General features: G+C 57.4%; 119 protein-coding genes and 2 tRNA genes (1 of these 121 running past the window's edge). 76 read left to right on the top strand and 45 right to left on the bottom strand.

What is annotated here, in order from left to right:
- Both C1N84_RS07245 and C1N84_RS07250 read left to right on the top strand, forming a co-directional pair.
- Positions 1-366 carry the 3' portion of a methionine ABC transporter permease gene (locus C1N84_RS07245; protein WP_058771108.1) on the top strand. 288 nt of this gene lie to the left of the window's left edge, so the window shows 366 of its 654 coding nt (coding positions 289-654); its start codon lies off the left edge, out of view; the stop codon is at positions 364-366.
- A 171-nt stretch (positions 367-537) separates the two neighbouring features.
- Positions 538-1,299: an SDR family oxidoreductase gene (locus C1N84_RS07250; protein ID WP_264442913.1), complete on the top strand. Its 762-nt coding sequence runs from the start codon at positions 538-540 to the stop codon at positions 1,297-1,299.
- A 21-nt stretch (positions 1,300-1,320) separates the two neighbouring features.
- Here the strand turns inward: C1N84_RS07250 and C1N84_RS07255 are convergent, their stop codons facing one another.
- Positions 1,321-2,235, bottom strand: a complete 915-nt coding sequence (locus tag C1N84_RS07255; protein ID WP_264442915.1) for an AraC family transcriptional regulator — start codon at positions 2,233-2,235, stop codon at positions 1,321-1,323.
- A gap of 120 nt (positions 2,236-2,355) precedes the next feature.
- Between C1N84_RS07255 and C1N84_RS07260 the strand changes: the two genes are divergently transcribed.
- Positions 2,356-3,246 carry an SDR family oxidoreductase gene (locus C1N84_RS07260; RefSeq protein WP_264442917.1) on the top strand — a complete coding sequence of 297 codons (891 nt, stop codon included), beginning with the start codon at positions 2,356-2,358 and terminating at the stop codon, positions 3,244-3,246.
- 41 nt (positions 3,247-3,287) lie between these two features.
- Positions 3,288-3,737 (top strand): GNAT family N-acetyltransferase, encoded by a 450-nt coding sequence (locus C1N84_RS07265; protein WP_264442921.1) that lies wholly within the window; start codon positions 3,288-3,290, stop codon positions 3,735-3,737.
- Positions 3,738-3,863: 126 nt separating this feature from the next.
- Here the strand turns inward: C1N84_RS07265 and C1N84_RS07270 are convergent.
- Positions 3,864-3,939 (bottom strand) — tRNA-Asn (locus C1N84_RS07270).
- Positions 3,940-4,446: 507 nt separating this feature from the next.
- Here C1N84_RS07270 and C1N84_RS07275 point away from each other — a divergent pair.
- The 3 genes from C1N84_RS07275 to C1N84_RS07285 are packed head-to-tail and all read left to right on the top strand — an operon-like array spanning position 4,447 to position 7,933.
- Positions 4,447-5,370 carry a sugar ABC transporter substrate-binding protein gene (locus C1N84_RS07275; protein ID WP_058782055.1) on the top strand — a complete coding sequence of 308 codons (924 nt, stop codon included), beginning with the start codon at positions 4,447-4,449 and terminating at the stop codon, positions 5,368-5,370.
- 32 nt (positions 5,371-5,402) lie between these two features.
- The gene (locus C1N84_RS07280) at positions 5,403-6,887 is read left to right on the top strand and encodes a sugar ABC transporter ATP-binding protein (RefSeq protein WP_021509786.1); all 1,485 of its coding nucleotides are present in this window, start codon (positions 5,403-5,405) and stop codon (positions 6,885-6,887) included.
- 14 nt (positions 6,888-6,901) lie between these two features.
- On the top strand, positions 6,902-7,933 hold the full coding sequence (locus C1N84_RS07285) for an ABC transporter permease (RefSeq protein ID WP_058777949.1): 1,032 nt from the start codon (positions 6,902-6,904) through the stop codon (positions 7,931-7,933).
- Positions 7,934-8,055: 122 nt separating this feature from the next.
- On the opposite strand, the gene C1N84_RS07290 is transcribed toward C1N84_RS07285, so the two are convergent.
- Positions 8,056-8,205 carry a hypothetical protein gene (locus C1N84_RS07290; protein WP_264442931.1) on the bottom strand — a complete coding sequence of 50 codons (150 nt, stop codon included), beginning with the start codon at positions 8,203-8,205 and terminating at the stop codon, positions 8,056-8,058.
- A gap of 185 nt (positions 8,206-8,390) precedes the next feature.
- On the opposite strand from C1N84_RS07290, the gene nac reads away from it, so the two are divergent.
- The 4 genes from nac to C1N84_RS07310 all read left to right on the top strand — a co-directional run bounded on the left by nac (position 8,391) and on the right by C1N84_RS07310 (position 13,381).
- Complete coding sequence (gene nac, locus C1N84_RS07295) at positions 8,391-9,308, top strand: nitrogen assimilation transcriptional regulator NAC (RefSeq protein ID WP_058757341.1); 918 nt, start codon at positions 8,391-8,393, stop codon at positions 9,306-9,308.
- 272 nt (positions 9,309-9,580) lie between these two features.
- Entirely contained in the window at positions 9,581-10,540 is a 960-nt protein-coding gene (gene cbl, locus C1N84_RS07300) for an HTH-type transcriptional regulator Cbl (RefSeq protein WP_152390692.1), read from the top strand.
- A gap of 93 nt (positions 10,541-10,633) precedes the next feature.
- On the top strand, positions 10,634-11,473 hold the full coding sequence (locus C1N84_RS07305) for a GNAT family N-acetyltransferase (RefSeq protein WP_264442939.1): 840 nt from the start codon (positions 10,634-10,636) through the stop codon (positions 11,471-11,473).
- A 126-nt stretch (positions 11,474-11,599) separates the two neighbouring features.
- Positions 11,600-13,381: a thiamine pyrophosphate-requiring protein gene (locus C1N84_RS07310; protein WP_264442942.1), complete on the top strand. Its 1,782-nt coding sequence runs from the start codon at positions 11,600-11,602 to the stop codon at positions 13,379-13,381.
- Positions 13,382-14,107: 726 nt separating this feature from the next.
- Here the strand turns inward: C1N84_RS07310 and C1N84_RS07315 are convergent.
- Both C1N84_RS07315 and C1N84_RS07320 read right to left on the bottom strand, forming a co-directional pair.
- Positions 14,108-14,554, bottom strand: coding sequence for a transposase (locus C1N84_RS07315; protein WP_264442944.1), 447 nt, complete (start codon positions 14,552-14,554; stop codon positions 14,108-14,110).
- 185 nt (positions 14,555-14,739) lie between these two features.
- A complete protein-coding gene (locus C1N84_RS07320; protein WP_264442946.1) occupies positions 14,740-16,905 on the bottom strand; it encodes a putative bifunctional diguanylate cyclase/phosphodiesterase in 2,166 nt (721 codons plus the stop codon).
- A 312-nt stretch (positions 16,906-17,217) separates the two neighbouring features.
- Here C1N84_RS07320 and phnF point away from each other — a divergent pair, with 312 nt between their 5' ends.
- From phnF to phnE (C1N84_RS07390), 14 genes are all read left to right on the top strand, one after another.
- The gene (phnF, locus tag C1N84_RS07325; RefSeq protein WP_394541825.1) at positions 17,218-17,934 is read left to right on the top strand and encodes a phosphonate metabolism transcriptional regulator PhnF; all 717 of its coding nucleotides are present in this window, start codon (positions 17,218-17,220) and stop codon (positions 17,932-17,934) included.
- Positions 17,931-18,380 (top strand): phosphonate C-P lyase system protein PhnG, encoded by a 450-nt coding sequence (gene phnG, locus C1N84_RS07330; protein ID WP_264442953.1) that lies wholly within the window; start codon positions 17,931-17,933, stop codon positions 18,378-18,380. The genes phnF and phnG overlap by 4 nt, the downstream gene beginning before the upstream one ends.
- Positions 18,377-18,952, top strand: a complete 576-nt coding sequence (phnH, locus tag C1N84_RS07335; RefSeq protein WP_058774784.1) for a phosphonate C-P lyase system protein PhnH — start codon at positions 18,377-18,379, stop codon at positions 18,950-18,952. Before phnG ends, phnH begins: the two co-directional genes overlap by 4 nt.
- Positions 18,952-20,028: a carbon-phosphorus lyase complex subunit PhnI gene (locus C1N84_RS07340; RefSeq protein WP_211725431.1), complete on the top strand. Its 1,077-nt coding sequence runs from the start codon at positions 18,952-18,954 to the stop codon at positions 20,026-20,028. Before phnH ends, C1N84_RS07340 begins: the two co-directional genes overlap by 1 nt.
- Entirely contained in the window at positions 20,021-20,869 is an 849-nt protein-coding gene (locus tag C1N84_RS07345) for an alpha-D-ribose 1-methylphosphonate 5-phosphate C-P-lyase PhnJ (protein ID WP_058782061.1), read from the top strand. The genes C1N84_RS07340 and C1N84_RS07345 overlap by 8 nt, the downstream gene beginning before the upstream one ends.
- Positions 20,859-21,620 carry a phosphonate C-P lyase system protein PhnK gene (gene phnK, locus C1N84_RS07350; protein WP_141495265.1) on the top strand — a complete coding sequence of 254 codons (762 nt, stop codon included), beginning with the start codon at positions 20,859-20,861 and terminating at the stop codon, positions 21,618-21,620. Before C1N84_RS07345 ends, phnK begins: the two co-directional genes overlap by 11 nt.
- 167 nt (positions 21,621-21,787) lie before the next feature.
- Entirely contained in the window at positions 21,788-22,492 is a 705-nt protein-coding gene (phnL, locus tag C1N84_RS07355; RefSeq protein WP_264442962.1) for a phosphonate C-P lyase system protein PhnL, read from the top strand.
- Positions 22,489-23,625 (top strand): alpha-D-ribose 1-methylphosphonate 5-triphosphate diphosphatase, encoded by a 1,137-nt coding sequence (gene phnM / locus C1N84_RS07360; RefSeq protein ID WP_058774782.1) that lies wholly within the window; start codon positions 22,489-22,491, stop codon positions 23,623-23,625. The genes phnL and phnM overlap by 4 nt, the downstream gene beginning before the upstream one ends.
- On the top strand, positions 23,625-24,161 hold the full coding sequence (gene phnN / locus C1N84_RS07365; protein ID WP_264442967.1) for a ribose 1,5-bisphosphokinase: 537 nt from the start codon (positions 23,625-23,627) through the stop codon (positions 24,159-24,161). Before phnM ends, phnN begins: the two co-directional genes overlap by 1 nt.
- A complete protein-coding gene (gene phnP / locus C1N84_RS07370) occupies positions 24,158-24,928 on the top strand; it encodes a phosphonate metabolism protein PhnP (RefSeq protein WP_264251526.1) in 771 nt (256 codons plus the stop codon). The genes phnN and phnP overlap by 4 nt, the downstream gene beginning before the upstream one ends.
- Before the next feature lie 80 nt (positions 24,929-25,008).
- Positions 25,009-25,836 carry a phosphonate ABC transporter ATP-binding protein gene (gene phnC / locus C1N84_RS07375; protein ID WP_021509805.1) on the top strand — a complete coding sequence of 276 codons (828 nt, stop codon included), beginning with the start codon at positions 25,009-25,011 and terminating at the stop codon, positions 25,834-25,836.
- A gap of 26 nt (positions 25,837-25,862) precedes the next feature.
- Complete coding sequence (gene phnD / locus C1N84_RS07380) at positions 25,863-26,792, top strand: phosphonate ABC transporter substrate-binding protein (protein ID WP_031280167.1); 930 nt, start codon at positions 25,863-25,865, stop codon at positions 26,790-26,792.
- Positions 26,793-27,116: 324 nt separating this feature from the next.
- Positions 27,117-27,980: a phosphonate ABC transporter, permease protein PhnE gene (phnE, locus tag C1N84_RS07385; RefSeq protein WP_058757354.1), complete on the top strand. Its 864-nt coding sequence runs from the start codon at positions 27,117-27,119 to the stop codon at positions 27,978-27,980.
- Positions 27,977-28,861, top strand: a complete 885-nt coding sequence (gene phnE, locus C1N84_RS07390) for a phosphonate ABC transporter, permease protein PhnE (RefSeq protein WP_264442977.1) — start codon at positions 27,977-27,979, stop codon at positions 28,859-28,861. The genes phnE (C1N84_RS07385) and phnE (C1N84_RS07390) overlap by 4 nt, the downstream gene beginning before the upstream one ends.
- On the opposite strand, the gene C1N84_RS07395 is transcribed toward phnE (C1N84_RS07390), so the two are convergent.
- Positions 28,815-31,400: an ATP-binding protein gene (locus tag C1N84_RS07395; RefSeq protein WP_058757356.1), complete on the bottom strand. Its 2,586-nt coding sequence runs from the start codon at positions 31,398-31,400 to the stop codon at positions 28,815-28,817. The two genes, phnE (C1N84_RS07390) and C1N84_RS07395, sit on opposite strands and share 47 nt — an antisense overlap.
- Before the next feature lie 144 nt (positions 31,401-31,544).
- Between C1N84_RS07395 and C1N84_RS07400 the strand changes: the two genes are divergently transcribed.
- The 6 genes from C1N84_RS07400 to C1N84_RS07425 all read left to right on the top strand — a co-directional run bounded on the left by C1N84_RS07400 (position 31,545) and on the right by C1N84_RS07425 (position 38,028).
- The gene (locus C1N84_RS07400) at positions 31,545-33,050 is read left to right on the top strand and encodes a sugar ABC transporter ATP-binding protein (protein ID WP_150361628.1); all 1,506 of its coding nucleotides are present in this window, start codon (positions 31,545-31,547) and stop codon (positions 33,048-33,050) included.
- Positions 33,051-33,060: 10 nt separating this feature from the next.
- Positions 33,061-34,044: an ABC transporter permease subunit gene (locus tag C1N84_RS07405; RefSeq protein ID WP_021509811.1), complete on the top strand. Its 984-nt coding sequence runs from the start codon at positions 33,061-33,063 to the stop codon at positions 34,042-34,044.
- 377 nt (positions 34,045-34,421) lie between these two features.
- Positions 34,422-35,360, top strand: coding sequence for an ABC transporter substrate-binding protein (locus tag C1N84_RS07410; RefSeq protein ID WP_021509812.1), 939 nt, complete (start codon positions 34,422-34,424; stop codon positions 35,358-35,360).
- A gap of 57 nt (positions 35,361-35,417) precedes the next feature.
- Positions 35,418-36,101, top strand: coding sequence for a D-lyxose/D-mannose isomerase (locus tag C1N84_RS07415; RefSeq protein WP_088516818.1), 684 nt, complete (start codon positions 35,418-35,420; stop codon positions 36,099-36,101).
- Between the two features lie 12 nt (positions 36,102-36,113).
- A complete protein-coding gene (locus C1N84_RS07420; protein WP_058757359.1) occupies positions 36,114-36,974 on the top strand; it encodes a ketose 1,6-bisphosphate aldolase in 861 nt (286 codons plus the stop codon).
- Between the two features lies 1 nt (position 36,975).
- Entirely contained in the window at positions 36,976-38,028 is a 1,053-nt protein-coding gene (locus C1N84_RS07425) for a carbohydrate kinase family protein (protein ID WP_166720678.1), read from the top strand.
- Here the strand turns inward: C1N84_RS07425 and C1N84_RS07430 are convergent.
- Entirely contained in the window at positions 37,965-38,711 is a 747-nt protein-coding gene (locus tag C1N84_RS07430; RefSeq protein ID WP_264442995.1) for a response regulator, read from the bottom strand. The genes C1N84_RS07425 and C1N84_RS07430 overlap by 64 nt on opposite strands.
- A 454-nt stretch (positions 38,712-39,165) precedes the next feature.
- Between C1N84_RS07430 and C1N84_RS07435 the strand changes: the two genes are divergently transcribed.
- Positions 39,166-40,464 carry an NCS2 family permease gene (locus C1N84_RS07435; RefSeq protein ID WP_021509817.1) on the top strand — a complete coding sequence of 433 codons (1,299 nt, stop codon included), beginning with the start codon at positions 39,166-39,168 and terminating at the stop codon, positions 40,462-40,464.
- Between the two features lie 260 nt (positions 40,465-40,724).
- Positions 40,725-41,099, top strand: coding sequence for a hypothetical protein (locus tag C1N84_RS07440; RefSeq protein ID WP_264442997.1), 375 nt, complete (start codon positions 40,725-40,727; stop codon positions 41,097-41,099).
- Between the two features lie 46 nt (positions 41,100-41,145).
- Here C1N84_RS07440 and C1N84_RS07445 read toward each other — a convergent pair whose 3' ends face one another.
- Complete coding sequence (locus C1N84_RS07445; RefSeq protein ID WP_264442999.1) at positions 41,146-42,600, bottom strand: AMP nucleosidase; 1,455 nt, start codon at positions 42,598-42,600, stop codon at positions 41,146-41,148.
- 74 nt (positions 42,601-42,674) lie between these two features.
- Between C1N84_RS07445 and C1N84_RS07450 the strand changes: the two genes are divergently transcribed.
- From C1N84_RS07450 to ybiX, 22 genes are all read left to right on the top strand, one after another.
- Positions 42,675-42,836 carry a hypothetical protein gene (locus C1N84_RS07450; RefSeq protein ID WP_155519940.1) on the top strand — a complete coding sequence of 54 codons (162 nt, stop codon included), beginning with the start codon at positions 42,675-42,677 and terminating at the stop codon, positions 42,834-42,836.
- A gap of 162 nt (positions 42,837-42,998) precedes the next feature.
- A complete protein-coding gene (locus C1N84_RS07455; RefSeq protein WP_021509821.1) occupies positions 42,999-44,057 on the top strand; it encodes a branched-chain amino acid ABC transporter substrate-binding protein in 1,059 nt (352 codons plus the stop codon).
- A gap of 81 nt (positions 44,058-44,138) precedes the next feature.
- Positions 44,139-45,053: an ABC transporter permease subunit gene (locus C1N84_RS07460; RefSeq protein WP_021509822.1), complete on the top strand. Its 915-nt coding sequence runs from the start codon at positions 44,139-44,141 to the stop codon at positions 45,051-45,053.
- A 10-nt stretch (positions 45,054-45,063) separates the two neighbouring features.
- Positions 45,064-46,347 (top strand): high-affinity branched-chain amino acid ABC transporter permease LivM, encoded by a 1,284-nt coding sequence (gene livM / locus C1N84_RS07465; protein WP_088516815.1) that lies wholly within the window; start codon positions 45,064-45,066, stop codon positions 46,345-46,347.
- A complete protein-coding gene (locus C1N84_RS07470) occupies positions 46,340-47,215 on the top strand; it encodes an ABC transporter ATP-binding protein (protein WP_264443006.1) in 876 nt (291 codons plus the stop codon). Before livM ends, C1N84_RS07470 begins: the two co-directional genes overlap by 8 nt.
- The gene (locus tag C1N84_RS07475) at positions 47,208-47,957 is read left to right on the top strand and encodes an ABC transporter ATP-binding protein (RefSeq protein WP_058757363.1); all 750 of its coding nucleotides are present in this window, start codon (positions 47,208-47,210) and stop codon (positions 47,955-47,957) included. The genes C1N84_RS07470 and C1N84_RS07475 overlap by 8 nt, the downstream gene beginning before the upstream one ends.
- A gap of 120 nt (positions 47,958-48,077) precedes the next feature.
- Positions 48,078-49,493, top strand: coding sequence for an EmmdR/YeeO family multidrug/toxin efflux MATE transporter (locus C1N84_RS07480; protein ID WP_058771133.1), 1,416 nt, complete (start codon positions 48,078-48,080; stop codon positions 49,491-49,493).
- A 300-nt stretch (positions 49,494-49,793) separates the two neighbouring features.
- Complete coding sequence (locus C1N84_RS07485; RefSeq protein WP_264443010.1) at positions 49,794-51,644, top strand: glycosyltransferase family 25 protein; 1,851 nt, start codon at positions 49,794-49,796, stop codon at positions 51,642-51,644.
- Entirely contained in the window at positions 51,634-52,413 is a 780-nt protein-coding gene (locus tag C1N84_RS07490; RefSeq protein ID WP_264443013.1) for an NTP transferase domain-containing protein, read from the top strand. Before C1N84_RS07485 ends, C1N84_RS07490 begins: the two co-directional genes overlap by 11 nt.
- Entirely contained in the window at positions 52,410-52,799 is a 390-nt protein-coding gene (locus tag C1N84_RS07495; protein WP_058757367.1) for a ParB N-terminal domain-containing protein, read from the top strand. The genes C1N84_RS07490 and C1N84_RS07495 overlap by 4 nt, the downstream gene beginning before the upstream one ends.
- On the top strand, positions 52,792-53,463 hold the full coding sequence (locus C1N84_RS07500; RefSeq protein WP_021509830.1) for an NTP transferase domain-containing protein: 672 nt from the start codon (positions 52,792-52,794) through the stop codon (positions 53,461-53,463). Before C1N84_RS07495 ends, C1N84_RS07500 begins: the two co-directional genes overlap by 8 nt.
- Positions 53,463-54,692, top strand: coding sequence for a DUF711 family protein (locus tag C1N84_RS07505; protein ID WP_136546311.1), 1,230 nt, complete (start codon positions 53,463-53,465; stop codon positions 54,690-54,692). Before C1N84_RS07500 ends, C1N84_RS07505 begins: the two co-directional genes overlap by 1 nt.
- Positions 54,649-55,413, top strand: a complete 765-nt coding sequence (locus C1N84_RS07510; RefSeq protein ID WP_081035995.1) for a class I SAM-dependent methyltransferase — start codon at positions 54,649-54,651, stop codon at positions 55,411-55,413. The genes C1N84_RS07505 and C1N84_RS07510 overlap by 44 nt, the downstream gene beginning before the upstream one ends.
- Entirely contained in the window at positions 55,406-56,152 is a 747-nt protein-coding gene (locus tag C1N84_RS07515; RefSeq protein WP_264239954.1) for an aspartate/glutamate racemase family protein, read from the top strand. The genes C1N84_RS07510 and C1N84_RS07515 overlap by 8 nt, the downstream gene beginning before the upstream one ends.
- A gap of 236 nt (positions 56,153-56,388) precedes the next feature.
- Positions 56,389-56,841 (top strand): DUF6130 family protein, encoded by a 453-nt coding sequence (locus C1N84_RS07520; protein ID WP_159377232.1) that lies wholly within the window; start codon positions 56,389-56,391, stop codon positions 56,839-56,841.
- Between the two features lie 17 nt (positions 56,842-56,858).
- Entirely contained in the window at positions 56,859-57,854 is a 996-nt protein-coding gene (locus C1N84_RS07525; RefSeq protein ID WP_136546305.1) for an alpha/beta fold hydrolase, read from the top strand.
- A gap of 73 nt (positions 57,855-57,927) precedes the next feature.
- The gene (locus C1N84_RS07530; RefSeq protein WP_021509836.1) at positions 57,928-58,668 is read left to right on the top strand and encodes a response regulator; all 741 of its coding nucleotides are present in this window, start codon (positions 57,928-57,930) and stop codon (positions 58,666-58,668) included.
- Entirely contained in the window at positions 58,665-59,975 is a 1,311-nt protein-coding gene (locus tag C1N84_RS07535; RefSeq protein ID WP_264443025.1) for a sensor histidine kinase, read from the top strand. The genes C1N84_RS07530 and C1N84_RS07535 overlap by 4 nt, the downstream gene beginning before the upstream one ends.
- Positions 59,976-60,111: 136 nt before the next feature.
- On the top strand, positions 60,112-61,302 hold the full coding sequence (locus C1N84_RS07540) for a cytochrome c biogenesis protein/redoxin (protein ID WP_264443028.1): 1,191 nt from the start codon (positions 60,112-60,114) through the stop codon (positions 61,300-61,302).
- Between the two features lie 288 nt (positions 61,303-61,590).
- Positions 61,591-61,758 carry a hypothetical protein gene (locus C1N84_RS07545; protein ID WP_021313248.1) on the top strand — a complete coding sequence of 56 codons (168 nt, stop codon included), beginning with the start codon at positions 61,591-61,593 and terminating at the stop codon, positions 61,756-61,758.
- Between the two features lie 348 nt (positions 61,759-62,106).
- Complete coding sequence (locus C1N84_RS07550; protein WP_264443033.1) at positions 62,107-64,392, top strand: catecholate siderophore receptor Fiu; 2,286 nt, start codon at positions 62,107-62,109, stop codon at positions 64,390-64,392.
- 51 nt (positions 64,393-64,443) lie between these two features.
- A complete protein-coding gene (ybiX, locus tag C1N84_RS07555) occupies positions 64,444-65,121 on the top strand; it encodes a PKHD-type hydroxylase YbiX (RefSeq protein WP_058771146.1) in 678 nt (225 codons plus the stop codon).
- Between the two features lie 57 nt (positions 65,122-65,178).
- Here the strand turns inward: ybiX and C1N84_RS07560 are convergent.
- The 3 genes from C1N84_RS07560 to C1N84_RS07570 all read right to left on the bottom strand — a co-directional run bounded on the left by C1N84_RS07560 (position 65,179) and on the right by C1N84_RS07570 (position 67,053).
- Positions 65,179-65,254 (bottom strand) — tRNA-Asn (locus C1N84_RS07560).
- 103 nt (positions 65,255-65,357) lie between these two features.
- Entirely contained in the window at positions 65,358-66,134 is a 777-nt protein-coding gene (gene mtfA / locus C1N84_RS07565; protein ID WP_264443040.1) for a DgsA anti-repressor MtfA, read from the bottom strand.
- A gap of 238 nt (positions 66,135-66,372) precedes the next feature.
- A complete protein-coding gene (locus tag C1N84_RS07570) occupies positions 66,373-67,053 on the bottom strand; it encodes an ASCH domain-containing protein (protein WP_058771148.1) in 681 nt (226 codons plus the stop codon).
- A 580-nt stretch (positions 67,054-67,633) separates the two neighbouring features.
- Here C1N84_RS07570 and C1N84_RS07575 point away from each other — a divergent pair.
- Both C1N84_RS07575 and C1N84_RS07580 read left to right on the top strand, forming a co-directional pair.
- Positions 67,634-68,338, top strand: a complete 705-nt coding sequence (locus C1N84_RS07575; protein WP_262265004.1) for a phosphohydrolase — start codon at positions 67,634-67,636, stop codon at positions 68,336-68,338.
- A gap of 70 nt (positions 68,339-68,408) precedes the next feature.
- Positions 68,409-68,654 carry a hypothetical protein gene (locus tag C1N84_RS07580; RefSeq protein WP_104093175.1) on the top strand — a complete coding sequence of 82 codons (246 nt, stop codon included), beginning with the start codon at positions 68,409-68,411 and terminating at the stop codon, positions 68,652-68,654.
- A 40-nt stretch (positions 68,655-68,694) separates the two neighbouring features.
- On the opposite strand, the gene C1N84_RS07585 is transcribed toward C1N84_RS07580, so the two are convergent.
- Complete coding sequence (locus C1N84_RS07585; protein ID WP_264239945.1) at positions 68,695-70,290, bottom strand: methyl-accepting chemotaxis protein; 1,596 nt, start codon at positions 70,288-70,290, stop codon at positions 68,695-68,697.
- A gap of 150 nt (positions 70,291-70,440) precedes the next feature.
- Positions 70,441-71,838: a DNA (cytosine-5-)-methyltransferase gene (gene dcm / locus C1N84_RS07590; RefSeq protein WP_394541826.1), complete on the bottom strand. Its 1,398-nt coding sequence runs from the start codon at positions 71,836-71,838 to the stop codon at positions 70,441-70,443.
- A 156-nt stretch (positions 71,839-71,994) separates the two neighbouring features.
- Here dcm and C1N84_RS07595 point away from each other — a divergent pair, with 156 nt between their 5' ends.
- The 6 genes from C1N84_RS07595 to dgcQ all read left to right on the top strand — a co-directional run bounded on the left by C1N84_RS07595 (position 71,995) and on the right by dgcQ (position 76,058).
- The gene (locus tag C1N84_RS07595; protein ID WP_264443048.1) at positions 71,995-72,471 is read left to right on the top strand and encodes a very short patch repair endonuclease; all 477 of its coding nucleotides are present in this window, start codon (positions 71,995-71,997) and stop codon (positions 72,469-72,471) included.
- 70 nt (positions 72,472-72,541) lie between these two features.
- Complete coding sequence (locus C1N84_RS07600) at positions 72,542-72,817, top strand: hypothetical protein (protein WP_021509848.1); 276 nt, start codon at positions 72,542-72,544, stop codon at positions 72,815-72,817.
- Positions 72,818-72,828: 11 nt separating this feature from the next.
- On the top strand, positions 72,829-73,740 hold the full coding sequence (locus C1N84_RS07605; protein ID WP_058757386.1) for a DUF808 domain-containing protein: 912 nt from the start codon (positions 72,829-72,831) through the stop codon (positions 73,738-73,740).
- Positions 73,741-73,776: 36 nt separating this feature from the next.
- Complete coding sequence (locus tag C1N84_RS07610) at positions 73,777-73,911, top strand: hypothetical protein (protein WP_254919505.1); 135 nt, start codon at positions 73,777-73,779, stop codon at positions 73,909-73,911.
- 181 nt (positions 73,912-74,092) lie between these two features.
- Positions 74,093-74,272, top strand: a complete 180-nt coding sequence (locus tag C1N84_RS07615; protein ID WP_010618657.1) for a YodC family protein — start codon at positions 74,093-74,095, stop codon at positions 74,270-74,272.
- A 133-nt stretch (positions 74,273-74,405) separates the two neighbouring features.
- The gene (dgcQ, locus tag C1N84_RS07620) at positions 74,406-76,058 is read left to right on the top strand and encodes a cellulose biosynthesis regulator diguanylate cyclase DgcQ (RefSeq protein ID WP_264443054.1); all 1,653 of its coding nucleotides are present in this window, start codon (positions 74,406-74,408) and stop codon (positions 76,056-76,058) included.
- On the opposite strand, the gene C1N84_RS07625 is transcribed toward dgcQ, so the two are convergent.
- The 3 genes from C1N84_RS07625 to C1N84_RS07635 form a co-directional block, all read right to left on the bottom strand.
- Complete coding sequence (locus C1N84_RS07625) at positions 76,055-77,275, bottom strand: glycosyltransferase family protein (protein ID WP_058757388.1); 1,221 nt, start codon at positions 77,273-77,275, stop codon at positions 76,055-76,057. The two genes, dgcQ and C1N84_RS07625, sit on opposite strands and share 4 nt — an antisense overlap.
- A 26-nt stretch (positions 77,276-77,301) precedes the next feature.
- Positions 77,302-78,099, bottom strand: coding sequence for a mannosyl-3-phosphoglycerate phosphatase-related protein (locus C1N84_RS07630; protein WP_264443057.1), 798 nt, complete (start codon positions 78,097-78,099; stop codon positions 77,302-77,304).
- A gap of 359 nt (positions 78,100-78,458) precedes the next feature.
- Positions 78,459-78,692: a YodD family protein gene (locus tag C1N84_RS07635; protein ID WP_058757390.1), complete on the bottom strand. Its 234-nt coding sequence runs from the start codon at positions 78,690-78,692 to the stop codon at positions 78,459-78,461.
- Between the two features lie 316 nt (positions 78,693-79,008).
- Here C1N84_RS07635 and C1N84_RS07640 point away from each other — a divergent pair, with 316 nt between their 5' ends.
- Together C1N84_RS07640 and dsrB are read left to right on the top strand one after the other, a co-directional pair.
- Positions 79,009-79,167, top strand: a complete 159-nt coding sequence (locus C1N84_RS07640) for a YqaE/Pmp3 family membrane protein (protein ID WP_021509855.1) — start codon at positions 79,009-79,011, stop codon at positions 79,165-79,167.
- Between the two features lie 67 nt (positions 79,168-79,234).
- Complete coding sequence (gene dsrB, locus C1N84_RS07645) at positions 79,235-79,432, top strand: protein DsrB (RefSeq protein WP_010618650.1); 198 nt, start codon at positions 79,235-79,237, stop codon at positions 79,430-79,432.
- 231 nt (positions 79,433-79,663) lie between these two features.
- Here the strand turns inward: dsrB and C1N84_RS07650 are convergent, their stop codons facing one another.
- From C1N84_RS07650 to fliF, 15 genes are all read right to left on the bottom strand, one after another.
- Positions 79,664-81,367, bottom strand: coding sequence for a methyl-accepting chemotaxis protein (locus tag C1N84_RS07650; RefSeq protein WP_021509857.1), 1,704 nt, complete (start codon positions 81,365-81,367; stop codon positions 79,664-79,666).
- A 163-nt stretch (positions 81,368-81,530) separates the two neighbouring features.
- Positions 81,531-82,166: a transcriptional regulator RcsA gene (rcsA, locus tag C1N84_RS07655; RefSeq protein WP_021509858.1), complete on the bottom strand. Its 636-nt coding sequence runs from the start codon at positions 82,164-82,166 to the stop codon at positions 81,531-81,533.
- Positions 82,167-82,793: 627 nt separating this feature from the next.
- Positions 82,794-83,582, bottom strand: coding sequence for a flagellar biosynthetic protein FliR (gene fliR, locus C1N84_RS07660; protein WP_021509859.1), 789 nt, complete (start codon positions 83,580-83,582; stop codon positions 82,794-82,796).
- Positions 83,582-83,851 carry a flagellar biosynthesis protein FliQ gene (gene fliQ, locus C1N84_RS07665; RefSeq protein WP_010618647.1) on the bottom strand — a complete coding sequence of 90 codons (270 nt, stop codon included), beginning with the start codon at positions 83,849-83,851 and terminating at the stop codon, positions 83,582-83,584. Before fliQ ends, fliR begins: the two co-directional genes overlap by 1 nt.
- 41 nt (positions 83,852-83,892) lie before the next feature.
- A complete protein-coding gene (fliP, locus tag C1N84_RS07670; RefSeq protein ID WP_031280176.1) occupies positions 83,893-84,627 on the bottom strand; it encodes a flagellar type III secretion system pore protein FliP in 735 nt (244 codons plus the stop codon).
- Positions 84,627-85,022, bottom strand: a complete 396-nt coding sequence (gene fliO / locus C1N84_RS07675) for a flagellar biosynthetic protein FliO (protein ID WP_264443070.1) — start codon at positions 85,020-85,022, stop codon at positions 84,627-84,629. Before fliO ends, fliP begins: the two co-directional genes overlap by 1 nt.
- A 2-nt stretch (positions 85,023-85,024) precedes the next feature.
- Positions 85,025-85,435, bottom strand: coding sequence for a flagellar motor switch protein FliN (gene fliN / locus C1N84_RS07680; RefSeq protein ID WP_021509862.1), 411 nt, complete (start codon positions 85,433-85,435; stop codon positions 85,025-85,027).
- Entirely contained in the window at positions 85,428-86,435 is a 1,008-nt protein-coding gene (gene fliM, locus C1N84_RS07685) for a flagellar motor switch protein FliM (RefSeq protein WP_021509863.1), read from the bottom strand. The genes fliN and fliM overlap by 8 nt, the downstream gene beginning before the upstream one ends.
- Before the next feature lie 4 nt (positions 86,436-86,439).
- Positions 86,440-86,925, bottom strand: a complete 486-nt coding sequence (gene fliL / locus C1N84_RS07690) for a flagellar basal body-associated protein FliL (RefSeq protein ID WP_021509864.1) — start codon at positions 86,923-86,925, stop codon at positions 86,440-86,442.
- Positions 86,926-87,055: 130 nt separating this feature from the next.
- Entirely contained in the window at positions 87,056-88,321 is a 1,266-nt protein-coding gene (locus C1N84_RS07695; RefSeq protein ID WP_058780713.1) for a flagellar hook-length control protein FliK, read from the bottom strand.
- Positions 88,318-88,761 carry a flagellar export protein FliJ gene (fliJ, locus tag C1N84_RS07700; protein ID WP_021509866.1) on the bottom strand — a complete coding sequence of 148 codons (444 nt, stop codon included), beginning with the start codon at positions 88,759-88,761 and terminating at the stop codon, positions 88,318-88,320. The genes C1N84_RS07695 and fliJ overlap by 4 nt, the downstream gene beginning before the upstream one ends.
- A gap of 24 nt (positions 88,762-88,785) precedes the next feature.
- Positions 88,786-90,141, bottom strand: coding sequence for a flagellar protein export ATPase FliI (fliI, locus tag C1N84_RS07705; RefSeq protein WP_021509867.1), 1,356 nt, complete (start codon positions 90,139-90,141; stop codon positions 88,786-88,788).
- Complete coding sequence (fliH, locus tag C1N84_RS07710; protein ID WP_021509868.1) at positions 90,141-90,845, bottom strand: flagellar assembly protein FliH; 705 nt, start codon at positions 90,843-90,845, stop codon at positions 90,141-90,143. Before fliH ends, fliI begins: the two co-directional genes overlap by 1 nt.
- Positions 90,838-91,830, bottom strand: coding sequence for a flagellar motor switch protein FliG (fliG, locus tag C1N84_RS07715; protein WP_021509869.1), 993 nt, complete (start codon positions 91,828-91,830; stop codon positions 90,838-90,840). Before fliG ends, fliH begins: the two co-directional genes overlap by 8 nt.
- A complete protein-coding gene (gene fliF / locus C1N84_RS07720; RefSeq protein ID WP_104093183.1) occupies positions 91,827-93,545 on the bottom strand; it encodes a flagellar basal-body MS-ring/collar protein FliF in 1,719 nt (572 codons plus the stop codon). The genes fliG and fliF overlap by 4 nt, the downstream gene beginning before the upstream one ends.
- A 277-nt stretch (positions 93,546-93,822) precedes the next feature.
- Between fliF and fliE the strand changes: the two genes are divergently transcribed.
- The gene (gene fliE / locus C1N84_RS07725; protein WP_021509871.1) at positions 93,823-94,134 is read left to right on the top strand and encodes a flagellar hook-basal body complex protein FliE; all 312 of its coding nucleotides are present in this window, start codon (positions 93,823-93,825) and stop codon (positions 94,132-94,134) included.
- Between the two features lie 45 nt (positions 94,135-94,179).
- Here fliE and C1N84_RS07730 read toward each other — a convergent pair whose 3' ends face one another.
- The 3 genes from C1N84_RS07730 to C1N84_RS07740 form a co-directional block, all read right to left on the bottom strand.
- A complete protein-coding gene (locus C1N84_RS07730) occupies positions 94,180-94,353 on the bottom strand; it encodes a hypothetical protein (protein WP_158252668.1) in 174 nt (57 codons plus the stop codon).
- Between the two features lie 84 nt (positions 94,354-94,437).
- Complete coding sequence (locus C1N84_RS07735) at positions 94,438-94,623, bottom strand: hypothetical protein (protein ID WP_146068665.1); 186 nt, start codon at positions 94,621-94,623, stop codon at positions 94,438-94,440.
- A gap of 170 nt (positions 94,624-94,793) precedes the next feature.
- Positions 94,794-94,994, bottom strand: a complete 201-nt coding sequence (locus C1N84_RS07740) for a hypothetical protein (protein WP_104188852.1) — start codon at positions 94,992-94,994, stop codon at positions 94,794-94,796.
- Between the two features lie 537 nt (positions 94,995-95,531).
- Here C1N84_RS07740 and C1N84_RS07745 point away from each other — a divergent pair.
- Both C1N84_RS07745 and C1N84_RS07750 read left to right on the top strand, forming a co-directional pair.
- Positions 95,532-95,795, top strand: coding sequence for a biofilm/acid-resistance regulator YmgB/AriR (locus C1N84_RS07745; protein ID WP_058757399.1), 264 nt, complete (start codon positions 95,532-95,534; stop codon positions 95,793-95,795).
- 241 nt (positions 95,796-96,036) lie between these two features.
- A complete protein-coding gene (locus C1N84_RS07750) occupies positions 96,037-96,258 on the top strand; it encodes a hypothetical protein (protein WP_058757400.1) in 222 nt (73 codons plus the stop codon).
- Between the two features lie 36 nt (positions 96,259-96,294).
- Here the strand turns inward: C1N84_RS07750 and C1N84_RS07755 are convergent, their stop codons facing one another.
- Positions 96,295-97,506, bottom strand: coding sequence for a diguanylate phosphodiesterase (locus C1N84_RS07755; RefSeq protein ID WP_058757401.1), 1,212 nt, complete (start codon positions 97,504-97,506; stop codon positions 96,295-96,297).
- Between the two features lie 243 nt (positions 97,507-97,749).
- On the opposite strand from C1N84_RS07755, the gene C1N84_RS07760 reads away from it, so the two are divergent.
- The gene (locus C1N84_RS07760) at positions 97,750-97,998 is read left to right on the top strand and encodes a hypothetical protein (RefSeq protein WP_104188857.1); all 249 of its coding nucleotides are present in this window, start codon (positions 97,750-97,752) and stop codon (positions 97,996-97,998) included.
- A gap of 57 nt (positions 97,999-98,055) precedes the next feature.
- Here the strand turns inward: C1N84_RS07760 and C1N84_RS07765 are convergent, their stop codons facing one another.
- Positions 98,056-98,691: a S24 family peptidase gene (locus C1N84_RS07765; RefSeq protein ID WP_021509876.1), complete on the bottom strand. Its 636-nt coding sequence runs from the start codon at positions 98,689-98,691 to the stop codon at positions 98,056-98,058.
- A gap of 141 nt (positions 98,692-98,832) precedes the next feature.
- Between C1N84_RS07765 and C1N84_RS07770 the strand changes: the two genes are divergently transcribed.
- From C1N84_RS07770 to C1N84_RS07780, 3 genes are all read left to right on the top strand, one after another.
- Positions 98,833-99,222, top strand: coding sequence for a hypothetical protein (locus C1N84_RS07770; protein ID WP_031280179.1), 390 nt, complete (start codon positions 98,833-98,835; stop codon positions 99,220-99,222).
- A complete protein-coding gene (locus tag C1N84_RS07775) occupies positions 99,203-99,532 on the top strand; it encodes a hypothetical protein (protein ID WP_058757404.1) in 330 nt (109 codons plus the stop codon). The genes C1N84_RS07770 and C1N84_RS07775 overlap by 20 nt, the downstream gene beginning before the upstream one ends.
- A gap of 82 nt (positions 99,533-99,614) precedes the next feature.
- A complete protein-coding gene (locus C1N84_RS07780) occupies positions 99,615-100,124 on the top strand; it encodes a hypothetical protein (RefSeq protein WP_104188859.1) in 510 nt (169 codons plus the stop codon).
- 24 nt (positions 100,125-100,148) lie between these two features.
- On the opposite strand, the gene C1N84_RS07785 is transcribed toward C1N84_RS07780, so the two are convergent.
- Entirely contained in the window at positions 100,149-100,739 is a 591-nt protein-coding gene (locus tag C1N84_RS07785) for an acyltransferase (RefSeq protein ID WP_264443103.1), read from the bottom strand.
- A gap of 219 nt (positions 100,740-100,958) precedes the next feature.
- Here C1N84_RS07785 and C1N84_RS07790 point away from each other — a divergent pair, with 219 nt between their 5' ends.
- On the top strand, positions 100,959-101,225 hold the full coding sequence (locus tag C1N84_RS07790; protein ID WP_058757407.1) for a hypothetical protein: 267 nt from the start codon (positions 100,959-100,961) through the stop codon (positions 101,223-101,225).
- Positions 101,226-101,242: 17 nt separating this feature from the next.
- Here the strand turns inward: C1N84_RS07790 and C1N84_RS07795 are convergent, their stop codons facing one another.
- The 4 genes from C1N84_RS07795 to C1N84_RS07810 all read right to left on the bottom strand — a co-directional run bounded on the left by C1N84_RS07795 (position 101,243) and on the right by C1N84_RS07810 (position 105,063).
- Positions 101,243-101,482: a DinI-like family protein gene (locus C1N84_RS07795; RefSeq protein ID WP_021509882.1), complete on the bottom strand. Its 240-nt coding sequence runs from the start codon at positions 101,480-101,482 to the stop codon at positions 101,243-101,245.
- 337 nt (positions 101,483-101,819) lie between these two features.
- Entirely contained in the window at positions 101,820-102,143 is a 324-nt protein-coding gene (locus C1N84_RS07800) for a DUF6388 family protein (RefSeq protein WP_021509883.1), read from the bottom strand.
- Between the two features lie 73 nt (positions 102,144-102,216).
- Positions 102,217-103,509, bottom strand: coding sequence for an ABC transporter substrate-binding protein (locus C1N84_RS07805; protein ID WP_264443111.1), 1,293 nt, complete (start codon positions 103,507-103,509; stop codon positions 102,217-102,219).
- A 9-nt stretch (positions 103,510-103,518) separates the two neighbouring features.
- A complete protein-coding gene (locus C1N84_RS07810; RefSeq protein ID WP_264443113.1) occupies positions 103,519-105,063 on the bottom strand; it encodes a methyl-accepting chemotaxis protein in 1,545 nt (514 codons plus the stop codon).
- Between the two features lie 207 nt (positions 105,064-105,270).
- Between C1N84_RS07810 and yedD the strand changes: the two genes are divergently transcribed.
- Positions 105,271-105,732: a lipoprotein YedD gene (yedD, locus tag C1N84_RS07815; protein WP_058757410.1), complete on the top strand. Its 462-nt coding sequence runs from the start codon at positions 105,271-105,273 to the stop codon at positions 105,730-105,732.
- Between the two features lie 69 nt (positions 105,733-105,801).
- Here yedD and C1N84_RS07820 read toward each other — a convergent pair whose 3' ends face one another.
- The 4 genes from C1N84_RS07820 to fliD all read right to left on the bottom strand — a co-directional run bounded on the left by C1N84_RS07820 (position 105,802) and on the right by fliD (position 108,837).
- On the bottom strand, positions 105,802-106,476 hold the full coding sequence (locus tag C1N84_RS07820) for a class I SAM-dependent methyltransferase (RefSeq protein ID WP_058757411.1): 675 nt from the start codon (positions 106,474-106,476) through the stop codon (positions 105,802-105,804).
- Positions 106,477-106,654: 178 nt separating this feature from the next.
- Complete coding sequence (gene fliT, locus C1N84_RS07825) at positions 106,655-107,014, bottom strand: flagella biosynthesis regulatory protein FliT (protein ID WP_058771163.1); 360 nt, start codon at positions 107,012-107,014, stop codon at positions 106,655-106,657.
- Positions 107,015-107,016: 2 nt separating this feature from the next.
- The gene (gene fliS, locus C1N84_RS07830; protein WP_021509889.1) at positions 107,017-107,418 is read right to left on the bottom strand and encodes a flagellar export chaperone FliS; all 402 of its coding nucleotides are present in this window, start codon (positions 107,416-107,418) and stop codon (positions 107,017-107,019) included.
- 12 nt (positions 107,419-107,430) lie between these two features.
- Entirely contained in the window at positions 107,431-108,837 is a 1,407-nt protein-coding gene (gene fliD / locus C1N84_RS07835; protein ID WP_264443138.1) for a flagellar filament capping protein FliD, read from the bottom strand.
- A gap of 235 nt (positions 108,838-109,072) precedes the next feature.
- On the opposite strand from fliD, the gene C1N84_RS07840 reads away from it, so the two are divergent.
- Positions 109,073-110,005, top strand: coding sequence for a flagellin N-terminal helical domain-containing protein (locus tag C1N84_RS07840; protein WP_276557014.1), 933 nt, complete (start codon positions 109,073-109,075; stop codon positions 110,003-110,005).
- A gap of 199 nt (positions 110,006-110,204) precedes the next feature.
- A complete protein-coding gene (locus C1N84_RS07845; protein WP_021509892.1) occupies positions 110,205-111,137 on the top strand; it encodes a flagellin N-terminal helical domain-containing protein in 933 nt (310 codons plus the stop codon).
- Positions 111,138-111,324 lie beyond the last annotated feature (187 nt).

Here is a 111,324-nt window from a genome sequence, read left to right on the forward strand (position 1 = left end):
TCGATCACCGCCACGCCGTATTTTGCCCGGGTAGCGGAAGTTTCACTGCGCGATGTCGATCGCGGGCTGATTGATGCGGTGCGTGCCATGGGTGCCAGCAAATTACGTATTGTCTGGGAGGTGCTGATTCCTGAAGCGCTGCCGGGCATTCTTTCCGGTTTTGTCGTCACGCTGGTGGCGCTGATCGGCGCCTCGGCAATGGCGGGTGCCATCGGGGCGGGCGGCCTGGGCGATCTGGCGATTCGCTACGGTTATCAGCGTTTTGACACTGCGGTGATGGTGGCGGTGATCGCCGTACTGATCGTGCTGGTGTGCGGTATCCAGTGGCTCGGCGATCGGCTGGTGCAGCGCATTGACCGGCGGTAAACGGAATCTTACCGCTTCCTCTGCGCGGGGCATATTTTCATGTCAGGCAGGTATTCTCAGCATAGTATTACGTACCTTCTGAAGAGTAGCCGATCGGCAACCTGAATATACTCTCCTTATCGCATCGTAAATATCCATTCGGATCGTTAATTGCACCGTAAGGAGAGTTTTATGGAATTAACCGGTAACACCATTTTGATCACCGGCGGCGGTTCAGGCATAGGACGTGCTATGGCTGAAGCGCTTTTGACTGCAGGTAATCAGGTTATTATTGCTGGCAGGCGAAAAGAGGTACTGGATGAAACTATCGCAGCCAATCCTGGCATGCACGCCATCGTAATGGATATGGATAGTCATGATTCAATTCTCAGCGGTGCGCAAACTGTCATTCAGCGCTGGCCGGCACTAAACGTGGTGATCCATAACGCCGGCATTATGCGCAGGGAAGATCTGAAAAGAGGTGACGTCACTGTGGCTGAAGCAGAAATCACCACCAATTTATTAGGACCGATTCGCTTAACGGCTGCGCTAATTGAACATTTTCTGGCGCAACCCCGCGCCGCTATTCTGACCGTTTCTTCCGGTCTCGCTTTTGTGCCCCTGTCGCTTACCCCTGCGTATTGTGCCACCAAAGCGGCAATTCACTCCTGGACGCAGAGTCTGCGCTATCAATTGCGTGATACCGCCATTCAGGTAACGGAACTGGTTCCGCCGCTGGTACAAACTGAATTAATGGGCAGGCAGCACGCAACGAATCCGGCAGCGATGCCGTTGGCTGAGTATATGCAGGAAACGCTGCAAATATTGCAGGAACAGCCGTACACTGCCGAGGTGCTGGTTAAAAGGGTTAAGCCTCAGCGCTTTGCCGCTCGCGGAGATTATACTGCCTTTTATCAGGCGTTTAACGATCGCCTCGCGGGGCAAAATAATTAAGCCTGTCAGTGCGATATTCACTCACAACGTGGCGTTTTGTTGCTGTTGACGATGCTCTCGCGGAGAGCATCCCCACTCTTTTTTAAACGCGCGTCCAAATGCGCTTTCCGTATCATATCCGGCAGAAAATGAAATCTGCGAAATAGGTTCGCGCGAGCTTCTCAGGCGCTCGCCTGCCAGCAGCATTCGCCATTTCGACAGGTATCGCATCGGCGTCATCCCCACCCTGGTTTTAAATTTTTTCGCGAATACCGTACGCGACATCCCCGTCCGATGGGCCAGTTCCTGCAACGTCCACGGGAAAGCGGGATCGGCATGCATTAAATTTAGTGCGGCTTTGAGTTGGGGATCGCAAAGGGCAAATAGCCAGCCAATGCGTTCTTCACCTTGCTGCTGAAGAAATACCCTGAGCGCCTGCACCAGCATGATCTGCACCAGTTGCTGGGAGAGTAAAGCGCTGCCTGGCTGCGAAGTTTGTATCTCCTCTCTCAGGCATTCCATCGCACTGCGCATAATGTTGGTCCCCGTACCCTGCCTGACAGGAATGATCGCGGGCAGAGCCTGCAGCAGGATATCTGCCAGTGCGCTATCGAAGGTATATCGACCGCCGAGAATAAAAGCACCCTGATCGGGCGCGACCTGCGTCAGCGCGCCCGTTTCGCTGTCGGGCGGTACAAAAGGCTGTCTTTTAGCCGCGGGATGGGTGGCCAGACTAAAGGATTTGCCAGAGGTGAGAAATACACAGTCGCCGGTTTCCAGTAACAGAGGCTGCTGGATTCCGTCAACCGCGACCCAGCAGCTACCTTCCACGACACAGTAGCATTTGATGCCCTGATGAGGCGCAAACACCAGCGCGGTCTGTGCTTCCACTGGAAAACCGCCTGAGATAGCCCCCTGCAATCTGAGCAGAGTAAGCACTTCGGAAAGTGGATCCATAAAATTCCGTACGATCTGCATAAAATTACCTCGTTATAGCAGAGACCGTACCATTATTCATATTTTAATCTGCTTATCACCGGGACGTTGTTGTCCCAGACCATCGATAAGGGGATTGTAATGAAAGTGTTCATAACAGGTGCAAGCGGGTTTATCGGTATGGCGATCGCCGCTGAGCTGATTCAGGCGGGTCATCATGTCACCGGACTGGCTCGTTCGGAGCAGACTGTTCAGCGTCTCAATCGTATTGGCGCGGACGCGCACCGGGGCGAACTGAAGAACCTTCTGAGTCTGACCGTGGGTGCCCGCGCCGCTGATGCGGTGATCCACTGCGCTTATGACCACGCTTTTGCTCACCCACAGGACACGGCAATGCAGGAAACTCAGGCAATTGCAGCCTTAGGTAAGGGGTTACTGGATTCGACGCGACCTTTACTTATCACTTCAGTTGCTGCCATGGGCAGTCGTGCACCGGGTCAGCTTGCCAGCGAGGATTTTTACGACCCATCGACGCAAAATCCGCGCAAATCGACTGAAATAGCAGCAGCACAGGTCGCAGACAGTGGCGTCAATGTTTCCATCATCCGGTTGCCACAAGTGCATAACGAGGTAAAGCAGGGGTTCGTCTCAGCGTTAATCCAGCTGGCGCGAGAAAAAGGCGTTTCAGCCTACGTGGAAGAGGGGAACAATCAATGGGCTGCGGCGCATGTTGCTGATGTTGCCTCACTTTATCGGACAGTGCTCGAGAAAGCGCTGCCTGGCCAGCGTTACCATGCCGTTGCGGAACAGGGTATTTCATTGCGCAACATTGCCGAAGACATCGGAGCGGGCCTGGGGGTTCCTGTCGTGCAACTGACCCGCGAAGAAGCCAGTGCCCACTTTGGCTGGCTGGCGCTGTTCGTTACCATGGATATGCGTGCATCAGCAGAACTAACCCGGCAGCGTACCGGCTGGCAACCTTCGCATCCGGGTTTACTGCAGGATCTGGAACGCTACTTCAGATTAGCGTAAAACCATAGCGGCACAGCATCATCCTCAATACAGGTATCACGATGGTGAAGATTGAACACGCAGACCCGCGCTCGGCGGAGTCACAGTGGCTGATTGAAAAACTCTCCGCCGAGCTTGCGGCTATCACTGGCGATGGCGGAAACAGCCGCGCCAGCGTTGACACCTTTCAGGGTGAAGGCGCGTTGTGGGTGATAGCGAGAGATGCGCAGGGCTCGGCCGTCGGCTGCGGCGCGTTACGGCCGGTGGCTGCCGGGATCGCTGAACTGAAAAGGATGTTCTCCGACCGCAGTTTGCCGGGCATCGGCTGCGCCTTGCTCAGCGCTCTGGAAGCCGCGGCAAAAACGTTGGGATATCGTGAACTGTGGCTGGAAACCCGGCATGTTAATCAGCGCGCCGTGGATTTTTATATCAGGCAGGGTTTCCGGCAGATTGAAAATTACGGACCTTACCGCGGCCGGGAAGAGGCCATTTGCCTGGGCAAAACGTTATAAAATAAAGGGCTGGCTGACATCAGTCCGGCGGGTTTGATTTAGCGGCCCGTATCACCCTCCATCGCCCAGCAAACTCACCACAACAAAAAGCCCGCTCAGGTTTCCCTGAGCGGGCTTCTTTAAATCTGGCTCCTCTGACTGGACTCGAACCAGTGACATACGGATTAACAGTCCGCCGTTCTACCGACTGAACTACAGAGGAATCGTTGGAACGAGGCGAATATTAGCGATGCCGATCCCCATTGTCAAAGCCCGATCGCACACTTCTGGTTTAAGTGCGCGTAAAAGCAGCGGATTGCTGCTTTTCTGCCTTGAATGGGCAGATTTCAAACTGCCAGCAAGATCTCACTTTAAACGCATTTCCTTTGAGATGTTAGATGCGTGTCAAAGTTTTGTTATTTGCCGATTTTAAAACAATCGTTTCAGTGCTTTTATGATGAAAATTTCAAAAGAAGAAGGGATGAAACAAATGAACTGCTTATCATCACGCCCGAAACGAGTTTTGTCCGCTCAACGCTTCTTTCGAAAGTAACATATTGATAAGGAAGATGTTGAAAAAAGGAGCAGCACGGTACCGATAGCGTCAGACCAGAAGCCTTACCTCTACGAACAGAAAAAAAACGCCAGCGACGTTGAGTGAATGTAAAAGATATTTTTCATTCGCGGACTCAGCCAACCTGAGCACGTTAACAAATAAGAAGGGTTACCTATGAAATTCAAAAAAGCGTTAGTGACTTCCCTGTTAGCTTGCATGTTACCTGCCGCTGTGATGGCAAAAGATATCCAGCTGGGCGTTTCTATGGCGCTGTTTGATGACAACTTCCTCACTATCCTGCGCACCGCCATGCAAAAAGAGATGCAAAAAGACAACGTGAAAGGCCAGGTGGAAGATGCCAAAGGCGACGTCTCTCAGCAGCTGCAGCAGGTACAAAACTTCATCGGCCAGGGCGTCGACGCCATCGTCGTTAACCCGGTCGATACTAACGCGGTGAAACCGATCATGGATGCCGCGACCAAAGCCGGTATTCCACTAGTATTTGTCAACCGCAAACCGGCGGGTCAGCTGACCGACAAGATGGCGTACGTCGGCTCCGACTCTGAACTGGCGGGCCGTCTGCAGATGGAAGCACTGGCCAAAGCGATGAACGGCAAAGGCAACGTGGCGATCCTGATGGGCGACCTGGCGAACGAATCAACCCGTGACCGTACTAAAGGCGTCGAAGCGGTGGTCGCCAAATATCCGGGCATTAAGGTGGTACAGAAGCAAACCGCGAAGTTTACGCGTAACGATGCGGTAGACGTGGTGAGCAACTGGATGACCGCCGGTGACGATATCCAGGCCATTGCCTCAAACAACGATGAAATGGCGATCGGTGCGCTGCAGGCGCTGGGTAAAAACCCGAACCACATCCTGATTGCCGGCGTGGACGGTACGCCTGATGCGCTGCAAATGCTGAAGAATGGCAAAATGGTTGCTACGGTATTCCAGGATGCGAAAGGTCAGGGCGAAGGTGCCGTACAGACTGCGGTGAAACTGGCGAACGGCGAAAAAGTGGAAAAAATCATCAACATCCCTTACCAGCTGATCACCAAAGACAACATGGCGCAGTTCGAAAACCGTAACCAGAAATAATCGCTCCCCCTTAAGCCGTACGGAGGTGATGTATGACCGCTTTTGCGCTTGAAGCCGAAGGCATCAGCAAGTTCTTCCCCGGAGTGAAGGCACTCGACAATGTCTCACTGCGTATTAAGCCGGGGTCGGTACATGCCCTGATGGGTGAAAATGGCGCGGGCAAATCCACTTTAATGAAATGCCTTATCGGGATGTATCGTCCCGATAAGGGCACCATCCGCATTAAAGGGGAGCCAGTGCAGTTTCAGGACACCATGGACGCGCTGCGTTCCGGCATTTCCATGATTCACCAGGAGCTGAATCTGGTGCCTTACATGACCGTGGCGGAGAATATCTGGCTCGGTCGTGAACCGATGAAATACGGCTTTGTCGATCACGGCAAGCTCAATCAGCAGACGCAGGAACTGCTTAACAAACTGAATATCCGTCTGAAAGCCGATCGGCTGGTCGGCGAGCTCAGCATTGCGTCCCAGCAGATGGTGGAAATTGCCAAAGCGGTGTCGTGGAACTCTGACATCGTGATTATGGATGAACCGACCTCGGCGCTGACGGAAACTGAAGTGGCGCATCTGTTCACCATCATCCGCGACCTGCGTGCCCAGGGCAAAGCCATCATCTATATCAGCCATAAAATGGATGAAATTTTCGCCATTACCGATGAGATCAGCATCTTCCGCGACGGCACTTGGGTCGGTAGCAACAGCACCACCGCCTTTACCCGTCAGTCGCTGATCACCCAGATGGTGGGACGCGAACTGACGCAGCTGTTCCCTAAATTCAATAGCGCCATCGGCGAAGAAGTGCTGACGGTGCGCAACCTGACCTGCAAAGACCGCTTTACCGATGTCAGCTTCAGCGTGCGCAAAGGCGAGATCCTCGGCGTGGCCGGGCTGGTGGGTGCCGGACGCAGCGAGGTGATGGAGAGCCTGTTCGGCATGGAAAGCTTCGACAGCGGTGAAGTGCTGATTGATGGTGTGCCGGTGAAAATCGACTCGCCGTCGACTGCGATTGAGAAGGGCATGGCATTTCTCACCGAAGACCGCAAAAAGTCTGGGCTGTTTCTGGTGTTGTCGGTGCTGGAGAACATGAGCATCGTCAATATGCCCGATTACATCGGCAAAAGCGGTTTCGTTAGCCACATGAAGATGGCGCAGGACTGCATGGAGCAGATCCGCAAACTCAATATTAAAACGCCGACCATGGATCAGATCATCAATAACCTCAGCGGCGGTAACCAGCAGAAGGTGCTGATTGCGCGCTGGCTGCTGGCGCAACCGAAGATTCTGATCCTCGATGAACCAACCCGCGGCATTGATGTTGGCGCCAAAGCCGAAATCTACCGCCTGATCAGTGAACTGGCTAACCGTGGCGTGGCCATCATCATGGTCTCCTCTGAGCTGCCGGAGATTCTCGGCATGAGCGACCGGGTGATGGTGATGCACGGCGGACGTATAACCGGCATCCTCGATAAAGAAGAGGCCGACCAGGAAACCATTTTGTCGTTGGCATCCGAGTGAGGCACGAGACCCCTATGAGTAACGTAAAAGTAACGGCCCCGCAGGCCACCGAACAGAGTTCTTTCTTCGGCAATCTGCGCCATAAACTGCCGAAAGACACCGGCATCTTTGTCGTGATGTTAGGCATTGCGCTGATCTTTGAAATAGCCGGCTGGTACGTGCGTGACCAGTCATTTCTGCTCAACACCAACCGTTTAGTACTGATTGTGCTGCAGGTGGCGATCATCGGTATCATCGCCGTCGGCGTCACCCAGGTGATTATTACGACCGGTATCGACCTGTCGTCCGGTTCGGTTATCGCCCTGACGGCGGTGGTTGCCGCCAGCCTGGCGCAGACGTCTGACAGCCTGTCGCCGATGTATCCGTCGCTGGTCAATCTGCCTGCCGCCATCCCAATCGTCGCCGGCATCGGCGTCGGCCTGCTGTGCGGCGTGGTCAACGGCGTGCTCATCACCAAAACCGGCATTCCGCCGTTTATCGCTACGCTCGGTATGATGGTGTCGGCGCGCGGTCTGGCACAATATTATACCCAGGGTAACCCGATCAGCTTCCTGTCGGACGGTTTCACCTCCATCGGTCAGGGCGCTATGCCGGTGATTATCTTCCTGGTGGTCGCCTTCCTGTTCCACATCGCACTCAAACACACCCGCTACGGCAAATATGTCTATGCGATTGGCGGCAACATGACCTCCGCCAAAGTGTCGGGCATCAACGTTAATAAATATCTGATCATCGTGTATACCATCGCCGGGGCGCTCTCGGGTCTGGCGGGGGTGGTGCTGGCGGCGCGCGTCAGCAGCGGTCAGTCGAGCATGGGCATGGCGTATGAACTCGACGCCATCGCCGCCGCAGTTATTGGTGGCAGCAGCCTGATGGGCGGCGTCGGGCGGATTACCGGCACGTTGATCGGCGCAGTGATCCTCGGTTTAATCAAAAGTGGCTTTACCTTTGTTGGCGTCGATGCTTACGTGCAGGACATCATTAAAGGGATGATCATCGTCGCGGCGGTTTCAATCGATATGCACCGCAACCGCAAAAAACGCTAACCCGTTCTGCTCCTCTCTTCCGGGAGAGGAGCAGGGTTAAGGCGGTAATTGCACGCTGCCGGGCTGCCGGCATCGTCAGACACAATAAGTTTTCCCACTGATAGCCACCGCGCAATTTCTCTTTATTCTCCTTTCTGCCCCCGCAATCCGTGCATTTTCTGCCCGATTTGCACCACTGCAGCACGCGCAGTCATCACTTTTTTGCACATCTGCCTCGCAAATGCTGCACCATCAGGGTGCGTCATCGCCAGCGGATAAACGTTATGGGTCATGTGCGGCACTTATTAACCCATTCGGGGTAATCAGAAACGCTTATTTTCCCGTTCGTTAGGAAAATTCTGGTCAGTGCCCGCCGGGTAAAGATCAAACCTGGCCTGCATATTGCAATTTCTTTGTCACAGGCCAGCAGGCTGAGAACTCATCATTTGGGCATTCGGGGATCCGTGACGGAGGCAATATGAACTTAAGACGACTGAAATACTTTGTAAAAATCGTCGATATCGGCAGCCTGACGCAGGCAGCAGAAGTCCTGCATATCGCACAACCTGCACTCAGCCAACAGGTGGCGACGCTGGAGAACGAACTCGACCAGCAGTTGCTGATCCGCACCAAGCGCGGCGTAACGCCAACCGAAGCCGGTAAAATTCTTTATGCTCACGCACGCACCATCCTGCGCCAGTGCGAACAGGCGCAGACAGCGGTGATCAACGCTGGCCAGGCGCTCAATGGTCAGGTATCGATTGGCCTCGCGCCGGGCACAGCGGCCTCTTCGCTCACCATGCCGCTGCTGCAAACGGTGCGCGAGCAATATCCTGATGTGCTGGTCTATCTGCACGAGAACAGCGGCACTTCACTCAATGAGAAAGTGATGAATGGCCAGCTGGATATGGCCGTGCTGTACGATCGCGCGCCGACTGCCGGTATCAACAGCATTCCGCTGATGAAAGAGGAGCTGTATCTGGTAGGGGCGACGGCCTGTCCGGGTGCTACGGTGGATCTGGCTGACGTGGCGCAGATGAACCTGTTCCTGCCGCGTGACTACAGCGCCGTGCGCAAACGCGTGGACGAAGCGTTCTCGCTGCGTCGTCTGAGCGCGAAAATCATCGGTGAAATTGAGTCGATCTCAACCTTAACCGCGGCGGTGTCGAGCGGCATGGGCGTTACCGTACTGCCGGAATCGGCGGCACGCGCGCTGGTGAGTTCAACGCATGCGTGGATGGCACGCATTAACAGTCCGTCGCTGAATCTGCCGCTGTCGCTGAACGTCTCAGCGCGCCTGCCGCTGTCGCCATCGGCGCAGGCGGTCAAAAATATTCTGCTGTCGCTGCTGAATAAGCCGATGGTGGAGGAGCGCGAACTGATGTTAGTGGGGTGATAGAGAGGTTTTTTCCCTCACCCTAACCCTCTCCCGCCTGCGGGAGAGGGAACCGTCTGGCGCGGCCATCCATCCCGGCACGCCATCTGAATATCGCGCGATCCACTCCCTCTCCCTATGGGAGAGGGCCGGGGTGAGGGCGGCAAATCGCACCCATCCCCAACCCCACGCTTATTACTATTCCGCATAACACACCGTTTTTTATTATTTGTTGCAATCACACCAACTTCATAACATGGACGAAACAGGGGCAGGAAACAGGAGAAAAGGGTGTGAATTTCCAGCAACTTAAAATTATACGCGAAGCGGCCCGTTGCGAATTCAACCTGACAGAAGTCGCCAATACGTTGTTTACCTCGCAATCGGGGGTGAGCCGGCATATTCGCGATCTGGAAGATGAACTGGGCGTGGAAATCTTCATTCGTCGTGGCAAGCGGCTGTTAGGCATGACTGAACCGGGCAAAGCGCTGCTGACCATTGCTGAACGCATCCTCGATGAGGCCGGCAAAGTGCGCCGCCTTGCGGATGTGTTTACCAATGAGACCAGCGGCGTGCTGACTATCGCCACCACGCACACCCAGGCGCGCTATAGCCTGCCGCGCGTCATCAAAGCGTTTCGCCAGCTCTATCCCAACGTGCGGCTGGAACTCAATCAGGGTTCACCGCAGGAGATCGTCGCCATGCTGCTGGCCGGTGAGGCCGATGTCGGCATCGCCTCGGAGCAGCTGGTGAATAACACCAGCCTGGCGGCATTCCCGTGGTTCAGCTGGCACCACTCGCTGCTGGTGCCGCACGATCACGAGCTGCTGGCGAATCAGCCGGTCACGCTCGCCAGCCTCAGCCGCCATCCGCTGATCACCTATCGTCAGGGGATTACCGGTCGCTCGCGCGTGGACCGTGCTTTCCATGCTGCTGGCCTCCGCCCGGATATCGTGCTCAGCGCGCAGGATTCTGACGTGGTGAAAACCTATGTCGAACTCGGGCTGGGCGTCGGTATCCTCGCCGATCAGGCGTGCGATATTTACGATGGCGAAGACCTGGTGAAGATTGATGCTCACCATCTGTTTGATGCCAACACCGTGTGGCTCGGGCTGAAGCGCGGCCAGCTCCAGCGCAACTACGTCTGGCAGTTCCTTGAACTGTGTAACGCCAACCTGTCACTGGAAGAGATCAAACGGCAGGCGCTCTCTTACGAAACCGACGACGAACCCGCCATCGATTTCCAAATCTGAGTTTCCTCTCTGGCCCGGTGCGGGCCTTTTTTATTTGCTTCCCCATACGGACATGGCAAGCTGGCGGGCACAATGTTTTTCAGGGAGAACCGCATGAATACGATATTGCGCGCCATGACCCTCACGGACGCCGAAGCGGGTTATCGCCTGACTCAGCAACTGGGCTGGGCGCACCGCCGCGAAGACTGGCAGCAGCTCATCGCCCTGGGTGAAGGCGTGGTGGTTGAGGCGCAGGGCGACTATCTCGGCGGGGCGATTGGCTGGCGCTGGGGGCCGGATGCCGCCACTATTGGTCTGGTGATTGTGAGCGAACAGGCGCGCGGACGCGGTATTGGCCGCCAGGTGATGCAGGCAATGCTGGAAAAATTCTCCGGCTGCAACGTGCGGCTGCACGCCACCGATATGGGGCAGGTGCTGTATGAGAAGCTCGGCTTCCAGGCCTGCGATCGCGTGGCGCAGCACCAGACGCGCGCGCTGGCGCAGCAGCCTGCGGTAATCGTACCGGATGGCCTGACGCTGCGGCCGGCCGTTGAAGCGGATGCCGCCGCCATCGACGCACTGGATTATCTGGCGAACGGGCTGCGGCGAACGCGTCTGCATCAGCAGCTGCTGGCGCAAAGCGTGGTGCTGCAGGATGCACAGGGCAGGTTGCAGGGGTTTGCCAGTCGCCGCCGCTTTGGGCACGGCTGGACCATCGGCCCGGTGATTGCTGACGATGTTGCGGCGGCGCAGGCGCTGGTGTCGCAGCTGATGCAGGATCTGACGCAGCAGTTTGTCCGGCTGGACACGCCCGATGCCCGGCTCGGCGCGTGGCTGCTCAACCTTGGGCTGGCGCAGGTCGATGCGCCTTATGCGATGGTACACGGCACACCGTGGCGGGCGGCACCAAACGGGCCGCAGACCTTTGCGCTGGTCTCGCCTGCGCTGGGTTAACTAAGCGTAACGGCGGTGATTTCTAAGCCAGACGCGGCGAACGTCGCCGAACAGGCGTTATCTGTCACATTCCATTTCGTCGGCTACCCTTAACGTTTATTGCAAACGTCTAAGGGAGAGCCCGTCATGAGCAAGAAAACCAGCGATTTCTTTGTTGAACGCCTGCAGGCATGGGGCGTCACGCGCATTTATGGCTATCCGGGCGATGGCATTAACGGCGTGCTGGGCGCTATCCAGCGGGCCAATAAAGCCGGTGCAGGCATCGAATTTATTCAGGTGCGACATGAAGAGATGGCGGCCTTTATGGCTGCTGGTCACGCCAAATTTACCGGTGAGCTCGGCGTCTGTCTGTCGACCGGCGGCCCCGGTGCCACCCATCTGCTGACCGGCCTGTACGATGCCAAAATGGATCACGCGCCGGTGCTGGCGATTGCCGGCCAGGCGGAAACCACCGCACGCGGCGCCAGCTACCAGCAGGAGATGAATTTAGACCGCATCTTCGCCGATGTGGCGAACTTTGTGCAGGAAGCGGCAGCCCCGGCGCAGATCCAGCATCTGGTCGATCGTGGCGTGCGCATTGCCAAAGCGCAGAACGGCGTCGCGGTGATCATCCTGCCGAAAGATCTGCAGGATGAGAACTGGCAGCCACCGCAGCATGCGCACGGATTTACCCATTCCGGGCCGGGCTATCAGCGGCCGAAGATTGTGCCCTACGACGAGGATTTGCGCCGTGCCGCTGAGGTACTTAACGCCGGCAAAAAAGTTGCGGTACTGATTGGTGCTGGTGCGCGCGGTGCTGCGGTTGAAGTGGTGCAGATTGCCAATGTGCTCGGCGCGGGCGTGGCCAAAGCGCTGCTGGGCAAAGACGTGCTGCCGGACGATGCGCCTTTCGTCACCGGTTCGATCGGCCTGCTCGGTACCAAACCGTCGTGGGAGCTGATGCAGAACTGCGACACTTTACTGATGATTGGCAGCGGTTTTCCGTGGACCGAATTTCTGCCGCCGGAAGGCAAAGTGCGCGCGGTACAAATCGATATCGATCCGGCGATGCTGGGGCTGCGCTATCCGTGCGAGGTCAACCTGCACGGCGACGCGGCAGAAACCCTGCGCGCGCTGCTGCCGTTACTGACCCATAAAGCGGATCGCCACTGGCAGGAGGAGATCGCGGTGCAGGTGCGCGACTGGTGGACGTTGATGGAACAGCGCGCCATGGCGCCCGCTAACCCGGTCAATCCGCAGCGCGTGGTGTGGGAGATGTCCCCGCAGCTGCCGGAAGATGCGATTGTCACCTCGGACTCGGGCTCCTGCGCCAACTGGTTTGCGCGCGATTATCGGGTGAAGCAGGGTCAGCGCGCCACGCTGTCGGGTGGGCTGGCTTGTATGGGCGCCGCCGTCCCGTTTGCCATCGCCGCGAAATTTGCTTTTCCCACTCAGCCAGTAGTGGCGCTGGTGGGCGACGGGGCGATGCAGATGAACAACCTGGCCGAGCTGATCACCATTCAGAAATACTGGCAGCAGTGGGCCGATCCGCGCCTGATTGTCTGCGTGTTCAATAATCAGGATCTTAATCAGGTCACCTGGGAACAGCGGGTGATGGAAGGCAATCCACGCTTTGAAGCTTCGCAGCAGCTGCCGGACGTGCAGTATGCGCGCTTTGCCGACAGCCTCGGTTTGCAGGGCATCTATGTCGACCGGCCCGAAGATCTGGCGGCGGCATGGCAGCAGGCGCTCAGCGCCACCCGACCGGTAGTGCTGGAGGTGAAAACCGATCCGGAAGTGGCCCCGCTGCCGCCGCATATCACACTTAAGCAGGCCAAAGCCTTTATGTCGTCTATGGCGAAGGGCGACCGCGGCATGGCGCAGGTGATTAGCGACACCGCCAGCCAGTTGCTGCACAGCAAGGGTTAGCGCGCCGCTACAATGTGTGCAGGATGGTGGTGCAGAAATACAATGCCGCACGGATCGTAACGGCGCAATTCATTGCGCATTCTGGCAGCTGTGCAATCTTTCACTCAGCGCGATAAATCGCGCCGCTACAATGTGTGCAGGATGGTGGTGCCGAAATTCAACCCCGCACGAATCGTAGCGGCGCAATTCATTGCGCATTCGGGCAACTGTGCAGCGTTTCACTCAGCGCGATAAATCGCGCCGCTACAATGTGTGCAAAATGGTGGTGCAGAACTACAATGCCGTACGCATCGTAGCGGCGCAATTCATTGCGCATTCTGGCAGCTGTGCAATGTTTAACTCAGCGCGATAAATCGCGCCGCTACAATATGTGCAGGATGGTGGTGCCGAAATAAAATGCCGCACAAGTCGTAGCGGCGCAATTCATTGCGCATTCGGGCAGCTGTGCAGTGTTTCACTCAGCGCGATAAATCGCGCCGCTACAATGTGTGCAGGATGGTGGTGCAGAAATAAAATGCCGCACGGATCGTAGCGGCGCAATTCATTGCGCATTCTGGCAACTGTGAAGTGTTTAACTCAGCGCAATTCATTGCGCATTCGGGCAGGTGTGCAGTGTTTAACTCAGCGCGATAAATCGCGCCGCTACAATGTGTGCAGGATGGCGGCGCAGAAATACAATGCCGCACGAATCGTAGCGGCGCAATTCATTGCGCTTTATAACCGGCATCACTCTTGTTGATAATAATGATCCAGCTCCCACCTCAACGGGTTTTGCTCAATATATTGCCGTGCGAAAAACAGCTCTTTTTCATTGCGTATAACCTGCTCATAAAAATTGTGTTGCCACACTCTGTTTGCGATAACCCGACTAACGCCTGCCTTATAACTAGCTACGATTCTGCTTAAGGAATTATTGTTCTCGCCACACAGCCACAAAATGCCGTGTAGGTGATTTGGCATCACAACAAATGCATCTGTCATCAATCCTGGAACACGTAACGACAGATTAAGCCATTCCTGATATACAACACTCCCTGTTTTACTGGGAACCAGTTTCGCCTGCCTGATGCTGCCAAACAGACATAACCGCTGTCGCGCAACAATTGTGATGAAATAAGCGCCCGCTGCAGCGTAATCGTAATGTAACAGTCGTAATTGTTTTCTGAATTGCATAACAGCCTCCTTTCACAGAGCATCTGCTATCCGAATCAATTTTTCAGATTGTTTTTTAACTTCTCCGATCCAGATTCAGAAAAGCGCGACAAATAACGCCGCTACGATGTCCGTAATAGATCTGCACGTAAATACATTCCCGCACAAATCGTAGCGACGCAGTTTATCGCGTCTCTTCTGCATCCTCACACCATCCGCTCAATCTCGCTCAACGGCACCGCGCGGCTGAACAGATATCCCTGCAGTTCATTACACCCGGCATCGGCCAGCGCGTTTTTCTGGCCCTCGGTTTCGACGCCTTCGGCGGTGACGGTCAGGCCCATGGCGTGGCCGAGGCGTACCACGGATTCAACAATCGCGGTGGAGTTCTCCGCCACGCCCAGCGACTGGGTAAACGACCGGTCGATTTTAATCTTGTCGACCGGAAACGTGCTGAGATAATTCAGGCTCGAATAACCGGTGCCGAAATCATCCAGCGCGATACGGAACCCGGCGTCGCGCAGCGCGATGATACTGTTGCGCGCTTCGTGTTCATCCTCAATCAACACGCCTTCGGTGATTTCCAGCTCCAGCCGCTGCGGATCGGCTCCTTCCGACTGCACAATCTCAATCATGCGTTCGACAAACCCGCTGGCGCGGAACTGCACCGGCGAAACGTTCACCGCCACAATCACCTGCGGTAACTTCAGGGCGGTTTTGCAGGCCTCGCGCAGCACCCATTCGCCCAGCGGAATAATCATGCCGGTCTCTTCGGCGATGGCGATAAAGTCCGCAGGCGACACATCGCCGCGCTGCGGATGATGCCAGCGCAGCAGCGCTTCCAGTCCGACAATCTGCTGGCCGCTGATCTCCATCAGCGGCTGATACCACACCGCCAGACCGTCGTAATTAACCAGCGCCTGACGCAGATCCGCCGCTATCTGCTGCCGCGTGCGCAGCGATTCATCCATCACCTTTTCAAACTGGCGATACTGACCGCGTCCGCCATTTTTCGCCTCGTACAGCGCTATGTCGGCTTTGCGCATCAGCTCCAGCCGGTCAATGCCATCGCGGGGTGCCAGCGCCAGGCCAATGCTGACGCCAACCCACAGCTCGTTGCCCACCAGCTGATACGGCTCGCCCAGCGCGGCGATGATGCGCTGCGCCAGCGCCTGCACCTGACCGATATTCTCTACCTCCGGCATCACGATGATAAATTCATCGCCGCCAATACGCCCGACGGTATCGCTGGCGCGCACCAGGTGACTCAGGCGGCGCGCCACCTCGATAATCAGGTCATCGCCGGCGTGATGGCCCCAGGTATCGTTAATGATTTTGAAGCGATCCAGATCCAGCAGCAGCAACGCCACGCGCTGGTCGTGACGGGTCGCGGCGGCCAGCGCCTGAGTCAGCCGATCCTCAACCAGCGCCCGGTTCGGCAGCCCGGTCAGCACATCGTGAAACGCCAGATGCTGCGCCTGCGCCTCGCTGGCCCCCAGCTTAAGCAGCGACTGCGATAAATCAAGCGAGGAAGTCCAGATGCGCCGCACCATAAACAGACACAGCAGGGTGATCAGCAGCACCGAAATCAGCGTGGAAGGGCCGAGAGTACGCAACATCTGCGCGCCCGGCTTGTCCGGATCCCAGCTGAGGTAGCCGACGATATCGCCCTGACGCGAGGTCAGCGGATAGCGCGCTTTGCGTTCGCTCTGCGGTACGCCATCGCTAAAGAAGAGCTGCCGCAGCTGGCTGCGTTCAGACAGGTTGCGCAGGTAGCCATCGTCGAGAAATTTAATGCTCACCAGCCGGTAGCGCCCGGCCTCGCGCGTACTGCTGATGTCGCCCACCGCCAGCGCTGCCGCACGCTGGCCGATGCGCACAAAATCCGCGCGGTCGGCCGGACCGGGTACCTCATCACTGCTTTGCACCAGTGGCGTCTGCAACAGATCGCGCAGGTACGGTCCGAGGCGCAGATCCGCTACCGGCTGGCCGTTGCGCCACACGGCGGTCGGTTGATTGGTGCGGTCAAGCAGCACAATCAGCTGATGATCAAACATATCGTACAGCCAGCTACCGACGTTTTGATTCAGCCAGTCGCTGTCCGGCTGCGGCTGCGCCAGTTGATCGGCGAGCGGGGACCAGCGTGTCAGGCTGCGCAGCTGGCGCAGATGTTCACTCAGGCTCTGATTGAACGAGGCAGCGATCATCCGCTGCTGCTGCTCGCGCGCCTCATGGTTGGTGGCCGAGGTGCTCCAGAACAGGCCGAAACCGGCACCGAGAAAAGTCAGCAGCAAAATCGCCACCAGCGGCAGGATCACTTCGCGCAAAAAATTGCGGCGAAAACCGTGCGAAAGTTTGAAGGTGTTTATCATTTTAAGGTTTCGCGCTCCGGGCAGGGCTTACTGAATAAATTAGCAGAATTTACGCAGCCTGCATCCGGTAAGGGAAGCGTTAAAGGTGTGAAACTGCACGCGATTTTTTTGCGCATAGTCACAAAGGTAACAGTTAAGTGGATTTTATTGAATTGGCCGCTGTCTGGCTGCCATCCTGCTGCCTTAAAGCAAATTCATCCGCACGTCACTGAGCCGTCACGGCACTGTCATCTGTCTCCCGCACTGTAGTCGCCATTCCGCAGCCTCTTTCGCTGCGCCCCTCAACCTGAAGCGAATGAGGTATTGAGCGTGATGGAGATATCCAGACATCCGACCACTGTCTATCAGGCGGTTGCCGCCCAGCTGGAGCAGGCGCTGCAGGAGCGCTATCGCTGCGGCGATTATCTGCCGTCAGAACAGCAGCTGGCCGATCACTACGCCGTCAATCGCCACACGCTGCGCCGGGCCGTGGATGAGCTGGTGAACAAAGGCCTGCTGCAGCGGCGCCATGGCGTCGGCATCCTGGTGCTGATGCGCCCGTACGACTACCCGCTGCATGCCCAGGCGCGCTTTAGCCAGAACCTGCTGGAGCAGGGCAGTCATCCCACCAGCGAACGGCTGCTGGCGGTACTGCGGCCGGCCAGCAGCGACGTGGCGGCGGCGCTGGGCACGAAGGAGGGCGCTAACGTCATCCATTTACGCACTCTGCGCCGCGTCAACGGCGTGCCGGTGTGCGTGATCAACCACTATCTGGCCGACCTGCGCTGGTGGCCTGCGCTACAGACATTCCAGCACGGTTCCCTGCACGACTTCATTCAGCAGCAGCTCGGCCTGCAGCTGAGCCGCCGTCAGACCCGCATTAGCACCCGCCGCGCGCAGGCCAAAGAGTGCAAACAGCTGGAGATTACGCTGCACGCGCCGCTGCTGTGCGTGCGCACCCTGAATACACAGCCGGACGGTCAGGTGGCGGAGTACTCCGTCAGCCTGACGCGTGGCGACATGATTGAACTCACCCTGGAGCACCAATGAAACAGCAAACCGCCCGTCAGCACTGGCTTTCGGTGCTGGCGCACAGTGAAGCCAGCGCGCTGGCCAGCCACTGGCAGTCGCTACAGCTTACACCCGCCTTCGAGCGCCTGCGCCCGGCGGAAACCGGTTTAACCCGTCTGCAGGCGCGCATGGGCGGCAGCGGGAAACGTTTCGTTATGGGCGATGCCACCGTCACCCGCGCGGTGATCAGACTGCACGACGGCACGCTGGGTTTTAGCTATGTGCTGGGGCGCGATAAGGCGCATGCCGAACGCTGCGCGCTGATTGATGCGCTGCTGCAACAGCCGGAAACCCAGGCGCTGCTGCAGGAAAAAATTATTGCCCCGCTGGCGGCACTGCGTGAAGAGCAGCGCCAGCTGCGCGCGCGGGAAATCGCCAGCTCCAAAGTGGATTTCTTTACGCTGATTCGCGGAGATAACGAATGACATTACTGGCAAGTTTTAACCATCCGGTTGCCGACGCCCAGCGCGCCTTCCGCCGCATTCTCAAAGCGATGAGCGAGCCGGGCGTGATGGTGTCGCTGCCGCTGGCGCAGGGCTGGGGCGATCTCTCCCCGGCAGCAACGGCGGTGCTGCTGACGCTGGTTGATCAGGAGAGCGCGCTGTGGCTGGATCGCCGCGTGGACAGCGATATCCTGCGCAGCAACCTGCGCTTTCACACCGGCGTACCGATTGTCGATGAGCGCGATGCCCCGTTTGCGCTGACCCACGCGGCGGCCAATCCCGATCCCGCCTGCTTCGCTGCCGGTGACAATCTGTCCCCTGAGAAGAGCACCACGCTGATTGTCGAAGTGCCGTCGCTCAACGGCGGGCTGACGCTGCGCCTCTCCGGGCCCGGCCTGCGTGAGCCGCGCGCCATCGCGCCGCAACTGCCGGCCGCCATTCTGACCTATCTGCGTGAGCGCCCGCATCCGTTCCCGCAGGGGGTGGATCTGATTTTCACCTGCGGTGAAGCGATGATGGCGCTGCCACGCACCACCGACGTGGAGGTGTGCTGATGTATGTAGCCGTGAAAGGGGGCGAAAAGGCGATTGCCAGCGCCCATCAGCTGCAGGCCGATCTGCGCCGTGGCGATCGCAGCGTTGCGGAGCTGGGCTGCGATCAGGTGGCGCAACAGCTGGGGCTGGCGGTGGACCGGGTGATGACCGAAGGCGGCATCTTTGACACACAGCTGGCGGCCTTAGCCATCAAACAGGCCAGTGGTGATTTGGTCGAGGCGATTTTCCTGCTGCGCGCCTACCGCACCACGCTGCCTCGCCTCGCGGACAGCCTGGCGCTGGAATCCGCGGAAATGCGCATCGAGCGTCGCATCTCGGCAGTTTACAAAGATCTGCCCGGTGGTCAGGTGCTGGGCCCGACCTATGACTACAGCCACCGCCTGCTGGATTTTACCCTGCTGGCCAACGGCGAAACGCCGGCCGCCGCGCGTGACGATCAGGCGCTGGCGCAGCGTTGCCCGCATGTGTTCAGCATGATGACGCGTGAAGGGCTGGCAGCGCGTGAAGAGGATGACGGCAGCGAGCCGTGTGACATCACGCGCCAGCCGCCCGGTTATCCGGCGTCACGCGCCGCCCGCTTACAGCAGCTGGTGCGCGGCGACGAAGGGTTTCTGCTGGCGCTTGGCTATTCGACCCAGCGCGGCTATGGCCGCAACCATCCGTTTGCCGGTGAAATCCGCACCGGCTATCTCAGCGTGTCGATCTGCCCCGAAGAGCTGGGTTTTGAGATTGAAATTGGCGAGATCCTGCTGACCGAATGCGAAATGGTCAACGGCTTCACCACCCAGGGCGACAGCGCCCCACACTTTACCCGCGGCTATGGTCTGGTGTTCGGACGCGCAGAGCGTAAGGCGATGGCGATGGCGCTGGTGGACCGTGCGCTGCAGGCACCCGAGTATCAGGAGCGCATTGCCGGGCCGGCGCAGGACGAAGAGTTCGTGCTGTCGCACGCCGATAACGTCGAAGCCGCTGGCTTTGTCTCGCATCTGAAACTGCCGCACTACGTGGATTTCCAGGCGGAGCTGGAGCTGCTGCAGCGGCTGCGCCAACAGCATCAGGAGCAGAATGATGAGTGAGTTAACCGGCTACAACAACGGCTACCTGGATGAGCAGACCAAACGCACCATCCGCCGCGCCATTCTGAAAGCGGTCGCGATCCCCGGCTATCAGGTGCCGTTTGCCGGCCGCGAAATGCCGATGCCGTATGGCTGGGGTACCGGCGGCATCCAGATCACCGCCAGCATTATTGGCGACAGCGACGTACTGAAAGTGATCGATCAGGGCGCGGATGACACCACCAACGCGGTCTCTATCCGGCGCTTCTTCCAGCGCGTCAGCGGGGCGGCAACCACCGAAGCCACCAAAGACGCCACGCTGATCCAGACGCGGCACCGCATTCCGGAGACGCCGCTTGAAGAGGATCAGGTGCTGATTTTCCAGGTGCCGATCCCGGAGCCGCTGCGCTTTATTGAGCCGCGTGAGACGGAAACCCGCACCATGCACGCGCTGGAGGAGTACGGCATCATGCAGGTCAAGCTGTATGAAGATATCGCCCGCTACGGCCATATCGCCACCACCTATGCCTATCCGGTGAAGGTTAACGATCGCTACGTGATGGATCCGTCGCCGATACCCAAATTCGACAACCCGAAGATGCACATGATGCCGGCACTGCAGCTGTTTGGTGCCGGACGTGAAAAACGCATTTATGCGCTGCCGCCCTACACCAAAGTGGAAAGTCTTGATTTCGACGATCATCCGTTCAGCGTGCAGAGCTGGGAACACCCCTGTGCGCTGTGCGGTTCGCGCCACAGCTATCTCGACGAAGTGGTGATGGATGATGCCGGTACGCGCATGTTTGTCTGCTCCGATACCGATTTTTGCCACCAGCAGCAGGAACAACAGCATGCACAGTGAACAGCCGCTGCTCGCGGTCAATAATCTGACGCACCTCTACGCGCCGGGCAAAGGTTTTGAAGACGTCAGTTTTGCGCTCTATCCCGGAGAAGTGCTGGGGATTGTCGGTGAATCCGGCTCGGGGAAAACCACGCTGCTGCGCAGCCTGTCGGCGCGTCTGGCGCCACAGCAGGGCAACATTCTCTACCACGGCCGCGATCTGTATCAGCTCAGCGAGAGCGAGCGCCGGCGGTTACTGCGTACCGAGTGGGGCGTGGTACATCAGCATCCGCTGGATGGCCTGCGTCCGCAGGTGACGGCGGGCGGCAATATTGGTGAGCGTCTGATGGCGATTGGACAACGCCATTACGGCGACATCCGTAACGAGGCGCTGCGCTGGCTGCAGGACGTCGAAATTCCGGCCAACCGCATCGACGATCTGCCCACCACCTTTTCCGGCGGCATGCAGCAGCGTTTGCAGATTGCGCGCAACCTGGTGACGCAGCCGACGCTGGTGTTTATGGATGAGCCGACCGGCGGGCTGGATGTCTCGGTGCAGGCGCGCCTGCTGGATCTGCTGCGCACGCTGGTGCGCGAGCTGAATCTGGCGGTGATTATCGTCACCCACGATCTCGGCGTCGCGCGTCTGCTGGCGCACCGCCTGCTGGTAATGAAGCAGGGCAAAGTGGTGGAGAGCGGGCTCACCGACCGGGTGCTCGACGATCCGCACCATCCGTACACCCAGCTGCTGGTTTCATCGGTGCTGGCATAGAACACGCTGGCGGTGCGTATTAATGCGCACTACTCATGAGGTGTGCACCAATCGTAGCGGCGCAATTTATTGCGCTCAGTTGAACAGCGAGCGTTGCTGTTAAATGCGCGATAAATCGCGCCGCTACGGTTACGTGCGGCTGCACGAATCATTATCAGGACATCAACATGCAACCCATTTTGCGCGTAGAGAATCTCAGCAAAACCTTTGTGATGCACAACCAGAACAGCGCCGAGCTGCCGGTGCTGCAGCACGCCAGCCTTGAGGTGGCAGCCAGCGAATGCGTGGTGCTGCACGGGCGCTCCGGCAGCGGTAAATCCACGCTGCTGCGTGCGCTGTACGGTAACTATCAGGCCAACAGCGGTCACATTTGGCTGCAGCATCATGGCCAGTGGGTCGATCTGGCACAGGCACCGGCGCGTCAGATGCTGGCGATCCGCCGTGACACCGTCGGCTGGGTCAGCCAGTTTCTGCGCGTGATTCCGCGCGTACCGACGCTGGAGATTGTCATGCAGCCGCTGCTGGAGCGCGGCGTCGAACGCGCCCGCTGTGAACAGCGCGCCCGCGAACTGCTGACGCGTCTTAATGTGCCGCAGCGCCTGTGGTCGCTGGCCCCCTCGACCTTCTCCGGCGGGGAACAGCAGCGCGTCAACATCGCACGCGGCTTTATCGCTGACTATCCGGTGCTGCTGCTGGATGAACCCACGGCGTCACTCGACAGCGCTAACAGCGCGGCGGTGGTGGAGCTGATTGAACAGGCGCGCGCCCGCGGCGCCGCTATCGTAGGTATTTTCCATGACGAAGCGGTGCGCGCCCGGGTGGCCGACCGCCTGCACGTCATGCAGCCGCTGCACACAGGAGAACAGGCATGATCGTGAATAATGTCCGGCTGGTGCTGGAAAATGAGGTCGTCAGCGGATCGCTGGAGATGCGCGGCGACCGGATCGCCAGCTTCAGCGACAGCGGCAGTCAGCAGCCAGGCGCGCTGGACGGCGGGAACGCGTTTTTGCTGCCGGGGCTGGTCGAACTGCATACCGACAACCTCGATAAATTCTTTACGCCACGGCCCAAAGTCGACTGGCCGGCGCATTCGGCGATGAGCAGTCACGATGCACTGATGGTCGCCAGCGGCATCACTACGGTGCTGGACGCCATCGGCGTCGGTGACGTGCGCGACGGCGGTCATCGCCTCGAAAACCTGAGCAAAATGATTACGGCGATTCAGGACAGCAACCGCAAGGGCATCAACCGCGCCGACCACCAGCTGCACCTGCGCTGTGAGCTGCCGCACCACACTACGCTGCCGCTGTTTGAAGCGCTGATGAGCACGCCGGAGCTGTCATTGGTGTCGCTGATGGATCATTCGCCGGGCCAGCGCCAGTATGCGTCGCTGGAGATGTATCGCACCTACTATCAGGGCAAATATCAGCTCAACGATGAGCAGATGGATCAGTTTGAGCGCGAACAGCTGGCGCTGGCTGCCGAATTTTCCACGCCGAACCGTAACGCCATCGCTGGCCTGTGCCAGGCGCGCGGTATTCCGGTTGCCAGCCACGATGATGCCACGGCGGCGCACGTTGCGGAGTCACACGCTGTTGGCAGCGCCATTGCCGAGTTTCCCACCACGCTGGAAGCGGCTCGCGCCTCGCGCGACTGCGGCATGCGGGTGCTGATGGGCGCGCCCAACATTGTGCGCGGCGGATCGCACTCCGGCAATGTCGCGGCGTGGCAGCTGGCCAGCCACGGTCTGCTGGACATCCTCTCGTCGGATTACTATCCGGCCAGCCTGCTGGATGCGGTATTCCGCCTGGTGGCCGACGAGCGTAATGCGCTGACGCTACCGCAGGCGGCGGCGCTGGTCACGCGCAACCCGGCACAGGCGATTGGCCTGCACGATCGCGGCACGATTGCGGAAGGGCTGCGCGCCGATCTGGTGCTGGCACACACCGATCACGGTCATGTGCACATTCGCCACGTCTGGTCACAGGGCAGGCTGGTGTTCTGATGGCTCGCCTCATCTGGCTGACCGGGCCCTCGGGCTCGGGTAAAGACAGCCTGCTGAACGCGCTGCGCGAGGCGCCGCCGGACAAGCTGGTGATCGCCCATCGCTATATCACGCGGCCGGCCGATGCCGGCGGTGAAAACCACGTGGCGCTGAGTGAAGCCGAATTCCGCCGGCGGGAAACGCTCGGCCTGTTCGCCATCAGCTGGCGCGCACACGGCCTGAGCTACGCGCTCGGCGAGGAGATTGACCACTGGCTGGCGCGCGGTCTCAACGTGCTGGTCAACGGTTCACGTCTGCATCTGCCAGTCGTGCGTCAGCACTACGGCGAGCAGTTGCTGCCGCTGGTACTGCAGGTCTCGCCGGCCGTGCTGGCGGCACGGCTGCGCCAGCGCGGGCGCGAAAGTGAAGCTGACATTCAGCGACGGCTGGCGCGAGCGGCAGAACCGCTGCCTGCCCACTGCCACGCGCTCAACAACGACGGCGTGCTGATCGACACGCTCCATCAGCTGCGCCAGTTACTGGAGCATCCGCCATGAATCTGACCTTTCTCGGTACGGGCGGCGTGCAGGCCGCGCCGCTGTTCGGCTGCGACTGTCGCGCCTGTGAACGCGCCCGGCAGCAGCCACGCTATGCGCGTCACGCCACCAGCGCGCTGATCGACACCGGTCGCGAGCGCATCCTGCTCGATGCCGGTCTGCCCGATCTGCATCAGCGCTTCCAGCCCGGTGAGCTGAGCCGCATTCTGCTGACGCATTTCCACATGGATCACGTGGCCGGCCTGTTCAGTCTGCGCTGGGGCCGGGGCGCGTCGATTCCGGTGTGGGCGCCACCGGATGAAAAGGGCTGCGACGATCTGTTTAAGCATCCCGGCCTGCTGGCGTTTCGCCCGGCGCTGACGCCTTTTGTCGCGCACAGCTTCGGCGCCCTGCAGGTGACGGCGCTGCCACTGCAGCATTCGCGGCTGACTTACGGCTACCTCTTCGACTGGCATGGCACGCGGCTGGCGTGGCTGTGCGACACCTGTGGTTTGCCGCCGGACACCGCCGATTTCCTGCAGGGCCAGCCGCTCGATCAGCTGGTGATCGACTGCAACGATGCGCCGCGCGCCGCGGTGGGTAATCACAACGACGTTACCCGCGCACTGGACATCGTGGCCCGGCTGGCTCCGCGCCAGGCATGGCTGGTGCACCTGTCACATGAGATGGATAACTGGTTGCTGGACAATGGGTTACCGGAAAACGTCAGCGTACCGTTCGATGGCCAGCAGATTGCTGTCGGTTTGCGCGACGCTGTCACCGTTTAATCATGGTTCTGTCATCAGACCTTCATCGCCAGTGTCCGTAATAACGGGCAATCAACACCTCAGAAGAGATGGAGCGCAACATGGCACAGGCACTACTCAAAACCGTCGTCGACAATGCACATCCTGCCCAGCGCCATGGCGACAAGGTGCTGTCGGTGCAGGGGCTGTGCAAAGCCTTCGGTGATAACCGAGTGCTGGATGATGTCAGTTTCGATCTGCATGCGGGCGAGCTGGTGGCGGTAATCGGCCGCTCGGGCGCAGGCAAATCGACCCTGCTGCATATGCTGAACGGCACCATTGCCAGCAGCGAAGGCGCGATTCTCAGCATGCGTCACGGCGAGGCGGACCGCGATGTGGTGACGCTCAACAGCCGGCAGATGCGCGAATGGCGCAGCGAGTGCGGCATGATCTTTCAGGACTTCTGCCTGGTGCCGCGCCTCGACGTGCTGACCAACGTGCTGCTGGGCCGGCTCAGCCAGACTTCAACGCTGAAATCCTTTTTCAAAATCTTCTCCGACACCGACCGTGCGCAGGCGATTGAACTGCTGCAGTGGATGAACATGCTGCCGCAGGCGCTGCAGCGGGCGGAGAATCTGTCCGGCGGCCAGATGCAGCGCGTCGCCATCTGCCGCGCGCTGATGCAGCGCCCGAAAATCCTGCTGGCCGACGAGCCGGTGGCCTCGCTCGATCCCAAAAATACCAAACGCATCATGGATGTGCTGCGCCAGGTGAGCGAGCAGGGCATCAGCGTGATGGTCAACCTGCACTCGATTGAACTGGTGCAGCAGTATTGCACCCGGGTGATCGGCATCCAGCGCGGCAAAGTGCTGTTTGACGGCCATCCCGCTCAGTTGACCGACAGCCTGCTGCATGCGCTGTACGGCGACGAAATTAACCAGCTCCACTAACTCCCACGGCAAGAGAAAATCTCACAATGAAACTGACTGCTTTAGCTTTACTGACAGGCGCTCTGATGGCTTTTGGCGTTAACGCAGCGGATGCACCGAAACAGTTGAACCTGGGAATTCTGGGCGGGCAGAACGCCACCCAGCAGATTGGCGATAACCAGTGTGTGAAAACCTTCTTCGATAAAGAGCTGGGCGTGGATACGCAACTGCGCAACTCGTCTGACTATGCCGGCGTGATTCAGGGACTGCTGGGCAACAAGATCGATATGGTGCTGAGCATGTCGCCAGCGTCTTACGCCTCGGTCTATCTGCAGAACCCGAAGGCCGTGGATATCGTCGGTATCGTGGTGGACGACAAAGATGGCTCGAAAGGCTACCACTCGGTGGTGATCGTCAAAGCCGACAGCCCGTATAAGAAGCTGGAAGATCTGAAAGGTAAATCGTTTGGCATGGCCGATCCGGATTCCACCTCCGGCTTCCTGATGCCCAATCAGGCCTTTAAGAAAGAGTTTGGCGGTACGGTGGATGATAAGTACAACAACACCTTCTCCAGCGTGACGTTTTCCGGTGGCCACGAGCAGGACATCCTCGGCGTGCTGAATGGCCAGTTCGACGGCGCGGTGACCTGGACGTCGCTGATTGGCGATTACAACAGTGGCTATACCTCGGGGGCCTTTGGTCGTCTGATTCGTATGGATCACCCGGATCTGATGAAACAGATTCGCATCATCTGGCAGTCGCCGCTGATTCCTAACGGCCCGATTCTGGTGAGTAACAACCTGCCCGCTGACTTCAAAGCGAAAGTGGTGGCCGCGATCAAAAAGCTGGATAAAGAAGATCACAGCTGCTTTGTTAAAGCGGTGGGCGGCGCCCAGCACATCGGCGCCGCCAGCGTCGCGGATTACCAGAATATCATCGATATGAAGCGCGACCTGATGAAGGGTGCACGCGGGTAACGAGCGGGTGGCTATGTGCGGTATTTCCCTCACCCCAGCCCTCTCCCGGGGGGAGAGGGGGCCGCACGAGCTACCGGACAATTCCCTCGCCGCTGGCGGGAGAGGGGGGCGCACGTGCCGGCATTGTTTACCGGACAATTCCCTCGCCGCTGGTATGGAGAGGGGGCCGCACGAGCCGGCATTGTTTACCGGACAATTCCCTCGCCGCTGGCAGTAAAGGGGGCCGCACGAGCCTGCATCATTCTGCCGGACAATTCCCTCTCCCGCTGGCGGGAGAGGGTTAGGGTGAGGGCAATCCCTCGCCATCAACAAAGGATCTCTCCCTTGACCGATTTCGAACACTACTACCAACGTATTCGCCGCCAGCAAAAACGCGACACGCTGCTGTGGTCGCTGCTGCTGGTGGCGCTCTATCTCGCGGCCGGCAACGTGGCGGAATTCAACCTGGTCACGGTCTGGCAATCGCTGCCTCACTTCTTTGACTACATCGGCGCGACGCTGCCGGTGCTGCACCTGCCGCTGCTGTTCGCGGACGTCAAAACCGAGGGTTCGCTGGCTTACTGGGGCTATCGCCTGCACTTTCAGCTGCCGCTGATCTGGGAAACCCTGCAGCTGGCGCTGTCCTCCACTCTGATTGCGGTGCTGATCGCCGCCGTGCTGGCGTTTTTCGCCGCTGATAACACCCAGACGCCGCGCAGCCTGCGCATGGCGATTCGCGCCTTTGTTGCCTTCCTGCGCACCATGCCGGAACTCGCGTGGGCGGTAATGTTCGTGATGGCGTTCGGCATCGGTGCCATCCCCGGCTTTCTGGCGCTGGCGCTGCACACCATCGGCAGTCTGACCAAACTGTTCTACGAATCGATTGAGAGCGCCTCCGACAAACCGGTGCGCGGTCTCGCCGCCTGTGGTGCCAGCAAGCTGCAGCGCATGCGCTTCGCCTTCTGGCCGCAGGTGAAACCGACCTTTCTCTCCTACAGCTTTATGCGGCTGGAAATTAACTTCCGCTCCTCCACCATCCTCGGGCTGGTGGGCGCGGGCGGCATCGGTCAGGAGCTGATGACCAACATCAAACTGGATCGCTACGATCAGGTCAGCATGACGCTGCTGCTGATCATCGTGGTGGTGTCGCTGCTGGATACGCTATCCGGCTGGCTGCGCCGTCGTGTGGTTGAAGGAGACGTAAAATGATCGCCTTAGCGCCCGACGTGGCGAAACTGAAACAGCAGCATGCTGCACTGTATGCCGCGCAAAACCGTTATCTGCGCCGCATCGCGCTGATTGCGCTGGCGCTGGTGCTCTACTATCTGTTCTTCTTCAGCGTGTTCGGCATCGACTGGCAGCGCTTTGTCATCGGCTGCCAGCAGCTCGGACGCTATTTCCTGCGCATGTTCGTCTGGCAGGATTTCGTCAACTGGCCGTTTGGCTACTATTTCTCGCAGGTCGGCATCACGCTGGCTATCGTGTTTGCCGGCACGCTCACCGCCACCGTCATCGCGCTGCCGGTCTCCTTTCTGGCGGCGCGCAATGTGATGCACGATCCGCTGACGCGGCCAATATCGCTGCTGGTGCGCCGGCTGCTGGATGTGCTGCGCGGCATCGACATGGCCATCTGGGGATTGATCTTCGTGCGGGCGGTAGGCATGGGGCCGCTGGCCGGGGTGCTGGCGATTGTGATGCAGGACATCGGCCTGCTGGGCAAGCTGTATGCCGAAGGGCATGAAGCGGTTGAACGCTCACCCAGTCGCGGCCTGAGCGCAGTGGGAGCCAACAGCCTGCAAAAACACCGTTACGGCATTTTTACCCAATCATTTCCCACCTTTCTCGCGCTGAGTCTGTATCAGATTGAGTCCAACACCCGCTCGGCGGCGGTGCTGGGTTTTGTCGGCGCCGGTGGCGTCGGGCTGGTCTACGCCGAAAACATGCGCCTTTGGAACTGGGATGTGGTGATGTTCCTCACCGTGATTCTGGTGGTAGTCGTGATGGTGATGGACGCCATCTCCAGCCGGCTGCGTAAACGCTACATCACCGGGAAAGGGGTGCCGCTGTGGCAGCCTGCCGCGCGCGACTGAGCCGTTCACTGCGCTGCCAGGCGCGCTCCAGCGCCTGCACCAGCTGCGCCTGCTGCCAGGGCTTCGCCAGCCGTTCACACAGCGGCAGCGTCACCGGCGTCTGGCGCAGATCCTGACCGCTGATCAGCAGGGTGGCCAGCTGTGGCCACTGCTGCTGCGCCTGACGAATCACATCCGCACCGTTCAGGGCACCCGGCAGCATCAGGTCACTGATCAGCAAATCGATATCCGGCGTCTGGCGCAGCAGCGTCAGCGCGCTCTCGCCGTCAGCACACTCCAGCGTCAGATAACCCAGCTGATGCAGATGTTCGCATAGCGTCTGGCGCACCGCCGGCTCGTCATCCAGCACCAGTATCAGGCGATCGCGGCTGGCGCGCGGCGTCAGCACCGGCGCGCTCACCAGCGGCTGCGCGGCTTCCGGCGCGCGCGGCAGCAGCAGACGCACCGTGGTGCCCTGGCCCGGCGCGGTCTCCAGTTCGATCTGTCCGCCGGACTGGCGCACAAATCCGTACACCATCGACAGCCCCAGCCCGCTGCCGCTGCCGGTGGCTTTGGTGGTAAAGAAGGGTTCAAACACCTGTTCCCGCACCTCGGCGGACATGCCGCAGCCGTGGTCAATCACTTCAATGGTGACGCGGTCGCGCTTGCCATCGGCCTCCTGAATTCGCTGATTCCAGATGCGCAGGCGGATCTCGCCGCTCTGGCGCTCCATGGCATCGCGCGCGTTCACTACCAGATTCATCAGGGCGTTCTCCAGCTGGCCGGCATCAATCCACGCCGGCCAGCCGGGGCGCTGCGCATCCACCACCAGATGCTGGCCGGGCAGCAGGGAGTGCTGCAGCAGCGACTGCAGATTTTCCACCAGTTCCACCACCGCAACGGCACGCGGATAAAGCGCCTGTTTGCGCGAGAAGGCCAGCAGGCGCTGCGTCAGCTGAGCGGCGCGATCGGCGGCCAGCCGCGCGCGCTCAATGCGACTGGCCAGCGTGCCGGGCGGCAACTGATCGACGGTCAGCGCCAGGCTGCCGATGATCACCGCCAGCAAATTATTGAAATCGTGCGCCAGGCCGCCGGTCAGCTGACCGACCGCTTTCATCTTCTGGCTGTGCAGCAGCGCTGCTTCCAGCGCTTTACGCGAGGTGCGCTCCAGCACCGTGTTAACCATGCCGCGCCGCGGCACTGGGCTGAAGCGCAGTTCCAGCGTGCGGCCATCCGGTAACCTGACTTCCTGCGCGTCGTGCAGGCTGCTGAGCTGCACATCGACGCGATCGAGCAAACGCTGATAGTGCATGCCGCGATGCAGCTCGCGTGGTGCGAAGCCCAGCAGTTCGGCATACTGCGCATTCCACACCACCAGCTGACCGCTGTTATCAAACAGCGCGAAGCCGTCGCGCATGGCGAGGAAGGTCGATTCCAGCTGGTTGCTTTTCTCTTTCAGTAGCTGCGAGGTGTGCGCCAGCGAAGCGGTATTGCGGGCAAACACGTTGAAGGCGCGCGCCAGATCGCCCAGCTCATCGCGCCGTGCCAGGCCGGGCACGCTGACGCTTTTCTCCCCCTGCGCCAGCCGCGTCATGGCGTGCGCGATGGCGGTAAGGCTGGAACCGAGATTGCGGTAGATGTAGTAACCGGCGTAACCGGTAATCAGCAGCGCCAGCAGCATAAACAGACCGATGAAACCGATGATTGAATCCAGTTCCTGATGGGCGGTGGCGCTGCGCGCATCGCTCTGCTGCGCTACCAGCTGAACGTAGTGGGTGATGTCTTCGTTGAGCATCGCCACCAGCGCCTTGATGCGATACGTGGCGTAGGCGATGGCGATGTCACTCTGCTCCAACTGACCGGCCACCGGCAGCAACTGCTGGCTGGTGCTGACCAGCCGGGCGCGCTGCATCGCCAGTACGCCCTGCAGCGGCAGCGCAGACCAGATCGGCAGCACGCTGTTGAGCTGTTGCACTGCGGCCTGCGGCGTGGCGGACTGAATTGCCACGGTTAACAGCGCGGCCGTCTGCTGGCGCAGCGGCAGAAACGCACCGTCGCTGGCCAGCAGGTCGATGCGGTTGAGCAGCAGCTGCGCCTGCCACAGGCCGCTGAGCATCACGTTACGCTGTAAATGGCGCTGATGCCCCTCCAGCAGCAGCTGGCTGATGCTTTGCTCCAGCATCTGGCTGCGCTCGCGGATGCGTGCCAGCAGCGCCGGCTGCTGTGCCGCCAGCGGCGCGCTGGCCAACTGACTCAGCGACTGCTGCAGCGCCTGCTGGGTCTGTTGCAGACGCGCCGACTCGCTCTGGTATTCGAGCGCGCCCACAACCTGCGCCAGCCGCACCGCGGCGATAGCGACATTGGCCGTATCACGCGCCAGCGCCAGGCTGCCGTTCATATCGGCCAGCGTTTGTGCCTGCGCCTGCTCCTGAATGTGACCGGCGTGGCGAAAACCGAAAATAGCCACCAGGCTCACCGCCAGCGTAACGCTCACCACCAGCAGGTTAAACATCAGCAGGCGCCCGCGCGCGCCGGCGTGCCAGTGCAGACTGTGACTCATTGCTGCCGCTCCTCACCGCTCAACTCCGGCGAGTATAGAAGCGCGGCCGGGGCGCAATATGACAAATATGAACGGCGTCTGACATTTTCCATTTATCTGGCGTTGCTTAACTCGCGGCTATCCACTGGCAGCAGGAGCCTGAAGATGGCGGCGACACCGATATTAGAAATGCGGGCAATTACCCGGCGCTTCGGCAGCTTCTATGCGCTGAAAGGCGTCGACCTGACCGTCTGGCCGGGTGAAGTGCACGCGCTGATGGGCGAAAACGGTGCCGGTAAAAGTACCTTAATGAAGATTCTGGCCGGCGCGTATACCGCCAGCAGCGGGGAAATTCTTATCGATGGTCAACCCTACACCATCAGAGGCCCGAAAGAGGCGCTGGCGGCAGGGATCACCCTGATTTATCAGGAAATCAACCTGGCACCGAATCTGACGGTGGCAGAGAACATCTTTCTCGGCAGTGAAATTTCCCGTGGCGGGCTGGTGAAGCGTCGCCAGATGGCGGAAGAAGCGCAGCAGGTGATTAACCGCCTTGGCGCGCAGTTCAGCGCCACCGATCTGGTGAGCCGCCTGAGCATCGCCGAGCAGCAGCAGGTGGAAATTGCCCGCGCGCTGCATCGCAACAGCCGCATCCTGGTGATGGACGAACCCACCGCTGCGCTCTCGAATCGCGAAACCGAACAGCTGTTTGCGCTTATCAAACGCCTGCGCAGCGAAGGCATGGCGATCATCTACATCAGCCACCGCATGGCAGAAGTGTATGAACTCTCCGATCGCGTCAGCGTGCTGCGCGACGGCCAGTACGTCGGCAGCCTGACGCGCGAACAGCTGAACGCCAGCGAACTGGTGCGCATGATGGTCGGCCGTCCGCTTAGCGATCTGTTCAACAAAGATCGCGCCATTAGCTTCGGCGAAATTCGTCTGGCGGTAAATCATCTGACCGACAACCGCAAAGTGCATCCCTGCAGCCTGGCGGTGCGCGCCGGGGAGATTGTCGGGCTGGCCGGGCTGGTCGGTGCCGGCCGCAGCGAGCTGGCGCAGCTGATTTTTGGTGTGCATCAGCCAGCCGGCGGGGAAATCTGGATCGACGGTGAAAAAGTACAGATTCACTCGCCGCGAGACGCCATTGCGCGCGGCATCGGTTTCCTGACCGAAAACCGCAAAGAGCAGGGGCTGTTTCTGGAACTGGCGGCGCAGGAAAACATCGTTATGGCCACGCTTGAGCGCGATGCCAGCTACGGCCTGCTTAACCGGCGCAAAGGGCAGAAGATCGCCAGCGAGGCGATTCAATCACTGAATATCCGCGTGCCGCACGCCCAGGTGCGCGCTGGCGGCTTATCCGGCGGCAACCAGCAGAAGCTGCTGATTTCGCGCTGGGTATCGATAGCGCCGCGCATCCTGATTCTGGATGAGCCGACGCGCGGCGTGGATGTCGGCGCCAAGAGTGAAATCTACCGCATGATGAACCAGATGGCGCAGCAGGGGGTGGCAATTTTGATGATCTCCAGCGAGCTGCCGGAAGTGGTAGGCATGAGCGACCGCGTATACGTGATGCGCGAAGGCACCATCGCCGGCGAGCTGAGCGGCGAGCAGATTAGCCAGGAAAACATAATGACACTGGCCACCGGCGCGCAGCCGGTCCAGGCCTGAGGAGACGGGAATGACCAGTGAAACCGCACGCGTAAAAAGTCCAACGCTAAAACGTGCGTTGATGAGTGACCTGCTGCAAACCGTGGGTATCTTGCCGATTCTGATCCTGATTGTGGCGGTATTTGGCTTTGTCGCCCCGAACTTTTTTACCGAAGCTAACCTGCTGAATATCACACGTCAGGCCTCCATCAACATTGTGCTGGCGGCGGGCATGACGTTTGTCATTCTCACCGGCGGTATTGACCTGTCGGTTGGCTCAATGCTGGGTACCACGGCGGTGGTGGCGATGGTGGTGTCGCTCGATCCGGCGTTTGCCGGGCTGACCATCCCCGCCGCGCTCGGAGCCGGGCTGATCATGGGGCTGTTCAACGGCATTCTGGTCGCCTGGGCTGGGCTGCCGCCGTTTATCGTCACGCTGGGCACCTATACCGCGCTGCGCGGGGCGGCCTATCTGCTGGCTAACGGCACCACGGTGATCAATTCGGATATCAACTTTGAGTGGATAGGCAACGGTTATCTCGGACCGATCCCGTGGCTGATTATCATTGCCTTTGCGGTGATTGCGCTGTGCTGGTTTATTTTGCGCCGCACCACGCTTGGCGTGCACATCTATGCGGTGGGCGGCAACATGCAGGCAGCGCGCCTGACCGGCATCAAAGTGGGTGCGGTACTGGTGTTTGTCTACGCCATGAGCGGTCTGCTGTCCGGGCTGGGTGGCCTGATGAGCGCATCGCGTTTGTACAGCGCTAACGGCAACCTCGGCGTGGGCTATGAGCTGGACGCGATAGCCGCGGTGATTCTGGGCGGCACCAGCTTTGTCGGCGGCATTGGCACCATTACCGGCACGCTGATTGGCGCGCTGATTATCGCCACGCTGAACAACGGCATGACGCTGATGGGCGTGTCGTACTTCTGGCAACTGGTGATTAAGGGCGGGGTGATCATTATTGCGGTGCTGATCGATAAGTACCGTACGCGGCATCACGTGGGGTGAGGGGGCGGGCATCGGCGCTAGCCCTCACCCCAACCCTCTCCCGCTCGCGGGAGAGGGGGCTGTCCGGAGAGAAGATTTTGAAAACAAGTGCTTCACCTGAACACCACGCAGAACGGTTCCCTCTCCCGCGGGCGGGAGAGGGGGCTGTCCGGAGAGAAGATTTAGAAAACAAGTGCTTCACCTGAACACCACGCAGAACGGTTCCCTCTCTCGCTCGCGGGAGAGGGGGCAGCCCGGAGCGAAGATCTGGAAAACGAGAGCTTCACCTGAAAACTATGCAGAACGGTTCCCTCTCCCGCACGCGGGAGAGGGTTAGGGTGAGGGCAAAGGCAAAGGCAATCAGGGCATAAAACCAAAAAAGCAGGAGAACATCGACTATGCGTTTTAATCCGATTATCACCGGACTGCTGGCCGCGACGCTGTTCAGTGCGCCATTTGTGCAGGCCAAAGAACTGAAATCCATCGGCGTGACGGTGGGCGATCTGGCTAACCCGTTCTTCGTCCAGATCACCAAAGGGGCGGAGCTCAAGGCGCGTCAGCTGGCGGGCGATAAGGTCAACGTGACGCTGGTCTCCAGCGGCTACGATCTTGGCCAGCAGGTAGCGCAGATTGACAACTTCATTGCCGCTAAAGTGGACATGATCATCCTCAACGCCGCCGACTCCAAAGGCATCGCGCCAGCGGTGAAGCGCGCGCGTGATGCCGGCATCGTGGTGGTGGCGGTAGACGTGGCCGCGGACGGTGCCAATGCCACCATCACCTCTGACAACACCCAGGCCGGGGCCATGGCCTGTAAATACATCTCCGACCGCCTGAAAGCCAAAGGCAACGTGGTCATCATCAACGGACCACCGGTATCAGCGGTGCAGAACCGCGTGGAAGGCTGCATGAATGAGCTGAAAACCCACCCGGATATCAAATTGCTCTCTTACAACCAGAACGCCAAAGGCAGTCGCGAAGGCGGACTGGAAGTGATGACCGGCCTGCTGTCGGCCAATCCGAAGATTGATGCCGTATTCGCTATCAACGATCCTACCGCTATCGGTGCCGATCTGGCGGCGAAACAGGCGCAGCGTAACGAGTTCTTTATCGTCGGCGTCGATGGATCGCCAGACGGTGAAGAGGCGCTGAAGCGCAAAGGCTCGCTGTTTGTCGCGACACCAGCCCAGGATCCGCAGGTGATGGCGGCCAAAGCGGTTGAGATTGGCTATGACATCCTGCAGGGCAAGCCAGCGCCGGATAAGCCGGTGCTGATTCCGGTAACGCTGATCGATCGTAACAATGTCAGCAGCTACAAAGGCTGGACGGTGAAATAAGCCACACGGGCGTCGCGGTGCACACTGCGCGCCGCCACGCCCGCCGGAGACGCAGCTATGCAACGTTCCGAAGTTAACGCGATTTTGCAACTGACCCGCGAATTCTTTCTGCGGCAGGATGTGCATCTGCCGCCGTGGGCCGATTACGGTCTCAGCCAGTGGCGCGCGCTGGATACCTCAGCCGCTGCCGAACTGCTGGCGCTGCACCTCGGCTGGGATGTCACCAGTTTTGGTGCCGATGATTTCAGCCAGACCGGCCTGACGCTGTTTACCCTGCGCAACGGTTCACGCGGCGGACAGCCGTGGAGCAAACCGTATGCGGAGAAGATCATGCACGTGCGCGAAGGGCAGGTGACGCCGATGCATTATCATCCGCAAAAAATGGAAGACATCATCAACCGCGGCGGTGGCAACCTGATTGTCACGCTACACAATCGCGACGGCGATCGGCTGGCGGATTCCCCGGTACAGGTCACGCTGGATGGCATCTGCCAGACCCATGCCGCCGGTTCCCAGCTGCGGCTGTCACCCGGCGAAAGCGTCACGTTACTGCCCGGTGTCTGGCACAGCTTCTGGGGCGAAACCGGCTACGGCGATGTGCTGGTGGGCGAAGTCTCCATGCCCAATGACGATGAGCACGACAACGTCTTTCTTACCCCGCTGGCGCGCTTTAATCCGATTGATGAGGATGAAGCGCCGCGCTGGCTGCTGTGTAACGAATATCACCGCTGGCTGGCATAACAGGAGTGTTCCATGGCACTGATCTCTCTGGCGCAGGGCCTCGCCCATGCGCAGCAGCACGGTTACGCGCTCGGCGCGTTCAACGTTCTCGACACCCACTTTCTGCGCGCGCTGTTCCATGCGGCGGAACAGCAGCGTTCGCCGTTTATCATCAACATTGCCGAGGTGCATTTTAAATACGTCAGCCTGGAACCGCTGATCGCCGCTATCCGTGCCGAAGCGGCGCTGCACGCCATCCCGGTGGTGCTCAACCTCGATCACGGCCTGCATTTTGATGCGGTGATGCAGGCGATTCGCCTCGGCTTCACCTCGGTAATGTTCGATGGTTCAACCCTGAGCTATGACGAGAACATTCGCCAGACGCGGGAAGTGGTGAAGATGTGCCACGCGCTGGGCATTTCGGTCGAGGCCGAGCTGGGCGCCGTGGGCGGCGATGAGGGTGGCGCGCTGTTTGGCGAAGCGGACAGCAATAAATTCACCGACCCGGCGCTGGCGGCGGAATTTGTCCAGGCAACCGGCATCGACTGCCTCGCCGTGGCCATCGGCAACGCGCACGGCAAATACAAAGGCGAGCCAAAGCTTGATTTTGACCGTCTGGCGGCGATTCGCGCAGCGGCCGGCATTCCGCTGGTGCTGCACGGTGGTTCCGGCATCAGCGACGCCGATTTCCGCCGCGCCATCAGCCTCGGCATCCACAAAATCAACTTCTACACCGGTATGTCGCAGGCGGCGCTCGGGGCGATTGAAACGCAAATCACCCAGCGCGACGCGCGCTACGACTCGTTCGCCGAACTGTTAATGGCGGTTGAACGCGATATCGCCAGCGTTGTGGCCCAGCAGATGCAGGTGTTTGGCAGCGCCGGGAGGGCCTGACATGGCAGCACGCAACGGCATTCTGGCGGCGGGTAACATGCTGGTGGATCACGTGCAGCGCATCAGCCACTGGCCAGAACAGGGCTGGCTGGCGGAGATTAGCCACAGCGAGAAATGCAGCGGCGGTGCGGCGCTGAATGTGCTGTTTACCCTGGCGCGCATGCAGGTCGGTCTGCCGCTGGCCGCCGTGGGGATGCTGGGCGAGGACAGCGACGGCGATTACCTGCTGCAGCTGCTGGATGAACATCATGTGGATCGTCAGCACGTACAGCGTACCGGTGCGGCAGCCACGGCGATGACGCAGGTGATGACCGCGCCGGACGGTCAGCGCACCTTTTTTCACGCGCGCGGGGCTAATGCGCAGCTCGATGTGGCGCACTTCGCTCACCTCGCCACCGCGCACCGCATCTTCCACCTCGGCTATCTGCTGTTACTGGATAAGCTCGATCAGCCCGATGCGCAGTACGGTACCCGCAGCGCCCGGCTGCTGGCGGAGATGCAGCAGCGTGGCTATCTCACCTCGCTCGATCTGGTTTCGCGCGCCGGCGAGTATCAGGCGCTGGTGAAGCCGGCACTGCGCTGGCTCGATTATCTGGTGATTAACGAACTGGAAGCGCAGGCGCTCACCGGCATCGAGCTGCGCAGCAGTGGCACGCTGGCGTCACCGGCGGCTTTTGCTGCTGCGGCACGCTGGCTGCTGGCACAGGGTGTGCGCCAGCGCGTGGTAATTCATGCACCGGAAGGCGCCTGGGGCCAGCAGTCAGCGGGCGACGGCCTGTGGCAGCCCGCCTGGTGCTTAGCGGCAGAGGAGATTGTCGGCAGCGTCGGGGCGGGCGATGCCTTCTGCGCCGGCGTGCTGTACGCCAGCCATCAGAACTACAGCCTGCAGCAGACGTTAAAGCTGGCCCATACCTGCGCCAGCTTTAATCTGCATGCGGCCAACGCGCTGGACGGCATCCGGCCACTGAGCGAGATGCAGCGCTGGATGGATCAGGCGATTTGCGTTTCGCGCGCCGCGGCGGACGGGCGCATCACATCGGCGGAAAAAACATAGCCCAGTCCGCGAATGGTGCGGATCAGGATCGGCTGATGCGGATTAGCCTCGATTTTGCGTCTGAGGCGCATGATCAGCACATCAATGGTGCGATCGAACACGTCAAGGCTCTCGCTGTGGGTCAGCTCCAGCAGCTGGTCGCGCGTCAGAACCTTACGCGCGTGGCCGACCAGCGCGCGCAGCAGGCTGTATTCGCCCTGGGTGAGCGGTACGCTTTCACGCTGCGGATTGAACAGCTGACAACGCACATCATCCAGCCGCCAGCCGTTGAACTGCCAGCCCGCATCGGCTGCTGCTTCCGGCTGCGCCAGTCGCCCGCAGCGGCGTAGCGCCGCACGGGCCCGCGCCACCACCACGCGGGGATTAAAGGGTTTGGCGATATAGTCGTCGGCACCCATCTCCAGTCCAACCACCATATCGGCTTCCGATCCCATGCCGGTCAGCATGATCACCAGCAGTTCAGGGCGCTGACGCTGCATCTGCTGTAATACCAGCAGGCCGTTGGTATCGGGCAGCATCATATCCAGCATCACCAGGGAGATTTCCGGATGCTGCGCCAGCAGCGCCAGGGCGTCGCGCCCCTGATGACAGCTATAAACGGTAAACACATGTTCGCTCAGCACATCGTGCAGCAATTCGCAGATGGCACGATCATCATCAACGACCAGAATCGCGGGCTTCATTGCACTGCCTCTTTTGTTGCGAAAGGGTTAAACGCAGTGTAACCCGGCGTTTTTAAGCTGCTGAAACGCGCAGCAGAAACGTGAGCGCCATCGCCTGGCAGAGTGTGAAAGCGTGCGTTACCGCAATATTTCATCCCCTGCTGCGCACGGCGGGAAAACGTTTGCGCGCAGGTGGTGCAATGCACCATAATCGCGCCTCGTTCTGGTTCAGAATTTTCTTAGCCGCAACGGCACGCTGAAACGGAAACGATTGCGTCAGGGAGTGGCATAGCAATTGCTATGTGGACAGGGGATAGCACACGACGTTCTGCTGCCAGCGGTGGCAAAACGCCGGCATAAAAAAATAATTTTCCTCACTTTTTCCGCGTCAGCTTAGCCACCACGCGCGGAATAGCGGGAAAACGCCTTGGCAAGAGAGAGCAGGCCTGCGGGCCGTCTCCGCTGATGAGAGATGATGATGTTAGAAAAACTTTTTAAGTTAAAAGCTCACCACACCACGGTGCGCACCGAAATCATTGCCGGTATCACGACCTTTCTGGCAATGGCCTACATCCTGTTTGTGAACCCCAGCATCCTCGGGGCGACCGGTATGGATAAAGGCTCGGTATTTGTTGCCACCTGTCTGGCCGCGGCCATCGGTTCGATTCTGATGGGCCTGATCGCTAACTATCCGATCGCGCTGGCACCGGGCATGGGCCTGAACGCCTTTTTCACCTACACCGTGGTGCTGCATATGGGCTACACCTGGCAGATCGCGCTGGGTGCGGTGTTCCTCTCGGCGGTGATCTTCTTTGCGCTGTCGATTTTTAAAATTCGCGAATGGATTATTGCCAGCATTCCGCTGCCGCTGCGTGCCGGGATTGCGGCAGGCATTGGCCTGTTCCTCGCACTGATTGCGCTGGAAGGGGCGGGCATCGTGGTGGATAACCCGGCTACGCTGGTCGGTCTGGGCGACCTCACCAAACCGGGTCCGCTGCTGGCGCTGCTTGGCTTCTTTATCATTGTGGTGCTGGAAGCGCGTCGCGTCACCGGAGCCGTACTGATCGGCATTCTGGTTGTTACTTTTATCTCGATGGGCATTGGCCTGACGCCGTTCGCGGGCGTGTTCTCTGCGCCGCCGTCGATTGCGCCGACCTTTATGCAGCTGGATATCGCCGGCGCGTTCAACGTAGGCCTGGTGAGCGTGATCTTTGCGTTCCTGTTTGTCGACGTGTTTGATAACACCGGCACGCTGCTGGGCGTGACGAAACGCGCCGGTCTGGCCGATGAGCAGGGCAACGTGCCGAAAATGGGCCGTGCGCTGATCGCCGATAGCGCCGCTGCGCTGTTCGGTTCACTGCTGGGTACCTCAACCACCACCAGCTATGTGGAGTCCGCTGCGGGCGTCAGCGCCGGCGGCCGTACCGGTCTGACGGCGATTGTGGTCGCCATTCTGTTCCTGCTCAGCCTGTTCTTCTCGCCACTGGCGGGTAGCGTGCCGGTCTACGCCACGGCGCCAGCGCTGCTGTTCGTCGCGGTGCTGATGGCTTCCGGTCTGGCAGAAATTGACTGGAAAGATGTCACCACGGCGGCACCGGTCACCGTGACCGCGCTGACCATGCCGCTGACTTACTCGATCGCCAACGGTATCGCCTTTGGTTTTATTACCTGGACGGTGGTGAAACTGCTGAGTGGCCGCACCAAAGAGGTCAATGCGGCGCTGGTGATTCTGTCGATTCTGTTTGTGATTAAACTCGGCTGGCTGAGTGCCTGATTCTGTGTTACGGAAGCCCGCCCGGGCTTCCGTGTAATTTGTTACATTCGCGCAATGATTGTTTGCGTGATGTCTCGCAATTCCTGCCCGTCCCCACTTTTCTCTTTCAGGCCTGTTGTTTACTGTCTCTCCGTAAATTCTGCCATGCGCAAATTTTTTGCCTGCAGTGGCGGGATCGTGGAATGTTTAATCGCTGCCGCTCTGCTTAAATAGCGGTGTAGTGAGGCGATGACACAAGGTTGCTGAAGAAGGACAAGATAATGGATTATCCCGTTTGCACGCTGCCGCATCGGTTGCCGCCTCGCCTTCTGGCGTTAAGAAATCAGGGAGCACCGCTAATGGTACGATTAACCCAACACGTAGAACAGCTGGCGAACACCACCCAGCTGTTACAGCAGGATGTTGCGGTCCTGACCGCGCGTTTTGAAAACCTTGCAACCAGAGCGGACGTGGAACGCGTGCGTACCGAACAGGGACTGATGTGCAATCAACTGATGAATGAGATCGGGCAGGTGGAGAAACGCATCGATAAAAATTTCGAACGGTTAAATGACAGACTGATCTGGACCCTCATGTTGCCGGCTCTCATCGCCGTACTGGCATGGTTTGTAAAAGTGGCGGTGCTGAAAATTTAAGGTTGCCAGCAGAAATCCGGCCCGTCCATGGGCCGGAACAGCGGATTTAGCGGAAGGGCGGTTCGTTGAAGGTGCGTAGTTTCCTGGAGTGCAGTTTGTCACCCTCGGCGCGCAGCAGCTCAACGGCGCAGATGCCAATCTGCAGATGTTCCGAGATCGCGCCCTCATAGAAACGGTTGGCCTGGCCGGGCAGCTTGATTTCACCGTGCAGCGGTTTATCCGAGACGCACAGCAGGGTGCCGTACGGCACGCGGAAACGATAGCCCTGTGCGGCAATGGTGGCGCTCTCCATATCCACCGCCACCGCGCGGCTCAGGTTGAAGCGTAACGCAGATGCGGAGTAGCGCAGCTCCCAGTTGCGGTCGTCCGTGGTGACAACCGTACCGGTGCGCAGGCGCTGCTTCACCTCTTCGCCGGGCATACCGCTGACTGCTTTGGTGGCGTCGTACAGGGCACGCTGCACCTCCGCAATGCTCGGGATCGGGATATCCGGTGGTAATACGCTGTCCAGCACGTGGTCGTCACGCAGATAGGCGTGTGCCAGTACGTAATCGCCGATGCTCTGGCTTTCACGCAGGCCACCGCAGTGACCAATCATCAGCCACGCATGTGGGCGCACCACCGCGAGGTGGTCGCAGATGGTTTTGGCGTTCGACGGACCGACGCCAATATTGACCAGCGTGATGCCGCGACGATTGGGCGAGGTTAAATGCCAGGCGGGCATCTGATGCTTCTTCCACGCCAGATCCGACATCATCGCCGTTGGGTCCTGCGTTTCCGCCGTGATCACCACATCGCCGGCGCAGGCGAGACTGTCGTAAGGCGTGCTGGGGTCCTGCACCTGCTCAATCGCCCAGCGCACGAACTCATCGACGTAGCGCGTGTAGTTGGTGAACAGCACAAACGGCTGGAAGTGTTCTACCGCGGTGCCGGTGTAGTGACGCAGGCGCGCCAGGGAGAAATCGGTGCGCAGCGCGTCGAAATGCGACAGCGGGAATAGCGCGTCGGCGTTGAACAGGCCATCAGCGGTTTCATCGCCGATCTGCGACAGTTCGGTCGTCGGAAAATGGCGCGCAATACTGGCGCTCATGGAGCGGTCCAGCGACAGGTCGGAGCCATCAATCACATAGGGATAAGGGATTTCCTGCTGTGACGGGCCCACCTCAATCAGCACGTCGTACTCTTTTTCGATCATCTGCAGCTGTTCGCTGAGATAGTGACGCAGCAACGCCGGGCGCGTGATGGTGGTGCTGTAGCGACCGGTGTGGGTAAAACGTCCCCAGGCGCGGGTGCGATTTTGCTGCGGGCCTTCACCCTGCCAGGTGATGCGCAGCTCCGGATAGACAAAAAGCCCCTGCTGGCGCAGCCCGGCGTCCGGCAGTGTGCCGCTGGCAGTGAATGTGCGAATGGCGTTGCGCAGCGCTTCAACCGCGTCGTCATACATACGCTCCAGTTGATCCAGCGCCTGTTCGGTGGTCAATCCGTTCCGTTGCGTATTCATAGATTCTCCTTCAGCAATTTGGACCGATTTGACCAGAGCATAGCGGATAAACCTCTCATCACGATGAAGAATCTGTGATCGACCGCATTCTGCACCATCACGGTGCTGGTAGGCGGCAAAAGGCTGGCTATGTTTATCAGGTGCAGGGAGGCCACATCGCACGTTTTCCGCCCGGCTGCGATGCCGCTGCAAAAAAATTGTCACCGATTGTCTTCTCTGGCGAGCTTTTTGCTTAAATTTCAACCGTGGTCGCGCTGACCACACTGCTCTCGAAGTGTTTCAGATTGATTTCTCCCAGGCCGTGGTATGGCTCCGTTCCTGACCCGTTGAGGATTGAAAGCATGTCTTTGAAATTCATAAAACACCCATTGAAGGTGGTGATGGCAGGTTGTTTAAGCATGGCGTTCTACGCGCAGGCTGACATAAAGATTGGCGTGGCCGGTCCGTTTACCGGACCGAATGCTACGTACGGTACACAATACTGGAAGGGCGCCAGCCAGGCCGCGGCGGACATTAACGCTGCGGGCGGCATAAACGGTGAAAAAATTGTGCTGGTGCAGGGCGATGACGCCTGCGAACCCAAGCAGGCGGTGGCCGTTGCCAACCGGCTGGTGGATCAGGACAAAGTGATGGCGGTGGTGGGCCATTTCTGCTCATCCTCGACCATGCCAGCCTCAGAGGTGTATGACGAGGCGGGCGTACTGGCGATTACGCCCGGTTCAACCAATCCACAAATCACCGAGCGCGGCATGAAAACCCTGTTCCGCATGTGCGGGCGTGATGACCAGCAGGGGACAATTGCCGCTAATTATATTCTCGATACGCTGAAAGCGAAGAAAGTGGCGGTGATCCACGACAAAGACACCTACGGTCAGGGGCTGGCCGATGCCACCAAAGCGGCGCTGGAGAAACGCGGCGTCAAAGAGGTGCTGTATGAAGGGCTGTCGCGCGGTGAAAAAGACTTTAACGCGCTGGTCACCAAAATCGGCGCGGTGAAACCGGATGTGGTCTATTTCGGTGGCTGTCATCCGGAGGCGGGTCCGCTGGTGCGTCAGATGCGCGAGCAGGGCGTTAATGCGGCTTTCTTCTCCGGCGACTGCATCGTGACGGAAGAACTGGTGACTGCCGCCGGCGGTCCGCAGTTCACTAAAGGCGTGTACATGACCTTCGGCAATGACCCGCGCACCATCGCGGATGGCAAAGCGGTGATTGAAAAATTCCGCGCCAGCGGTTTTGAGCCGGAAGGGTATACGCTGTACGCCTACGCCTCCATTCAGGCTCTGGCCGCCGCCTACAAAGCGGCAGGTAAAGACAATGCCAAAGCCAGCGACTGGCTGAAGGCCAACAGCGTTGACACCGTGATGGGCAAGAAGGCATGGGACGAAAAAGGCGACCTGAAAGTCTCGGATTACGTGGTCTATCAGTGGGATGACAAAGGCAAATATCACCAGCTGTAATTCGCCTTGCGGCCCCGCGCGCAGCGGGGCCGTTCGCATCTGAGCGTGACCTGTGCACGCCTTCCACCTGCGAGAGACAATATGGACGCCTTTTTTATACAGCAGCTGATTAACGGCCTGACGCTGGGCGCGGTCTACGGGCTGATCGCCATCGGCTACACCATGGTTTACGGTATTATCGGCATGATCAACTTCGCCCACGGCGAGGTGTATATGATCTCTGCTTATCTGTGTGCGATCGGGCTGGCGCTGCTCAGCTACTTTGGCATTCACTCCTTTCCGCTGCTGATCTTTGGCACGCTGTTGTTCACCATCGTGGTCACCGCCGCTTACGGCTGGGCCATTGAGCGCATTGCCTATCGCCCGCTGCGCAATTCCACCCGGCTGGCACCGCTGATCTCTGCCATTGGCATGTCGCTGATCCTGCAAAACTATGTGCAGCTTAGTCAGGGACCGAATCAGCAGGGCATTCCCACCTTGCTCAGTGGCGTGCTGCGTATGGAGATCGACGGCGGCGTGGTGCAAATCACCTGGACCAAAGTGTTTATCCTGGTGGCGGCGCTGTGCGGGATGGCGCTGCTGACCTGGATTATCCAGTACACCAAACTGGGCCGTATCTGCCGTGCGGTCCAGCAGGATCGGCGCATGGCGTCGATTCTCGGTATCAATACCGACCGGGTGATTTCGCTGGTGTTTGTCATCGGCGCGGCGATGGCCGGGCTGGCCGGGGTACTGGTTACCATGAACTACGGCACGTTTGATTTCTACGCCGGCTTCATTATCGGCATCAAAGCCTTCACCGCGGCGGTGCTGGGGGGCATCGGTTCGCTGCCCGGTGCGATGCTGGGCGGTTTGCTGCTGGGCGTGGCCGAAGCGCAGTTCGCCGGGCTGGTGAACTCCGATTACAAAGATGTGTTCTCGTTTTCGCTGCTGGTGGTGATTTTAATCTTCCGTCCGCAGGGACTGCTGGGCCGGCCGCTGGTCGCCAAAGTGTGAGGAAGCCAGAATGAATGCAATGACGCAAACAAGCGGCATCCGTCAGGTGCTGCTCGACACGCTGCTGGCCGGTGCCGTCGCGCTGGTGGTGTTCGGCCCGGTAGTGGGCGTGGTGCTCAGCGGCTACAGTTTTACGCTGTCGCCGCTGCGCGTGGCGCTGCTGGTGGCGGTGGTGATGGCAGGACGTTTGCTGCTGGGGCTGTTTCTGCATACCGCCGTGGGGCGCCGTTTTCTGCGCAAGTTTGAGGGCAACGATGACGGCGTATACGTGCGTGAACCCGGGTACCGCTCGCGCCTGCGCTGGATAATACCGCTGCTGCTGGTTGTGGCCCTGGCGTTTCCGTTTCTCTCCAGCAAGTATCTGCTGACGGTGGCGATTCTCGGGCTGATCTATGTGCTGCTGGGACTCGGGCTCAATATCGTGGTCGGCCTCGCCGGGCTGCTCGATCTGGGCTATGTGGCATTTTACGCCATTGGTGCCTACGGGCTGGCGCTGGGCTATCAGTATCTCGGGCTGGGTTTCTGGAGCATGATCCCCATCGCTGCGCTGCTGGCGGCATTGGCCGGTGCGCTGCTGGGCTTTCCGGTGCTGCGCATGCACGGTGACTATCTGGCTATCGTCACGCTCGGCTTCGGTGAAATTATCCGGCTGGTGCTGAATAACTGGTTGTCGTTCACCGGGGGGCCGAACGGCGTCTCGGTGCCGTCACCGACCTTTCTCGGCCTTGAATTCGCCCGCCGGGCAAAAGAGGGCGGCATACCGTACCACCAGTTTCTGCATCTCGATTACAACCCCAACATGAAGTTCATCTTTATCTACGTGGTGCTGGTGCTGGTGGTGCTGCTGGTGCTGTTTATCAAGCACCGGCTGACGCGCATGCCGATTGGCCGGGCGTGGGAAGCTTTGCGTGAAGATGAAATCGCCTGTCGCGCTATGGGGCTGAATCACGTGCTGGTGAAGCTGTCGGCCTTCATGCTCGGTGCCTCAACCGCCGGTATTGCCGGGGTATTTTTCGCCAGCTATCAGGGGTTCGTTAATCCCACCTCGTTTACCTTTTTTGAGTCCGCGCTGATTCTGGCCATCGTGGTGCTGGGCGGGATGGGCTCGACGCTCGGCGTGGTGCTGGCCGCGTTTGTGCTGACGGTGGCGCCCGAGCTGCTGCGCAGCTTTGCCGAGTACCGCGTGCTGCTGTTTGGCATGTTGATGGTGCTGATGATGATCTGGCGTCCGCGCGGCCTGGTGCGCACCGCACGCGTCGGGGTGCCGCTGAGAAAAGGAGTACGCCATGAGTGATGCCATCCTGCAGGTGGATAACCTGATGATGCGCTTTGGCGGCATCAAAGCGCTGAATGATGTCAGCCTGCGCGTGGAGCGCGGCTCGGTCACCGCGCTGATTGGCCCCAACGGCGCGGGCAAAACCACGGTATTTAACTGCCTGACGGGATTTTATCGCGCCAGCGGCGGGCGCATCGTGCTCAATGCCCATCAGCGCAGCACCGATGTGATTCAGGTGCTGGGCCAGAGGATTCAGCCGGGTGACTGGCTGCGGCCGGCGCGGCTGGGCTCGCGTATCTGGTACAAGATGTTTGGCGGCGCACATCTGGTCAACCGCGCCGGTCTGGCGCGCACCTTTCAGAACATCCGCCTGTTTCGCGAGATGTCGGTGGTGGAGAACCTGCTGGTGGCGCAGCATATGCAGGTCAACCGTCAGCTGCTGGCCGGCATTCTCAATACCCGCGGCTATCGGGCAGCGGAGAGTCGCGCGCTCGATCGCGCTTTTTACTGGCTGGAGCGCGTCGATCTGGTCAGCAGTGCCAACCGGCTGGCCGGTACGCTCTCTTACGGCCAGCAGCGCCGGCTGGAGATTGCGCGCGCCATGTGCACCCGGCCGGAGCTGATCTGCCTGGATGAGCCCGCAGCGGGGCTTAATCCGGTCGAAACCGAGGCGCTGAGCCAGATTCTGCATCAGCTGCGCGCCGATCACCGCATCAGCGTGCTGTTGATTGAACACGATATGCCGATGGTGATGCGCATTTCCGATCACATCGTGGTGCTGGATCACGGTGACGTGATCGCCCAGGGAACGCCGCAGCAGATTCGACACGATGCGAAGGTGATCGCCGCTTATCTCGGCGCGGAAGAGGAGAGCGAGCATGGCTGAAGCAATGCTGGCGTTTGAACAGGTGGATGTGTTTTACGGCCCGGTGCAGGCGCTGAAACAGGTGTCGCTGACCGTGGCGGAAGGGGAAACCGTGGCGCTGATAGGAGCCAACGGTGCGGGAAAATCCACGCTGCTGATGTCAATTTTTGGTCAGCCGCGCATTGCCAGCGGCGAAATCCGTCTGCGCGGTGAGCCCATCAGCCAGCGGTCGACCCATTTTATCGCCGCCAGCGGCATTGCTCAGGCGCCGGAAGGACGGCGCATCTTTCCGGATATGACGGTGGAAGAAAACCTGCTGATGGGCACCATCGCCATCGGCGAGCGCTACATGAAGCAGGATAAAGAACGCATGTATACGCTGTTTCCACGCCTGCTGGAGCGGCGGAAACAGCGGGCAATGACGCTCTCCGGCGGCGAGCAGCAAATGCTGGCGATCGCCCGCGCGCTGATGAGCCGGCCGCGTCTGCTGCTGCTGGATGAACCCAGCCTCGGGCTGGCCCCGCTGGTGGTAAAGCAGATTTTCAGCATCCTGCGCGAGCTGACGCAGCAGGGCATGACGCTGTTTCTGGTGGAGCAGAACGCGCGCCACGCGCTGCAACTGGCGGATCGCGGTTATGTGATGGTTAATGGCGAAATTCGTCTGAGCGGCAGCGGCAGCGAACTGTTGCACAACGAAGAGGTGCGCAGCGCCTATCTGGGTGGCAGCGTCGGCGCGGGCGGGGAGTCAGCAAAAAGTTTGTAATAATGATTAAATGGTGACGGGAAACACTTTGCATAATCGTTAGCAGCCTATCATCATTATTACTCTACTTCTTAACCAAAGTGATTTGGTACTCCCTTGCAAAATCCTGGCGTAGCAGTAATGCGGGCGATCAGAAACACGGCGTGGTATCCCAAACGCCGTGCTTATCGCACGCTGTTGTGGCGTGAAATCACCCCACTGGCGGTGCCCATCTTTATTGAGAACCTGTGCGTGATGCTGATGGGGGTTCTCAGTACTTTTCTGGTGAGCTGGCTGGGCAAAGAGGCAATGGCGGGCGTTGGGCTGGCCGACAGCTTCAACATGGTGATCATCTCCTTTTTTGCCGCCATCGATCTCGGCACCACGGTGGTGGTGGCGTTCAGCCTGGCCAAACGCAACGGCAAGCGTGCGCGTGCGGCGACGCGGCAGTCGCTGGGATTGATGACGGTGCTGGCGTTTGTGCTGGTCATCGCCATCGAGTTCTGGGGGCATCTGATCGTTGATGTGATTGCCGGTAACGCCGAGCCGCAGGTCAAAGAACTGGCGCTCAGCTATCTGCAAACCTCCGCGTGGAGCTATCCGGCGGCGGCGATTGCGCTGATAGGCAGCGGCGCGTTGCGCGGTGCCGGCAACACTAAAATTCCGATGCTGATCAACGGCGGCATGAATATCCTGAATATCATCATCAGTAGCGTGCTGATCTACGGTGCGCTTGGCTGGGAAGGGATGGGATTTGTCGGTGCCGGGCTGGGATTAACCATTTCACGCTATATCGGCGCGGCGGCGGCCATTTACGTGCTGTATCGCGGCATCAGTCCGGCGCTGAAAATCACGCTGGCCAGCTATTTCCGCCGCTGGGATCGCAACATCCTGATGGAAGTGCTGGGGATTGGCGTACCGGCCAGTATCGAATCGGTGCTGTTTAACGGCGGCAAACTGCTGACGCAGATTTTTGTCGCCGGCATGGGCACCAATGAGATCGCCGGTAATTTTATTGCCTTCTCCATCGCCACCCTGATCAACCTGCCGGGCAACGCGCTGGGTTCTGCGTCGACCATTATCACCGGCAGGCGCTTAGGGAAAAATCAGGTGATGCAGGCGGAGCGGCAGATCAAGCACGTATTCTGGCTGGCGATGATTGGGCTATGTACGCTGGCGTTTATCACCGTGCCGCTGGCGGGCACGCTGGCGCGATTCTACACCCGCGATCCGCAGGTGATTGAGGTAACCAAACACCTGATCTGGCTAAATGCCGCCTTTATGCCTATCTGGACCGCCTCCTGGGTGCTGCCGGCCGGACTAAAAGGCGCGCGCGACGCACGGTACACCATGTATGTATCGATGTTCAGTATGTGGGGCGCGCGCGTGGTGGCCGGTTATCTGCTCGGCATCGTGCTGGGCATGGGGGTGATTGGCGTCTGGCTCGGCATGTTCCTCGACTGGACGATGCGCGGTATCTGTTTCTGGTGGCGTTTAACCAGCGGCAAATGGCTGAACAATTACCGCAAAATGCTCGCGAAGAGCAGTGGCCCGTAGGGCTGAGGAATCCCCACAAAAAGACAGGCACAGGGTTTTGTGATCGGGTTATTGCGCCAGCAAAAAAAGATCGCACCCTATGCCTGCCATACCCGGCCCCGCCTCAAGCCGCACGGCTATTTTCGGACTGACCGCTGCCTTTCCGCTGGCAACCTAACTCAGCGCTTTCGTGAATTCGAACGTGATGCGACAACTGTGCGCCTTGCCAGTAAACCTAAAAAATTTTTTTAATATCCTTAAGAATTGTCTTTATTGCGCCGTCCTGAAAATGAGAGCTTTCTTAGTGCGATGGGTGTAGAGATGATGGCAGTCAACTGGCAGACGATAGATAAGGTTGTATACATCAACCTGAACAAACGCAAGGATCGCAGGGTGCGTATCGCTCGTCAATTAAAAGCAATTGGCGTACCACGTGAAAAGATTGTCCGTTTTGAGGCTATTGAAGAAGCGCCAGGCTATATCGGCTGTATTAAATCACATATTCTCGTGCTGCAAATGGCTCAGCAAAACGGCTGGAAAAATGTATTGATTCTGGAAGACGATATGGTTTTCCATGATGATATTCAGACCAAACAGCGAATTGATCTATTTCTCTCCTCTTTACAGCAGATAAACTGGCATGTCGCGCTGCTCGCTGCCCACTATGATAACGTCGTGCCGTTAAAAAGTGTGGATTTTATGGTTAAGCCGCAATATGCATGGTGCGCTTGCGCTTACATTGTGAACGGTGATTACTACTCCACTCTCATTGATAATTATGCAGAAAGCTTGCAGGGGTTACTGGCGGGTGGCGTTCCTCAGTGCTGGGCTTTAGATGTACGCTGGAATAGTTTGATAAAACGTGACCGCTGGTTGGGTATCTTTCCCAATGCGGGCTATCAGGCCGCTGATAAAAGTGATATCGAAAACCAACCTGTTGATTATCGAGCGCATTTCGCTAAAAAATTAGAAGAAATAGTGTGGCCAGCCTATCAACCTGGCGAAGAAAAGATAAAAGTGGATATCTTTTTCCAGTGGGCCCCCGGCTGGACTAACTTTGAGTCGGTATATCGCGCTATGCAGGCCAAACCGCATTTTGATTGCCAGATTATCCTTGCGCCCTATTTCAGTCGGGGCGCAAAAGCACCGGATTACACTGCACAGCGTGATTTATTAAATGATAAGGGTATCCGGTATACCGAGTATCACGAGTATGAGATTACGGCGCGTAAGCCGCATGTGGTTTTTTTACAAAATCCTTATGATGATGCACGTCCCAATGAACTGCAAAGTTTGACGCTTAATCGACGCAATATTTCTATCGCCTATATTCCTTATGGGTTAGATATGGGTGATGGCGAGAGAAACCGTGTTTATCAGTACAATCTTCCCTGTCAAAATGTTGCCAGGTGGGTATTCGTTCGCTCTCAGCGGCATAAAGATGAGTTTGCTAAATATTGCGGAAATGGCAATCAACACGTCTATGTTAGCGGACATCCAAAGCTTGATAACTATCCATCACGCTTTGGCGCCCAGGCGGATGGCAAAGTTAATAAAGACAAGCCAACGCTATTATGGGCACCGCATTTCGTCATGCCTGATGATGAAAAGATGTGGTCTACATTTAATTTATATACACAGGCAATGCTCGATATCATCAAACGTGATGACGTTAATTTGATTATTCGGCCACATCCGCTTTTTAAACAATTTCTGGATATTCGTATAGAGCGCGGAACACACAGCGAAACTGCTCACAACTGGCAAATGCTGCGCGAATACTCTCATCTCAAATCACATGTGGAGTGGGATTTTTCTGCAGATTATCGCTACGCCTTTTCACAATCAGATGCGCTGATGGCAGATGCAGGATCGTTTTTGCTGGAGTATTTACCTTCGCGTAAGCCAATCCTTTTCCTGACTCATAAAAACTGCCTCGGTATTAACAGTAGCGCTGAATTTATTTATGACGCTTATGACGTTGCGAATGAATCCGCAGATATTAAAACTTTCGTTGATAATCTTGTTTCAGGCAAGGATCCCATGCGTGATAAGCGACTGCAGGTTTTACGTGATGAACTTCATATGCCAGAGCAGGGCGCAGGCAGTGAGATTGTAAAAATCATTGAAAAAACCCTTATGCCCGCTGGAGTTCATCACAATGTCTTCTAAACGCGCCGCAATATTACTGGTTGCTGGTCAGGGAACGAGAATGGGGCATCTGACCCTGAATTATCCTAAATGCTTGCTGCCGGTCGGTGAAATCACCGTGCTGGATACGTTGCTGACTGAGCTGTTAAAATGCGGCGAGCGTGAAATTGTACTGGTTACCGGTCATCAGTCATCAGTTGTAGAACGCTGGATTAAAGATAATTATGCTGATGCTAATATTAAGTTAGCGCACAATGATAATTATAAAAATGATGTCAACATATTATCCGTTGAAAAAGGTGTCAGCGCGCTTAATCATCCTGAATATGGCTATACAATTATCGAAACGGATGTTCTGCTGGATCCACGTGTATGGCCGCGGTTAATGCAAGCTGAAATGGGCAGTGACAGTTTTTGGCTCACCCATGGTTATTACAACGCTTGCCTTACTGGCGGTATTGTCGAAGCCAGTAAAGCTGAACCTGCTATAAAGAAAATTGCCTATGTGCCCGATTACGACTCCGCATTTGATGGCTGGATGAAAATGGTCGGCTTGCTAAGTGTCTCTCCGGAACAGGTGGAAAACGATCGACGCCTGCGGCAGACGTTTTTACAGACAAGCACTCAGCAATATTACATGGCACCCTGGATTGTACACCGCTCTTGCTTACCCTGCCGTGCTGTAGATATTACGGATTTGTTTGCAAGATCTTTCAACGAAGAAGTCGATTACCGGCAGGCGGTTGCGGATTATCATTTATTATTAGAAAATTTTGAGGCACTAAAATGAATGTAGAGTTTTTTGAACCACAAAAATTGCGTCATATTGAAAAATTCAGTTCACGTCGCGTTGAATGGTTGCGTAATAAAATTATTCAGGAAGGCGTATGGGTAAAACCTCTGGCGCTTGATCTACACCATAATCTGGTACTGGACGGCCAGCACCGTATGGAAGTCGCGCTCAGTCTGGGACTAAAAAGAGTGCCGGTCGTACGATTTGATTACGCCTCGGTGCCATTAAGATCGTTGCGCGAAAATCATCAATTTGACTGGCAGGAAGTGGCGAGGCGTGCATTAATTAATGACATCTACCCTTATAAAACGGTAAAGCATGATTTCGTTGTACCCATGCCGGTATGTCAATTTTCGCTGCAGGAGTTAGGCTATCATGGTTGAAAATGCCATCATTCTGGCCGCCGGCAGAAGCCTGCAACTGGATGGTAAAAATAAAGTTTTAATTCGCCATCCCAAAACGCGGAAAACGATTCTCGACTATGCTATTGATGCCTTTCATGGGAAAAGAATTACCGTAGTGATTGGCTTTGGTGCGTTACAGATTATGGAGTCCTACCCTGATCTGAATTACGTTATCAATGACAACTGGGCAACGACTAATAATGCAATGAGTCTGGGATTGGCCCTGAATCAGATTAATAGCCCCACGTATGTTGTCTCGGGAGATATGTTTTTTTCTCCTCAGCTTATCCATGAAATGGATCACGCTGAGGGAAATCTCGTTTTGACTCACCAGCGGCATAATCGCATGCTGACCTCCATTCATTGTGACGTTAATCGCCGGGGCATCGTGGAGGAGACGTATCTGGGACCGATACGCGCCGCAGAGCACCCTGAGGCTATGGGTCTGTTTAAAGTCAGTGATATGGCACTCCTGAGTCAGTGGCATAAGCAATGCCTGCGGTATGGTAATTTGTATGCCGCCCAAACGTTACCGTGTCAGAAAACGACAGCACTCTACGCTCACGACCTGGGGGAGCATGCATTTAATGAAATTAATACGCTGGCAGATTACTGGCGTCTGATGCAGGAGGATCACGGTTAATGATACGAGCTATTACGCTGGGCTTGCCTTACTCCGCTATTTCCGACGGGCATTCTGAGTCACGTTTACATCACTTTCGCACGTTAGTGATTGATAAACTCCAGTCTCGTCGTTGGCCACTGCGAACCTTACGTTTAACTCTGCCACCATTGAATGATCGTGATGAAGATGAGATTTATACCCTGCCAGCACGAATAAATTCAATCAATGCGTTGGCTGAAAGACTTGATATTCGTTGGTTTTGCTTACCGCTGGACTTAACGCATGGCGATAATTACCGCGGACGGTTAGATGCCGCGTTTGCTTTACTCTTCAGGCAACCGCGTATGTTTCTGAATCTGATGGTAGCCGATGAGCAGGGTATAAATATTCGAGCCAGCCATGACGTTGCCCGTTTCATGTTGCAGGTAGCACATCGCAGTAATAATGGCTTTGATAATTTCCGCCTCGGTGCCTCATTGCGTTGTCCGCCAAATGCCCCGTTTTTTCCGTTTTCCCGGCATGAAGGTGAGACACTGAAGTTTAGTTTTGCCCTCGAAACTACCGATATTGCTTTGGAATTGAGTGAGCAGGTACGGGAAGGCAACATGCTGCTGGCGGACTTTGCTGACCAGTTTATTCTTCGACTCTGCGCACGCTTACGCGAAATTGATGCATTCGGTCATGAGCTGGCGTCTGATTCTGGGCTTGAGTATGCCGGTCTGGATGCCTCGCTGGCGCCTTTTCCGGATGGCAGTATTTCTGTTGGCAGGTTAGTTGAAAATCTTGGTGCGCGTCCTGGTGGCGTTCAGGGATCACTCTTTATAACCAGTATTCTGACGAATGCGATTAAAAGCGCAGTCGCAATCAGTGGTGCTCGCGCAACGGGTTTTAATGGCGTCATGTTCTCAGTACTGGAAGATGATGCCCTGGCGAGTACCAATAATCGTCGTGCATTAAGCATTGATACGCTTAATGCATGGTCAACTGTTTGTGGTTGTGGATTAGATATGCTCCCGGTGCCAGGTTCGACACTGCCTGAAGATATTGCCGCGATTATTCTTGATACGGCTGCACTCGCGGTGCGGTTAACGAAACCGCTCGGTGTACGTTTATTACCTATTCCTGGCGGAGAGGTAAATGAATTTACACGCTTTAATTATGACTTCCTCTGCAATAGCCGCATTATGAATATCGCGAAAAGTGATGTCGATTTTTCTGCTGATAATGAACGCTGGACGTATCGCTAAAATCAGGCTTAATGAAATGTTAGATGCAAAAAAAGTGAAGGATTTTTGGGATCGCCGAGCGGATAATTACAATAAGTTATCGTTTGAAAGTTTAGCAAATCTGGAAAACGATCCAAAATTTCTCGATATTAAAATTCGCACAGAGATGCAAAAAGTTTTTGCCTGGTTGCCTGACCTGACAGGGAAAACGGTACTTGATCTCGGCGCCGGGGTCGGGCAGTGGGCTTTTCGCTTTCAGCATGAGGGCGCAAAAAAAATCACCGCTGTAGAGTTTTCAGCTGCAATGATTGAAGTGGGTAAGCTTGAAGCCAGCAAACGCAATATTAATAATGTCGATTTCATTCTTTCATCTGCTGAGAATTATTGTAGCTCAGAGCAGTACGATGTCATTTTTATATCTGGCCTGATGATCTACCTTAATGATGAGCAAACTGAAAAATTGTTAGGTAATTTGCGTGCTTACAGTAAACCAGAAAGCACTATATTATTGCGTGATGGTACGGGGGTCGGTGAAAGATTCGAAATCAATAACCGCTACTCTGCGAATCTGCAAGCAGAGTATTCGGCTACATATCGAACTGCTGAGCAATACGAAGCTATATTTGCGCGGCATGGTTTCAGCTTAACCAGGAGTGAAAATATGTTCCCTGAAGGTCATATGCTTAATAAGTATCCTGAAACCCGATTACGCCTTTATCACTTTGAGCAAAAAAATGGTTAATATCTCACCTCTCTATGACGATGTTAGCTGGCCGGCAGATGAAGGTGTTTTAGGCGTCGTAGGCGTAGCCCCCTGGGCAACACTGGATTTTTGCCAGCAGCTGTATGGCCTGGTTCAGGCAGATAAAGAGTGGCAATATCCGCGACTTATTATTGATAATAATAGTAAAATTCCCAGCCGCGGGCGTCATTTGCAACTGGGTGAACGTGATCCTTCTCCCTGGATTCACGCAACTATCACAGAACTCGCTGCTGCGGGTGCGACGGTTGCCGTTGTGCCTTGTAATACCGCTCACCTCCTTTGGTCGCGCTGGAGCAAGGACGCAGCTATTCCGGTTATTAATATTATTGATGCCACACTTGAGCATATTGCGCCTCAGGGCAAGCGGGTCGTTGTGCTCGGTTCTCAAATGTTGTACCAGAGCAGGCTGTATCAGGATGCGCTTACGCAACAGCACGCCGAGATCGTCAATGTCGCTGCATCCACCCAACAGCTAGTGACACGCTGCATTAACGAGATAAAAGCGACAAAAAGCGTGTCTGAACTCTCAATGCGGCAGTTAGCGGACGCCGTAAGTAGCTGGAAGCAACAGGGCGCTACGCACATTATTCTGGCTTGCACAGAGTTGAGTTTGTTAAAACACAGCGCGATCTGGCAGGAAATGACGTTAATTGATTCGAGTGAAGCTCTCGCGCGTGCCGCTTTGCGCGCCATATCATTTCGCCGCCTGCGTGATTAAGGCGGACGAATTATTTCCACGACGAAGGGCCACTTATCTCATTAATTTTCCCGCCCCCGGGCCTGTGAAAATCCTGCTTTGATTTTCCCCCGGGCGGGGTAAACACCAATTTGTATCACACTGTATCTCCCGCCACACAGCACACACGCCGTTGCATAACCCGCCAGTCTGTACATATCCGCTATACATCGCCGTGGTCTTCTGTACGCATCAACCGAATGCATGGAGATACCACGATGTTAACCCGACTGTTTATTTCAACGTTACTGATGGGCGCCTCTGCGACCTGTGCCTGGGCGGAGCGACTGAGCGCTGCTGACGTGCTCGGCCCGGCAGCCGTGGCGCCACTGGATCATCCCCAGCCGCCTGCGCGATTAATTGTCGATGCGCCGCTGGCCGGACCGCTGCGCAAGGGCGCGGTGTTTATCCAGTACCGGGCAGAAAACCTGCGCATCGAGCCAGTGTTTGGCCAGGAAGCGCTGAAAATCACGCCGCGCATCGGCCACATTCACGTCATCGTGGATGACAACCCGTGGCACTGGGCGGACACCAGCGGTGAGCCGGTGATTCTGGTCGGTCTGCCTGTCGGGCCGCACAAGGTCACCATTATTCTTGCCGATCCTACGCATAAACCGATCGACAGCAAAACCATCACCTTTAACGTGCCCGTACAGATTGCACCGCACTGATGACCCGGAGATAAATTATGAAAACACTGTTACGTCAGACTCTGTTGGCAACGCTGGTTCTCACGGCGGCAGGCACCGCGTTTGCCGCCACCCCGGCCTCACACGATTACGCTGCTGACTTCAGCCACGTGCAGCAGATCAACGCGGGCGTGCTGAACACAGGCTATGTGGACATCGGTCCGCGTGACGGCCAGGCGGTGATTTTGCTGCACGGCTGGCCGTACGATATCCAGAGCTATGCTCAGGTGGCACCGGCGCTGGCGGCAAAAGGGTATCGGGTGATCGTGCCGTATCTGCGCGGCTTCGGCAGCACGCGTTTCCTGTCGGATAAAACGCCGCGTAACGGCCAGCCTTCGGCAATCGCAGCGGACGTCGTGGCGCTGATGGATGCGCTCAATATCAAACAGGCCGTGCTGGGCGGCTTTGACTGGGGCGCACGCACGGCGGACATCGTCGCGGCCCTATGGCCTGAACGGGTAAAATCGCTGGTGTCGGTCAGCGGCTATCTGATCAGTAGCCAGCAGCTGGGTAAAAAACCGCTGCCGCCACAGGCGGAACAGCAGTGGTGGTATCAGTTCTATTTCGCCACTGAGCGCGGTCAGCAGGGGTATGCTGCCCATACACACGACTTTGCGAAACTGATCTGGCAGCAGGCATCGCCCGGCTGGAAATTCAGCGATGCCACCTTTAACCAGAGCGCCAAAGCGCTGGATAATCCGGATCAGGTGGCGATCACTATCAGCAACTACCGCTGGCGCCTGGGCCTGGAAAAAGGTGAGCAAAAATATGCCGCTTATGAGAAAACATTAGCCACGTTACCGACAATTCGCGTCCCCACCATCACCATCGAAGGGGATAATAACGGGGCGCCGCACCCGGCACCGGAGACGTACCGCACCAGGTTCAGCGCCAGGTACCAGCATCGCACCTTCACGGGCAATATCGGACACAATCCGCCAGCGGAAGCACCGCAGGCGTTTGTGCAAGCCGTTGAGGATGCGGCCGCACTGTAGCGGAGTAATTCACGACCCGGACCGGCCATCGCGTGCCGGTCTTTTTTGCATAAGCGGCTGACAGGAGGCTGTTTTGGAGCACGTTGATCACATTCTGGTGGTGGATGATGACCGGGATATCCGCGAACTGATAACCGACTATCTGATTAAGTCCGGTTACCGCGCCACCGGTGCGGCCAATGGCCGCGAGATGCGCGCCGTGCTGAGCAGCAGCCTGGTGGATCTGGTGGTGCTGGATATCATGATGCCGGGTGACGATGGCCTGACGCTGTGCCGTCAGCTGCGCAGCGATCCCCGGCAGAACCTGCCGGTACTGATGCTTACTGCCCGCAGCGAAGAGACCGATCGCATTCTCGGGCTGGAGATGGGGGCAGATGATTACCTGATCAAACCCTTTGTGGCGCGTGAGCTGCTGGCGCGCATCAAAGCGATCCTGCGCCGTACCCGGGCGCTGCCGCCGAATTTACATATTACCGGGGCCGGCCGCATCATTGCTTTTGGCGAGTGGCAGCTGGACACCTCCGCGCGCCATCTGCTGGACAGCGACGGCGTGATTGTGGCGCTGAGTGGCGCAGAGTACCGCCTGCTGCGCGTGTTTCTCGACCATCCGCAGCGCGTGCTGAATCGCGATCAGCTGCTCAACCTGACGCAGGGCCGCGACGCGGAGCTGTTTGAGCGCTCGATCGATCTGCTGGTTAGCCGGCTGCGCCAGCGGTTACGCGAAGATGCCCGTGAACCGGCCTACATCAAAACGGTACGCAGCGAAGGTTACGTACTGGCGAGCACGGTGGTGATCAAAGAGGCGCATCAATGAGGCTATGGCCGCGATCGCTGCTGTCACGCCTGCTGATTATCGTGTTGGGCGGGCTGCTGCTGGCAAATACTCTCACGCTGGCAAGCCTGCTGATTGAGCGCATGAGCAGCGCTAAAAGCGTGATGCTGGGCAACCTGGAGTACGATGTGGCGACCAGCGTGGCAATCCTCGATCGTCTGCCGGCGGACGAGCGTCCGGGCTGGCTGGCGAAGCTGGCGCGCGGCAACTATCGCTACAGTCTGTCGCCGGGCGAAGCGGGGCCGTATCCCTCCAGCTGGCGCACGCGCGACGCGGTACGCTCACTGCAGGAGGCGCTTGGCGGGCGCTATCAGACGAGCATTCATGCGATTCCGGGGCCGCGGGAGCATATTCAGGTGCATCTGACGCTGCATGACGGCGCGCCGCTCACGCTCGATCTCTGGCCGCGCATGCCGGCGATTGCGCGCTGGCTGCCGCTGGTACTAATGGGTCAGCTGCTGCTGCTGCTGTGCTGCGCATGGCTGGCGGTGCGGCAGGTAGTGCGACCGTTTGTGCGCTTTACCCAGGCGGTGGATGCGCTCAAACCGGCCGCCAGCCACGCACAGCTGATGGCAGAGAACGGCCCGGATGAAGTGCAGCAGGCGGCGCGTGCGTTTAACGCGATGCAGCTGCGGATTCAGGATCACCTCAAAGCGCGTGCGCAAATCCTCGCGGCCATCTCCCACGATCTGCAAACCCCGATCACGCGCATGAAGCTGCGGGTGGAGATGGCGGAGCAGCCTGAGCTGCGCGACAAACTGCTGAGCGATCTCGATAACATGAGCCGTCTGGTGCGCGAGGGCATCGCCTATGCACGCTCATCGGAAGTGCTGGAGGAGAAGCGCCAGAGCGTCAGCCTCAACGCGCTGCTGGATAGCGTAGTCTGTGACTATCAGGATGTCGGTAAAGCGGTGAACTTTGTGCCGTGCACAGGTCATGACACCTTCGCCATGCGGCCGCAGGCACTCCGGCGCATCATGACCAACCTGATAGATAATGCGCTCAAGTTTGGCGGCGAAGCGGAGGTTGAACTCTGTTCACCCCAGGGTGACAGCGTGGAGATTCGGGTGCGTGATAACGGGCCCGGCATCCCGGAGGAGGCGTTACAGGCGGTGCTGGAGCCCTTCTACCGCGTGGAGAGTTCGCGCAATCGCCACACCGGCGGGACCGGGCTCGGCCTGGCGATCGCCACCCAGCTGGTGAGCCAGATGGCGGGTAGCCTGCAGTTGCGTAACCGGGCAGCTGGCGGGCTGGAAGCGTGCATCATCCTGCAGCAGCAGGATATGTAACCTGATGTATCTGCCTGCCCGCTACACACATAACCCGACAAAACGGCGTTTCCCCGACACAGCCTGAACACATGCGGTGGATGTAATAGACGTACTGCCGGACGCGCAGACGTTTATCCACCGTATGAGGTTCTTTATGACACTGCTTATCGCTTTTCTTGCCGGGATGCTGACGCTGCTCAGCCCCTGTACCTTACCGATTATTCCTTTTGTATTTGCCAGCGTACGCGGCCGTCGCGGACAGCTGCTGGCGCTGCTGAGCGGCATGGTCCTGATGTTCACGCTGGTGGCGCTGCTGGTATCGCTTACCAGCCACTGGGTCAGTCAGTTCACCAGCATTGGTCGCGACCTGGCGCTGCTGTTCCTGGCGATAGCCGCACTGACGTTAATCTCGACGCGCTTCGCCCAACGCGTCACCCGGCCGTTTGTCGCGCTGGGTAACCGCCTCAACGATGCCAGCCAGCGGCGAAGCGGGGTGCTCGCCGCGCTGCTGGCGGGCCTGGCAACCGGTCTGCTGTGGTCGCCCTGTGCCGGACCGGTGCTGGGCGCGATCCTCAGCCTGGCCGTCGTGGGCGATCATCCCCTGTCGGTTGGCGTGTTGCTGCTGGCGTATGGCAGCGGTGCCGCGCTGATGCTGGCGCTGCTCTATTTCGCCGGACGATCGCTGGTGGCGCGACTGCGTCCGGGGCTGGCGATGAGTGCGCGGCTGCGTCAGGCGGCGGGCGTGCTGATGCTCGCCTCGGTGGGCGTGATTGTTACCGGCTCACAGAGCCAGCTGCAGGCAGCGCCCGCTTTTGCCCTGAAGCTGGAGCAGCAGCTGAGCCAGTGGCTGACCACGCCGGCACCCAAAGTATGCCTGGAGCCGGTTAGCCTGCCGCAAACCAGCAGCGCCTTGCCGTCGCTGGAGGGGGGCACAGCGTGGCTGAACGGGGCACCGGTGACGCCTGCCACGTTAAAGGGCAAAGTGGTACTGGTCGATTTCTGGACCTGGGATTGCATTAATTGCCAGCATACGCTGCCATACGTGCGCGACTGGGCCAGTAAGTATCAACGTGACGGGCTGGTCGTTGTGGGTGTGCACACGCCGGAGTACCCGTGGGAGCGCGATGAAAAGGCGCTGAAGCGCGCGATTACGCGCTGGCAGCTGCCCTACACCGTAGTGGCGGATAACAATTACAGCATCTGGAACCGTTTTGGTAATCAGTACTGGCCCGCGCACTACATCTTTGATGCACACGGACAGCTGCGCTACACCGCGTTTGGTGAAGGCAACTATGAAGAGCAGGAGAGGGTGATTCAGCAGTTGCTGAAAGAGGCGCGTGCATGACAGCTCAGGCGGCCCGCCCGGGCCGCCACTGCTTCTCATTTAGGTTGTGGTTCGCGGGGGATGACGTTGAAAGCCGGGGGTTTCACAGGGACTATCAGGTAAACAGCGTGCGGCATTGCCGGGGACCTCCCAGCCCGTAAGGTCACCCTGCAGAGTGACCGTCATGGCGCAGCCACCCTTATCACCCCGATATGCAAAATGCAGTAATCCTACGCATAACTTGTCGTTTGGTTCCGCGTCCAGGCTGGGGTTTACTGTCAGCGTTAACCTTTTTTGGAGAAGCTGACAATGAAGAAGATCCTGCAGCAGTGGCTGGCGCGTCTGGCAGCCAGCAAAGCCGCCACCCCTGACGGGCGCGAATTCGACCCCGGTGAGCATATCGATCTGCTGATCCCGATCAGCCAGCTGTACGGCGTGGAGTTTCATCCTTCCGTGTATCGCTACTATGAACGATAACCGCCGCCACCAGCGCATGCGCTATTGCTACTGGAATGAACTGTGCACGCCAGACTAAAAACCCGCTCACGCCGAGCGGTTTTTTTTATGCTGTTTGCCCGCCTGATGAAAAAATTGCCGTAACGTCCCGCCGGTTTGTTCAATTGTATTGATTTCGTAATTTTAACGTAAAGAAAAGTATTCCCAAGCGGCAGTGTGCGTGTAAGAATATAAAGGTAAATGATAACCATTGGCGTTATCATTTAGGTGTTGTCTGGGAAAACCGTGTTGATTCAGTGCGATGCCTGAATGGCAGGTGCGGTTAAGACAATGAGTGCGTTAATAACGATAAGAAACTCACCTTTTAACATGGATAAAAATCGCCAGCTGCCGTTTGGTAGCTTCAATTCGCTGACCTTGTTCACCGGGTTTTGTATTGGTATTTCGCCGGCTGCGGCGCTGGGGGCCGATAACTCCGGCAAAAAATCTGATGATACGCTGGTGGTTGAAGCGCGCACGCCTTCGCTGTACGCGCCAAATGCCTCGGCCGATCCCAAATTTACCCGTCCACTGGTGGATACCACCCGCACCATGACGGTGATTCCGGATCAGGTTATTAAAGATCAGGGCGTCACAAATCTGACCGACGCGCTGAAAAACGTGCCGGGCGTCGGGGCGTTTTATGCCGGGGAAAACGGCAGCTCAACCACCGGCGATGCGGTGTACATGCGCGGAGTCGATACCTCCAACAGCATTTACGTGGATGGCATTCGCGACATCGCCAGCGTCACGCGTGACACCTTCAACACGCAGCAGGTGGAAGTGATCAAAGGGCCTTCCGGCACCGACTATGGTCGCAGCGCGCCATCCGGCTCGATCAATATGATCAGCAAACAACCGCGGCTGGATACCGGGCTTGACGCGTCAGTCAGCGCCGGCAGCGCGTGGATGCGCCGCGGCACGCTCGATTACAACCAGGCAATCAACGACAATGCGGCGTTTCGCCTTAACCTGATGGGTGAGAAAACCCATGATGCGGCGCGTGACAACATCCAGAACGAGCGTTATGGCGTCGCGCCTTCGCTGGCGCTGGGGCTGGACACCGCAACGCGGCTGTACGTCAACTATTTGCACGTCCACCAGAACAACACACCGGACGGCGGTATTCCGACCGTTGGTCTGCCAGGCTATTCGGCACCGTCTGCCGCCTATGCTGCGCTGAACAATTCCGGCAAGGTCGCCACCAGCAACTACTACGGCACCGATTCTGATTTCGACAAGTCGACCACCGACAGTGCCACGCTGCGCTTTGAACACGATTTGAGCGATAACACCACGCTGCGCAACACCACGCGCTGGTCGCGGGTGAAGCAGGAGTATCTGCTGACGGCGGTGATGGGGGGAGCCAGTAACATTACTGCACCCAACCCGAACGATGTGGGCAGCTGGCGCTGGTCGCGCCTGGCAAACACCAAAGATATCAGCAACCGTATTCTCACCAACCAGACCAATATCACCTCGAAATTTGCCACCGGTTCCGTCGGGCATGATGTGAGTGCGGGCGTAGAGTTCACGCGTGAAAACCAGACCACCTATGGCGTCAACGCGCTGACCCCACCTGCGGTGAATATCTACCATCCCATCAGCAGCATTTCGATTGGCGGTCTGGACCGCAACGGTGCGAACGCTAACGGGCAGACTGACACGTTTGGCATCTATGCATTTGATACGCTGGCGATTACCTCTGACTTTGAGCTGAACGGCGGCATTCGTCTCGACAACTATCACACCGAGTACGACAGCGCGACGGCCTGTGGCGGCACCGGACGCGGCGCGCTGGCTTGTCCGGCGGGCGTGGCGCGTAATACGCCGGTGACCACGGTGGACACGGCGAAATCCGGCAATCTGGTGAACTGGAAAGCGGGGGCGCTCTATCGTCTGACCGAACAGGGCAACCTGTATGTGAATTACGCCATTTCCCAGCAGCCGCCGGGTGGCAGCAGCTTCGCGCTGGCGGCGGGTGGCAGCGGCAACAGCGCCAACCGTACTGATTTTAAACCGCAGAAGGCCAAATCCAGCGAAGTGGGCACCAAGTGGCAGGTGCTGGACAAGCGACTGCTGCTGAACGCCGCGCTGTTCCGCACCGACATCGAAAATGAGGTCGATGCCAATGATGACGGCACTTACTCGCAAACCGGCAAGAAGCGCGTGGAAGGCTATGAACTCTCAGCAACCGGCAACATAACGCCGGACTGGGAAATCATTGCCGGTTACACCATGCAGCACGCGTCGGTGCGTGAAGGTGCCAGCGTGGCGCAGGATGGCTCATCTGCGCTGGCCTATACGCCGAAGCACGCCTTTACGCTGTGGACCAACTATCAGGCCACTGATGCGTTGTCGGTGGGCGCGGGCGCACGTTACGTTGGCAGCCTGCGTCGCGGCAGCGATGGGGCCGTGGGCACGCCGGATCACACCGAAGGCTACTGGGTGGCTGACGCGAAGCTCGGGTATAAGGTCAACAATAACCTCGACCTGCAGCTCAACGTGTATAACCTGTTTGATACCAACTATGTGGCATCGATCAACAAGAGTGGCTACCGCTATCATCCGGGCGAGCCGCGTACCTTCCTGTTGACGGCTAACGTGCATTTCTGATGGTCAACCGTGGGGCGTTCACGCTCCACGCTTAATGGCGAGAACTCCGCGATGATGTATCACATTCCTGCCGTGCTTAACGCTGAACAGCTGGCGCACTTTACCGCCCAGCTGCAGCAGGCTGACTGGGTTGACGGACGGGCGACGGTCGGCAGCCAGGGCGCGACCGTAAAAAATAACCAGCAGATTGACACCGGCACGCCACTCTATGATCGGCTGCAGGCTGCAGTGCTTCAGGCACTGAATAGCCATCCGCTCTTCTTTGCCGCCGCGCTGCCGCGCACGCTTTCTGCGCCGCTGTTCAACCGTTATCAGCAGGGGGAAACCTACGGTTTTCACGTGGACGGTGCGGTACGCCACAATGGCGCGGCCGGCTGGATGCGTACCGATCTCTCCGCCACGCTATTTCTGTGTGAACCCGACAGCTACGAGGGCGGGGAACTGGTGATCGAGGATACTTACGGTCAGCACCGCGTAAAACTGCCGGCGGGCGACCTGGTGCTTTATCCCTCCAGCAGCCTGCACTGCGTCACGCCAGTCACGCGCGGCGCGCGGGTCGCCTCGTTTTTATGGATTCAGTCGATGGTGCGCGATGATAAGCAGCGCGCGATGCTGTTTGAACTGGACCGCAACATTCAGAGCCTGAAAGCGCGCCACGGTGACAGCGAAGAACTGCTGTCGCTGCTGAATATGTACCACAACCTGCTGCGCGGCTGGACGGAAGTTTAGCCGTCACGCAATAACAAAAAGCCCGCTCAGGTTTCCCTGAGCGGGCTTCTTTAAATCTGGCTCCTCTGACTGGACTCGAACCAGTGACATACGGATTAACAGTCCGCCGTTCTACCGACTGAACTACAGAGGAATCGTTGGAACGAGGCGAATATTAATGGCAGCCCCTGTGGGTGTCAACCGCTAAAAACACATTTGTATTCAACTGGCTAGCAAAGCGACAAAGCGATCGTGATTTAAGCAGATTCCGGTGCCTGCTGCGCCAGACGCGCCAGCGGATCCTGATGGTAAAACTGCTGCAGGTGGCGATACATGGTCGGAAAACGGCTGGCGAGCAGGTCGGGGGCGCTGAAAAAGTACTCCGACAGCACGGCAAAACATTCCGCCGGATCGCTGGCGGCATAGGGATCGAGGGTCGCGGCCTGTTCACCCACCAGCTCCACTTCCGCTTCAATCTCGGCCATCGCCTGCAGTAAATCTTTCTCCCAGCTGGCCACATCGCGCAGCGCGATGGCCGGGATGCCGCTGGTGTAACCGCTGCCGCGCGCGTCGAGCTTGTGCGCCACTTCGTGGATCACCAGGTTGTAACCAGAGAGATCGTACGAGTCCTGGATGTCCAGCGCGTTCAGCACCACCGGTCCCTGCGTCCAGCTCTGGCCGGCATGCACGGCCGGCGCGTGGTGCACCAGGCCGCTGTCGTCCTCCCAGCGATCGTCAACGCTGAACGGCTCCGGGTAGATCAGCACTTCGTGGAAGCCGTCGAGCCATTCCAGACCCAGCTTCAATACCGGCAGGCAAAACAGCAACGACAGGCGAGCCAGCCGCAGCTCGCTGAGTTCCAGCCCCTGTAGCGGAGTGATTTTTTTCTGCAGCAGGAAGCGTTGCGCCAGCGCTACCAGCGCCTGCTGTTCGTCGCTGTTCAGCAGAGAAAAGATCGGCTGCCCCAGCGCCTGTTGCCAGGGCAGGGCAGTCACGGCAGCATCTTTTTGTGCACGCCACGGCCATTTGATCATTGCGTCACTCACTCTGCAGGGCGGAAATCATATCCTGACGCGGCAGACGATAAATTGCCAGCGTGGAATCAAAGCCGCTTATTCAACCTGTTAGCGGCGGATTTGTCTGTGACAGGGATTGCAAACTGGCGAGGTGGGAAAGGGGGCGCGCTGTGCCGCCGGCGAGGGGGCAAGGGCTGGTGATTCACTGAATCGCGCAAAAGACGACGCCCTCTTCCGTGCGGAAGAGGGCAAACGCTTAGCCTTCACGCTCCACACGCTGGAATGCGATGACCCAAACCCAGGGATTTACCTCCCAGCTGGTGGCGCCGTACTGCTTCTGCCAGGCCTTGCGGTAAGCTTCTTTCGGCGATTCGGAATTCATGTTCATCGTGAAGAAATTATTGAGGAAGTGCGAATCGGTCTGCACGCCTTCCGCCATGATGTCGTCTTCGCTGATGTCCTGAATTTTCTCCGCGCGTACCGCCGTAATTTCCAGATCGATGCGGCTGGCCCAGCGTGGCATATGGATGGCGGTCTGCCAGCCAAACTGCTCGGCGACCTGCTGATTTTCTTCCTGTTGTCCAAGTTCATGGCTGTCGGCGCGATACTGGCAAAATGCCGGATTGCGGAACGGCAGCGGATCGCGCTCGTATTCCGCCAGCTGCGCCTCAGGCACAATCGGACCCCGCCAGGTTTCACGTACCCACAGGCGATCGCCGACCTGGCCAAACGGGCACTGGGCGCCAATGTCCGCCATCGACATCAGCTTATAGCCATGCAGATGATTAGCGCTGACATCAAACGCGTGCACGCCTTCATGATGATCCTGTCCCGGGCCAAACGCCTGAGTTTTCATAATGCGCCGGGTCTGAGTTTGCTGGCCAACCAGCAGGGCGCGCACCCGCTGTTCGGAAAAAAGAATCGGCCGTTCTTTCATTATGTACCTCGTGTTGTATCACGTACCCGGAGAACTTCGACGAAACATCCGTATCCTCGGATGAGAGCATTAGCATAATGGGTTTGAATCAATTTGCTTAATAATTTGTCGCCTTATTATCGGGCAATAACTGCCGCTTCCGGTATTAAAAATGGCTCATAAGCAAACAGTGTGCTGACGAAGGCTTCGGGTACAGGTGAGAGCCGTAAATTTCCCCTATACAGTACGTTATAACGGTCGCAATGGGAATCTTTTCAGATTATGTCGCTATGCAAAGGGGCGTTTTAATGCTGGGGTTGCGACAGGCTAAACTGGACCTTTGGCGATGCTGAAAATTCACCCAGCGGGAAATGCATCACCGAAATTAAACAGAGTGGCTTAACTAAAACAGGTTAAGGAAATACTGAAAACCGTATCGCGGCTGGGCAAGCGGCTTTAACAGCGCTATAACATGATCGGGATCGCATTTTTTTGCGCGGGACATCCGGGAAGGGTGTAAAGAAAGTGTCATCACCGGGCCGCTATGATGAGACGCAAGCCGTACCCGGTGCGAAATAATAGCAATAACAGGAGAAGCACGATGTCACTGACCCATTGGCAACACCGTTACGAAAGCTGGCTGCAGCTGAACTGGCTGCACGATGATAAAGCCCATGATATCGCGCACCTGCGCCGCGTCTGGATGAGCGCGGCCCGCATTATGCAAAACACCAATGCCGATCCGCTGGTGGTGCTGACCGCCTGCTATTTCCACGATGTAGTGAACCTGCCGAAAAACCATCCGGAACGCCATCTGGCTTCGACTTACGCGGCTGAAGAGACGCGCCGCATTCTGCAACAGGATTTTCCGGACTTCCCTTCAGCGCTGCTGGACAGCGTGACGCATGCGGTGCAGGCCCACAGTTTCAGTGCCCGCATTACGCCAAAAACGTTAGAAGCGAAGATCGTTCAGGACGCCGATCGTCTCGAATCATTAGGCGCGATTGGCCTTGCGCGCGTTTTCTATACCGCAGGTGCGCTGGGACGGCCGTTGTTCGATAGCGACGATCCGCTGGGTAAAGACCGTGAACTGGATGACGTAAAGTGGACGCTGGATCATTTCCAGAAGAAACTGCTGAGCCTGCCGCAGACCATGCAGACGGAAACCGGCCGTCTGCTGGCGGAACACAACGCCGATTTTCTCGTCCGCTATATGGCGAAGCTGTGCGCCGAACTGCAGGGCAATCTGACCGATATTGATGAGTCCGTATTACGCGATTTCAGTCCCATACCGGCACAATATTAAATTTTTATGACAGTCTGTTAACTTTCATCTGCTTCCGCTACGTTGTTGTAAATCAAGAGGGAGTGTGAAGATGACCGAGACCGTTAACTTAACCATTAAAATTGACCCGGCGCTGAAAGAGCACATTAAACAGTTAGCCGCTGATAACCAAATCTCCATGAGTCAGGAGATCGTTAACCGCCTGCAGGCCAGTTTAGATACCGTTGAGCCACCGGTCGTCGACAGTCTGCATACCGAAGAGGCGGGCGATCAACTGAGCGCCGCCGAGCTGAAGCAGGTGCGTGCACTGCTGAAGAAAAGTAAGAAAAAGAAATAACACCAAAACCCGTCGCTGACGGGTTTTTTCTTTCTGCACCTTAGCTAACGCGGAACTGCTGCGCGCGCTGCGTCAGTCGCGCTGAAAGTTCACTCAGCTGCGCCGCTGCCTGCACCTGCTGATCAGTCAGGGCTTCGTTTTGCTGGAGCTGAAGACTCATTTCCACCACTTCCCGGGCAATTTTGCTCACGCGATGGCTCTGCGCCGTACTGTTATCCTGCAGTTCATTCAGCTGGCTGACCACGCCGGATACCGCCTGGCCAATCCGCGCAAACAGCACTTCCAGCGCCTGCACCTTCGCAAAGCCATCCTGCACGTGCTGCTGCGTGTGCTGGATTAAACCGTCGATCTGCCGCGTGGAAGCGCCGCTCTGCTGCGACAGCAATCCCATCTCTTTGGCGACGACCGAAAAACTGCGCCCGTAAGCGCCAGCATGCGCAGATTCTATCGCCGCATTAAGCGACAGCAGACGCGTCTGCATCGACAGGCTGTCCAGCATGCCGACGATGCCAGCGATATCGCCGGCGGCCGCAACGATCTGCTGCATCTGGTGATCCATATTGTCGACTTCATGGGCGCAGTGACGCATCAGCGCATCCGCGGACTGCGCGTCGTGCGTCGCCTGTTGCGAGAAGTGTGCACCTTTTTCCACCTCTTCTGACACGCGATGCAGCCGCTGCGACAGATGATGGAAGCTGGCATTTTGCGCCTGATGCTGCTGCATCACCTGCTGATTATGCTGCTGCATCTCATCAGCGCCGGCCGCCACCCGGGTTGCTACCGTCGTGATGTCGCTGACGATCTGCTGCAAACCCTGACGCATGGTATCGATGGACAGGAGCAGCTGGCGCGTTTCCAGCGACTGACGACGCGTCGGTGCCGGGCTGGCGACCAGATCGCCCTTCGCGATTTGTGCCAGCTGGGCGTTGGCGTGACGCAGCGGCAGCAACACGCCGCGCATCAGCAGCGCGGCGGCCAGCAGCAGCAGCGCCATTAATAACGCGGCAATCGCCAGCGCCAGATTGCGGCTCTGCTTGAGCGTGCTGAGCGAATGCTGGTTGACGCTGCCGAGCTGCTGATTGGCCTGTTCAATTTCGCTAAACCAGGCATCGTTGAACTGCTGCTGGAAAGCCTGCATCGGCACCATAAAAAATGCGTTGATATCATTGGCTGCCAGCCCTTTCAGCTGCTCCTGCAGCCCGCCGGCCAGTAGCACGAAGCCCTGTGCCAGCGGGCTATCGCTTTTCGCCTGATAGGCAGCAAACAGCTGCTGCGCCTGCTGCAATGAGGTAGTGGCTGCCGCCGCCAGGCTTTTCCAGCTGTCGACCGAACCGCTCTGCTGGTCCTGCATCAGATAAATACCGGCACGATGGCTGTTGTCGCTGGCGGTGAGTAGCTCAATGCGTGCTTTATCCAGCAGGGCCAGCCGTTCGCGCAGCTGGCTGGCCTGCTGCAATGAGTGTTGCGTCTGATTCACGTGCTGGTTGAGCAACAGCACCCCGGCAAACTGCAGCAGACAAAACAGCACAATAAACAGCATGAACTGGCTGCGCAGGCTGGAGAGCCAGACGGGCAGACGCAGGGTAAAACGAGGTCGCAGCCGCAGCGGCAGGGAGATTACAGACAGGAGAGACATCAAACAGCTCCGCAAAAAATAAAACGCAGTATTGGTTTGATGCGTGACAGTCCGGTGACAGTGCGCGCGATGTGCGGCAAAACAGCACATCGCGCGTTACTAAAGCAAATTGCGGGGCGGAAAACCGGGGCGTGAAGCGCGGCTGCGTTTTCAGCGGCGCTGACGCGCGTACTGCTCAATCAGCGGCAGCAGCAGTTTCGCTACGGCGGCGAACACCGGTACCACCACCGAGTTACCAAACTGTTTGTAGGCTTGTGTGTCGGAGACCGGAATGCGGAAGCGCGCTTCGCCCGGCGCTTCAAAGCCCATCAGGCGGGCACATTCACGCGGCGTCAGGCGGCGCGGGCGGCGCGCCATGTTCGCGGCCTGCTGAAAATCCTGCACGCCCAGCGCGTGATCCCAGCCGCGATCGATCAGGATTTCCGACCCGTCTTTATAGTAGCGTGCTGACAGCGTGCGCACGCAGCAGTGCGGATTGCGCGGATCGTTGAGGCCAAAGCCAAAACCGTTGCCTTTGGCTTTATGCTTCTTCGCATACTGGTAGAGATAGTGCCACAGCGTGGGCGACAGGGTATATTTTGCCGCCGGCTGCGGCTCCAGCAGGCTGTGCAGCGGCGGAACTTCAGGCGGATAGAGCGCCGCCAGCGCGCGCAGCGAAAAACCCTCGCTCAGGCCGGTATCGCGCCGGATCCCCACCAGCACGATGCGCTCGCGGTGCTGTGGCAGGAAGTGACGCGCATCGACCACTTTGGCATCCGGCGATGAGTCGTCAGCCGCGTCAGCGACGTCGTAACCCAGCTCATCCAGCGTGGCCATAATAATGGCAAAGGTGCGGCCTTTATCATGGCTCTTGAGGTTCTTCACATTCTCCAGCACGAAAAACGGCGGTTTTTTGGCGGCGAGGATGCGCGCCACATCAAAAAACAGCGTGCCCTGGGCTTCACATTCAAAACCGTGGGCGCGACCCAGCGCATTCTTCTTGCTGACGCCGGCCAGCGAAAAGGGCTGACAGGGAAAGCCGGCCAGCAGCACCTGATGGTCGGCAATCGTCTTATCGATATGCTGATAAATCGCCTGCTCATCCGGCAAACCGGCCGGCTGGGTAATCAGCCGGATATCACTGTTGAACTGATGCCGGGCGGGATCGCTGTAGTGATTGGCTTTATAGGTGCGCACCGCTTCTTTATTCCACTCGCTGGTGAATACGCACTGGCCACCAATCTGCTCAAAGCCGCGGCGAATACCCCCGATGCCGGCAAACAGGTCGATAAACTGAAAGCGGGGATTGTCATAATGCGCCGGTCGCGACGGCAGCAGCGCCTGCAGACGGGCGACCTCCGCCGCTGACAGCGCGGGCGCGGCACTTTTTCCCGCGCGAATACGGTTAAGCTGCGTGATACTCCAGTCGCGGCCGCCGGCCTCGCTCAGGATGACCACCAGATCGCGGGCCGCGTAGATATCCAGTACCTGCAGCAGTAACGCGGTGGCGTCATCATCAGCGGAGTGCGGGGAGGGCGAAGCCGTCGCGGCGGGATCGAGTGCAAGCATGCGTTTTTCCTTAACAGTGAAGTGGCTATGCTACCACTCCTGGCGCGGCGTGGAAATTAACGATGGCTGCGCAGCGTCTCGCAATCTGCTTCGCACAAACTTTCGCTTTCGCCTCAACGCGCTAAAGTTGAAGAAGCCCGGAAAAAAGGAGACGCCATGGCAGACGTCCACTCGCATGATATTCGCAGCAAAAATATGCGCGCCATTCGCAATCAGGATACGGCGATTGAGCAGCGTATTGCGCTGCTGCTGAAAGATCGCGGCTTTAGCTTTCGCGTACAGGATAAAGCGCTGCCGGGCCGGCCGGATTTTGTGCTGCCGCAGCACAAAGCCATTATCTTTGTGCACGGCTGTTTCTGGCATCGTCACCACTGTTATCTGTTCAAAATGCCGGCCACGCGTGCCGAATTCTGGAGCGGCAAAATCAACAGTAACGTGGAGCGTGACCGGCGCTATGTGCAGCAGCTGCAGGAAAGTGGCTGGAAGGTGCTGATCGTCTGGGAATGCGCGCTGCGCGGCAAACTGCGGCTGGAAGATGAGGCGCTGGTGGAGCGGCTGGAAGAGTGGCTGCTGGCTGCCACGCACAGCAGCGAGATCGATCATCAGGGATTGCATCACTATCGGGCGGATTAAGGCAGGGTGATTGCTTTTACCTGCCATAACAGTTTAGATCAGCGTTTTCTCTGGGACGCGGAACACCACCATGAGCAGCATCAAACTGACGGTCAGACGCCTGTATCAACTGCGCGATGAGCGCATGGTCAATGCCCATGCCACGGCGCGCATTTACCTGGACGATACGCTGGTGGCCACCGAGGAGATAAGCGGCATGACAGAAAGTCCGGTGAGCAAGTATCTGCACGCCGACGATCTGCACGGGAAAACGTTACGCGTCGAATGGGACTGTGCGGGCATCGCCGATATGACGGTGACGGCGATTGAGCGGTGCCCCTGTTGTCAGGATCACGAACCGGAATAAGGAATGACATTTTGGCAGGAACCAGCTTACTGACTCTTCTGGATGATATTGCCACGCTGCTCGACGACATTTCCGTCATGGGCAAAGTGGCGGCAAAAAAAACCGCCGGCGTGCTGGGCGATGACCTGTCGCTCAATGCGCAGCAGGTGACGGGCGTGAAGGCCAATCGTGAGCTCCCGGTGGTGTGGGGCGTGGCGAAAGGCTCGTTTATCAACAAACTGATCCTGGTGCCGCTGGCGCTGCTGATCTCCGCGTTTGCGCCCTGGCTGATTACGCCGCTGCTGATGATTGGCGGCGCCTATCTGTGCTTTGAAGGAGTGGAAAAAGTGCTGCACAGCCTGCACCACGACAAAGCGGAGAAGAGTCCGGAAGCGCGGCAAAAGCGGCTGGATAATCTGGCGCAGCAGGACCCGCGCCAGTTCGAAAAAGATAAGGTGAAAGGCGCAGTGCGCACCGACTTCATTCTGTCGGCTGAAATTGTGGCGATTACCCTGGGCATTGTTTCGGATGCGCCGCTTCTCAATCAGGTATTAATCCTCGCCGGTATTGCCATTCTGGTGACCATCGGCGTGTACGGTATTGTGGCGATGATCGTTAAGATTGACGATCTCGGCTACTGGCTGCGTGAGAAGTCCTCCACGCTGGCGCAGGCCACCGGCGGCGCGCTGCTGGCGCTGGCACCGTGGCTGATGAAAATCCTGTCGGTGGTTGGCACCGTCGCGATGTTCCTGGTGGGCGGCGGCATTATTGTGCACGGTATCGCGCCGCTGCATCATGCCATTGAAGAGTACAGCAGCGGCTTCCCGGGCGTGGTTTCCATGTTACTGAGCAACGGCGCGAATCTGGTGCTGGGCTTTATCGTTGGGTCGATTGTGCTGTTAGTGGTAAATCTGGTTGCGAAGCTGCGCGGTAAATCGGTATAAAGCGCAGGAAATTTCTAATCACGGGTCAGGAGAACGATGATGAACGACGATATGTTTGAATTTGATATCGATGCACAGCTGGAGCAGGCGGAAGCCAAAGCGGCAGAAAAAGCCAGTGAAGTGCCGGCAGATATCAGCGACGAAGCCGACTGCGAAGGTTGCAAAATCTGATTTTCCACCCGGGAAAATCGTTCAAAGCCGATAATAACTTTTATCGGCTTTGTTTATTTACGGCATTTTTCACTGCTTATTCCGAATTTGTCACAGTAATAGCAATATCCTATAGGCAAAAAACGCGCACAGCTGCTATACCTTAATCCGTTCATTCAACGGTGAGAAGGGAGGGCGCGGTATGACCTTTGCAATCAGTGACGAAGTTCAGCACAAACAGGGCGGACCCACTATGGTGGTGACCGGCTATGCCAGCGGAATGGTAGAGTGTCGTTGGTATGATGGCTACAGTGTACGCCGCGAAGCGTTCCGCAGTGATGAGCTGACTCATCTGTCGGCCGCGCGCCAGCTGGCCAGCTGAGCCCCTCGGGACGGTCAGCGCGCCGTCCCGATGTCATTGTCACTTTTCACGTTTTTCCTGATCTCTGCCTGTACGCCGTTTTCCCGCCTGACTACACTTCTTCAATTCGTTGTTATCCGGAGCCTGGCTACTGATGCCAATCTCGCCACTGTCATCACGCCGCATGACGCCTGCGCTGCGCGTGCATCTCTGTTTTCTGGCGGTCTTTCTCTTTTCACTTTTTCTCACCGTCCATGAAGCGCTGGAATTAAAAAATAACTATCAGCAGCGGCAGCGCGCCCAGCTGTCCGAGATCCAGCGCAGCCTTGATAGCCGCTTTCAGGAGAGTCTGGACGAGCTTAATTACTATCAGCGGATGCTCAGCTACGCGCTGACGCACCCGCTGGACGCCGATTATGGTCAGCACGCCCTGCAGCGTTTTCAGCAGTTGCGCCATCAGCCGGTGTGGCAGTTGCAGATCGCTAACCTGCGCAGCATGCCGATTAACGGCGTCAGCGACGAATGGCTGCAGCGTGATGCGCTGCTGCAGCGCGATGATACTTATCTGCTGCCCGAGCTGCGCGCTGCGCTGGAGTTCAGCTTTATCATGCAGTTCAGCGATGAGGCGCAGGACTTTCATTCACGCTTCTGGTACACCTCGCGCGCGGGCTATTACATCAGCTCACGTCCGCCGCGCGACGCGCAGGAGCTGGCGCAAAGTTACGCCACCATGACGCAGCGACCCTATTTTCGCGACCAGCAGCCGGGCCGGGCGCCGCAGACGCGATGGCACTGGACCGAAGCCTATCAGGGGGAGTTCAACGAGGGGTTGATGCTGACGGTGAGCGCGCCGGTGATCGCCCATCAGCACTGGTACGGCGTGTTATCGATGGATTTCACCCAGCAGAGAATTAATGCATTGCTGCACCAGTCGCGTCACAGCGTGCTGCAGGGCAAGCTGGTGCTCGAAGATCGCGCACTCAACGAGATCACCCGGCTGCCGGCACCGCACGATGTGGCATTGACCCCCGCGCAGCGCGGCCAGCTGATGCAGGCGATTCAGCAGCAGCCGGCCGGAACACTGTGGCTGGGCAGTCAGCTGGCCAGCTGGGTTAAGTTAAAAAATGTCGATGCCTGGCTAATCAACGTGCAGAGCCTGCGCCAGGGGCTGGCACAGGAGCTGGGGCGGGTAGCGCTGTTTCTGTTGGGCATGTGGCTGCTGTTCGTGCTGTTACTGGCGCTGGCGCATCAGGTGATTTTCCGCCTGGTACGGCGACTGGAGGATCTCTCGGCGCGACTGGCCTGGCGCGCTAATTATGACGGCCTGACGCGTCTGCTTAATCGCAGCGCCTTTTTCGACCAGTTTATCGCGCTGGCGCGGCGCTGCGAACAGCAGCAACAGCCGCTGGCGGTGATCCAGCTCGATATCGATCATTTTAAAAAGGTCAATGATAGCTGGGGCCATCACGCGGGCGATCAGGCGCTGATGCGCGTGGCCGGCGTCATCAAACATACGCTGCGCCCTTACGACGTGGCCGGACGCATCGGCGGCGAGGAGTTTTGTATCGTGCTGCCGCACACCACGCTGGCTGAGGCGCAGGGCGTGGCGGAGCGTATCCGCAGCCGGCTGGCGGCCAAAACCATTCTGGTCAACGCCAGCACCACCTTTAGCGTTACGTTGTCAGCAGGTGTCAGCTGCAGTACTGAGCAGGGCAGTTACCATGCAGAGAGCCTGCAGGCGGTAGCGGACCGCCGCCTGTATCTGGCGAAAAGCGGCGGTCGCAATCGGGTGTGCGCGGCCGGTTAGACTTTGCCCTCGTTATCCTCTTCTACCGCCTGATAGATGCGCTGCAGGATATCGGGGAACGCCGACTGCACGCGGCTCCAGCTGGGGATAAACGGTTTCTCGTTTGGCCGCTCGATGAACGACTGGCCGGCGTCGAGAATCGCCTGAGTGAACATCTCGACCGCCGCTTCTTCAATGTGCTGATCAAACTTCAGCCCGTTCATGGTGGCTTCGTGGTTGTAGATCTCCATCATGTCGAGCGCGTTGCGATAATAGGTGGCCTTCAGCACGCGGAACGAGTCGCTGGTGAGCGGCACGCCCATTGTCGCCAGCTTACGCAGTAGCGACTGCACGATATCGTTACTCATGCGTTTCAGGCCACCGGTGCCGTCCTCTTCTGCCAGCGGCTGATGCTTATGATCGTAGTTGTCCGCGATTTCCACCTGGCAGGTCTGCCGCGTGGTGTAATTGCGATAAATCTCTGACAGCACGCCAATCTCCAGCCCCCAGTCGCCAGGGATTTTGATGCCGTTCAGCACGTGGGTGCGCATGGCAAACTCGCCGGACAGCGGATAGCGGAAACTGGTGAGATAGTCGAGATACTCCGAATGGCCGTAGACTTTCTGCAGCGAGCGCAGCAGCGGGCCCACCAGCAGACGCCCGACGCGGCCATTAAGCTTGCCGTCCGCAACGCGCGCATAGAAACCTTTGCAGAATTCATACTGAAACGCCGGGTTGGCCAGCGGGTAGAGCAGACGTGCCAGCATGCCGCGCTCATAGGTCACGATGTCGCAGTCATGCAGTGCCACGCACTGCGAGCGGTCGGAGGCCAGCGTGTAGCCGGTGCAGAACCACACGTTGCGCCCCTTGCCGGGCTGGCTGGGCGACAGGCCCTCTTTATCCAGCTCGGCGTCCAGCGCTTTCAGCCGCGGGCCATCGTTCCACAAAATGCGGTGGCGCTGCGGCAGGCGCGAGAAAAATTCGCGCGCGAAAAGAAACTGATCGCGATCGGCACGGTCAAGGCCAATCACAATCTCCTCCAGATAGGGCACTTTCGCCAGTTCATTGACGATATTATCCAGCGCCGGGCCTTCCAGCTCGGAAAACAGCGAGGGCAGAATCAGCCCCATTTTGCGCTTGCGCGCAAAGCGCACCATCTCTTTTTCCAGCGACTCCACGCTGCGGTGGGTGAGATTATGAAAGTTGGTAATTACGCCGTTCTGGTAAAAATCACTCATCGTCTCATCCTTCTGGTCAGCTGCCGTTATTCAGGTTGGGCAAGAAAGTAATCCAGACCTTCGCGCCAGCCCTCAGGGCCAACGTGTGCGGTGTGGTAAACGTTATGATGATCGCTGCGTTGCAGCACCACCGGGTTTTTACTGAAACCTTTAATCACCACGGCATAATCGACGCGCTCCAGCATCGGCGCATCGTTAGGGCCATCGCCCAGACCAATCGTGGTGCGCTTCGTGCCTTCCTGCTGCTGCAACTGCTGCAATAACTGTTCCAGCGCCACGCCTTTACCGCTGCCCGCCGGCATCACGTGCCAGAAACGTCCGCCCTGCGTCAGGGCCAGCTGATGCTGCGCCAGCGCCGCGCGGAAGGCGTCGAGCCGCGTTTCATCATCGCGCCATACGATGACTTCAGACGCGTCGCGCAGTCGGCTCTGGCTGGCTTCCGTCAACGTCAGCCCGGTGAAACGGGCCACTTCTGCGTCGCTAAAGTCATGAAAGCCGGTGAAGCGAAAATCCGCCTGCAGGGTGCTGAGCGTGGCACAGAGCGCAAGATAATCGGCACCGGGCTCTTCGGCGATCTGCGCTTCCCCGGCAAAGGCGACGCGGGCACCGTTTTCCGCGATAAAGGGCGCACCGGCGATGCCCAGCCGCTTCTGCAGCGGAATAATTTCGGCTGCGGTTTTACTCGAACAAATCACCAGCGGAATCTGTTGCTGCTTAAGACGCGCCAGCCACTCGCTGGCGGCCTGCCAGTTATAGTCATGATGATCGAGCAGCGAACCATCGAGATCGGTCACGATCAGCAGGGAGGAATCTAACGGGATCATCAATACACTCCTTACGCCCAAAGGCATCCGTAAAGCGACGTGTAATCAGTATAATAGCGTAATCACGATCACACTTTTCCTTGCCGCCGGCGCGGCCACTATCCAGGATAATTCTTAAAACACCGCCCGGATACCGAAGCGGCTGCACGTTTTGTGCATGCAGAATGTCAGCCGTAGCGCGATGTTTTCGGTAACAGCAGTGCATGATTATGCAGATTTGTTCGAATTGCGTGCAGAATTGAGACTTGTCTTACTTCAGCTAAGGCGTACTCTGAAGCGGTGTTAAGATTTTCCTGGTGTAACGAATTTATTCTTTTTTCAACCCGGCCAGCGTGCCGGGTCTTTTTTTGAAATCGATTTCAGCGGTTCACTTCGGTAATGGTGAAATCACGAATATCGAGTTCAAACGCCTCGGCCAGTTCGGTGTAGGAGTCAAACGCTTCGCCATTCACCTTCACACGGTGCGCATCTTCAGCCTGCATAAACTCCTGCACTTCGCCTGACGTTTTTTTCTGAATCGCTTCCAGCAGCGCGTCCACGTCGATGTTCACTTCGCGCTGCACGTTATCGCTGTACTCTTTTGCTGTAGCCATGACAGCCTCCTGGAGGCAAACGGATTCCTGACAAGTATAGTCGGTGACAGCGGGCGAGGGACGTGGACGGGAAACGGGCAAAAAAAAGCCCGCGCTGCGCGGGCAAAAATCCTTGTTACTTTTAGGTTGACTGCCCCTTTGGGGTTGGTGCAGTGCTGACAAGTGTACGAGGGTGCCGCGTCAAAAGTCTTTCCGGGAAACGTTAAGAAAGTGAAAAGCCCGGCTTTGACACTTCTTTACCCGCTCTATTCCCCATTCTGGCGTAAAACAGCTATGCTTACAGCTGGTTGATTATTATGGTTATCAGGGAGTTAGTATGGATTTAATTCGGATCATTATTGCCATTCTGTTGCCACCGCTGGGCGTGTTTTTACAGGTCGGCTTTGGCGGCGCCTTCTGGCTCAACATTCTGCTGACGCTGTGTGGTTACATCCCCGGCATCGTGCATGCGGTGTGGGTAATCGCCCGACGCTGATCGCGATCAGGCAGCGCTGACTATCTTCCGTTACACTATGCGCAGGACTGTTTCTGGAGAGAAATCAATGAAGGTCAATGACCGGGTAACGGTAAAAACCGACGGCGGCCCACGTCGCGTCGGTACTGTGCTGGCTGTGGAAGGCTTTAATGAGGGCACCATGTATCTGGTGGCGCTGGAGGATTACCCGCTGGGGATCTGGTTCTTTAATGAGAGCGATCACGCCGAAGGCGTGTTTGTTGAGCCGTATGCGGGGGAAGGGTAGTGTGGTTTTGCGATTAGATTGCCCTCACGTTGCTCTCAGGTTGCCCTCACCCTCACCCTAACCCTCTCCCGCTTGCGGGAGAGGGAACCGTTCAGCGACGATGCTTAGTAATAAGTTGTTCCTGAAGCGTTGTGTGAAAGCCATACTCAACAGCCGCACTGACAGCCCCCTCTCCCGCAAGCGGGAGAGGGCTGGGGTGAGGGAAAAATACCGCACCCCAGCTCACTCCTCTTAAAACGTCTCCCAGTTATCATTGCCCGCTGCAGCCAGCGTCGGACGTGGAGCGAGCGCAGGGGCTTTCAGCGCCGGCTGTGGCGCAGCAGCCACCAGCGAAGCCGGCGTATCATTCAGGCGGAACACCGCCACCGCCTGCGTCAGTTTACCGGCCTGATCTTCCAGCGAAGCCGCGGCTGAAGAGGCTTCCTCCACCAGCGAAGCGTTCTGCTGCGTCACGTTATCCATCTCGGTCACTGCCAGGCTGACCTGCTGAATGCCACGGCTCTGCTCATCAGACGCTGCCGCAATCTCGGCCATAATGTCGGTAACGCGGCGCACCGCTTCGACAATCTCGCCCATAGTGCTGCCGGCTTCGCCGACCTGATGCGAGCCATTGCTGATCAAATCCACTGACTCGGCAATCAGCGACTCAATCTCTTTCGCCGCCTGCGCACTGCGCTGCGCCAGATTGCGCACTTCACTGGCGACCACGGCGAAGCCACGGCCCTGTTCGCCGGCGCGTGCGGCTTCTACCGCGGCGTTCAGCGCCAGGATATTGGTCTGGAAGGCGATACTGTTAATGACGTTGGTAATCTCGGCGATTTTCTTCGAGCTGCCGGAGATGTTATTCATGGTTTTCACCACGCCGCTCACCAGTTCACCACCGCTGCGCGCTTTGCCAGACGCATCGGCGGCCAGCTGGCTGGCGTGATGGGCGTTTTCGGCGTTCTGCTTCACCGTGGCGGTGAGCTGCTCCATGCTGGCGGCAGTCTGCTCCAGCGCAGAAGCCTGCTGCTCGGTGCGTGATGACAGATCGGTGTTACCTGCGGAGATCTCGCTGGAGCCCTGATAAATCGCCACCGCGCCTTCACGGACGGTGCCAACGGTGCGCACCAGCGACGCCTGCATCAGCTGCAGGTTGTGCAGCAGGCTGCCAATTTCGTTGCGACCATAGGCCTGCTCGGGGGCGGTGAGATCGCCCTGCGCGATGCGCTCAATGCGACCCACCGACAGGCGCAGCGGATTGATCACCACGCGGCGCAGGAACACGAAGGTGAGCAGCACCAGCAGCAGCGCGGCGGCAAAAGCCGCAGCCATCGCGATAAAACCGACGCGCGACTGATGCGCCGCTTCGGCGTTAATCGCTTCGGCGCGTTCGGTGCGGATCTTAATCGCCTTCAGCAGCACGGCATTATAGGCATCATCCAGCTTGCGCGTGACATCGGTCTCCTGCGCGACAATCCCCTCAAAGCTGCCCTGTTTCGCCGATTCGATCATCGGCTTCAGGCCTTTATCAATATAGGCGTTGAAGCTGGTGGTGAGTGGACCGTCGAGCGCCAGGTCAGCCGGCGTCTTCATTTTGCGATCCATATAAATTTTGAAGCCCTCGCGCGCCTGCTTAATGCGTGTTTCGGTGCGCGCCAGATCGGCACGATAGCCATCCATTTCACCGATGCGCGCCGCCGCGCCCGACTGCAGTACATTAAGGCGTGCGGTTCGCAGATGGTTTGAGCTGTTAGAAATGCCCATGCGCACCTGAATCTCATCGGTGGCGTCATTGAGGGAATTATTGCTCTGAATCAGAAAGTAGCTGGCGAGTCCAATGCATAGGGCAAAAAGCAGCAGAATGCCACCAAAGATCATGCTGAACAGAGGCATCAGGCGTAGGTTTTGCCAGATGCTGAGCTTATGTTGCTCATCTATCGATGCTGTTTTCATTTCCTTGCTCTCATAGTGGTAAGGGGTTCTGAAAACAAGCATCGGCAGCAGGGGATAAAGGCTTAGCGGGGAAGTGGGATCGCGCTCGCAAAACGCTCAAAAATAATCAAGGCCAGTCGCGGGGACTGGCCTTGACCACAAAGCGTATTATCGGTGGGTGAAATTATCGCACGTTGACATAAATGCCCGAGGTAACATTATCTGTCAGGCGCACCACATGATAAATAACCTGTTTATTGTGCGTTTTAATTTTGCGTTTAATATTGCCTTTATGTGACGAAACAGTTTTCGCTTTGATTTGCATCTTATCCGAAATCTGAATGGTGTCATGACCTGACATCCACATCTTCAGCATATTCGATTCAGTCTGGCTCAATGTCAGTGGATGAATATCCAGCCCGGCAGAAATGCGCGGTGACGCATTGAGTTTCTTTTGCAGGTAGGTGCCCAGCAGGGAGTCCAGCGTCGATGTTTTTATCGATTTTGACGTAATAATCAGGTTCTTACGAACGTAGAGGTATTCCTCAAAATGGATATTCGAGATCGCCATAAAAATAAAGAATAGCGTATCCGGATGCTGCATGATAATAGAACGAATGCGATCGCTGGAATCGGATTCATGAATAAAGCATTCTTCGTTAATAAATACTACGCCCGGTTTTAATTGCTCACACCGTTGTTGCAATTGTTCGATGTCAGACACGGAAGTAATATTTTTCTTTTTGACTCCTTTTGCCGACATATAGTCTGACAAACCCAGGCGTGTGTAGTTACATGAATCCATAATAATCGTTGGCATTATAGCGACCCTCACCAATTTGTTATCCGTTTAAATCAACGATGAATACGCGTTTGCGGTACGAGAGAGATTTCCAAAGACACTTTTTTATTCTGCTCGGCAGACTGGCGTAATGCATTCCTGCGCCATCTTGACTCGTCCCTGACCCGTTCTGCGAAGTTTATTGTGTTACTTCCACGTCACTCTTGTCCCCGCGATAGTGGGAATCGCCGGGAATTTGGTTTATGTGTTTCTTTCGCTCTGTTTTGAGAGCCCTGTCACTATCGCGCAAGTCACAGACAAATCTGATAGGACAATTCTTAAAAACATTTGAATCGCGAAAGTGTGACGTTTCAGCGAGTGTTGACAATGCCGGAAAAAAGGGATTTAGACAAGAAAAATCGCTGTAATATTTTTTTTGTTTAAAAACAGCCCTTTGAGCATTTTATCAACCGATTCACCGGCTTAACCGGCTTAGGAATCGTCTGACTAAAATACGCGAAGCGCCGTTTAATAAGAATAATTTTCACCATAAATGCGCATTTATCAGAATATCCTCAGTTGATTTCTGAAAAATATGGTTCGAAAAATGCACAGAATGTTTTTGATTACTTAACTATCGTATAAGAAGGTTAACAGTATCGTTAATCAACGGGCAGGGGAAAGTTCTGATACAAACTGCGCGAGTAAATCAAAGACTTCACCGAACAGATGTTCACAGAAAGGTGCAAGCAACGGCATCATCATACCCAGACTCAGGATCCCTACCGTTAAGGTGATTGGGAAGCCGATGGCGAAAACCGACAGCTGAGGTGAAACGCGGTTTAACAAACCTAGTGCCAGGTTTAGCGTGAGGAGCAGAATTATTAGGGGTAGCGCTAACATCATGCCATTAAGGAAAATTAAGCTGGCGGCTTTGGTCAGCGCCATGAAGGCGTTGGCGTTGAGTGGCTGATCGTTAATCGGCAACGTGTGAAAACTGTCCACCAGTAACGAGATCAACCACAGGTGACCGTTGAAGGTCAGGAACAGCAGCATCGCCAGCATGTCGAGAAAACGGGCCAGCAGCGGCATGTTGATCCGGCTGTTCGGGTCGAGCAGGGTGGCAAAAGAGAGACCCATCTGCAGACCAATCATCTCACCGGCCAGCCGCACGGCAGAAAAAGCCAGCTGCATGGTCAGACCAATCCCCACGCCAATCAGCAACTGCTGCACCAGCATCCAGAAGCCCGCCGGAGTAAACAGCGTCACTTCGACCGGCGGCAGCAGCGGCATCAGAATCCAGGTGGTGACTACCGCCAGTCCAATTTTGACCCGTTTTGGAATCGAACGTTCATTCAGCAGCGGCGCGCTGGCAAACAGCGCCAGCAAACGCACCATCGGCCAGAAGAATTGCGCCACCCAGTGCACCAGCTGGCTGCTGTCGAGGGTGACCATTAGCCGATGATATAAGGCAGGTTGCTGAACAGGGTACGGATGTAGTCCAGCATCAGGTTGAGCATCCACGGTCCGGCCACCACGGCGGTGGCCGCAACGGCAAGAATTTTCGGGATAAACGACAGTGTCTGTTCGTTAATCTGCGTTGCCGCCTGCAGAATACTGATCAGCAAACCGCTCACCATCGCCACCAGCAGCAGCGGAGCGGCCATCATCAGGGCGATACGCATCGCTTCCTGGCCCATTACCATTACCGATTCCGGTGTCATGTTGCGCTCCTGTCGAGAGAAAGGTGAGGGCGGAAAGCCACTCAGGAGTAAAAACTTTGCGCCAGCGATCCCACCAGCAGCTGCCAGCCATCCACCAGCACGAACAGCATCAGCTTAAACGGCAGCGAAATAGTGGCCGGCGGCACCATCATCATCCCCAGCGCCATCAGTACGCTGGCGACCACCAGGTCGATGATCAGAAACGGAATAAAAACGGTGAAACCAATCTGAAAAGCGGTTTTCAGCTCGCTGGTGACATAGGCGGGCAGCAGAATACGCATCGGCACCGCTTCCGGACCCTGAATCGGCGCGCTGTTGGCGAGACGGGCGAACAGGGCCAGGTCGGCTTCACGCGTCTGGCGCAGCATGAACTCACGCAGCGGCTGGGCACCTTTGTCGATCGCCACGTCCATGCTGATTTTGTCCTGGCTGAACGGCAGATAGGCATCGGTGTAAATCTTGTCGAAGGTCGGCGCCATGATAAAGAAGGTCAGGAACAGCGCGAGACCCAGCATCACCTGATTCGGCGGCGCAGACGGCGTGCCCAGTGCGTTACGCAGCAGACCAAACACAATAATGATGCGGGTGAAACTGGTCATCATCAGCAACACCGCCGGAATAAAGGTCAGCGAGGTAATGAAGACCAGCGTTTGCACCGGCAGCGACCAGCTCTGACCGCCATTGGCCAGCGGCTGGCTGATCAAACCCGGCAGCTGCGCATGGGCAGCCGGTGCCAGCAGCATCAGCAGCGGCAGAAGAGGGAGCAATCGACGCATCATTGGGGTTTTCCGGGACGTTTAACCAGGTTCTGAAACAGCTGACGAAAATCCTGCGGCGCCGCGCTGACGGGCAGGGACGCTTCCAGTGGCAGCGGCGGCAGCGAGTGCAGATGCGTGATCTGCTGAGCGGTGACGCCCAGCACTAAACGCGCATCGGCGGTATCAACAATCACCACCCGCTCCTGACGGCCAACCTGCACGCTGGCGCTGACTTTCAGCGCCTGGCCGCTCACCGCTTTCGGCGCAAAGCCGAGGCGTTTCGCCAGCCAGCCGCAGGCCAGAATCAGCAGCACGATCACCGCCAGCACGCTGCTGACTTGCCCAACGACCGAACTGGTGGACACCACCGGCTGGGCGTGAGCGGGCTGAACGGTTTGCGCGTTTTTTAACATGATTAGCGGCTCAGACGACGCATACGTTCGGACGGAGTAATAATGTCGGTGATGCGCACGCCATATTTGTCGTTCACCACCACCACTTCACCCTGGGCGATCAGATAGCCGTTAATCAGGATGTCCAGCGGCTCGCCGGCCAGGCCATCAAGCGCCACCACCGAACCCTGCGTCAGGCGCAGCAGCTCTTTGATGGTCATCTTGGTACGGCCCAGTTCCACGGTCAGTTTGACCGGAATATCCATGATCAGATCGATGTCCTGCAGCGAGCCGCTGGCGGCGCTGGCCTCAAGCGACTTAAATACGTTATCGCCTGGCTCCGCCGCACTGCTGGTCGCCGCCTGCTCGTTCATCGCTTCAGCCCACAGATCGTCCGCAGAGATATCATCGGACGGTTTTTTGCTGTCACTCATTGGGCTGTTCCTCATTCAGCGAATTCAAAATCGGGTTAATCAGATGTTCTACACGCAGCGCATACTGGCCGTTGAGCGTGCCATACTGGCTCGTCAGTACCGGTACGCCGTCGACGTGGGCAATGATGCGGTCCGGCTTCTCAATGGGCAGGACGTCACCAGGTTTCAGTTGCAAAATACGTGACAGACGCAGCGACGTTTCAGCGAAGTGGGCAATCAGCTCCAGCTCCGAGTGCTGCACCTGTTTCACCAGATTGTCGCGCCAGTGGTTATCTTCCTGACGCGAGTTCTCCAGCGGTGGATTGACCAGCAGCTCGCGCAGCGGCTCAATCATCGAAAACGGAATACAGATATTGAACTCACCCACCAGGTTGCCAATCTCCACCTGGAACGGCGTGTTGACCACGATATCGTTCGGTGAGGTGGTGATGTTGGTGAACTTCACCTGCATTTCAGAACGCACGTATTCCACTTCCAGCGGATAAATGGCTTTCCATGCGTCGCTGTAGCCTTCCAGCGCCAGCTTGAGCATGCGGCGAATCACGCGCTGCTCGGTGTGGGTGAACTCACGGCCTTCCACTTTGGTCGGAAAACGACCGTCGCCGCCAAACAGGTTATCCACGGCGATAAACACCAGGCTCGGCGAGAACACCACCAGCGCAGTCCCCCGCAGCGGCTGCAGGTGAATCAGGTTCAGGTTGGTTGGCACCGGCAGGTTGCGGGCAAACTCATGGTACGGCTGAATCTTGATTGCCCCAACGCTGATATCCGGGCTGCGGCGCAGCAGGTTGAACAGCGCCATACGGAAATGACGGGCAAAACGCTCATTGATGATCTCCAGCGCCTGCAGACGCTCGCGCACCACGCGACGCTGGGTATTGGGATCATAGGGGCGGATATCGCCATCGGCCCCTTTGGAACTGTTCTCTACTTCCGCACTGTCACTGTCGCCATTGAGCAGCGCGTCAATCTCAGCCTGGGAGAGAATGCTATCGCCCATTAAGTCACCTCAAAATGAAGGCGGTAAACAGCACGTCACTGACTACCTGCGCAGGTTGACCTTTTACCAGCGGTGGCGCCAGCACCTGTTTGATCTGTTCAACCAGGGCCTGTTTGCCTTGCTCGGTTGCCAGCGCGCTGGCGCTCTGACGTGAAAGCAGCAGCAGCAAACGGCTGCGCACCTCAGGCAGGTAGTCATTCAGCCGACGACGGGTATCCTCATCCGGCAGACGCAGGGTAAAGCCTACGTACAGCACGCGATCGGGATCGTTGTCGGGATTGACCAGGTTAACCGTAAACGTATCCATTGCAAAAAATACCGGGGCGGGCGGCGGCTCCACTTTGGCAGCCTCCGGCTTGTCACCCTCGTGTTTATTCATCATTCGCCAGACTGCATAGCCTGCCACGCTGCAAGCGGCCAGCGTTACAATCAGTAACACCGGAATTAGTAATGAACGTTTGCGGCCTTTAGCTTTCGCGTTATCAGACATGTTTGCAGTTACTTCCTGTGAATTATGGGCAAGCCTCTCGGCTTACCTGGACAGATTATCCCGCGTCTTAAGTCAAACAATGGGAAGAAAAGACGCGGGTTTTACGCTTACCTTCAGCGTTTAGTCGCTGTCAGGCAAAGATATCGACAGCGCCGTTGCCGGTCGCGCGCGCCTGGAGGGCTGCCGGGACGGCAATAGGCGTTATCTCGTTGTCACTGTCCTGGGAGAGGGTAAAGCTGCCGTACTGGCCGTCGCGACGTCCTTCCTGCTGGCCCTGATAACTCTGGCCCTGTGCGAAGGCGTCGCTGTTGACGTTACTCTGTCCCAGGTTAATGCCGCTCTCCGCCAGCGCCGTACGCAGCTGTGGGAGCGCCGCTTCCAGCGCGGCCCTCACATGGCTGTGGCTGGAAACCATTGTTAACTGTGCCTGATCTTTATCCAGCGTCAGGCTGATCTGTATCGCGCCGAGGTCTTCCGGATGCAGACGTAATTCGGCGTTCTGCTGGCCGTTACGGCTGAACATCACAATCTGCTGGCTCAGCGCCTGCTGCCACTCGTTGCTGCCCAGCTGCGCATTCAGCATCGGCGTGGAGGGCGCGCTGCTGGTGCTGGCCGTGGTGCTGACCAGCGGACTGGTACTGCTCAGCGGGCTGCTGATGGCCGGCGCGCTGCTGTCATGGCTGCTGAGCATCTCGCGCCGCTCTTCCGGTTTGCTCAGCGTGCTCAGCACCTGCTGAAAACTCTCATCCAGCGTCATACCGCTGTTGCTGGCCGGCGTGCCGCTGGCGGCCGCGCTCTGCACCGGGCTATGGCTGACGCCGGTCAGGCTGGTCAGCGCATCGCTGCCTTTCGATGGCTGGCCATCCGGCTTCGCCTGTTCCTCTTTCAGCGCACTTTGCAGCGAACTGTTAAGTAACGCAGCGTTTAAGCTGGTGCGCGCCTCACCCCGGGTTTCCAGCGCGGTGCTGTTATCCGCTGGCGGGCTGCTGCGGTTTTCGACCACCGCTGGCAACATAGCAAACAGCGCCTGCACATTCTGTAAGTCGCTGGCAGTTAACGAACTTGCTGCGCGCTTGTCATTATCATCGGCTGATTTCAGTCCGGCTTTAGTGTTTTCCGGCTGTAAAAGTGCGTTTAACGCCTCTGGTTTGTCCAGTGCCTGCAGCAGGGCGCTTAATGACGCTTTTGTGACGTTTTTCGCGTCAATTTCTGCCGCCAGATCAGCGGATTGCGCGCCATTTCCCTGCTGCTTAACCAGCGTCAGCAGGCGGTTGCCCAGCTCAGTAATAAATCCCTGCGGCAGGGTGTCAGCAGCGGACAGATTGTCCACTGCCGATGAAGGTTGTGCTTTGCCGGTTTTAGCAAGCTGTGTCAGCAGTGTTGGCAGCGTGTTCATTCGCCTTTCCTCAATGCGGCCCGTTGGGCAAATTCATCCATCCGTTTCTGATCGAGACGGCTTTCCTGTCGTAATGCGTTCTCTTCCGCGCGGGTAATCAGCGTCTGATAGGCATTCAGCTTCTTATGCTTTTCACGCCAGTTGCTCAGCGCCTGTTCCAGCCGCTGGTTCCACTGATTAAGCTGCTGGCGATGCTGTTCGATGGCTTTTTCCAGCGTCTGAATAAACTGGTGATAATTGCTCCAGCGCGTGCTGGCGATGCCGCCGGACATATCCTGATTGAGCTTGTTACGGTACTCATCCTGGTAATCGAGCAGCATGCTGAGCTGCTGATCGGCCTGCTGCTGACCGCGACGCATGTCGCCGAGGTGGATCACCGCCTGTTCCAGATCCTGCTCCGCCAGGTCGCGCAGCGTATCAATCGCATTGGCTGTCTTCATCGCGTTACCTCAAGTCGGGCGGCGTTAGCCGAACATCGCCTGCAGGTGCAGACAGGCATCGTCATAATCGCTGCGTTCAAAAATGCCCTGCTGCAGGAAAGCTTCCATCTGCGGATAGAGCTTAATGGCCCGGTCCAGCATCGGATCGCTGCCTGCGGCATAAGCGCCGACGCTCACCAGATCGCGGTTACGCTGAAAGCTGGAGAGCAACTGCTTGAACTGGCGCACACGCGCATAGTGGGTTTCATCAATCAGCGAGGTCATGGCACGGCTGATCGACGCTTCAATATCAATGGCCGGATAGTGACCGGCCTCCGCCAGGCGACGCGACAGCACGATGTGGCCGTCGAGAATGGCGCGCGCCGAGTCGGCAATCGGGTCCTGCTGGTCGTCGCCTTCGGTCAGTACGGTATAGAACGCGGTGATTGAACCGCCGCCGTGAATGCCGTTGCCGGCGCGTTCTACCAGCGCCGGCAGCTTCGCGAACACCGAGGGCGGATAGCCTTTGGTGGCCGGCGGCTCGCCGATCGCCAGCGCGATCTCACGCTGCGCCATGGCGTAGCGGGTGAGGGAGTCCATAATCAGCAGCACGTGCTGACCGCGATCGCGGAAATCTTCGGCGATGCGCGTGGCATAAGCGGCTCCCTGCATACGCAATAGCGGCGAAACGTCGGCCGGCGCGGCGATCACCACCGAGCGCGCGCGCCCTTCGGCGCCAAGAATGTTTTCGATAAACTCTTTAACTTCGCGGCCACGTTCACCAATCAGGCCCACCACGATGACGTCGGCTTTGGTGTAACGCGCCATCATGCCGAGCAGCACCGATTTCCCCACCCCGGAGCCGGCAAACAGCCCCATACGCTGGCCGCGGCCCACGGTGAGCAGGGCGTTGATCGCCCGCACGCCGGTATCCAGCACATCGTGGATCGGCGTACGCTGCAGCGGGTTGAACGGCGCGGTGATCAGCGGCGCGCGGTAGCCGGTTTCCGGCGCGGGCAGGCCATCCAGCGGCTTGCCGCTGCCGTCCAGCACGCGGCCGAGTAGCTCCGGCCCCAGCAGCAGCTGTTTACCGCTGTGATCGCCGTGCACGCGGGCATACACGCGCGCGCCGGGCAGAATGCCATCGACCTCTTCCAGCGGCATCAGAAACAGTTTCTGGCCGTTGAAGCCGACCACTTCGCTTTCCACTTCGGTAATCGTGCCGTTGTCGTGGCGCTCAATAATGCAGGTGGCGCCCAGCGGCAGCTGCAGGCCGGTGGCTTCCAGCACCAGACCGGTGGCGCGCGTCAGGCGGCCGTAGCGGCGCACCGTCTGCACCTGACTGATGCGGTCTTCAAAACTGTCGAGCGCGCCCAGCCAGCGCGAAAGGCGTGACGTCATCAGAATGCTCCCGGTGCCGCCAGACGGCACAGCTCCTGCCAGCGCGTGGCGACGCTGGCATCCAGATCGCCGTCTTCGGCGCTGAGTTTACAGCCGCCGGGATGCAGCGAACTGTCGGCCAGCAACCGCCAGCCGTGTAAATCGAGCGTTGGGCCCAGCGTCTGCTCAACGCGCTGCAGATCGTCCGGGTGCACGCGCAGCTGCGGTTTGCCGCTGAACATTGGCTCCTGCTGAATCAGCTGCTGGATCTGGCGCAGCAGGGCGCTGCCATCCACCTGCGTCGCCTGGCCAATCACCGTGCGCGCCGCTTCCAGCGCCAGCTGCATCAGGCGCGACGCAATCACGCTATCCAGCGCTTCCAGCGTGTGATGGAACTCGGTGACCAGCTGCTGCATACGCGCCTGCAGCGGAGCCTGCTGCTGCTGGGCATCGGCCAGTCCCTGCTGGAACCCGGCGTCATAGCCGTTTTGCTGCGCTTCGGCGAAGCCTTTCTGATAACCTTCGCTGTAGCCCTGCGTCTGCGCATCTTTACGCATCTGCTGCTGCAGACGTTCCAGCTGCTGCTGCTGTTCATCTTCCTCGCTCAGCACGAGGTCGCTGTCCGGCTCCTCTGCCAGCAGCAGTTCAGGTTCGGGCGGCTGCGGTGCGCCTAAATCATCAGGCTGCCAGCGCTGCCATGCACGGGCGGAAAAGGCATCAGACATAGGTTTCCTCGCCACCACCAATTACCATCTCGCCTGCTTCCGCCAGACGGCGCACGATAAGCAGGATCGCTTTCTGTTCGTTCTCCACCGCGGACATACGGACCGGGCCACGGTTGGCGAGGTCGTCGCGCAGGATATCGGCGGCACGCGCCGACATGTTTTTGAGGAATTTCTCGCGCAGCGGCTGCTCGGCGCCTTTCAGGGCAATCAGCAGCTGCTCGGACTCCACTTCCTGCAACAGACGCTGGATGCTGCGGTCGTCCACTTCCACCAGGTTTTCGAACAGGAACATCTCGTCGATGATCTTCTGCGCCAGCTCGCCATCGAAGTCGCGTACTGCTTCGATAACCGCTTCTTCCTGCTGGGTTTTCATCAGGTTGATGATTTCCGCTGCGGTTCTCACGCCGCCCATCTTCGCGCGCTTGAGGTTGGTGCCATCCAGCAGGCCGTTGAGCACTTCGGTCAGCTCCGCCAGCGCCGCCGGCTGTACGCCGCCGAAGGTGGCGATACGCAGCATCACATCGTGGCGCAGACGCTCGTCGAACAGCGCCAGAATATCCGCCGCCTGGCCGCGCTTCAGGTGCACCAGAATGGTGGCGATAATCTGCGGGTGCTCGTCGCGGATCAGATCCGCCGCCGCCTGCGGTTCCATAAAGTTGAGGGTTTCCATGCCGCTGGTGGTTTCGCGCGTTTCGAGGATATCTTCCAGCAGGCTCGAGGCGCGCTCTTCGCCCAGCGCCTTGATCAACACCGAACGCAGGTAGTCGTTGGAGTTGAGGCTCAGCGCAGCAAACTGTTCGGCATCGGTTTCGAACTCGCGCAGCACTTCAGTCAGCTGCTTATGCGAAATCTGTTTCATGCTGGCCATCGCGGCGCTGAGGTGCTGCACCTCACGCTGGTTGAGGTGTTTGAACACCTCCGCCGCACGCTCTTCGCCAATGGTCATCATCAGAATGGCGCTCTTTTCAGTACCGGTCAGACTCATAGTTCGTTACTCATCCATTCGCGGATAACCAGCGCCACAACGCGCGGATCGTTTTCAGACATATCGCGGATGCGCTGGCTCATCACCTCGGCGCTCATGCGGTTGTTAGATTTGCGCTCCTGGTCCAGCTCGTCTTTATTGATCTGGACGCTGTAAGCAGCTTCTTCCTCACGGGCGGCAGCACGGGCAGCGGCGGCTTCGGCGGCGGCTTTCTCGGCTTCACGTTTACGCAGCAGCTGCGGACGCACCATTTTTCGGTAGAGGATGAAGGCAACCAGTGCTACCAGCAGCCAGCGACCGGCGGTCATCAGCTGATCAAAGAACGACTGCTGCTGCCAGAAGGGCAGGTCGCCGCCGGTCGGCTCGGTGGTGTTGAACTGCGAGTTCACCACGTTGACGCTGTCGCCACGCGTTTGCGAATAGCCCATCGCTTCGCGGGTCAGATCTTCAATCTGCTTGATCTGCTGATCGTTCAGCGCCACCGCTTTGCCTTTGCCGTCATCGCGGTAGTTGACCACCACGGCGACCGACAGGCGCTGCACGTCACCGACGTTGAGTTTGGTGTGACGAATGGTGCGATCCAGCTCGTAGTTCACCGTGTCGTTGCGGCTGGAGCTGCTCGGGCCGCTGCTCTGCGCGGTGCTGGTCGAGGTGCCGGCATTCTGCGCGTTGTTGTTCTGCTGGCCGTTAGCGTTGTTATTGTTCTGCTGCTGCGGGTTGGTGACCGGCGCGGTATTGGCCGGCGCAGGCTGATTCGACAGCGCACCCGGTACGCCGCCCGGATACGGGCTGCCGTTCTGATCGTTGGTGCTGGTCTGGCGTGAGCGAATCGCCGTGTTATTCGGGTTCGCGTTTGGCTGATACTTCTCGTCCGTCTGCTCGCTGCGGTCAAAGTTAATCTGCGCGGTCACCTGCGCATGCACATTACCCTGACCGAGAATCGGATTCAGAATGGCTTCAATGCGCTGCTGATAGCGTGCTTCCACTTCGGAGGCATATTTCAGCTGGGCATCATTAAGATCGCGGCCTTCGCTGTCGGAGCGCGTCAGCAGGCGACCCGCCTGATCGACCACGGTCACATTGCCTGGTGGCAGACCGGCCACGCTGCTGGAGACCATGTGCTGAATCGCCTGAATCTGGCCCTCATCCAGCGCACGGCCCGGTTGCAGGTTCAGCGTTACTGAGGCAGACGGGGATTTTTGCTCGCGCACGAACAGCGTCGGTTTTGGCATCGCCAGATGCACGCGCGCGCTCTTCACCGGTCCGAGCGTTTCGATGGTGCGCGCCAGCTCACCTTCCAGCGCACGCTGGTAGTTAATCTGCTCACTGAACTGGCTGATACCAAACTTCTCTTTATCCATCAGCTCAAAGCCTACCGAACCCCCTTTCGGCAGTCCCTGCTGGGCAAGGCGCAGACGCAGCTCATGCACTTTATCGGCGGGCACCATCAGGGCGCCGCCGTTTTCAGCGAACTGGTAAGGGATGTTCATCTGGGTGAGCTGGGTAACAATCGCGCCGCCATCCTCATCAGAGAGGTTGTTATAGAGAACGCGATAGTCGGGCGCTTTGGCCCACAGCACCAGCGCCAGAACCACGGCGATAGCGGCCGCGGCAGCAACGATTAATGGAATACGCGGATTTGCGCGCAGGCGGGCGAGAAGGTCATTAAAGCCTTTCTTTGCTGTATCCTGTGTGGCGGCTGCACTCGCATTCATGACCAATTCCTGCCTGACATAATTGACCGGGTGTATGTAGGTGACAAAACTGACTCCCTGATACGCATCCCCGCCCGTTGATGCCGTGTAGCTGGCCGACGGGGTAGGGGAAAAAATGAAATTCCAATCTAATGCCTGGCATTATTTGATGAATCGTGTCACTTCGATGGCTGGATAAGCCGGGTTTTTTGCAGTCATTTAGCGCCTTTGTCCTATTGACAGTGTGTTAACTTTTCCTCCGTGAAAAAAAGAACCCTTCATCTATGAGGTACAGGCAATGTCAATTCAGGCAATAGATGGCGTACTGCAGCAGCTGCAGCTAACGTCACTGCAGGCCAGTGGCAAACCGACCGAGTCCGCCAGTCAGCTCGATTTTGGTGCCACCATGAAAGCCGCGCTGGATAAAATCAGCGCCACCCAGACCGCTGCGCGCAGTCAGGCGCAGGATTTTGAGTTGGGTAAACCGGGCATCCAGTTGAATGATGTGATGGTCGATCTGCAGAAATCGTCGATTTCGATGCAGATGGGGATTCAGGTGCGTAACAAGCTGGTGAATGCCTACAGCGAGATCATGAGCATGCAGGTCTAGCGGCGCGCAATAAAAAACCGCCTGAGAGAGGCGGTTTCGTCAGGGTCAGGGCAGTGACAGTTTTTCGCTAATCGCCCGGTAGCCCTGTTCAGCGAAGCGTTGCTTGCTGATGGCGTCGTTTTTGGTGGGTTCAAACCAGGCACCTTCTCCACTGGTTGAGAAAAACCAGACTTCTGGCTGTTCTGCGCCGCGCTGCACCCAATAAAATCCTTCCTGCATTATCATGTCCTCCTCACAGGAATATAGTTCAGCTACGCTGCGCTTAACAGCGTAACTGACAATATTCTCACCTGCAGACGAAAACTAAGCAGATTGCGCCTCTTCCGGTGGCGTCAGTTTGCCACTGAGAAGTTTAAAACCGGCAGATTTAAAACGAGGCAGAGAAAGCGGTATTGGCTCCATCGGGCGATAAAAACCGCGTCCAGCATCCCAGTACCATACCTCAGGCTCAGTTGTGCTGCTGCCTACCCAGTAAAAACCCGTATCCATCAGTGCTCTCCAGAAATGAATGAAGGCACGCCTTCTCTAATTTCCGCAAAATAATGTCTTAATTAAACTCAATGATCAATCTCGCTTGCCGCTTCGCTTATTAGCGCCAGAGATGAGCGGCTGCGAAAATAACATCCGGTGGGTCGGTCCAGATATCATCGAAGGCTTATTTACCGATCCTGGAAAGGATCTTTTTTATCATCCTGACTGTCATCACGCGTACGCGGAATTTCACCGTGTTCGCGCGCATCATCCTGCGCCGGATGATCGTCTTCTTCATACGCATTACCTGCGTTGGGTGCCGCTTCCGGTAAACCTTTGTGCACCTCGCCCTCGTTTTTACGCTCCTTATTCGTTTCGTGTTGCTTCATCTCTCTCTCCAGCAGGGTTTCGTTATGATGAATTTCGCGTGATCAGCGGCCGTTTCAGGCGACCGTAATCGTTTTCACACTCTACACGCAGAACGGCTAAATTGTACAGTTTTGCAAAGTTGTACAAGTTTATGGGGGCTGTATAGAAGTGCACGCGTCAGCAAGGAGTAAAAATAATTTTGTTGAGCAGAAAGAGAGGCTTAGCACAGCGTCTGATATTTTATTCAGGTTAACTGCATGATTTTTCCTGCGAAAATGGTGATTTATTGTTGAAGAGAATGGCGAAATTATTGTGCAAATCTCCTCTGACCACACGAAATGCTAACTAAATTGTTGTACAAGTTTCCCATCTTTGTATAACTTCTCGCTTGTGGCAGTCAGTCACACGTAACGAATGATGCTTTGCATCGCCTCTGAAGGTGTTGTGGATTTCCACTTTCAGAGGCTGCTTTTTTACCTGTGCTGATTCAAAAATTTAACCTGAGTAACCGATTAATCACTGCAGTTTGCACTGCAGCTTACCCGATGAGGCTTGTTATGAAACAGAATGCATCGACGTCAGCAGAGTCTCAATTGTCAGAATATTTCCAGCACGCGGGTTCAGAATATGCCAGTGAAAAAGAGGTCATCGCGCTGATTTACAAACAGCTGGCGGCGGTGAAACTGCGCGTGAGCAATAAAGATATTATTCTGGCCCTGCTGGAGCGATTAGAGTCTGAACATGACGTGGTTCAGCTGGATATTTATCGCCAGGCACTGGAACTTATTGTTCAGCGCACGCCTGACGATATCGCTTCCTGAAACCTGTGTCTGTCGTACTCCACTCCATTGCCGAAACACGGACGTTTAGTTGCCTGTTTGTTTCGCCCCTTAGCTTAGGGGCATTTATTCTCTTCGCGTCTCGTTTCCTGCCTGAATAAGCCCAGCGTGAAATGCACAATTGCCTCTATTCTCTGCTACAGTATTTAGCTGGAGTAAGCTTTCATGCAAGCAGGGTTACTCATTACGCCAGAGGGCGTATCACTTTATCGGGCACGCATGAATGTCTGATTCGCGGCTCAGGCCGCTGGGCAAACCTATGAATGATGGTTATTACTGGATTAAAGATGGCGAGCGCTATCCGGAAGTGTGGCTGTACCAGAAGCAGTTTGGCTGGTTTCGCCCGTGCAGCGCGGTGCCAATGACGCAGCGTACCTTTGAGATGATGAAGTACGTAGTGCTGAGTGAACGGCTGGAAGAACCGGCGCGTGAGACTGAGTGTTAAGCCTGTGACCGCCGTTACGGCGGTCAGCTTTGCCGGTTACTTAATCTCCGGCCAGGCTACTGCCGGGAAACCATTAAACTGTGGGCGGGCAAACAGATAGCCCTGGAATTGACTGACACCGACCGCTTCCAGCCACATCCACTCCTCTGCTTTCTCCACGCCTTCAGCAATCACCGCGATCTCCAGCGAAGCGCAGCACTTAATAATGGCATGCACAATCGCCTGTTTTGGGCCGCTTTTGTGCACGTCACTGATGATTTCCCGATCGATTTTGATCTTATCCGGCTGGAACTTAGACAGCAGCGACAACCCCGCAAACCCGGCACCAAAGTCATCCAGCGCCAGGCTGATACCGGCCGCCTTAAGTTTTCTTACTTCTGCCGTAAATTCTTCAGCACGCGAGATGATTTCATTCTCCGTCACTTCCACCACGATCTGCTCCGGTACCAGACCGTTGGCCGCGATTTCCTGTAGCAGGAAATCCACCGCATTCGGGACGGTGACCAGCGACATCGGCAGCAGATTGATGGTCAGCGTCTGCTCGCCGAGGCCGAGATTTTTCGCCAGGTTGAAGGCCAGACTCTTGGACTGAATATCGGCGTGGTAAATCGCATCGCCGCCAAACGCAGAGAAGTACTCCTGCGGTGAACCGCCGTCCGGCGTGCGAATCAGCGCTTCATAGGCCGTAATACGCCGCGAGAAGGGATCAACAATCGGCTGAAACGCAAACCGGCAATCCTGTACATAGTGTTGCAGACTCTCCAGCTGACGCTGGCTTTCCGCATCAGTAATAAATTCCCAGGTATTCGCCGGCGGGATCTCGAAATAGTTCTCTTTTTCCCGCGCCTCAACGAAGGTGCGCAGGAACTGCAGTGCACGGTCGTCATAGGTGAGCTGGTAACGCGAAGTGCCTTTATCCAGCACCGCCTGCAGTACGCTGGATTTGTCGTGCTCGCGCAGGTCAAACAGCTCCATTCCGACGTTACCAAAGCGCCGGGCTGGCGCGAAGTCATGCATCAGCTCAACCAGATTGTGATGACGGGCGTCGCGGCAGATACGGTCGTAAATGCCCTGAACGGCCTGATCGGGTCCTTCAAGCAGCTGGAAGAAATGTCGTCCATCAAACAACAGAATGCCGGTGACATCTGAAACTTCGTTTTTCTTATTGGCTTTGCCGACCATATCCTCCAGCGTTTTGATGGGAACGTGATCATAGAGGTGGCTGCGGTAAAGGATGGTAGTCAGCATGAGATTGTCCGGCGCTATCGTTATTTTGCCTTACATTAACAGCCAGACGGCAGGATCTGTCCAGCGCTGAGACGCGTAATCGTTAACTATTTTATTAAATTCCACTTAACCGAAGCGGCTGGCGGGGCACGTCAGGTGGAATTTTAACTCAACCGCTGGCCAGCGAGGTTAACGATAAATAAATTCGATTGAAAGGATAAATGAAAAGCGTATCGTTAGCCGGGTTAACCGGAGGTGATAAAGATGTTGCGTGATTATTTGAAGATTGATGAAAGCGATCGTTTAGTTGAGCAGAGCTTGTTACGCCTGCATAACCGGGGACAGGAAGATGTCACCGAATGGCATATCGTCGGTGCCAACGGTGAGCACAAGGGCAGCGTGGCGCTGTTCGATAAACTGAGTAACCGTCGCTCTTATCGCGTCAGTTACCGTATAACGCAAACCGATCTCCAGGGGAGGGTGGTCGTTGATCATCTCACCGACACGTTGTGATTTTTGCCGTAGTCTTTTGTTGGATTTGACCCGCCGCGTGGCGGGTTTTTTGCTGCTTCAGCGGCTGCCGCGCCGCCGCATTTCCACCAGCGTGCCAATCAGTTCCAGCGTACTTTTCTGACTCTGCTGCACGGGAAAATCTTCGTTCAGCGGCCGTAACGAGAAAATTTGCTCGTCGTGCATCCGAATAATTCGCACCATCGCGACGTCGTCAACCCGCGCCAGCACCACATCGCCCGGCTGGGGCACGCGTTGCGGATCAAAAATCAACCGGTCGCCGGCGCGATACGCCGGGTTCATGGCGTCATCTTCCAGCGTTACCGCCAGCGCACCGTCGCTCAGCGCTTCGTCACTGTAAAGAAAGCGAACAGCCTGCTGCTGCCACTGCAGTCGCTGCTCATTCAGCCAGTCCGCGGCCTGCACCAGCGTGACCAGCGGCACGGCAGTGAGAGCGGGGGAAGCGTGCGTACTTGCAAACGGCTGGCCGTCGCCATCAATAATCCACGCCGCGCTACACTGCAGCAACTCCGCCAGCCGCAGCAGATGCTCACCACGCGGCACCGTCTCTTCTTTCTCCCACTGCGAAACCGCAACGTGTGACACGCCAATGCCATTGGCCAGTGCCTGCTGCGTTAATTTCAGTGCCTTACGGCGCTGGCGAATGCGCTCACCACCAGATTCTTTTTTCATCATCTTGACAACTCCTCCAGGCTTGACTTAAGTATACTTAAAATCATTATTTAAAGTAAACTTAAATATGCCGCTGGCCGTGATACTGGCGAGGGAGGTCAGCGGGGTGTCCGGCTAACCCTCGCCAGGTGAGAGAGGTAGGGCATGGAGAGTAGTTTGGTCACCAGCGTAGGCGCACTGCTGCTTGGCGGTGGCGCGGCAGCGGTGTTCTGGAAACCCCTGATGGCGGGGATCGCGTCAATCGTCACCAGCAATCGCGCGGGCGGCGAGATCATCACCAGCTACAAAGAGCAGGTGCTGCTTCTCAAGGAGAGCCATGCGCTGATGCGCCAGGAAAACGATGAACTGCGTATCCGTCACGACAAAAACCTGCGGCGTATCTCATCGCTGGAGACCGATCTGCGTTTGATCAAGAACGCACTCGGTATCCTGCTGGCGACCACCGAAGCCGAGCACAGCGATAAGTTTCGCAGCCAGATTAATCAATTGATCACCACTCTGGAGGAGAACCGCGATGGTGCAGATAAACAGTGAACTGCTGGTGCGAAGCCACCGCCGTCATCTGATGCTGGGTGGCCTGCTGATGCTGTTATCGCTGCTGTGTGTGGCGATGACCATTCTGTTTCTTTACGTCAATAACGACGCCAACCGGCGCGTGGAGGAGATTCGCCAGCAGTACCGGGCGATCTCCGATCGACGCGAAGCAAAGGTCGCCGAACTGACCAGCCAGCTGGTTGAGCTGCAGAAAAAGCTGGATGCCCAGCCGCCGCGCAGCGCCAGCCATACCACAACGCCCTCCACGCCGCCGGCCGGGCAGCAAACCGCGCCACAGCCGCGGCGCTAAGGAGGACCTGATGCGAATTACCGAGCGGATCGCAGTCCGTTTGCAGCAACTGCGGTCTTTATTTAGCAATAAGGAGAAAATTATGAGCGATCAAACTGTCATCAACCCAACCAGCGCTGCGGCGCAACAGGAATTGTCACCGCTGGAGAGTTTTGCCAACGAAACGGCCAGCGCGCCGGCTGCCGCTAACAGCGCAGCTGATAGCGTTGCCCAGCCAGCAACGCCGCCGGCAGCCGCAACGCCAGCTGCGCAACCGGCAGCGCCCGCCAGCGCTGAGCAACCGTTTCATGCGGATGCTCCGGTCGATCTCGATCAGCAGCTGGCAACGCAGGATACGCTGGCGAACGGCTCGGCCAGCGCAGGCGCCTCAGCGGCCGCCACGCCTGGTGTGCGCAACGCGCAGGCCGCCGCACCGGTTGCTGTCCCCGACGCGCCGGCTGCTGCGACCGCCGCCAGCGATGCGGTGGCGCAGGATATCAGCGCCGGGGTGAAGGACTTTGTCCAGGCCTTCAGCTTTGTTGAACAGGGCGTGCTGAAGCTGGGCAGCGCCGCGAAGGATGAACTTATTGCGCTGGCGAAGAAGTATCTGTAATTCAGGCGGGCAGGGATGCCCTCATCACCCGTTCGGTCGCGAGATCTGCTTTTCCAGTTCCAGCGGGTTTCGCTGCCGGCTATTAATCTTTTTAGCGGGCGAGCCGAAGTAGATCGACCACGCTTCGGTATCGCGCGTTATCAGTGAATTGGCGCCTACTGCGGTTCCCTCTGCCAGCGTAAGGCCCGGCATAATAATGGATTGCGAACCGACGATGACATGCCGGCCCAGCACCACTTTCCCCGAGGTGACGCCGGTCAGGTGGGCAGGCACGGTGGGATTGGTCATGAATTCCCCACTATAGTCATCACTTTTCGAGTAGATTTTTACGCCCTGCGAAAGCCCCGAGAAATCCGCCATTTCCACACCGGCACCCGCCAGTACGGCGCAGTAACCGCCAATATGAATGTAGGAGCCAAGCGTCAGATACCCATCGCCGGCAGCCACGAGGGTCGAGAATCCGTCGATGCGCACGTGATCGCCAAGGGTGATATTGTGCAGGCCAATAATGGTGCAGTTTTTTGCCACCATGACCTGCCTGCCGACGTGTTTAAAGCCGAAACTGTTCAGCTCATGTTCGGTGTAATAACCAGGATTGAAAGGTTCTGTCGACACAGTGCATTCTCCGGATGATCGGGGCTGGGGTGCCATTATAGGTGCGAAGGCAACAGTCTGTAGCGGAAGAAAAGCGCTAAATCTGACGTCAATTCATCGCAATCAGCCACGAATGGAGACTAAGTTAAGATAATTCTGCAGGCGGCTTCGCTATTATCTGCTAACTTTAATTGCTCAGGCGTTATTTTAACTGGCTTTATCAGCAAAAAGGAAAATAGCATGAGTGATACAGAGGCAATCAAAACCAAAACTGACTACCTGCGTGATGTCACCTCACAGCTAAAAGAGATGCGTCACTATGCGCAGACCAACACTGAGACGCTTTCCAGCCACTGGCTGGCCTTTGATGCCGGGGAGTATAAGGATAAAGAGTACGCCACGCGTTTTGATACGCTGATCAACAAGCAGGGACAGCTGCTGGATGATATCGATCAGGCGATTCAGGATCTGGAAATCGCCATCAATCACAGCGAGCAGGAAAGCTAAGCGCGGCTGCTGGTGGCCTAATCGGCCACCAGCCACATCTCGGCTTCATCGAACATCTCTTCAACAATACGCGCAATCGTCGCCTTATCGTTTTTACTCATATCGGTTTCGATGGCGTTACGCTCCATCGGCTTAACCCGCACCTCCAGATCCGGAAAGACGCGCTGTACGCGCTTCTCCAGCTCCTGCAAAATCATTTCGCGCGCGCCCGGTAATCCGGCTACGTTGCGCTTGTCGTAAATCAGCTCCACAAACATCAGGGCATTCCAGTAATCAAAGTGGGAGCGTCATATTACTGTAAATAAAACCAGTGACAAGCGGCAGGGCGGCAATTATTTTCATACGGGTGAAACAGCGCGGCGTAAAGATGCAACGACAGGGGAACAAAGCGGGCAAAAGCAGAGGGTGCACGCAAAAAATCGAACCTCTGGAGGTGGAAATCCAGCAACACCTCCAGAGGCGGTGCAATAGCACCTTTCGTTCAAGGACAATCGACGACAGTCGTCGTGATTATTAAGTTATACAACTTTTTCCATCTTGTACAACTTTTTCCCCGGAAATTTCTCTCCGATCGCCTTTTTATCAGTGCATCGCTTATAACTCGTTCTTAATACAGAACTCTTCCCACGTCATACCTAACGCTTCCGCGTGAGATTTCAGATAGGTTTCAATCGCTTGTGCAGCAACTGCTTTATCCGGTTCCGCCAGCTGGATGGAGAACAGCATGCCGTCGAGCTTCTTCTGACGCAGAAACGCGGCATAAATGCGCTCGGCGTGCCACGCGCGCAGTTCACGCAGGGACATATTGGCGGCGCGCGCATCACTCTCACTCAGTTCATCCAGCGCGGACTGAAAATCAGGGTGGGCGGTGAAAAACAGGCTGCGGGCCAGGGCGTAATACTCTTCAGGGGTTTTCATTCGGGGGTTCCTGCCGGTCAAATTGCGCGTTAGTGTAACCCGCACACGGCGACTTGTCAGGAACCCCGAATGTTTACTGCTGTGCGGCTTGCAGGCGCGTCACGTCCTGCTGATTTTTTTCCAGCGTTTGGCCCACCGTCAGCTTGCCCTGCAGCAGCGCCGCCAGATTCTGCCCGACGGCGTTACCCATCTGATCAAAGCCAGCAATACTGACGTACTGCACACCGGTGTAAGGTACGGTGTTCAATGTCGGTTGATCGACGGTGGCGGATTCAATCGCGCTGCGCACCTGAGCGGCGTAAGGCGCCAGGCGCTGGTAGTTTGGCTGCTGGTAGGTGGAGTTGCGGCTGCCGGGTGGCACCGCTCCCCAGCCGACGGTATCCGCGACCTGCTGAATATACTGCCGCGAGGTCGCCCAGCTGATGAAGTCGACGGCGGCGGCGCGCTGCGGTGAGTTGGCCGGTACCGCCAGCGCCCACGACCACAGCCAGTGCGAGCCGTTGCGCGTAATGCCGCCCGGCGCCGGGGCAAACGCCAGCTTGTCCGCCACCAGCGAGATCTGCGGGTTAATCAGCAGCCCGGCGGCGACGGTACTGTCGATCCACATCGCGCATTTTCCCTGTGCGGTAAGACGCAGGATCTGGCCAAAGCTATTGCTGGCCGTATCCGGCGGACCGTCCTGTTTCACCATCGCCAGATAATCGGTCAACACCTCACGCCACTCTGGCGAATTCAGCGTCGGCTGCCAGCGATCGTCAAACCACTGCGCACCATAGGCGTTGGCCATGGTGGTGAGCAGGGCCACGTTATCGCCCCAGCCGGGCTGGCCGCGCAGGCACAGGCCATAGATACCGTGCTGAGGATCGGTGAGTTTCGCCGCGAAATTTTTGATGTCGGTCCAGTCGGGATCGTCCGGCATGGTCAGCCCTTTCGCCGCAAACAGATCTTTGCGGTAATAGGTCATGCTGCTTTCCCCGTAAAACGGTAGCGCGTACAGCGTTTGCTGCCAGGACAGTGCTTTGCGCACCGGCGTCAGCAGATCGTCGCTGTCATACTCTGGCGGCAGGTTATTAAGCGGCGCCAGCCAGCCTTTTTTACCCCACAGCGGCGCTTCATAGGTACCCACGGTAATCACATCAAATTTTGCGTCACCGCTGTTCATGGCTGCCAGCACCGCCTGGCGCAGGGCGCCATCATCCATCACGTGCCACTGCAGTTTCACGTCCGGATGCTGCTGTTCGTAACGGCTCGACAGCTGCTGCATGATAGTCATGTCACCATTGGCAATGGTGGCGATATTGAGCGTGGTGGCGGCCTGGCTGAGCAGCGGCAGCGCGGCCAGCAGCGCAATTATGGTACGCTTCATGGCGGCTCCTTATGGCTGCTGCAGGCGGAAGAACGCCATTTTTTCCACCAGCAAACCGGCATGCTGGCTCACCGTCTGGCTGGCCGCGCTGGCCTGCTGCACCAGCGATGCATTCTGCTGGGTGGCGCCGTCCATCTGGATTACTGCGGTGTTCACCTGCTCAATGCCGCTGGATTGCTGGCGGCTGGCCACAGCGATCTCACCAACGATATCCACCATGCGCGCCACGCCGTGGTTAATGTCGTTGAGCATCTCGCCAGAGCGCTGCACCAGCGCGCTGCCGGCTTCGACTTTACCCACGCTGGCATCGATCAGCGCCTTGATCTCCTGTGCGGCACCGGCCGAACGCTGCGCCAGTTGTCGCACCTCTGACGCCACCACCGCGAAGCCGCGTCCCTGTTCCCCGGCGCGCGCCGCTTCTACCGCCGCATTCAGTGCCAGCAGGTTGGTCTGGAAGGCGATTTCATCAATCACGCGGTTGATATCCGCGATGCGCTTGCTGGAGGATTCAATCTCCTCCATCGCACTCACCGCGTCGCGCAGTACACCGCTGCCGCGCTCGGCCTGATGGCGCACATCGCTTGCCAGCTCGTTGGCCTGCGCGGCGTTGTCCGCGTTGTGTTTCACCGTGGCGGTCATCTGCTCCATACTGGCCGCAGTCTGCTCAAGCGAACTGGCCTGCGCATGGGTGCGCTCCGACAGATCGTCGTTGCCATCCGCCATCTGGCGTGCCGCATCGCTCAGTGCATGGGCACTTTCGCCCACCTCGCGCACGATCTCCGCCAGCCGCACATCCATGCGCAGCAGCGCCTGCATCAGTTCACCCATCTCATCGCGCGTTACCGTACCGATACGGTGATTGAGCTCGCCGCCGGCAATGGCATCCGCCAGCTCGCGCGCCTGGGCGATGGAACGGTTAATCGAGCGGATCAGCAGCCAGCCGGAGACCAGCGCCAGACTCAGACCCAACAGCAGGATGGCGATCAGGCTATTGCGTGCCAGCAGGTAGTCGCGGTTGCCCTGTTGCCAGGCCGTCTGCGCATGCTGCCGCATCAGCGTATCCAGCTGGTCAATGTCCTGCTGCAGCAACTGGCTGCCGCTGCGCAGACGGGTTTCGATGACCACCAGTGCGGCGGACGGGTTACCGCCTTTCAGCAGCTCACCGGCTTCATGCAGTGCACCCTGCCAGCCGTCGAGATGGGTCAGGAAGCGCTGGCTCAGCGGTTTGGTCTGCGCATCAAACGCCAGCTGCTGCCAGGTATGACGATCGGCGGTGATTTGCTGACCGTACTGCGTAATGCGCGCCAGGCGTTTTTCCACTTCACTGCTGTCGGTCCAGTAGCGCAGCGCATCGAACAGGGTAGCGGATTGCTCCTGCACCATGCGGTACAGGCGTGAGGAGTATTGCAGCGGAAGCAGCTCGTTCTGATAGGCATTTTGCGCGCGCTGATCGGCAGCGCGCAGGCCGATAATTCCCCAGACGGCAGCAATAATCAGTAACAGGCACAGCAGGCTGACAATCGCAGCCAGACGTGCGCGAAGGGTCAATCGCATAACAGCGTTCTCCGAAACCAGGGTGAGTAAGTCGTCAATATTGTTATGGGTGCAGGTGCTTTAGACTTCACATCAGGTTATCGGCGAAGAGTTGAACAGCTTGAGGGCGCCGGAGAAAGAGAAGGGGGATTCCACCGCAGATCCCTTGCGTCACGCCGGGAAAACATTATAACGTAGCCGCCATTGATGCGAGTGTAGGGACCGAAGATGAAAAAGTGGATGGTACTGGCCGCGCTGGCGCTGAGCGGCTGTGCGCAAATCAACAGTTATGACGAAGCGGTTAAAACCCCGGCACCGCTGGAGCTGCAGGGTAACTGGCAGACGATGGGACCGCAGAGCAAGCTGATCAGCAGCGAGGCTATGGCCAGCCTGATCGTCAGCGCTGATGGCACTACCCTTGACTGCCGCCAGTGGCAGCGGGTGATTGCCAAACCGGGCAAGCTGACGCGCCTGGATGATGACTGGGTTAACGTTAACCGTCAGGCGCGTGTGATGCCGCTCTCGCTGGAGAACGGTGAGCTGCACTACGATGGCCTGACGCTGCGTAAAGTGGATCGCCCAACCGTCGAGTGCCAGCAGGCGCTGGACGAAGTGGCAAAGCGCCCTGGCGATGCGGTGATTCAGGATATTGAGCCGCAGATTCTCAGGCCGGTCACGGCAGAGAAATAAAGGACAGAGCTAAAATGCTTTTCTTCCTCTCCCGGCTGCGGGAGAGGACATTTCATCAGGCTGGAACGGTTATCGCTTCTGCAATAAATAGCTGTTTTCAAAGCCGGGCAAACTGCCAATCACATCGAAACCATTAAAATAGCCACCCGCGCGTAATAAATCCACAGCAGGACCGACCTGCGGTGAATACTGGTGATCGCGATAATCGTCAAAGACGATAAAGCCGCCTTGCACAAGGGTGGGCGAATATAACAGGAAATCGAGCAATACATGGCGGCCTTCGTGTCCGCCGTCAATATGCAGTAATACGGTACGCGGATTAAGGGCCTGCACTCGCTCAATACTTAATTCAGAGTAGCCACGGATGAGATTAACCTGGGGAAACAGCTTTTCGTGATAAAAGCGCAGCTCACTTTCCTGATTTGCCAGCTCCATGGGATCGATGCTGATAATGCGACGTTTATGCTGGCAAATTTCATTCATGAAAGCCGTCGATTTCCCTTTCCACACGCCGATTTCAATGATGTCACCCGCCACATTATTATGCTCGAGTAACCAGCAAAGATAACCCAGGCATTTTACATGGCTATGGAAAGAGAGTTCACGGCGCGCCATGGCCAGCTCTGCCGGTAATTCTGCCTGCGCCTGTGCCAGAGCATCACCGACCTTATCCCAGGTGTCATCGATGAGCTGCTGTATTTCAGGCTCCTGAAAAAAAACTTTTAAATCCGCGATATCGAGCATGTCGTTGCCTTATAAAGAGAGAATACAGCCGGCAAGGCTGAAAAGGTCTGCGTTAAATGTGCCACAGTTGCCATCATTCAAGGCGGTAATAAGGCTCAGTTTAAGGGGGTAATTAAACGCTTAGCATGGCGGGGGCGGTAAGAATCCAGGGAGAACAGCGTCTCCCTGACAGAGAGGATTATAAATCGCTGGGATAAAGCACCTGACTGGAAAAACGACCATACGCGTTGGTGACTTTCTGTTGCTGCGTGGTTTGCTGGACCAGCGAACGCAGTTCTTCCATGCGGGTCGCCATCAACTGCTTAATCTCAAGCTCATTGTCCATCACCTGCTTCAGCATAGGCCGTAACTGGACACGCAGCGCAGCAGGCAGGGCGGAGGTATCACGGTCGCGCGCTACGAGCGTAACGCTGCTCACGTAAACTGCCTCATTGGCCACTAAATCATCCCAGTGCCCCTGGCGCGCCTGTTTCAACATCTGATTACTCAGGCTGAGCAAACGCTGATACCCCTGCAGCAGGTCGTTATCTGAAGTCATGGTTACGCTTCCTGAACGGCGTGAGGACCAATTTGTTTCCACGCGTCGGCAATGTTGCTCAGCAAGCGCTCGACTTCCGCAATCGCTGCCGGATCGTTGTGCAGGTTGGCTTCCAGCAGACGGCGGGTCATGTATTCGTAAAGATTATCCAGATTGGCAGAAATCTCTCCACCGGCTTCATGATTCAGCCCGGCGCGTAAGCCATTAGTAATGATATTAATGGCTTTCGACAGCGCCTGGCCTTTACCGGGAATGTCGCCCTGATCCATCAGAATGGTGGCTTTCTTCATGGCGCTGAGCGCGCCATCAAACAATAAAACCACCAGCTGATGTGGGCTGGCGCTTAACACGGCACTTTCCAGACCGACCTGTGCGTAGGCCTGCGTTCCCGATTTAGCGTACATATTTAACTCCTGTTAACTGCTCATGTTCGCGAACTGCTGCGTCAGATAGTTCTGGGTCTGGGTCATGGATGAGACCAGCGTATTCAGGTTCGTGAACTGGGTCTTGTAGCGCGCCATAGTGGCGGTAATCTGTGCGTTTACCCGATCGTAATCGTCAGACAGTTTTTTCAGCGTTTTATTGATGCCATCAGTGGCGTTCTGTACAGAGCCATTGCTGCCTAAAATCTGATCCAGATAGTTACTGGTTTGCGTCGCAAAGCCGGTGGTTTTGCCGTCACCGGACAGGAAACTGACCACATCCGCCGATTTTTCATCCAGCGCTTTGTTCAGTTTGGTGCTGTCGACGGTCAGCTTGCCATTCACATCCTGGGTAATGCCGATCTGTGACAGCAGGGAAATACTGCCGCCGCTTTGGGCACTGGTGGACAGCTTGGAGCGCAGGCTGGTCTGAATGTTACGCAGCGTGCCATCACCTAACAGATCGCCATTGCTGGAGTCCTGCGAGGTACTGCCCTGATCCACGGCGGTATATTTGGTCTGGTTACTGATGGTGGTCTGCAGCGAGTTGTACGCGTCAACGTAAGCCTGCACTGCGGCGATCATCGGCGCATTATCCTTGGTGACGGATAAGGTTTCCGGGCTGCCAGTGTTGGTTTTGGTCAGGTTCAGCGTGACGCCTTCCGGCGCATCAGTAATGGTGTTGCTGCTGCGGGTGATGGCGACGCCATTGATGCTCAGTTTGGCATCGGCTGCTTCCACCTGCTCCGTCATACCATTGCTGTTGCCACCTTTGGTAAAACCAATGTACTGCGCCAGGGCGCTGTCATCGGTAGAAACCGTCATCTCGTTGGTGGTGCCGGTATCACGCGAGGTCAGGGCCAGATAATAGGTATTGTCATCGGACTTGATAATACTGGCCGTAACGCTGCCCTGCTGTTTGTTAATCGCATCTTTAATGTCCGTCAGGCTGGTTTGATCTTTGCTCAGCGTGATGGTCATTGGGTCTTTCTGACCCGGTTGCGTAATGGTGATGGTGCGCGAGGCGAGGCTGGAATCGCCTAAATCGCCATCTTTACTGGTCGCGCTTTTCGACAGCAGCGACTGCGCTTTAGCCAGTTGGGTGACTTCTACCGAAAAGTTACCGGCCGCCGCATCATTGGCCAGCGTGGCGGTGAACGCGGTGTTGGTGCTGCTGACTTTTGTTGAGGCAATTGCAGATGTGTCTTTGAGCGCTGCGGCAGCTGTCTGGACTTTCGCCAGTGCCGTTTGCACGACGCCCCATGCTGTCAGCTTGGCTTTATAAGAGGTTTGCTGATTTGTAATTGGCGTCAGGTTGGCTTTTTCTGCCGTTTCAAGCTGGTCATACAGATCGCTCAAACCCAGGCTATTACCAGCATTGAGGTTACTTACACTTGCCATGTTGTAATCCTTTATAGGTGGATAATCACTGAGGAGGGTATCGGCAGTGAGCGGAAAAATATTAGACAAAATATAAAAAAACAATGAGGCAAATAAAGAAGGGATAGGGGCCTGTTTTCGGGGTTTAAAAAAATAGCTAAGGTTTTCTCAGGCACCGACGATAACCAAAGCAAGCTGAATGGCCCCGGGCCAAAAGCCCGATAGAATCTCAACTCATTGACTCAAGGAATTTATCATGGCCGTTATCAATACCAACACATTGTCGCTGACCACGCAAAACAACCTGTCCAAGTCACAGGCTTCTCTGGGTACCGCTATTGAGCGTCTCTCTTCTGGTCTGCGTATTAACAGCGCCAAAGATGATGCTGCAGGTCAGGCGATTGCTAACCGCTTTACCTCCAACATCAACGGCCTGACCGTTGCTGCCCGTAACGCCAACGACGGTATCTCTCTGGCACAGACCGCTGAAGGCGCGCTGTCCGAGATCAACAACAACTTGCAGCGTGTGCGTGACCTGACCGTGCAGGCGCAGAACAGCTCCAACTCGGCTTCAGACATCGACTCCATCCAGGCTGAAGTTAACCAGCGTATGGAAGAGATCAACCGCGTAACGTCGCAGACCGACTTCAACGGCATCAAAGTGCTGAACACCGGTTCCGGCTCTACCGACTACAGCTTCCAGGTAGGTTCAAAAGACGGCGAAACCATCGCCATCACCATCAGCTCAAGCGATGGTTACAACCTGGCGAAAGCCGGCACCAGCGGTACGGATCTGAACACCCGTGCGATGACCTCAGGCGATACCGTTAACGGTACCGCGCGCTCTACTGAAGCCGTTGGTTTTGACGTGCTGAAAGGCGCAGTCACCGGCGGCGCGTCTGGCGCAGCGTCCGGCACCACGCCACTGGCAGACATCGATGCGGCCATCAAATCTGTTGACTCACAGCGCAGCCTGCTGGGTGCCTCACAGAACCGCTTTGAGTCAACCATCACCAACCTGAACAACACCGTGAACAACCTGTCAGCTGCGCGCAGCCGTATTCAGGACTCTGACTACGCGACAGAAGTGTCGAACATGTCGCGCGCGCAGATCCTGCAGCAGGCGGGTTCTTCGGTGCTGGCGCAGGCCAACCAGGTGCCTCAGACCATGCTGTCTCTGCTGCGTTAATTCTCTCGCGCACAGACCGGGCCCCGTATGGGGCCCTTTTTTATTTCTGCTGCTGAGATTTTCTTCGATCGTTGCTTACCGCTTAATTTTAATGAAATCATCATTAAAGCTTACGCAGCGGCTGCCGATAAATTTTGGCGACGGCGAGAACGCCACGGGTTTTCGACCTGAATTCATCATCAGTTAAGGAATAAACATCATGGCAGTCATTAACACTAACACCTTGTCGCTGACCACGCAGAATAACCTGTCCAAGTCACAGGCTTCTCTGGGTACCGCTATTGAGCGTCTCTCTTCTGGTCTGCGTATTAACAGCGCCAAAGATGATGCTGCAGGTCAGGCGATTGCTAACCGCTTCACCTCCAACATCAACGGCCTGACCGTTGCGGCCCGTAACGCCAACGACGGTATCTCACTGGCTCAGACCGCTGAAGGCGCGCTGTCCGAGATCAACAACAACCTGCAGCGTGTGCGTGACCTGACCGTACAGGCGCAGAACAGCTCGAACTCTGCCTCAGACATCGACTCCATCCAGGCTGAAGTTAACCAGCGTATGGAAGAGATCAACCGCGTAACCTCGCAGACCGACTTCAACGGCATCAAAGTGCTGAACACCGGTTCCGGCTCTACCGACTACAGCTTCCAGGTAGGTGCGAAAGATGGCGAAACCATCGCCATCACCCTGAGCTCAAGCGACAAATTCAACCTGGCGAAAGCCGGCACCAGCGGTACCGATCTGAACACCCGTGCGATGACCTCAGGCGATACCGTTAACGGTACCGCGCGCTCTACTGAAGCCGTTGGTTTTGACGTGCTGAAAGGCGCAGTCACCGGCGGCGCGTCTGGTGCAGCGTCCGGTAGCACGCCTCTGGCAGACATCGACTCCGCTATCAAAGCCGTCGATTCACAGCGCAGCCTGCTGGGTGCCTCACAGAACCGCTTTGAGTCAACCATCACCAACCTGAACAACACCGTGAACAACCTGTCAGCTGCACGCAGCCGTATTCAGGATTCTGACTACGCGACAGAAGTGTCGAACATGTCGCGCGCGCAGATCCTGCAGCAGGCAGGTTCTTCGGTGCTGGCGCAGGCCAACCAGGTGCCACAGACCATGCTGTCTCTGCTGCGTTAATCGCAAACGCGCAGCCTTCAACGGAGCCAGCTGGCTCCGTTTTTTTTATTTCCGGAAGAGGGTAGCCACAGCGGCGTTGCTAATTTTCTGATTATTAACATCTATTTTTTGTCTGCAAAGACGACAAAATCAATATTAAAAAGAGTGAAGTTTTTGCACAGCCTGTCGATAACTTTAATACGGTGTT

The sequence above is a fragment of the Pantoea sp. SGAir0418 genome (assembly GCF_043529865.1).

Excerpts from the sequence above, each read along its gene's own strand:
- C1N84_RS07425 (WP_166720678.1), top strand. The coding sequence starts at position 36,976 with ATGGCAGCACGCAACGGCATTCTGGCGGCGGGTAACATGCTGGTGGAT.
- C1N84_RS07840 (WP_276557014.1), top strand. The coding sequence starts at position 109,073 with ATGGCCGTTATCAATACCAACACATTGTCGCTGACCACGCAAAACAAC.
- fliD (WP_264443138.1), bottom strand. The coding sequence starts at position 108,837 with ATGGCAAGTGTAAGTAACCTCAATGCTGGTAATAGCCTGGGTTTGAGC.
- C1N84_RS07460 (WP_021509822.1), top strand. The coding sequence starts at position 44,139 with ATGGACGCCTTTTTTATACAGCAGCTGATTAACGGCCTGACGCTGGGC.
- C1N84_RS07650 (WP_021509857.1), bottom strand. The coding sequence starts at position 81,367 with ATGAAAACAGCATCGATAGATGAGCAACATAAGCTCAGCATCTGGCAA.
- C1N84_RS07475 (WP_058757363.1), top strand. The coding sequence starts at position 47,208 with ATGGCTGAAGCAATGCTGGCGTTTGAACAGGTGGATGTGTTTTACGGC.
- C1N84_RS07440 (WP_264442997.1), top strand. The coding sequence starts at position 40,725 with ATGGATTATCCCGTTTGCACGCTGCCGCATCGGTTGCCGCCTCGCCTT.
- C1N84_RS07285 (WP_058777949.1), top strand. The coding sequence starts at position 6,902 with ATGAGTAACGTAAAAGTAACGGCCCCGCAGGCCACCGAACAGAGTTCT.
- C1N84_RS07455 (WP_021509821.1), top strand. The coding sequence starts at position 42,999 with ATGGCGTTCTACGCGCAGGCTGACATAAAGATTGGCGTGGCCGGTCCG.
- C1N84_RS07540 (WP_264443028.1), top strand. The coding sequence starts at position 60,112 with ATGACACTGCTTATCGCTTTTCTTGCCGGGATGCTGACGCTGCTCAGC.
- C1N84_RS07625 (WP_058757388.1), bottom strand. The coding sequence starts at position 77,275 with ATGAGTGATTTTTACCAGAACGGCGTAATTACCAACTTTCATAATCTC.
- C1N84_RS07775 (WP_058757404.1), top strand. The coding sequence starts at position 99,203 with ATGGTGCAGATAAACAGTGAACTGCTGGTGCGAAGCCACCGCCGTCAT.
- mtfA (WP_264443040.1), bottom strand. The coding sequence starts at position 66,134 with ATGATCAAATGGCCGTGGCGTGCACAAAAAGATGCTGCCGTGACTGCC.
- C1N84_RS07430 (WP_264442995.1), bottom strand. The coding sequence starts at position 38,711 with ATGAAGCCCGCGATTCTGGTCGTTGATGATGATCGTGCCATCTGCGAA.
- phnM (WP_058774782.1), top strand. The coding sequence starts at position 22,489 with ATGATCGTGAATAATGTCCGGCTGGTGCTGGAAAATGAGGTCGTCAGC.
- C1N84_RS07260 (WP_264442917.1), top strand. The coding sequence starts at position 2,356 with ATGAAAGTGTTCATAACAGGTGCAAGCGGGTTTATCGGTATGGCGATC.
- C1N84_RS07310 (WP_264442942.1), top strand. The coding sequence starts at position 11,600 with ATGAGCAAGAAAACCAGCGATTTCTTTGTTGAACGCCTGCAGGCATGG.
- phnG (WP_264442953.1), top strand. The coding sequence starts at position 17,931 with ATGAAACAGCAAACCGCCCGTCAGCACTGGCTTTCGGTGCTGGCGCAC.
- C1N84_RS07695 (WP_058780713.1), bottom strand. The coding sequence starts at position 88,321 with ATGAACACGCTGCCAACACTGCTGACACAGCTTGCTAAAACCGGCAAA.
- C1N84_RS07600 (WP_021509848.1), top strand. The coding sequence starts at position 72,542 with ATGAGCAGCATCAAACTGACGGTCAGACGCCTGTATCAACTGCGCGAT.
- C1N84_RS07345 (WP_058782061.1), top strand. The coding sequence starts at position 20,021 with ATGAGTGAGTTAACCGGCTACAACAACGGCTACCTGGATGAGCAGACC.
- C1N84_RS07275 (WP_058782055.1), top strand. The coding sequence starts at position 4,447 with ATGAAATTCAAAAAAGCGTTAGTGACTTCCCTGTTAGCTTGCATGTTA.
- C1N84_RS07790 (WP_058757407.1), top strand. The coding sequence starts at position 100,959 with ATGAGTGATACAGAGGCAATCAAAACCAAAACTGACTACCTGCGTGAT.
- C1N84_RS07510 (WP_081035995.1), top strand. The coding sequence starts at position 54,649 with ATGTCGATTTTTCTGCTGATAATGAACGCTGGACGTATCGCTAAAATC.
- phnE (WP_264442977.1), top strand. The coding sequence starts at position 27,977 with ATGATCGCCTTAGCGCCCGACGTGGCGAAACTGAAACAGCAGCATGCT.
- C1N84_RS07445 (WP_264442999.1), bottom strand. The coding sequence starts at position 42,600 with ATGAATACGCAACGGAACGGATTGACCACCGAACAGGCGCTGGATCAA.
- C1N84_RS07780 (WP_104188859.1), top strand. The coding sequence starts at position 99,615 with ATGAGCGATCAAACTGTCATCAACCCAACCAGCGCTGCGGCGCAACAG.
- C1N84_RS07480 (WP_058771133.1), top strand. The coding sequence starts at position 48,078 with ATGCGGGCGATCAGAAACACGGCGTGGTATCCCAAACGCCGTGCTTAT.
- C1N84_RS07545 (WP_021313248.1), top strand. The coding sequence starts at position 61,591 with ATGAAGAAGATCCTGCAGCAGTGGCTGGCGCGTCTGGCAGCCAGCAAA.
- dsrB (WP_010618650.1), top strand. The coding sequence starts at position 79,235 with ATGAAGGTCAATGACCGGGTAACGGTAAAAACCGACGGCGGCCCACGT.
- phnL (WP_264442962.1), top strand. The coding sequence starts at position 21,788 with ATGCAACCCATTTTGCGCGTAGAGAATCTCAGCAAAACCTTTGTGATG.
- fliF (WP_104093183.1), bottom strand. The coding sequence starts at position 93,545 with ATGAATGCGAGTGCAGCCGCCACACAGGATACAGCAAAGAAAGGCTTT.
- C1N84_RS07740 (WP_104188852.1), bottom strand. The coding sequence starts at position 94,994 with ATGAAGCAACACGAAACGAATAAGGAGCGTAAAAACGAGGGCGAGGTG.
- C1N84_RS07515 (WP_264239954.1), top strand. The coding sequence starts at position 55,406 with ATGGTTAATATCTCACCTCTCTATGACGATGTTAGCTGGCCGGCAGAT.
- C1N84_RS07640 (WP_021509855.1), top strand. The coding sequence starts at position 79,009 with ATGGATTTAATTCGGATCATTATTGCCATTCTGTTGCCACCGCTGGGC.
- fliH (WP_021509868.1), bottom strand. The coding sequence starts at position 90,845 with ATGTCTGATGCCTTTTCCGCCCGTGCATGGCAGCGCTGGCAGCCTGAT.
- C1N84_RS07580 (WP_104093175.1), top strand. The coding sequence starts at position 68,409 with ATGACCGAGACCGTTAACTTAACCATTAAAATTGACCCGGCGCTGAAA.
- C1N84_RS07470 (WP_264443006.1), top strand. The coding sequence starts at position 46,340 with ATGAGTGATGCCATCCTGCAGGTGGATAACCTGATGATGCGCTTTGGC.
- phnD (WP_031280167.1), top strand. The coding sequence starts at position 25,863 with ATGAAACTGACTGCTTTAGCTTTACTGACAGGCGCTCTGATGGCTTTT.
- livM (WP_088516815.1), top strand. The coding sequence starts at position 45,064 with ATGAATGCAATGACGCAAACAAGCGGCATCCGTCAGGTGCTGCTCGAC.
- C1N84_RS07615 (WP_010618657.1), top strand. The coding sequence starts at position 74,093 with ATGACCTTTGCAATCAGTGACGAAGTTCAGCACAAACAGGGCGGACCC.
- C1N84_RS07795 (WP_021509882.1), bottom strand. The coding sequence starts at position 101,482 with ATGTTTGTGGAGCTGATTTACGACAAGCGCAACGTAGCCGGATTACCG.
- C1N84_RS07280 (WP_021509786.1), top strand. The coding sequence starts at position 5,403 with ATGACCGCTTTTGCGCTTGAAGCCGAAGGCATCAGCAAGTTCTTCCCC.
- C1N84_RS07320 (WP_264442946.1), bottom strand. The coding sequence starts at position 16,905 with ATGATAAACACCTTCAAACTTTCGCACGGTTTTCGCCGCAATTTTTTG.
- fliI (WP_021509867.1), bottom strand. The coding sequence starts at position 90,141 with ATGACGTCACGCCTTTCGCGCTGGCTGGGCGCGCTCGACAGTTTTGAA.
- C1N84_RS07485 (WP_264443010.1), top strand. The coding sequence starts at position 49,794 with ATGATGGCAGTCAACTGGCAGACGATAGATAAGGTTGTATACATCAAC.
- C1N84_RS07255 (WP_264442915.1), bottom strand. The coding sequence starts at position 2,235 with ATGGATCCACTTTCCGAAGTGCTTACTCTGCTCAGATTGCAGGGGGCT.
- C1N84_RS07305 (WP_264442939.1), top strand. The coding sequence starts at position 10,634 with ATGAATACGATATTGCGCGCCATGACCCTCACGGACGCCGAAGCGGGT.
- C1N84_RS07845 (WP_021509892.1), top strand. The coding sequence starts at position 110,205 with ATGGCAGTCATTAACACTAACACCTTGTCGCTGACCACGCAGAATAAC.
- fliJ (WP_021509866.1), bottom strand. The coding sequence starts at position 88,761 with ATGAAGACAGCCAATGCGATTGATACGCTGCGCGACCTGGCGGAGCAG.
- fliN (WP_021509862.1), bottom strand. The coding sequence starts at position 85,435 with ATGAGTGACAGCAAAAAACCGTCCGATGATATCTCTGCGGACGATCTG.
- C1N84_RS07735 (WP_146068665.1), bottom strand. The coding sequence starts at position 94,623 with ATGGATACGGGTTTTTACTGGGTAGGCAGCAGCACAACTGAGCCTGAG.
- C1N84_RS07610 (WP_254919505.1), top strand. The coding sequence starts at position 73,777 with ATGATGAACGACGATATGTTTGAATTTGATATCGATGCACAGCTGGAG.
- C1N84_RS07420 (WP_058757359.1), top strand. The coding sequence starts at position 36,114 with ATGGCACTGATCTCTCTGGCGCAGGGCCTCGCCCATGCGCAGCAGCAC.
- C1N84_RS07730 (WP_158252668.1), bottom strand. The coding sequence starts at position 94,353 with ATGCAGGAAGGATTTTATTGGGTGCAGCGCGGCGCAGAACAGCCAGAA.
- C1N84_RS07810 (WP_264443113.1), bottom strand. The coding sequence starts at position 105,063 with ATGCGATTGACCCTTCGCGCACGTCTGGCTGCGATTGTCAGCCTGCTG.
- C1N84_RS07570 (WP_058771148.1), bottom strand. The coding sequence starts at position 67,053 with ATGAAAGAACGGCCGATTCTTTTTTCCGAACAGCGGGTGCGCGCCCTG.
- C1N84_RS07415 (WP_088516818.1), top strand. The coding sequence starts at position 35,418 with ATGCAACGTTCCGAAGTTAACGCGATTTTGCAACTGACCCGCGAATTC.
- fliL (WP_021509864.1), bottom strand. The coding sequence starts at position 86,925 with ATGTCTGATAACGCGAAAGCTAAAGGCCGCAAACGTTCATTACTAATT.
- phnH (WP_058774784.1), top strand. The coding sequence starts at position 18,377 with ATGACATTACTGGCAAGTTTTAACCATCCGGTTGCCGACGCCCAGCGC.
- C1N84_RS07410 (WP_021509812.1), top strand. The coding sequence starts at position 34,422 with ATGCGTTTTAATCCGATTATCACCGGACTGCTGGCCGCGACGCTGTTC.
- C1N84_RS07765 (WP_021509876.1), bottom strand. The coding sequence starts at position 98,691 with ATGATGAAAAAAGAATCTGGTGGTGAGCGCATTCGCCAGCGCCGTAAG.
- rcsA (WP_021509858.1), bottom strand. The coding sequence starts at position 82,166 with ATGCCAACGATTATTATGGATTCATGTAACTACACACGCCTGGGTTTG.
- phnF (WP_394541825.1), top strand. The coding sequence starts at position 17,218 with ATGGAGATATCCAGACATCCGACCACTGTCTATCAGGCGGTTGCCGCC.
- dgcQ (WP_264443054.1), top strand. The coding sequence starts at position 74,406 with ATGCCAATCTCGCCACTGTCATCACGCCGCATGACGCCTGCGCTGCGC.
- C1N84_RS07405 (WP_021509811.1), top strand. The coding sequence starts at position 33,061 with ATGACCAGTGAAACCGCACGCGTAAAAAGTCCAACGCTAAAACGTGCG.
- C1N84_RS07820 (WP_058757411.1), bottom strand. The coding sequence starts at position 106,476 with ATGCTCGATATCGCGGATTTAAAAGTTTTTTTTCAGGAGCCTGAAATA.
- C1N84_RS07495 (WP_058757367.1), top strand. The coding sequence starts at position 52,410 with ATGAATGTAGAGTTTTTTGAACCACAAAAATTGCGTCATATTGAAAAA.
- C1N84_RS07520 (WP_159377232.1), top strand. The coding sequence starts at position 56,389 with ATGTTAACCCGACTGTTTATTTCAACGTTACTGATGGGCGCCTCTGCG.
- fliE (WP_021509871.1), top strand. The coding sequence starts at position 93,823 with ATGTCAATTCAGGCAATAGATGGCGTACTGCAGCAGCTGCAGCTAACG.
- C1N84_RS07630 (WP_264443057.1), bottom strand. The coding sequence starts at position 78,099 with ATGATCCCGTTAGATTCCTCCCTGCTGATCGTGACCGATCTCGATGGT.
- C1N84_RS07535 (WP_264443025.1), top strand. The coding sequence starts at position 58,665 with ATGAGGCTATGGCCGCGATCGCTGCTGTCACGCCTGCTGATTATCGTG.
- phnN (WP_264442967.1), top strand. The coding sequence starts at position 23,625 with ATGGCTCGCCTCATCTGGCTGACCGGGCCCTCGGGCTCGGGTAAAGAC.
- fliG (WP_021509869.1), bottom strand. The coding sequence starts at position 91,830 with ATGAGTCTGACCGGTACTGAAAAGAGCGCCATTCTGATGATGACCATT.
- fliT (WP_058771163.1), bottom strand. The coding sequence starts at position 107,014 with ATGACTTCAGATAACGACCTGCTGCAGGGGTATCAGCGTTTGCTCAGC.
- fliP (WP_031280176.1), bottom strand. The coding sequence starts at position 84,627 with ATGCGTCGATTGCTCCCTCTTCTGCCGCTGCTGATGCTGCTGGCACCG.
- C1N84_RS07575 (WP_262265004.1), top strand. The coding sequence starts at position 67,634 with ATGTCACTGACCCATTGGCAACACCGTTACGAAAGCTGGCTGCAGCTG.
- nac (WP_058757341.1), top strand. The coding sequence starts at position 8,391 with ATGAACTTAAGACGACTGAAATACTTTGTAAAAATCGTCGATATCGGC.
- C1N84_RS07550 (WP_264443033.1), top strand. The coding sequence starts at position 62,107 with ATGGATAAAAATCGCCAGCTGCCGTTTGGTAGCTTCAATTCGCTGACC.
- C1N84_RS07525 (WP_136546305.1), top strand. The coding sequence starts at position 56,859 with ATGAAAACACTGTTACGTCAGACTCTGTTGGCAACGCTGGTTCTCACG.
- C1N84_RS07250 (WP_264442913.1), top strand. The coding sequence starts at position 538 with ATGGAATTAACCGGTAACACCATTTTGATCACCGGCGGCGGTTCAGGC.
- C1N84_RS07340 (WP_211725431.1), top strand. The coding sequence starts at position 18,952 with ATGTATGTAGCCGTGAAAGGGGGCGAAAAGGCGATTGCCAGCGCCCAT.
- fliR (WP_021509859.1), bottom strand. The coding sequence starts at position 83,582 with ATGGTCACCCTCGACAGCAGCCAGCTGGTGCACTGGGTGGCGCAATTC.
- C1N84_RS07585 (WP_264239945.1), bottom strand. The coding sequence starts at position 70,290 with ATGTCTCTCCTGTCTGTAATCTCCCTGCCGCTGCGGCTGCGACCTCGT.
- phnP (WP_264251526.1), top strand. The coding sequence starts at position 24,158 with ATGAATCTGACCTTTCTCGGTACGGGCGGCGTGCAGGCCGCGCCGCTG.
- C1N84_RS07595 (WP_264443048.1), top strand. The coding sequence starts at position 71,995 with ATGGCAGACGTCCACTCGCATGATATTCGCAGCAAAAATATGCGCGCC.
- fliS (WP_021509889.1), bottom strand. The coding sequence starts at position 107,418 with ATGTACGCTAAATCGGGAACGCAGGCCTACGCACAGGTCGGTCTGGAA.
- C1N84_RS07800 (WP_021509883.1), bottom strand. The coding sequence starts at position 102,143 with ATGAAAACCCCTGAAGAGTATTACGCCCTGGCCCGCAGCCTGTTTTTC.
- C1N84_RS07265 (WP_264442921.1), top strand. The coding sequence starts at position 3,288 with ATGGTGAAGATTGAACACGCAGACCCGCGCTCGGCGGAGTCACAGTGG.
- phnC (WP_021509805.1), top strand. The coding sequence starts at position 25,009 with ATGGCACAGGCACTACTCAAAACCGTCGTCGACAATGCACATCCTGCC.
- C1N84_RS07635 (WP_058757390.1), bottom strand. The coding sequence starts at position 78,692 with ATGGCTACAGCAAAAGAGTACAGCGATAACGTGCAGCGCGAAGTGAAC.
- C1N84_RS07490 (WP_264443013.1), top strand. The coding sequence starts at position 51,634 with ATGTCTTCTAAACGCGCCGCAATATTACTGGTTGCTGGTCAGGGAACG.
- fliM (WP_021509863.1), bottom strand. The coding sequence starts at position 86,435 with ATGGGCGATAGCATTCTCTCCCAGGCTGAGATTGACGCGCTGCTCAAT.
- C1N84_RS07755 (WP_058757401.1), bottom strand. The coding sequence starts at position 97,506 with ATGCTGACTACCATCCTTTACCGCAGCCACCTCTATGATCACGTTCCC.
- C1N84_RS07435 (WP_021509817.1), top strand. The coding sequence starts at position 39,166 with ATGATGTTAGAAAAACTTTTTAAGTTAAAAGCTCACCACACCACGGTG.
- C1N84_RS07290 (WP_264442931.1), bottom strand. The coding sequence starts at position 8,205 with ATGACCCATAACGTTTATCCGCTGGCGATGACGCACCCTGATGGTGCA.
- C1N84_RS07805 (WP_264443111.1), bottom strand. The coding sequence starts at position 103,509 with ATGAAGCGTACCATAATTGCGCTGCTGGCCGCGCTGCCGCTGCTCAGC.
- dcm (WP_394541826.1), bottom strand. The coding sequence starts at position 71,838 with ATGCTTGCACTCGATCCCGCCGCGACGGCTTCGCCCTCCCCGCACTCC.
- C1N84_RS07505 (WP_136546311.1), top strand. The coding sequence starts at position 53,463 with ATGATACGAGCTATTACGCTGGGCTTGCCTTACTCCGCTATTTCCGAC.
- ybiX (WP_058771146.1), top strand. The coding sequence starts at position 64,444 with ATGATGTATCACATTCCTGCCGTGCTTAACGCTGAACAGCTGGCGCAC.
- fliQ (WP_010618647.1), bottom strand. The coding sequence starts at position 83,851 with ATGACACCGGAATCGGTAATGGTAATGGGCCAGGAAGCGATGCGTATC.
- C1N84_RS07315 (WP_264442944.1), bottom strand. The coding sequence starts at position 14,554 with ATGCAATTCAGAAAACAATTACGACTGTTACATTACGATTACGCTGCA.
- C1N84_RS07760 (WP_104188857.1), top strand. The coding sequence starts at position 97,750 with ATGTTGCGTGATTATTTGAAGATTGATGAAAGCGATCGTTTAGTTGAG.
- yedD (WP_058757410.1), top strand. The coding sequence starts at position 105,271 with ATGAAAAAGTGGATGGTACTGGCCGCGCTGGCGCTGAGCGGCTGTGCG.
- C1N84_RS07745 (WP_058757399.1), top strand. The coding sequence starts at position 95,532 with ATGAAACAGAATGCATCGACGTCAGCAGAGTCTCAATTGTCAGAATAT.
- C1N84_RS07400 (WP_150361628.1), top strand. The coding sequence starts at position 31,545 with ATGGCGGCGACACCGATATTAGAAATGCGGGCAATTACCCGGCGCTTC.
- fliO (WP_264443070.1), bottom strand. The coding sequence starts at position 85,022 with ATGTTAAAAAACGCGCAAACCGTTCAGCCCGCTCACGCCCAGCCGGTG.
- C1N84_RS07770 (WP_031280179.1), top strand. The coding sequence starts at position 98,833 with ATGGAGAGTAGTTTGGTCACCAGCGTAGGCGCACTGCTGCTTGGCGGT.
- C1N84_RS07395 (WP_058757356.1), bottom strand. The coding sequence starts at position 31,400 with ATGAGTCACAGTCTGCACTGGCACGCCGGCGCGCGCGGGCGCCTGCTG.
- C1N84_RS07500 (WP_021509830.1), top strand. The coding sequence starts at position 52,792 with ATGGTTGAAAATGCCATCATTCTGGCCGCCGGCAGAAGCCTGCAACTG.
- phnK (WP_141495265.1), top strand. The coding sequence starts at position 20,859 with ATGCACAGTGAACAGCCGCTGCTCGCGGTCAATAATCTGACGCACCTC.
- C1N84_RS07750 (WP_058757400.1), top strand. The coding sequence starts at position 96,037 with ATGTCTGATTCGCGGCTCAGGCCGCTGGGCAAACCTATGAATGATGGT.